The organism is Glycomyces sp. NPDC048151 (assembly GCF_043202775.1).
Classification (GTDB): Bacteria; Actinomycetota; Actinomycetes; order Mycobacteriales; family Micromonosporaceae; genus Glycomyces.
Genome location: NZ_JBIDBB010000006.1, coordinates 169,063 through 280,250, shown reverse-complemented (window position 1 = coordinate 280,250; position 111,188 = coordinate 169,063). Strand labels below are relative to the sequence as shown.

Genomic DNA, 111,188 nt, shown 5'->3' with positions numbered 1-111,188 from the left:
CGTAGGTGGTGTTGTACGCGAGCCCGGAGCCTGAGCCCGGCACGGTCGCGTTGAAGGAGCTGCTGACGTTCCCCATGCTGGAGACGGTGCGCCCCAAGGTGTAGGAGACGTTGGGGTAGGACTTGATGCCGCCGGTGTTCGGCTGGTTCGACCACACGCCCCAGTTGCTGTAGGAGTTGGCCCAGATCGACTGGGGACCGTAGCCGCTGCCCCAGATGTTGTTGTAGAGGGTGTACGCGCCGTTCTGCCAGGTGCCCCAGCGGTCCGAGGAGGACCAGGTGGCGGCCTGCGCGGGGGACTGGAGGGCGCCGACGGCGCCCGCGGTCGCCAGGGGAGCGGCCAGCGCGGCGGTGAGGAGCGATCTGCGTCGCATGGGGGCACGCCTTTCTCGAGGTCATGGTTTCAGTCATCGCCATCAGAGGTTGACGGATGTCGATACGTTAATTAGAGCATGCGACCCAATTAATGTCCAGATCCGGAACGTCCCGGTTTCGCCGCACCCGACCGCCCGGCCCCGAAGGCTCCCGCGGGTGCGACCCCGGTCTCACCGTCCCGGCCAGTGGTGCGCAGGGCGGTTCGCGGTCGCCCCGGCCAGGCCCGCCACGTAGAATTCCGCCCGTGAAGACCTTCGAGCAGCTCTACGCCGAACTCGCCGACAAAGCCGCCACCCGACCCGAGGGATCGGGCACCGTCGCCCAACTCGACGCCGGCGTCCATGCCATCGGCAAGAAGATCGTCGAAGAGGCGGCCGAGGTCTGGATGGCCGCCGAATACGAGTCGGACGAGGCCGCGGCCGAGGAGATCTCCCAGCTCCTCTACCACCTCCAGGTGATGATGGTCGCCCGCGGCATCAGCCTCGACGACGTGTACCGGTACCTCTAAACAGCTTCCGAAAGGCCCATCCGCATGCTCCGCATCGCCGTGCCCAACAAGGGTTCGCTCTCCCAGGGCGCCACCGACATGCTCACCGAGGCGGGCTACCGCCAGCGCGGCTCCAGCCGCGACCTGCAGTCCCTCGACGTCGCCAACGACGTCGAGTTCTTCTACCTGCGCCCGAGCGACATCGCCACGTACGTCGCCTCCGGCGACCTCGACCTCGGCATCACCGGCCAGGACCTCGCCGTCAACTCCGGCGAAGAGGTCGAAGAGGTCCTCGTGCTCGGCTTCGGCCGCTCCACGTTCCGCTACGCCGCCCGCCCGGGCACCGTCGACACCGTCGCCGGGCTCGACGGCAAGCGCATCGCGACCTCGTTCCCCGGCGTCGTCCGCTCCGACCTGGAGAAGCACGGCGTCAAGGCCGAGATCGTCAAGCTCGCGGGCGCGGTCGAGAACGCCATCGCCCTCGGCGTCGCCGACGCGATCGCCGACGTCGTCGAGACCGGCACGACCCTCAAGCAGGCCGGGCTCGCCGTCTTCGGCGACCCGATCATGCGCTCCGAGGCCGTCCTGGTCCGCAAGCCCGGCAACGGCCAGTCCCCGGCCGTCGAGCAGCTGCTGCGCCGCCTGCGCGGCGTGCTCGTGGCCCGCTCGTACGTGATGCTCGCCTACGACGTGCGCGCCGAACTCCTCGAAGCCGCCGTCGAGCTGACGCCCGGCATCGAATCGCCCACGGTCTCCCCGCTGCATCGGGAAGGCTGGGTCGCCGTGCAGTCGATGACCGAGCGCGCCGACCTGCACCGGGTCATGGACGCCCTCTACGAGATCGGCGCCCGCGGCATCCTGGCCTCCAACATCGACGCCTGCCGGCTCTGATCAGCTGAGCCGCGGCGCCTCGAGCGCCGCGGCCGCGTCGGCCCGCTCGCGCAGCTCGGCGGCCATCGCGACGGCCTCGCGGACGTCGCGGTGCGCCGCCGTCGCCGTGTGCCCGACGCCCCCGGCCGTCATCGCGTGCACCGTCGCCAGCCCCTGCATCCGCTGGATCCGCCCCTGCACGACCCGCACCGACTGGATCCGCGCGTACGGCACGGCCACATACGTGTTGACCCACCAGCCGTGCCGCACCACGAACACTTTCTCGTCGAGCGCCGCACCCGTCCGCTTCCAACGCAACGGCATCCGCCACCGGGCCCGGCGCGGCGGCCGCTCGACCGCGAACACCGACGGCAGCTCGGGCACCGCCTCGGCGGCCACCGTCGCCACCTCCGCCGGACTCCCCACCGGCAGCGCCGTCGTCGACCTGACGACCGAGCCGCTCTGCTGCGCCATCGCCGCCGTCCACACCTCGACGCGCCGCCACTCCCGGCTGCGCCACATGATCGGCTCGTCGAAGCTCACCGCCGTCACCCGGTCCACGGGCACCGTCTCGTGGCTCGTGTCCGTCAGACCCCGCTCGATGAGCAGGTTCCCGCCGTCGCGCGTGATCCGGAACCGGCAGTTGCGCAAGAACCGGTTCACCGTCGCGATCGTGCTCTGCAGGTACCCCAGCAGCGCGGGCGCGAAGAAGCCGAACCACAGCGCCGTCGCCACCTGCGTGAACCCGAAGATCGACCCGGTCACCAGGAACGCGGTCCCGAAGACCACCAGCGCCGCCAGCTGCACCGGCAGCGCCTCCAAGAATGACGCCAGCGCCAGCTTGCGCACCGTCACCGGCGGCACCAGCGTCGGCGCGCCCGCCGGTGCCTCCTCGGCAGACTCCTCCGGCGCCTCGGTCCTCGGCGTCGCGCCAGGCCTGCCCGCGATCGACAGGAGCTCCGCGCGCAGCTCCAGCGCCCGGTCGTGCTTGAGGTACGCGAGCCGCGCGTCCGTGCCGTCGCCGCCCGCGACCTCGATGTTCAACTGCGCCAAGCCGAACACGCGGGCTCGCAGCGGCCGCACCAGGTCCACCGACTGGAGCCGGTCCAGCGGCACCGTGCGGTGGCTGCGCGTGAACACGCCCCCGTAGATGTGCAGTTCCCGACCCCAGATCACGAAGCCCCGGTACTGCAGCGCGATGAGGCTCGCGATCCCGCCGACGACCGCCGCCGCGACGGCCGCGTACACCGCGAACAGGAAGTTCCTGGACGTGAACATCTGGATGCCCACCGCCGCCGCGGCCGCGGTCAGGAACCGCACGCTCTCCAGCAGCGGCGTGAGCGGGTGGAGGCGCTGGCGCTGCATGCCCTCGGGCGGCGCGCTCGGCGTGTACGGCGCCGGGCCGTACGGCGCTGGCGCGAGCGGGGGAGCGGGCTGGTCGCCCTCCGCGTTCACAGCCCCTCCCTTACCTCGGCGGCGCGGACGGCGAGCCGGTCGCGCAGCGCGGCGGCGACGTGCGGGTCGAGTCCGGGCACTTCGGTGTTCGAGCCGAGCGCGGCGGTGCGCACCTGCACCGTCGTGAGGCCGAACATCCGCTCGATCGGCCCGGCGGAGAGGTCGATGAGCTGGATCCGGCCGTAGGGGACGATGCTCAGGCGGCGCGTCAGCAGCCCGTGCCGCACCAGCAGGTCCTGCCCGCGTTCGGCGTAGCCCCAGGTGCGCACGGTGCGCGCGACGGCGAGGGCCCGCAGGCCCGCGAGCACGACGTAGCCGCCGAGGGCCCACAGCAGCCCGTCCCAGCCCAGCCAGATCGTCAGCGGGACCGCCGCGATCACCGCCAGGATGAGGAAGTTGAGCAGGCTCCGCAGCACCCACACCGTGCGCAGCCGCGGCGACATCGGCTGCCATTCGATCCCGCCCGGCCACAGGTCCCACACCGGGACGGCGCTCGCGTTCATCGCTCGATCATCCCACTCTCTCTGACTCGCAAGGGAATCCTCGCACGGTGAGGTACTCGCGGAGGGTCGGCTCGTGCTCGTCGCAAGCGGCCCAGCGCTTCACGCGGTCGGAGGTGTGGATGCGCGGGTTGCGCCACAGCAGCATCCACGTCGCCTCGTTGCGGCAGCCGCGGGACGAGCAGATCGGTGCTTCGGACGGCGCTTCTGGCTCTGAGGTCACAGCGCGATTGTCCGCCAGCGCCCGGCTCATCCGGTGCGGGGCCACACCGCTGTGTCGATGAACGCCTCGACGGCCTCGATGACGTCGGCCATCGCGTGCGCCGACTCCACGAGCGGCCGCCCCCGGATGAACATGCCGTGGTCGGCCCCGGGGATCTCGCAGACCTCGCCGGGCAGCTCCCGCGCCAGCGCGGTGTTCCACGCCGGGTCCGCGGTGCCGCCCACGAGCAGGTACGGGGCGGTGGAGCGGCGCAGGGCCTGGACGATCGGGTAGTGCTGGAGGAACGGCGTGAACCAGATCGCGGGCAGTCCGTGGTGGGCGGCGAGGATCGCGGCGGCCGTGCCGAGGGACTTGCCGACCAGCAGCGGCGGGTCGTCGTTGTGGACTCTGTCGAGCACCGCCTCGGTCTGGTCGCACACGCCGTCGATCATGGCCTGCTCGTCGGCGGCGAGCCGGTCGACTCCCTGCCACGCCAGCGGATAGGTATGGGCGCCACGGGACTGCAGGGCCACGTGCGTGTACATCAGCAGCGGCCCTTGCACGCTGTAGTTGCGTCCGGGGAGGAGCAGGGCCTGGCGGCGGCGGGGCATGAGTGAATTCTAGTGCCGGAGGGGCCGTGTGCGCTTCCCCCGGAAAGCCTGCGCGCGGCGTCCTCGCGGGCAGCAAAAGACCCGCACGACCACGGGGGAAGTCGTGCGGGTTGGTGAAAGCATAGCGCTCCGACATTTCGCAGCAACGGATTGAATCCGCGCGGCGTGTCACGCTCCTGGGCAAATACCGCCTTACCGTTTGCCGCCGCGGCGTCGCGGCAGTGTAGACCCCCTGTGCCGCAAGGGGTTCGGCGAGAACTGTCGGGTTCCCGACAAATCACGGTGCAGGCGCGCCGCGCGGGTCCGTGCGGCCCCCTGCAGTCCTCGAACGGGCGAATTAGTATCGACAGCACCAGACCGCACACCAGAGCAGGAGCCGACATGGGATCAGCCGAGGCCGACCGTTCAGACCGCTCGAGCGGCGACTCCACCCCGGCGGAGAACGCCGCGCTGCTGGAGAAGGCGCTGTTCGAGATCAAGAAGGTCATCGTCGGCCAGGACGCCCTCGTCGAGCGGATGTTCGCCGCGCTCCTGGCCCGCGGGCACTGCCTCATCGAAGGCGTGCCCGGCGTCGCGAAGACCCTCGCGGTCGAGACGATGGCCCGCGTCGTCGGCGCGGACTTCCAGCGCATCCAGTTCACGCCCGACCTCGTCCCGGCCGACATCGTGGGCACGCGCATCTACCGCCAGTCCTCGGAGTCCTTCGACGTCGAGCTCGGCCCGGTCTACACCAACTTCGTGCTCGCCGACGAGATCAACCGCGCCCCCGCGAAGGTCCAGTCCGCGATGCTCGAGGTCATGGCCGAGGGCCGCATCTCCATCGGCGGCCAGACCCACGTGCTCCCCAAGCCGTTCCTGGTCATGGCCACCCAGAACCCCATCGAGCAGGAGGGCGTCTACCCGCTGCCCGAGGCGCAGCGCGACCGCTTCCTGTTCAAGGTCAACGTCGGCTACCCCACCGACGCCGAGGAACGCGAGATCGTCTTCCGCATGGGCGTCGACTCGCCCGTGCCCGAGCGCATCCTCGACACCGACGACCTCCTGCGCCTCCAGCGGGCCGCCGACGGCGTGTTCATCCACAACGCCCTCGTCGACTACGCGGTGCGGATCGTCATGGCCACCCGCAACCCCGCGCAGGCCGGGCTCGGCCAGATCGCGCGCCACATCCAGTACGGGGCCAGCCCGCGCGCCTCGCTCGGCCTCATCCGCGCCACGCGCGCGATCGCGCTCCTGCGCGGCCGCGACTACGCCCTCCCGCAGGACCTCGACGACATCGCGCCCGACGTGCTGCGCCACCGCCTCGTCCTCTCCTACGACGCCATGGCCGACGGCGTGGTCACCGACCAGCTCGTGGGCCAGCTGCTCGCCGCCGTCCCGGCCCCCACCGTCAGCCCCCGCCAGGACGCCGCGCCGCGCGGCCCCGAACCGCTCCAGCCGCAGCAGCCGGGCGCCTGGTGAGGACCGCGGCACCCGTGGAACACGACCTGCGCGCCCTCGACCGCCTGCAGCTCAACGTCACCCGCCGCCTCGACGGACTCCTGCACGGCGACTACCTGGGCCTGCTGCCCGGGCCCGGCTCCGAGCCCGGCGAGGCCCGCGAGTACCGCGCCGGGGACGACGTGCGCCGCATGGACTGGCCGGTCACGGCCCGCACCACCGTGCCGCACGTGCGCACCACCATCGCCGACCGCGAACTCGAGACGTGGCTGGCCGTCGACCTCTCGCCGAGCCTCGACTTCGGCACCGTCGGCATGCTCAAGCGCGAACTCGCCGAAGGGGCCGTCGCCGCGTTCGCCTACCTCGCCGGGCGCGGCGGCAACCGGATCGGCGCGGTCGTCACCGAAGGCGGCCCCGCCAAGGCGATCCCGCCCCGGCCCGGCCGCGGCGGGGCCCGCTCGCTCCTGCGCACCGTCACCACGCTCCCGCGCGGCGAAGGAGCCGGGAACCTCGCCGAACTCATCGACAAGACCCGCCGCCACGCCCGCCGCCGCGGCCTCGCCATCGTCATCTCCGATTTCTTGGAGGACGAAGAGCACCCGAGCGACTGGCCCCGCGAACTGCGCCGCCTCGCCGTCCGCCAGCAGACCCTCTGCGTCGAGGTCCTCGACCCCGCCGAGCTCGCCCTCCCCGACGTCGGCGTCCTCGACCTCATGGACCCCGAGACCGGCGCGACCGTCGAGGTCCAGACCGGCAACGCGCGCTTCCGCGCCCGCTACGCCGAGGCCGCCGCCGAGCAGCGCCGCCGCATCGCCGAGGGCATCCGCTCCGGCGGCGCGGCCCACCTGCGCCTCTCCACCGGCTCGGACTGGCTGCGCGACATCGCCGCGTTCATCGCGCAGCGCCGCCACCTCGCCGCCTACCGTTAGGGGGCCTCTGGTGATCCCGAACGGCCTGCATCCGGCCCGTTTGCCCGCTCGCTTCGTTGTCGGCCCTTCGAATACAACACCGGTATTCGGAGCGCCTTCCGCGGACTCGGCGACGCTTGCGAGCCGTAAATCGGCAATGCGAGCGAACAAACGGACTCGGATGCAGACTCGCCCGGAATCACCAGACACCCCCTAGCGCCACACCACGACAAAGGAGAACCGTTGATCCGCCTGCTCGAACCGATGTGGCTCCTGGCGCTCGTCCCCGTCGCCGCGCTCGCCGCGGTCTACGTCTGGGCCCAGTTCGCCCGCAAGCGGATCGCCGTCAGGTTCGCCAACGCCTCGCTTCTGGCCAAACTCGTGCCGAAGGTCCCCGGCTGGCGACGCCACCTCCCGGCCGGGCTCCTCGTCATCGCCCTCGCCGTCCTCGTGGGCGGCATGACCCGCCCCGCCGTCGACGTCGACGAACCACAGGAGCGCGCCACGATCATCCTCGCCATCGACGTCTCGCTCTCGATGATGTCCGAGGACGTGTCGCCGACCCGCATCGAGGCCGCCAAGGAAGCCGCCGCCGGGTTCGTCAACGACCTCCCCGAGCAGTACAACGTCGGGCTCGTCTCCTTCGCCGGTTTCGCCTCGGTCAACGTGCCGCCCACCAAGGACCACGCGAGCGTCGCCTCCGCGATCCTCGGACTCAACCTCGCCGAGGCCACCGCCACCGGCGAAGCGGTCTTCGCGTCCCTCCAGGCCGTCCAGCAGGTCCCCGCCGACGAGTCCGGCACGCTCCCGCCCGCCCGCGTCCTGCTCATGTCCGACGGCTACCGCACGGCCGGGCGCACCGTCGAGGAGGCCACCGAGGCCGCCTCCGCCGCGAACATCCCCGTCTCCACGGTCGCGTTCGGCACCGACGAAGGCGTCATCGAACTCGACCAGGAGCTCGTCTCGGTCCCCGTCGACCGCGAAGCGCTCGCCGAGCTCGCCGAAGGCACCGGCGGCAACTTCTACGAGGCCGTCACCGCCGAGGAACTCCGCTCGGTCTACGAGGACATGGAGTCCTCCCTCGCGCACCAGACGATCGCCCGCGACATCTCCCAGTGGTTCATCGGCACCGCGATGGTCCTCCTGTTCGCGGCGGCGGGCCTCAGCCTCGCCTGGACCTCCCGCCTCACCTGAGGCGTGAGTCGAGTGCCACACCGTGCGTGAAGGCCCCTTCGCTCCCGAAGCGGCCCGTCGCTACGATCGTCGGTGGCTTCATACAAAGAAAACTGAGGAGATCAGACAATGGCGCGCACGGTCCTCGTCACCGGAGGCAATCGCGGGATCGGTCTCGCTATCGCCCAGGCATTCGCGGCCCAGGGCGACAACGTCGCCGTCACGCACCGCGGCACCGGCGCCCCCGACGGCCTCTACGGCGTCCAGTGCGACATCACCGACACCGCCTCCGTCGACGCCGCGTTCACCGAGGTCGAGGACAAGTTCGGGCCCGTCGAGATCCTCGTCGCCAACGCCGGCATCACCGACGACACCCTCCTGCTCCGCATGAGCGACGAGCAGTTCGAGCGCGTCGTCGACACGAACCTCAAGGGCGCGTGGCGGGTCGCCAAGCGCGCCTCCTCGAAGATGCTGCGCGCCAAGTTCGGCCGCATGATCTTCATCTCCTCGGTCGTCGGCCTCTACGGCAACGCCGGGCAGACCAACTACGCCGCCTCCAAGGCCGGCCTGGTCGGCCTCAGCCGCTCGATCACCCGCGAACTCGGCTCCCGCAACATCACCGCGAACGTCGTCGCCCCCGGCTTCGTCCAGACCGACATGACCGACGCGCTCCCCGAGGCCCAGCGCAAGGCCTACCTCGACTCCATCCCCGCCAAGCGCTTCGCCACGGCCGAGGAGATCGCCGGAGCCGTCACCTGGCTCGCGGGCGACAACGCCGCCTACGTCAACGGCGCGGTCATCCCCGTCGACGGCGGCCTGGGCATGGGCCACTAGGCCAAGCAAGTTTTCAAGCACGAATAACGACGGAGGAACACATGTCTGGATTCTTGGACGGCAAACGTCTGCTCATCACCGGGGTGATCACCGAGCAGTCCCTCGGCTTCGGTGTCGCCAAGTACGCGCAGGAGCAGGGCGCCGAAGTGGTCCTCACCGGCTTCGGGCGCATGTCCCTGGTCGAGCGGATCGCCAAGAAGCTCCCCACCCCCGCCCCCGTCATCGAACTCGACGCCACCGACCCCGAGCAGCTCGCCGGGCTCGAGGCGAAGGTCCGCGAGCACGTGGACGGCATCGACGGCGTCCTGCACGCCATCGCCTACGCCCCGCCGTCGGCCCTCGGCGGGAACTTCCTGAACACCCCGTGGGAGGACGTCGCGACCGCGCTGCAGGTCTCGACCTTCTCCTACAAGGCCCTCGCCATGGCCTGCCTGCCGCTGATGGGGAACGGAGGCTCCATCGTCGGCCTCACCTTCGACGCGAGCCAGGCCTGGCCCGTGTACGACTGGATGGGCGTCGCCAAGGCCGGGCTCGAGTCCGCCAACCGCTACCTCGCGCGCGACCTGGGCCCCAAGGGCATCCGCGTCAACCTCGTGTCCGCGGGCCCGCAGCGCACCATGGCCGCCAAGTCCATCCCGGGCTTCGAGGCCTTCGAGGAGGCGTGGACGACCCGCGCCCCGCTCGGCTGGTCGCTCACCGACTCCGAGCCGGTCGCCAAGGCCTGCGCGGCGCTCCTGTCCGACCTCTTCCCGGCCACCAGCGGCGAGATCCTGCACGTCGACGGCGGCTTCCACGCCGTCGGGGTCGAGCGCACCGAACAGTAGCGGAGCCGCCATGACGATGAACGACCTTGCTCATAAGGGATATGACGCGGTCCTGCTCGTCTCGTTCGGCGGACCCGAAGGCCCGAGCGACGTGCTGCCGTTCCTGCGCAACGTCACCCGCGGCCGCGGCATCCCCGACGAGCGCCTCGCCGAGGTCGCCGAGCACTACTACCACTTCGGCGGGATCTCGCCGATCAACCAGTGGTGCCGCGAAGTCCTCGACGCGCTCCGCCAGGAGTTCCGCATCAGCGGGATCGACCTGCCGATCTACTGGGGCAACCGCAACTGGCCGCCGATGCTCGTCGACGCGGTCACCCAGATGACCGGCGACGGCGTCAAGCGCGCCCTCGCCCTGTGCACCAGCGCCTACGGCTCGTACTCCTCGTGCCGCCAGTACGTGGAGGACATCAACGCCGCCCGCGCCGCCGTCGGCGACACCGCCCCGGTGATCGACAAGATCAGGCACTTCTTCGACCACCCGGGCTTCGTCGGCGGCTTCGCCGCGCAGCTCAAGGCCAGCCTCGGCGAGATCGAGGACCAGTCGAAGACCCGCGTGGTCTTCACCGCCCACTCGATCCCCGACGTCATGGAGGAGTGCTCGGGCCCCGAAGGCGCGCGCTACTCCGACCAGGTCGCCGAGGCCGCCGCGCTCGTCGCCGAGCACGCCGGCTGGACCGGGCCCTTCGACGTCGTCTGGCAGTCCCGATCGGGCCCGCCGTCGATGCCGTGGCTCGCGCCCGACGTCAACGACCACCTCAAGGTCCTCGCCGCCGAAGGCGTCGACACCGTCGTGGTCAGCCCCGTCGGGTTCCTCTCGGACCACATCGAAGTGCTGTGGGACCTCGACAACGAGGCCAAGGACACCGCCGCCGAACTCGGCCTGCGCTACCTCCGGGCCGGCACGCCCGAGGTCGGCGCCGACATCGTCGGCATGTTCCGCGAGCTCGTCGCCGAACGCGTCCAGGGCGCGCCCCTGCGCCGCCTCGGCAAGCTCCCCGTCTGGGACCCCACGGTCGAGGGCTGCTGCCCCGCCCGCAGGCCCCCGGCGCCCGAGAAGCACCGGACCCGCTAGGGCCCTCGCGCTCCTGAAAACCACCGGGCCCGCGTCCCTCCCAGGACGCGGGCCCGCACCGTAATCACCGCAGGTCGCTTCCGCATGACATGCTTGTGATGTGGAACCCGTCTTCTATTGGATCATCGCCGCCGTGATCCTCGGCGCCATCGAGCTCTTCACCGGCACCCTGGTCCTCGCCATGGTCGGCGTCGGCGCCGTCCTCGCCGGAGTCGGCGCCGCCCTCGGCGCCCCCTTCTGGCTGCAGGCCGTCCTCTTCGGGGCCGGATCCGTCGCCTCGATCGTCGGCCTCCGCCCCTTCCTCAAACAGGCCCTCGAAAGCGACGCCCGCGGCGACCAGACCCCCCGCGCCTTCGGGACCCGCGCCATCGAAGGCGCCGAAGCCCGCGTCCTCGAGACCGTCAGCGCCAAAGGCGGCCTCGTCGAGATCGAAGGCGCCAACTGGACCGCCTACCCCCTCGAACCCGACCAGTCGCTGGAACCGGGCGACACCGTGACAGTGGTGGAGATCAAGGGCGCCACCGTCATCGTCTGGAAGCAGAGCTGACTGGAAACGCCCGTATAGCCTTTCCGCAAACCGAACAACGAGCCAAGTGAAAAGCCCGCCGATCCCAGACAATGGAGGCTGAGACACCATGGAGCCCGTAGGCATACTGCTGCTGATAGTCGCGATCTTCTTCATCATCGTGCTCTTCCGATCGATCAAGATCGTTCCCCAGCAGTGGAACTACATCATCGAGCGCCTCGGCAAGTACCGCCGCACCCTGGAGCCCGGACCCCGGCTCCTGGTGCCCTTCGTCGACAGCGTCCGCGCCAAAGTGGACCTCCGCGAGCGCGTCGTCAACTTCCCGCCCCAGCCCGTGATCACCGCCGACAACCTCGGCGTGCAGATCGACACCGTGCTGTACTACATCATCACGCAGCCCACCGCGGCCGTGTACAACATCGACGACTACCTCGCCGGCGTCGAGCAGCTCACCACCACCACCCTCCGCAACGTGGTCGGCTCCATGGACCTGGAGAAGACCCTCACCAGCCGCGAGGAGATCAACGCCCGCCTCGCCGCCGAGCTCGACAAGGCGACCGACAAGTGGGGCCTCAAGGTCACCCGCGTCGAACTGCGCTCCATCGAACCGCCGCTGAGCATCCGCGACGCGATGGAGAAGCAGATGCGCGCCGAACGCGACCGCCGCGCCGCGATCCTCAACGCCGAGGGCACCAAGCGCTCCTCGATCCTCATGGCCGAAGGCGAGCAGCAGTCCGCCGTCCTCCGCGCCAAGGGCGAGCGCGACGCCGCCGTGCTCCGCGCCGACGGTGAGGCCAAGGCCATCCAGACCGTCTTCGCGGCCATCCACAACGCCAAGCCCACCGACCGCCTGCTGACCTACCAGTACCTCCAGACGCTGCCCACGATCGCCCAAGGCACCGCCAACAAGGTCTGGGTCGTCCCCGCCGAGCTCACCAAGGCCCTCGGCGGCATCGGCAACGCCTTCGGCGGCGGCGACAAGACCGGCCCGAGCGAGGAGGAAGAGGTCGAGGTCGACACCAGCGCCCTCGAACTCGACGACTCCGCCCTCCAGGCCCTCGAAGCCGCCCAGCAGGCCGCCCGCGAGGTCCAGGACATCGGCGAAGGCAAGGAGCCCGGCCAGCTCCCGCCCGCCCAGGCCTAGTACGTGACGCCCGGGGAGTCCGGTAGGACTCCCCGGGCGTTCGCGCGCCCGTAGGGGGAGAATCACCGGGTGCCCGACGTCATCAGCATCGAAGACCCCGAAGACGAGCGCCTAGGCGACTACCGCGCCCTGACCGACCTCGCCCTCCGCACCCGCTTCGAGCAGCCCCACGGCCTGTTCATCGCCGAAGGCCACCAGGTCATCGGCCGGGCCCTGCAAGCGGGCTACCGGATGCGCTCGATGCTCATCGACGCCAAGCGCGCCGACCAGCTCGCGCACCTCGCCGGGGACGCCCCCTGCTACACCGCCGGGCCCGACATCCTCGAATCCGTCACGGGCTTCCACGTCCACCGCGGCGCGCTGGCCTCGTTCCACCGCAAGGAACTCCCGGCCCCGGCCGACCTCCTGACCACCGTGAAGCGACTCGTCGTCCTTGAAGGCCTGAACAACCACACGAACATCGGTGCTATCTTCCGGGTCGCCGCAGGTCTCGGCTTCGACGGCGTCCTCCTCGCCCCCGACTGCGCCGACCCGCTCTACCGCCGGAGCGTGCGCGTGAGCATGGGGGAGGTGTTCGCGGTGCCGTACGCCTACCTGGAGCCCTGGCCGAGCGGCCTCGCCCAGATCCGCGACGCCGGGTTCACCCTGCACGGTCTGAGCCCCTCACGGGGCGCGATCGACATCGGCCAGGTCAGCGCCGCCGAGCGCGAACGCCCGGCCCTCATGTTCGGCGCCGAAGGCCCCGGCCTCACGAAGGCCGCGCTCGACGCCTGCGACCGCACCGTCGTCATCCCCATGCACGCGGGCGTCGACTCCCTCAACGTCGCCGCCGCGACCGCGGTGGCCTGCTGGGAGCTCTCGCAGCCCACGCCCCGCTAGAGGCTCACCGTCGCGAACTCGGACTCGCAGGGCGGTCCCCACGTGTAGGAGAACCGCAGCGAGTCCAGCTCCAAGTGCGCGGCGAACGCCGTATGCGTCTGCAGCTCAACAGGATCGGTCTCGACGGGGTGCCTGCACAGCGCCAGCGGACCGCCCTCGTGGTCCCGCATCGAGGCGTACAGCCGCTCGGTCGACACCGGCGACTCCTCGGCGAGCAGCGTCTCCATCCGGTCGAACCGGTGATAGGTGGACACCCTCCCCGTCTCGAGCCAGCTCTCGTATACGCCGAGCGCCTCAGGCGCTCGGAAGTGGTTGGCGTGCACCAGAGGCGCTCCCGCATCCTGATAGATGACCCGGGACCCGAGCGGCGAGGTCTCAACGGTCACCACCCCATCGGAGGCACTGCCGATGAAGAAGTTGGAAGAACAGGCAGGCCGGGGAGCGACGGCATGCCCGACGGCCTCCGCCAAGGACTTCGACTGCAGCACCCGCTGGGTCCGCAGGTGCATCGGCACGGTGTCGAGCCGCCAGTCGTCGACCGAGGCGCCGAGCCCGTTGATGCACAACCCGACACCCGCGCTGTTGAGCCCGATCTTCGCCCCGGCGACGCCGGCCTCGGTGAATCCGATCACCGTCGTGCCTTCGTGCTCCCAATGCAGCAGGGCCCCTTCGACACCGGTGAACCAGTCCCAGTTCTGCCCGATGTGCGTGCCCGATTCGGCGAACACCCCATCCGACCCGCCGAACGAAGTGCACTCGCTGCGGATGCTGTCGACCGTGGGCCGCCCGAACTCGCTCCAAGCGCTGTAGAGCAGCTCGTACCGAGCATTCAGCAACGCGATGTCCAGAAGATCCTGCCCGGAACCGGCGGCGATCCCGTCCATCGTCGCCCGGTAGTCCGGGTCATACCTAGTGAACTGCTCGAGGAACCGCTGCGATCGCTCGGCCAGCTGATCCTCCGGCACCCCAGAGGTGAGCATCCGGGACCGGTACTCAGCCACGTTCGCCGCGATCGCCTCCCGCAGTGCCTCGCCGTGCTGAAGGCCCCGCTCGCGGGGCGTGCCGTGAAGACGCAGAAGCGGAAGTGAACTCATGAAGATGATTGTGACAAAAGCAATACCGAGAAGCCAGCGACTTCTTCAGCGCCCCATCAGCGCCTGCTCCACCTGCGAGTAGTGGATGGTCCACCACTTCACGAGCCCGGTCTGGCCCGGCAGCAGGTGGTCGCACGCGGAGTTGTGGCGCACGTAGTGCCACTCGATGACCCAGTTGTCGGTCAGCCGGTCCCACCACAGCTGGTGCGTGGCCAGGCCGATCTCCGGCTCCCCGACGTCGAAGACGGACCGGTAGCCTCCGGCGAACGCCCGGATCCGATCACAATCGAGGCCCCGCTCATCCCCATAAGTGAAGTAGAACACCGCCGCCCGCGCCATCTCCCTGGCGTACGACGACACGACCAACCGGTCCCAATCCAGGATCGCGGAGATCCGGTCGTCCGGCCCGTGCAAGACATTGTGCGGGTGAAGGTCGCCGTGCGTGTAACCCGTGTACTGCGGCAACAGGTCCGGTGGACGCCGGTCTCCCAGTCGCACCAGCAGCCCGCGCTTCAGCCGCAGCGTCTGCTCGGCGATGGCCTCGAACCCGGTCTTGTCGCCCCGCCCGGCGGCCACCAGCTCCAGCAGCCGGTCGACCTTCTGCAGGGCCGCCTCCGTGGTCGCGGGATTCTCGGCCTTCGGCGCCCGGTCCGCCGGGATCGCCGAGTGCAGCGTCCGGTGCAGCCGCCCGATCACCGACCCCAGGTCCCGGCACGCGTCACGTGACATGGACAGCCCGGACCGGTGGCGTCCGCCGACCCACGGGAAGACCCCGAACTCCTCACCTTCCAAGAAGATGGTCGTCCGCCCGTCCCGACTGAGCACCGGCAGCACGACCGGCACCCCGGAAGCACCCAGGGTCTGCAGCACATGAAACTGGAACTGCAGCTCAGGGCCGGTGACGTCCCGGAACAACTTGAGCAGATAAGAACCCGACGACGTATCGACCCGCCACGACCGGTTCATCAGCCCTGTCTGGACCCGCTGCATCTGGTAGACCTGCCCCAGATCCCAATGCGCCAACGCCGCGTCGGGGAGTCGAGGCGCGGTCACGGTCATGCCCCCAAGCCTAGCCGCCGCCGGCCCGCCCGCCCGACCGCGAACCCCCCTTGGCAGGCCCCCGCAAGGGTCGTGTAAAGTTTCATCTCGTTGCCAGGGCGAACGAAAACAACAAACTGGCAGCTCAAACCAACTACATATACACTCACTGTGCACGCGCGAGTGGCGGAATGGCAGACGCGCTAGCTTGAGGTGCTAGTGTCCTATTATGGACGTGGGGGTTCAAGTCCCCCCTCGCGCACAGTTTAAAGGCCCTGGTAACAGGGCCTTTTTCGTGTCCTCAGGGGCCGGTGAGGCCCCGGTTCTGAAGCCTCCCAGGAGGGTTCGAGCAGCCAAAAAAGCAGCCATTGGTGCCGCCGAAGGCCGTCGACGGGCGCTGTGGCGCGAAGCCCGGGCGCTGGTTTCCGCAGAGGCCGTGGCGGTTCGTGTCGTTGACAGTCATCACCGGTCAATGATGGTGGCGTAAAGGAAGCAGGTCGCGAGAGGGAAACGAAAACAATGCACTCGCGCCTGGGGTGTGCGCGATTGCGTCGGTCTACCGGCACTCGCATCGGCGATGCAATCGCGACTCTAAGAGGTGTCCCGCTGTTTCATTCAAGGTGGCTGGCGGGATAGCGGAGGTTGTCGGGCCGGGATGTTCCCCGATCGCGATCAGATCGACCGTGAGTCGTAGCGCCGCCTGACGCCGCACCGGCTTGAGCCTCCGCGCGATCCGGTTCCTGCTCGGCGCGCACGTACGATGAGACACATGGTCACCACTCGCCCCAGGGGCCGCCCCGCGAAGGACGCCGAGCCGGCGCCCGACGAGGAGGACGTGCTCAGGGCCGCGCTGCACTCCTTCGCCGTGCACGGGTTCAACGGCGTGTCCGTGCGAACCTTGAACAAGGAGCTCGGCGTCAGTCACAACCTGCTGTACCAGCGCTACGGCACAAAGGACGACATCTGGCGCGCGGCCGTCAGCTGGGGCTTCGGGCGGATCGTGGCGCGGCTCGAGGCCGCCGACGATCCGCAGTCCCCGCCGCTGGAGCGCCTGCGGTCGATCATCCGCGCCTTCGTCCTCGTCTCCGCCGAGCATCCTGACCTGATGCGGCTGATCAACGTCGAGGGCGGCCAGCACAGCGACCGGCTCGAGTACCTGACCGACCGCATCCTGGGGCCCGAGACCGAGCGGATCCGGCGGATCTGGAGCGCCGCGGTCGAGCGGGGCGAGGCGAAGGACGTGCCGTTCGAGACGGTGTTCTTCCTGATCACTTCCGGCGGCGCCGAGATGTTCGCGAGCCGGGCGCTGACTGAGCGGCTTTTCGGCGAAGCGCCGCTCGATCCTGAGCGCCGCCTCGGGTACGTCGAGCGGTTCGCCGACCTCATCATGGACGCCATCCGCGCCTGAAAACGGCCGAAAGGCCCGCGGCGGTGCCGCGGGCCCACTCGGTGCTCACTCACTAGGCCAGGCCCAGGACCGCGGCGAGCTGCTGGCCCTTGGGCGTGGTCCAGTCCACGGCCAGCTCGGAGACGATTTGCGCCGTCGACGTGATCACGGCGCCGGCCTGCTCCATGCGGCGCAGCGCGGCGTCGTCGCCGATCTTGGTGAACGACGAGGACGCGTCGGTCACCACCTGGACCTCGTAGCCCTCGTCGAGGAGCTGGAGGACCGGGAAGACGACGCAGACCTCGGTCGTGATGCCGGCGACGATGAGCTTCCGGCGGCCGGTGGCGTGCACTGCTTCGGCGAAGTTCGGGTCGTGCATCGCGTTGACGATGCCGGCGCGCTTGATCCGGTCGGCGAACGCCTTCGGGGCGATCTCCTCGAGCTCGGGGACCAGCGGTCCCTGGATGTTCTCCTCCATGCTCGAGGTGAGCACGAGCGGCATGTCGACGGCGACGGCGATCTTCGCGAGCGACAGCGCGCTCTTCTTGACCTCTTCGACGTCGTGCGAGTGGGTCCACGACATGGTGCCCGTCTGGTGGTCGATGAGCAGCATGGCGGCGTTCTCGCCGGTGAACACGTTCTTGTGCATGATGCACTTCCTTTCTACGAGCCCTTGGGCTCTGTCGTCGCGGTCCTCCGTGCCGGCAGGGCCGGAGCGGCGGGCCACTTTAATTGTCATATGCCAATTTAACGCGACCCCTCCTTGGGTTGTTCCGATCTGGCCCATGAGCTGCGTCACCGCCAACTTGCTGATGTGTCAGCAAGTCAGTTACGGTTGCTGACATGTCAGATAGAACGACGGCCCAGCAGCGGCGGGTGTGGCAGGACTTCCTGGTCCTGTCCGAGTCGGTCCGCCGCGAAAGCGTTCGCGAACTCCAGCAGGCCTCCGGGCTCTCCGGACCCGACTACACCGTGCTGGCACACCTCTCCTCCGTCGAAGACCGCGCGATGCGATCGACCGAGCTCGCCTGCGCGCTCGACTGGGACACCGGCCGGACCTCGCACCACCTGCGCCGCATGGAAGAACGCGGCCTGATCCGGCGCTGCCGCGGCACCGAGAGCGACGGCCGCGCCGCCCTGGTCGCCATGACCGACGACGGACTCGCGGTCTTCCGGCGGGCGGTCGGCCCGCATTTCCAGTCGATCAAGCGCTGGTTCCTCGACGGCCTCTCCGCCGATCAGATCGACCAGCTCGACGCGATCCTCGCCTCGCTCCAGCACCACCTCGACGAAACCCGCACGAACGCTTCGAAGGAGACCCCATGACCACCACCGCCGACCTCCCCGCCTGGGCCCAAGCCCGAACCGACCTCACCGGTAAGACCGCGCTCGTCATCGGCGGCGCCGGCGGTGTCGGCGAGGGCATCACCCGGCAGCTGCTCGCCGCCGGTGCGACCGTGATCGCCACGGCCCGCGCGAAATCCAAACTCGACGACCTCGCCTCCCGCGTGGACCACCCGAAGCTGCGGACGCACGCGCTCGACCTCGCCGACCCCGACCTGACCGGCATCGTCGCCGACCTGGCCCGCGAGCACGGCGGCCTCGACGGCGCCGTCGTCAGCGTCGCCGACTGGGGCCCCCAGGGCCCCAAGGGAATCCTCGACCTCGCCGACGACGAGTGGGACTACCTGGTCGAACACAACCTGACCTCGGTCTTCCGCGCCTTCCGCGCGCTCGTTCCCGCCCTCGGCCGTACCGGCGCGCTCGTCCACATCAACGGCTACAGCGCCGAGATCCCCTGGCCCAAGCACGCGGCCCTCGCCGTCGGCTCCGCGGCCACCAAGTCGCTCGCCCGCACGCTCGCAGCCGAGGCCGGCCCCGCGGGCCCGCGGATCCACGATCTGATCCTGGGCGTCATCAGCACCCGGCCGAAGCGGATGGCAGGCATCGACCACCCCGGCTGGATTCCCGCCGACGAGGTCGGATTGCACGTGGCCGAACTGATTGCGGGCACCAGCCCGTTCTCCGGTGAGGTCATCCAGTACTTCGCTCAGCGCGAGGTCGGCCCCACGACCGTCAAGCCCGAGATCGGATAAGTGCCATGCTCGACATCATCCGCCCCGGCGACCCCCGGTACGGACGCGTCAGACACGTCTACACCGGCACCGGATCGCCGGCGGCGGTGATCCGGCCGCGCACCGCCGCCGAAGTCGCCGAAGCGTTGGCGTGGGCACGAGAACACGAAGGGCCCCTTGCAATCCGCAGCGGCGGGCACGGCATCTCCAGCCGCGCCACGAACGACGGCGGCACCGTCGTGGACCTCGCCGAGCTGGGCTCGGTCGAGCGGATCGACGGCGACCTGGTCCGGGTCGGTGCGGGTGCCCGCTGGGCCGACACGGCCCGGACGCTGCGGCCCTGGGGCTTGGCCGTCACCTCCGGCGACTCCGGCGGTGTCGGCGTCGGCGGCCTCGGTACGACCGGCGGGATCGGTTTCCTCGGCCGCGTGCACGGCCTCACGATCGACCACGTCGTGGCAGCCGAGATCGTCACCGCAGACGGCCGGATCCGCACTGTGGACGCTGAGAACGAACCCGACCTGTTCTGGGCCGTGCGCGGCGCCGGGGCGAACGTCGGCATCGTGACCTCCCTCGACCTCCGGGCCTCGCGCACCCCGGCCGTCGCCAGGGCCATGCTCCAGTACCGCCCCGGCGACGTCGCGGCGTTCCTGGAGGCGTGGGGCGCGACTGTCGAGGCCGCCCCGCGCGAGGTCACCGCCTTCGCCTACCTTTCGGGGAGCGGCCACGCCATGGGCGTGGTCGTGTACGCCGGGGACGACGCCCGGGCCGCCGAGCGCGCCCTCGCGCCCTTCACCCGCCTCGCGCCGCTGACCGGCCGCAATGCGGAGCTCATGCCGTACGCCGAAGCGATCCTCGACACCCGCGAACCGCACGGCGGACAGCAGACGGCCTATATGCGCAACGGCTTCGCCGTCCACCTCGACCAGTCGGTGAGCGAACGGGCGGCCTCGCTCCTCCACGCCCTCCCCGCCACCATGCTCCAGATCCGCGCGACCGGCGGCGCCGTGAACGACGTGCCCGCCGAAGCGACCGCCTTCGCCCACCGGCACCAGCACTTCAACATCGCCATCATGACCAACGCACCGACTGCCATGGCAGACAGGGCATGGGAGGACATGCGGCCCGCCTTGGACGGCCTCTACCTCAGCTTCGAGACAGTGTTCTCGCCCCAGCGCCTCGCCGACGCGTTCCCACCCGCGACACTGGAGCGTCTGCGCGAGATCAAACGCAAGGTCGATCCCGACAACGTCTTCCACCAGAACTTCCCGGTCGCCTGACGGCGGGCCTCGAAACGGCGTTCGCGTGCTCCCAGCGCCTGAAGAGCCCCTCCTCGCGCGGCACCTGAAACGCCGCCCGAACGCTCAGCCGTCGCTCCGGTAAGCCGGAGCCCGCCGCGGCGCCTGACGCGGAGCACTCACCAGAAGCGGCAGTGTCCGCGGCGGCACGACCACCGAGAGGATCACGACGCTGGTCGTCCGGCCGATCGTGGGCGAGCGGTTCAACTCCAGCAGCGCCTCCTGCAGGCCTTCGTGCGACGGGGCCGCCAGACGGCAGACCACATCGGAAGCGCCGGTGGTGGAGTACGCCTCCACGACCGCCGGGATCGCGGTCAGCTCCGCCGTCACCTCGTCGAGCGCGCCCTGCGTGATCTCCAGTGTCACGAACGCCTGCACCCCGTACCCGGCCGCCACCAGATCGATCTCCGGGGTCGCGCCCCCGAGCACCCCGGCCTTCTCCAACCGGTCGAGGCGCGCCTGCACCGTCCCGCGCGCGACGCGCAGCGTCCGCGACAGCTCCAGCACCCCGATCCGTGTGTGCTCGCGCAGCGCGGAGAGCAGGTCGATGTCGAGCGCATCCAGTTCCACCGTCATGTGGGCAGATTGTAAAGCCTGACCCGTCAGGCACCGCCTCGGAATGGTCATCCTGGCCAGCTCGGACCCGCTCGGTTGCGAGCGGCTCGCCGATGCGGTGTCCTATGCGCGTCAATCCAAGGACCCTTCACTCCAGGAGCACGACGTGAGCATCGACCTGACCCTCACCAGCCAAGAGCGCCTCGCCGACCTCGACCTCAAGCAGCTGCGCCAGCTCGTCGGCCTCGTCGAGTACGACGCCGCGAACGACCCCTTCCCCGTCACCGGCTGGGACGCCGTCGTCTGGTCGGTCGGCAACGCCACCCAGACCGCCCTGTTCTTCCAGGCCGTCTTCGGCATGGAACTCGTCGCCTACTCCGGCCCGGAGACCGGCAACCGCGACCACCAGGCCTACGTCCTGCGCTCCGGCGCCGTCCGCTTCGTCTTCAAAGGCGGCGTCGACCCCGACAGCCCCCTCCTCGACCACCACCGCCGCCACGGCGACGGCGTCGTGGACGTCGCCCTCGAAGTGCCAGACGTCGACCAGTGCGTCGCCCAGGCCCGTGCCCAGGGCGCCACCGTGATCCAGCAGCCTCACGACGTCTCGGACGAGCACGGCACCGTCCGCATCGCAGCGATCGCCACCTACGGCGAGACCCGCCACACCCTCGTCGACCGGTCCCGCTACACCGGTCCCTACCTGCCCGGCTACCAGGCCCGGACCTCCGGCTACACCAGACCCGAAGGCGAGCCCAAGCGCCTCTTCCAGGCCCTCGACCACGTCGTCGGCAACGTCGAACTCGGCCGCATGGACGAGTGGGTCGACTTCTACAACCGGATCATGGGTTTCACCAACATGGCCGAGTTCGTGGGCGAGGACATCGCCACCGAGTACTCGGCGCTGATGAGCAAAGTGGTCGCCAGCGGCAACCGCCGCGTCAAGTTCCCGCTCAACGAGCCCGCAGTCGGCAAGAAGCGCTCGCAGATCGACGAGTACCTCGACTTCTACGGCAGCGCCGGCGTTCAGCACCTCGCGCTGGCCACCAACGACATCATCCGCACCGTGGACACGCTGCGGGCCAAGGGCGTCCAGTTCCTCCCGACCCCCGACTCCTATTACGAGGACCCCGAGCTGCGGGCCCGGATCGGCGAGGTCCGCGTCCCGATCGAGGAGTTGCAGTCGCGCGGCATCCTCGTCGACCGCGACGAGGACGGCTACCTGCTGCAGATCTTCACCAAGCCGCTCGGCGACCGCCCCACCGTCTTCTTCGAGTTCATCGAGCGCCACGGCTCGCTGGGCTTCGGCATCGGCAACTTCAAGGCCCTGTTCGAGGCCATCGAGCGCGAGCAGGCCAAGCGCGGCAACTTCTGATCCTTTACCGCGCATAGGAGAGAGGCGAGAACGATGGCGTTCTATCGCAGCCTGGGCAGCATCCCGCCCAAGCGCCACACGCAGCACCGCACCCCTGCGGGCGGGCTCTACTACGAGGAGCTGATGGGGGAGGAGGGGTTTTCCTCCGACTCGTCCCTGCTCTACCACTCGGGCGTGCCGTCGGCGATCGTCGACGCCGCGCCTTGGGACCTCCCCGGCCAGGCGACCGTCGAGAACCGGCCACTCAAGCCCCGACACCTGCGACTCCACGACCTGACCGAGACCGACTGGAAGGCCGTCGACCCGGTCACCGGACGCCGACTCGTCCTCGGCAACGGCGATGTGCGGATCTCGTACGTCGCCGCAGGTGAGGCATCACCCTTGTACCGCAATGCGATCGGCGACGAGTGCGTCTACGTCGAGTCGGGGTCGGCGACCGTCGAGACCGTTTTCGGCGCGCTCGAAGCCCGGCAGGGCGACTACGTGGTCCTGCCCCGCGCGACCACCCACCGCTGGCTTCCGACCGGTTCGGAGCCGCTGCGGCTCTATGCGATCGAAGCGAACTCGCACATAGCGCCCGCGAAGCGGTACCTGTCGCGCTACGGGCAGCTGCTGGAGCACGCCCCGTTCTGCGAACGCGACCTGCACGGGCCCGCCGAACCGCTCCTGGCCACAGGCGAGGACGTCGAGGTCCTGGTCAAGCACCGCGGGTCGCGCGGCATCACCGGCACCCGGTACGTATACGCGACGCACCCGTTCGACGTGGTCGGCTGGGACGGCTGCCTGTACCCGTACACGTTCAACATCGCCGACTTCGAGCCGATCACCGGCCGCGTGCACCAGCCGCCGCCCGCGCACCAGGTCTTCGAGGGCCACAACTTCGTGATCTGCAACTTCGTGCCGCGCAAAGTGGACTACCACCCGCTCGCCGTCCCGGTGCCCTACTACCACTCCAACGTGGACTCCGACGAGGTCATGTTCTACTGCGGCGGGGACTACGAGGCCCGCAAGGGATCCGGCATCGGGCAGGGCTCGATCAGCCTCCACCCGGGCGGGCACAGCCACGGGCCGCAGCCCGGCGCGGTCGAGCGCTCGATCGGCGCGGAGTACTTCGACGAACTCGCCGTCATGGTCGACACGTTCCGACCCCTGGAGCTCGGCGAGGGCGCGGCCGCGTGCGAGGACCCCGGCTACGCCTGGACCTGGTCCGGAAGGGGCCCTTCGTGATCCCGGCACTGCTGGCGGCGCTGTGCGACGACGCCGCCGTCTTCCCGCCCGGAAACGCGCCTCTGGCCTACGCGGTCCGCGCCTACGGGGCCCGGCGTCGCGTCTGGTACGCCGACCTCGCCGGGCCGCTGGTCCTGCCCGCCGCCGCGCTGCCTCGGCTCGCGCCGCTGCTGCCCAGGGGCGATGCGCCGCTGCCGCTCTCGGTGACCTTCCCGGACGGCCCGGCGGGTGTGGCCGCGGCCCTCGCGCACGCGGCGGCCCTGCCGGTCGAACTCCGCTCGATCGAGGTCGCGGTGCCGGGGGAGGCGCGCCCGGCCGCGTTCCTCGAAGCGCTCGCGGCGACGCTCGACGACGCGCCTGAGCTGGACGTGTACGTCGAGATACCGCGCGGCCTACGACAGACCGCGTTCATTGAGGCCGTCGCGGGTCGGTACCGGGCCAAGTTCCGCACCGGCGGTGTGCGCGCCGAGCTGTACCCCGACGAAGCGGAGCTCGCGGGCGCCGTCGCGGCGGCCGTCGCGGTCGGGCTGCCGTTCAAGGCTACTGCCGGTCTCCACCACGCGATACGCAACACCGACCGGGACACCGGGTTCGAGCAGCACGGGTTCCTGAACCTGCTGGCCGCCACGGACGCGCTCGCGTCCGGGGTGTCCGAGCGGGAGGCTCGAGCGCTGCTCGCCGAGCGCGATGGCCACGCCGTGGCCTCCTGGGTCCGCGGTCTCGACGAATCGCGTGCGCGGCGGGCCCGGGAGGCGTTCCTGTCGTTCGGCACCTGCAGCATCACCGACCCGCTCAACGAGCTGACCGCCCTCGGCCTTGTCACCGCGCCCGCCCGCACCGAAGGAAGCACCTCGTGAACCGCATCCAGATCCCTGACGGCTCGCCGTTCGGTCCCGACAACCTGCCCTACGGCGTGTTCTCTGTGGACGGAGGCGGGCCGCGGGTCGGCGTCCGGTTGGGCGACAGCGTGATCGACCTGTGGGCGCTGCTCGGCGACGAGGTCTTCGCGGCCGCGTCGCTCAACCCGTTCATGGCCCAGGGCCCCGAGCGGTGGGCGGCAGCGCGCGAACGTGTCCGGGCCGCGCTCGACGGGCCCGTCCCCGACGGTGCGGTCCATGCGCTGCGGGACGTGCGGCTGCACCTGCCCGTCGAGATCGGCGACTACGTGGACTTCTACGCTTCCGAGCACCACGCCGCGAACCTCGGGCGGCTCTTCCGGCCCGGCTCGGAGCCCTTGCTGCCCAACTGGAAGCACCTCCCGGTCGGCTACCACGGTCGCGCCGGAACCGTGGTCGTCTCCGGAACGGGCGTCGTCCGCCCCTGCGGCCAGCGCAAGGGCCCCGATGAGGACGCCCCGGACTTCGGTCCGACCCGTAGGCTCGACATCGAAGCCGAACTCGGCTTCATCGTCGGCGCGGGATCCGGGCTGGGGCAGCGGATCGGCATCGACGACTTCGCTGAGCATGTGTTCGGCGCGGTGCTCGTCAACGACTGGTCGGCCCGGGACCTGCAGGCCTGGGAGTACGTGCCGCTCGGCCCGCACCTGGGGAAGAGCTTCGCCACCTCGGTGTCGCCGTGGGTGGTTCCGCTCGCGGCGCTGGACGCGGCGCGCGTACCCCTCCCGGGCCAGGACCCCCGGCCGCTGCCGTACCTACGCGGCGGCGAGGACTGGGGTCTCGACGTCGAACTCGGGGTGGAGTGGAACGGCGAGGAGGTCTCGCGCCCGCCCTACCGCGACATGTACTGGTCGCCCGCGCAGATGCTCGCCCACATGACCGCCAACGGTGCCACGGCCCGCACCGGCGACCTCTTCGCCTCGGGCACGATCTCCGGGCCCGAACGCGGCCAGCGCGGCTCGTTCATCGAACTCTCCTGGGGCGGAAGCGAACCGGTCACGGTGAAAGGCGAACCGCGCACGTTCCTGGAGGACGGCGACGAGGTGCGGATCTCGGCGACCGCGCCCGGCCCGGGCGGCACCCGGATCGGGTTCGGCGAGGTTGCCGGGAAGGTCCTCCCGGCGGTGTAACTCGCGCAGGCGCAGCTGGAGCCACAGCATGAGCGTCTGGTCGCGGTCGCGAAGGTCGAGGTCGAACAGCTCGCCCGCGCGCTGCAGCCGATACCGCAGCGTGTTGGCGTGGATGTAGAGCCGCTCGGCGGTACGGCCGGTATCGCCGAGGCATTCGAGGTACGCCTTGACGGTGGCGGTGTACTCGGTGCCGTTGGCCGCGTCGTGGTCGAGCATCCGGCGCAGGGCGGGCAGCGGCGCGAAGTCGGCGCAGTCGAGGCGGGCGCGCAGCCGCAGGAAGAAGGATTCGGCGCGGACTTCGTGGACGTCGGCGACACCGGGGCCCGCGCCGCGGTCGGCGAGGACCCGCAAGGTGTCATCGGCGTCCCGGCGGGAGTCGGGAACGTCGTGGAGGACCGCGACGGTGCCGCCGATCCCGGCGCGGACCGGGACTCCCAGCAGGGAGCGCGTGCGTTCGACCGCGGCTCCGGCCAGTTCGCGTGCCTCGGCCGCGCCCGCGGGCAGGAGGGCGTAGACCGCGCCGTCGAGTTCGACCGCGGCGGCTCTGGGATGGCGGAGCCGGGCATAGCCGGTGACCAGTTCCGCGAGGTGGAAGGCGCTGTCTTCGACCTGCTCGACGCCGACGACTTCGAAGCCGACCACCGTGAACGCCTGGGCGTTCCCGAACGCGTCGCCGGGCGCGGGGCGGTCGCCGATGAGGAGCGCCCTGAGGGCCTTCTCGCGGGTGCGGCGGGGGATGTCGCGCGCGTTGCGGTACTGGAGGAGGTGCAGCGCCGCCAGGCGGGCCGCGTTCGAGAGGGTCTCGGCCGCGCGGTCGTCGAGCGTCCCGGTCTCGTCGATGGCCCAGATGGAGCCGAGCACGTCTGGGCCCGCCTTGAGCGCCACCGCGAGTCGCGGCAGGGCTCCGGGATTGTCGATGCGGACGGGCTTGTCCCCGCGCCACACGCGCGGGTCGGTGTGGGGCCCCCGGAACTCGTCGGGGACGTGGCGGCCGAGGATGCCCGCCTGCCGGACCTCGTCGATGACCTGACCTGGCACTGTGGAGTAGGCGAGGATGCGGCGTTGGGTGTCCATGATGGCGATGGCCCCGCCCACCTGGAGCGCGGCGGCGTTGGCGAGCGCGAACAGGTCGCCGAGTTCGACCTCGTCGGCCGAGGCCCCGCCTGACCGGCCCTGGGTGCCGATGACCGCCGACAGGAGCGCGTCGAGGTGCCGCCAGCTGACCCGGTCGTCGGCGGCGAGCAGGGCGACGCCCTGCTCGCGGGCGAGGCGGCGCAGTTCCTCGGCTTCCTCGCCGAGGGTCTTCACGACCAGGCCCGCGCAGCCCGCGGCGGCGGCGAGCCGGACCGCGTCGCGGGCCTCGGCCGAGCCGGGCCGCAGCCCTATGCCGAGGAGCAGCGTGTTCGGTCCGTCCGCGCCGGGCTGGGCGGGGTCGAGGATCTCGGGCTCGCCCACGGGAACGTCGAGTCCGGCCGGAGCTTCGAGGGGCACGAGCACGGTGGCTCCCACGGCGTCGAGAAGCGAGGCGAGGGTGCCAGCGGTGCCGTTGAGCTGGTGCAAAGGGGTCATGGGTGTGACTGCCGTTCAGGGTCTTGTGCTTGAGCACAAAGCCTAACGGCTTCGCTGTGTGTTCTCAATATGGCCATGTGCGGTGACGACGGTCACGATTAGAGGGCTACCCCATCGGCAAAAGGAGAATATCGTGTCAAACCCTCACTCTGAAGTCACGACCCCGACCGCGCGCGGGTTGTCGAGGCGCCGGTTCGGCGGGATCGCCGCGGCGGGCCTGGCGGCAGGTGCCGCCGTGACCGCGTTCGCGGTCGGCACCCCGGCCGGAGCGCATACCGCTGCCGACTACTACGACCAGGCCCGCGAGACCGCGGGCGACGACCCTGTCCTGCTCGCTCTGAGCGCCTCGCTGACCCCGGGCTTCAGCCCTCCGCGCCCGGCGGCTCCGCAACCGGTCAAGATCTTCGACGACCTCGCCGTCCTCTGCGTCGGCTCGGTCTCCGCCCTCGCGATCCTCACCGACGACGGCATCATCATGATCGACTCGCTCAACACCGCAGCCGAGGCGCGGCGCGTCATCGCGGGCGGCCTGACCGCGCTCGGAGCCGACCCCGCCGACATCAAGTACGTGGTGGTGACCCACGGCCACCGTGACCACTTCGGCGGTGCCCAGTACCTCGCCGACACCTACGGCGCCCGCGTCCTCATGGCCCCCGCCGACTGGACCCTGGTCTCGGGCATGTCCGGCGCGCCCGCCCGGGACATGAACATCACCGACGGCCAGCGGCTCACCCTCGGCGGCACCGAGGTGCGGCTGCACTACACGCCCGGCCACACGGCCGGCACCGTCTCGCCGGTCTTCCCCGTCACCTGGCGCGGCACGACCGAGACCGCCATGACCTGGGGCGGCAGCAACCCGCCCGCCAACCTCGCCGGACTGCGCACGTACCTGGCCTCTATCCAGTCCTTCACCGCGAAGGCGCAGGCGGCGAACGTGTCCGTGGAGGTCTCCGCCCACCCGTTCGTCGACTACGGCCTCGAACGCATCCGCCAGCTCCAGAACGGAGCGGCGTCCAACCCGTTCGTCCTCGGCGAAGCGGGTATCGAGGCCTACCTCGCGGTCATGGAGGCGATGCTGAACGGCCGGATCGCAGAGGCCTCGGGAACCTCGACGGCCGCGGCCGAGTGCTGCTGAGCCATGTCGGGCAGCGCGCATCGCCCGCATTAGTGCGTTCGCACAACCGGTGCCCGATCGACTGTGTGTTCTGCCCATGGCAAACTGTCTGCCGCAGCAGACATCATGATTGCACCCCTTTCCCGTCGGCGACCAAAGGAGATTGCCGTGACTACCGTCAACCCCGCCCCTGAAGCCCGGCCCGGACGCCCGCCCGCGTTGAAACTCGCGTTCGCGACCAGCTTCGGCACCGCGATCGAGATGTACGACTTCTTCATCTACGGCACCGCCGCTGCGCTGATCTTCAACACCCAGTTCTTCCCCACGAGCGACCCGCTCGTCGGCACCCTCCTCGCCTTCGCCGCGTTCGGCGTCGGCTTCTTCGCCCGGCCGCTCGGCGGGATCGTCATCGGCCACTTCGGAGACCGTGTCGGACGCAAGAAGATGCTCGTCACCACCCTCGTGGCGATGGGCGTGGCGACCTTCCTCATCGGCCTCCTGCCCAACTACGAGACCATCGGCGTCGCCGCGCCGATCCTCCTCGTGAGCCTCCGGCTGATCCAGGGCTTCTGCGCCGGGGGCGAATGGGCCGGCGCCGTACTCTCGGCGACCGAGCACGCCCCCGCGAACAAACGCGGCCTGTACGGCAGCTGGACCTCGATCGGCTCGCCCGCCGGACTCGTCCTCGCCACCAGCGCGTTCGCGGCGGTCTCCACCATGCCCGAAGACCAGTTCGCCTCCTGGGGCTGGCGCCTGCCGTTCCTCGCCAGCGCACTCCTGGTGATCGTCGGCCTCTACATCCGCGTGAGCATCGCCGAGACCCCCGAGTTCCTGGCGATGGCGAAGGACCGCAAGCAGGCCAAGCTGCCGATCGCGACCGTGCTGCGCACGCAGTCCGGCGAGGTCCTGCTGGGCAGCGGCTTCAACCTCGGCTTCAACACGTTCATCTACCTGGTCTTCACGTTCGCGCTCGCCTACTCCACGACCGAACTGGCGATGGACCGCGGAGTCGTCCTGACCGGGACCATCGTCGGCTCGCTCCTGTCGATCCCGGCCCTGCTGTACTTCGCCGCGCTCTCGGACCGGGTCGGCCGCCACAAGGTGCTCCTTGGCGGCGCGGGTTTCGTCGGGGTCTACGCGCTGGCGTTCTTCCCGCTGGTGGACACGGCGAACCCGACGATCGTGATCACCGCCGTCGCCTTCGCGTTCGTCGGTTCGGCCGCGATCCTCGGCCCGATGGGCGCCGGGATCTCCGAGCTGTTCGGCACGAAGGTCCGGTACACGGGCGCGTCCCTGGGCTACCAGATCGGTGCGGCGCTCGGCGGCGGCCTCGCCCCGTTCATTGCGACGGCACTGTTCGCCTCGACCGGGACGACCTGGTCGGTGGCCGGTTACGCGGCAGGCTGCGCGGTCATCAGCCTGGTCTGCATCGACACGCTGCGCCGCCGGGCCGCGGCCCGCAATCGCGCCGACGGCGACGTGACCGAGCTGAACCGGCTGTCCAAGGCCTGACCGTGCGGCGGCGGCCCCGCCGCCCTCCGTGAGCACCGTTGCATCCCAACCCGAACCCTGACGGAGGACGACGAATGAGCGGCCGCAGCACTGTCGTCGTGTACGGCTCCCCTCACGGGGGCGGGGCGGACACTGGCGCCCGCCTCGCCCCCACCCCACACTGGCTGCACGACGGCCTCGCCGCCGCAGTGGGGGAGGAGCAGGTCCTGACCCGGCCCCTGGACCTGGCGCGTTACGCGAGCGACGCGAGTCCTTACCGGATGGTCCCTCGCGCGGTCGTGGTCGCCCGGGACGGCGCCGACATCGCCGCGGTCCTCGGCTTCGCCGACCGGCACATGCTCCCGGTGACGTTCCGCGCCGCCGGGACGAGTCTGAACGGCCAGGCCCAGGGCGACGGCATCCTCGTCGACGTGCGGCGGCACTTCGCCGCAGCCGTCGCCGAGGACGGCGGCCGGTTCCTGCGGGCCCGGCCCGGCATCGTCGTCTCCCGCGCGAACGCGCTGCTGGCCCGGTACGGCCGGATGCTCGGACCGGACCCGGCGAGCTCGTCGGCGGCCACCGTCGGCGGGGTCGTCGCGAACAACGCCAGCGGGATGTCCTGCGGCACCGAGCGGAACTCGTACCGGACCGTCCGGTCGATGCGCGTGGTCCTCGCCTCGGGCACGGTGGTCGACACCGCCGACCCCGACGCCGACCGGCTCCTCGCCGAGCGCGAACCGGAACTGGTGGCCGAGCTGCTGGCGATCAAACGCGAGCTCGAAGCGGATCCCGTGTTGAGTGCGCTGATCCGCAAGAAATTCGCGATCAAGAACACGAACGGGTACCGGCTCGACGCGTTCCTCGACGCGGCGCGGCCCTCGAAGATCCTGCGCGGTCTCATGGTCGGTTCTCAAGGGACCCTTGGATTCCTCGACGAGATCGTGTTCGAGACCGTCCCCTTCGGGAGGTTGCAGACCACTGCCCTGCTCAGGTTTCCCGGCCTGGACGAGGCGGTCGGGGCCGTCCCGGCGCTCGTCGCGGCCGGGGCGCACGCCGTCGAGCTGATGGACGCCCCCTCCCTTCTCGCCTCGAAGCACGTCGACGGCGCGCCGCCGTGGCTGTCCGAGGTCGAAGAGGACGCGGCGCTCCTCGTCGAGTGCCGCGCCGCCGACGACGCGGCGCTGACCGCGTTCGAGGAGACCGTCTCCCGGACGCTCGCGGGTACCGGCGCGCAAGGCGCGTTCACCCGGGACGCGGCGGCGGCGGGACGCTACTGGAAGGTCCGCAAAGGACTCCTGGCCGCCCTCGGCGGCTCACGGCCCGCCGGGACCGTCCTGCTCGGCGAGGACGTCTGCGTCCCGCCGCCGCGCGTGGCCGAGGCCGCCCGCGACCTGCGGAAGCTGCTCGACGCGTTCGGCTTCCACGGGTCGGTCGCCGGGCACGCGGCCGACGGCAACCTGCACTTCACGATGACCTTCGACGCCGCCTCGCAGTCCGACGTCGACCGGTACCGCGAGTGCATGCAGGCCGTCGCGAACCTCATTCTCGACGAGTACGACGGCGCCCTCAAGGGCGAGCACGCCACCGGCCGCAACATGGCCCCCTTCGTCGAACAGGAATGGGGCCCCAAAGCCACCGCCTTGATGCGCCGTGTCAAGGCCGCGTTCGACCCGCACGGCATCCTCAACCCCGGCGTGCTCCTCAACGACGATCCGCACGCGAACGTCAAGCACCTCAAGACCATGCCTTCGGTGAGTCCGAAACTGGACGCCTGCATCGAATGCGGGTTCTGCGAACCGGTCTGCCCCAGCCGCGACCTGACCACCACGCCGCGCCAGCGCATCGCCCTGCAGCGCGAGATCGCGCGCCGCGTCGGCGAACCCGCGCTCGCGCGGGAGCTCGCCGACGACTACGCCTACGACGCGGTCGACACGTGTGCCGCCGACTCCAGCTGCCAGACCGCGTGCCCGGTGGACATCGACACCGGGTCGGCGATGAAAGACCTGCGTCGACGCCGCCACGGCCCCGGCGCCGAGCGCGCCGCCCTCCACGTCGCCCGCAGGTTCGCAGCGGTTGAATGCGCTGCTCGGCTCGCAGTGCTTTGGGCCCGGCGGATCCACCGGTGGTTCGGACCCCGGCCGCTGCGCGCGCTCACCGGTCTCGGCCGCCGCGTCCTCGGGCCCGAGCTGATGCCCGCGTGGATCGACGAGATCCCGAACGCCGCGCCCCGCAAGTTGCCGCGCACCGTTCGCGAAGGGGCGAGGGCAGTTTACGTCCCGGCCTGCGTCAACCGGATCTTCGGCACCCCCGCCACGGGCGGCGATATGCCGCTGGTGGAGGCGGTAGTGCGAGTCAGCGCCCGCGCCAATCGGCCCGTGTGGATTCCCGATGGCGTGCGCGGCGCCTGCTGCTCCACCATCTGGCAGAGCAAGGGCTACGCGGAGGGGAGCTCGTTCATGGCCAACGACCTCGTGGACCGGCTCTGGACCTGGTCCGACCGGGGCCGCCTGCCGGTGGTGTTCGATGCCAGCTCCTGCACGCTCGGCGCGATGCGCGAGATCGCGCCCCACCTCGACGCCGTCAACGCCGCCCGCCACCGGCAGCTCGACATCCGCGACGCGGTCGACTGGGCCCGTACCGAACTCGTGCCGCATCTGCCTTCGCTCGCCAAGACCGGCGTCGCCGTCGTCCATCCGACCTGCTCGATGCACCAGCTCGACGGCGGCAGGGGACTCGCCGACCTGGCGAGCGCTCTGGCGCACAACGTGGTCGAACCGGCCGCCGCCACCTGCTGCGGCTTCGCCGGGGACCGCGGACTCCTCCACACCGAGCTCACCGAGAGCGCGACCCGAGAGGAGGCCGCCGAGGTCGCCGCCGTTGACGCGGACGTCCACCTCAGCGGCAACCGCACCTGCGAGATCGGCCTCCACCACGCCACCGGGCGCGCCTACGAATCGGTGCTCGGCCAGCTCGAGCGGGCGTCCCGTCCCGACGCCAGCTCTTTGTAACGTATATTCACTAACTATGTCTCGAGTCCGGCGCGGATGGCGAGGACTGCTCCGGCGCGGGCCCACTCCTCGAACGCGAACGGTTGGACGTCGAGGTCGACCGGAGCCCCGGTGGGGTGGCGGTGCGCCTCGATCGCGGCGTCCACCTCGGTTCGCGCGAGCTCGGCCACGGCGATGCCTTCGCCGGTGACGACGATCTTCTCGGGATCGATGGTGTTGGCGAGCGTGGCCACGAGGACGCCGAGGGCGTTGCCCGCGTCGGCGAAGGCGCGCTGCGCGGCGGGGTCGCCGCCGCGGGCGAGCGCGAGCACGTCCTGATAGGTCAGTCCGGGCGTGCGCAGTGCCGAGACGATGCCCCAGTCGGTGAGGTACATGGAGGCGCAGCCGCGGTGCCCCGAGCCGCAGCGGGGACCGTTCGGGTCGACCACCAGGTGGTCGAGCCGGGCCGCCTTGCCGTGGGCGCCGGTGACGAGTCCGCCGCCGACGACCAGGCCGAATCCGAGGCCGTATCCCACGGTCACCAGCGCCATCGACTCGTATCCGGCGCCCACGCCGAACCAGTGCTCGGCGGCGGTGAGCGCCCGCACGTCGTTCTCGGTCGCGACGAGGACGCCCAGGCGCCTGCTCACCAGGTCGGCGAGTGCCACGTCGCGCCAGCCGAGGAAGGGCGAGTCGACCACGATCTGGCGCCCGCCCGCGGTCGCGACGTCGCCGGCCAGGCCGATTCCCGCCGCGGCGATGTTCGGATGCTTGTCCCTGAACCGCTCGCAGACTCCGGCGATCTGGTCGACGACGTCCTGGACCGAATGCGAGACCAGGGGTTCGTCATGCGAGGCGAGCACTGCCGCGTTGAGGTCGGTGACGACGGCGAAGAGCCTGTCGACGGTGAGCTTGACCCCGAGCATGGTCCGCGACCCGGCGCGGACGTGGAGCAGTTCGCTCGGCCTGCCCGTCGCCCCGCGCAGCTCGACGGCGCCTTCGGCGACGAAGCCCTGCTCGATGAGCGTCCGCGTCGCGCGGGTGAGGCTCGTCCGCGAGATGCCCAGACGGCGGGCGATCTCGGCGCGCGACTGCGGTCCGCCGATGACCAGCTCGCGCAGGGCGTTTCGCTCGCCGCCGCCGAGCACCGGCCACAGGGCCGGATCCGCCTCCGGCGGCGCCGGGAACCTCGACATGCCACTCTCCTCACTCCGCGACGAGCTCACGATAGCCGCACCGCATGGGTGCACCGGCGCGAGCGGTCGCCCGCGAGCGGGCAATGTCCCGCTACTTAGTAACGGTAGTTGACAAACATATGCCGGATCAGTACGGTACCTCACATCGGGCAATGCATCCAGGAATGTCGATTCTTGAGGTTCCGCCCGTATGTCCCGAACCCCGATCAGCCACGAGGTCCGCCACATGACTCCCTCTCACCCCGACCGCGCGCTCTTCAAGCGACGCATGCTGTTCAAGGCCGCGGGCGTCGGAACCGCCGGCGCCGCCGGGCTCCCGCTCCTGTCCTCCTGCGCCGAAGTCGGCGGCGGCGAAGGCAGCGTCCAAGCCATCGACCAGAGCCTCGACGTCCTCCCCGAGTTCAAGGAATGGCCGCTGCCGGTCGAACCCGACCTCGTCGGCGAACCGCCGAACCACCTCAGCGCCTTCCTCGAATACCCCGACCCCGTCGTCCAAGTGGTCACCGACCCGCCGCGGACCTCGGGCTACTACCAGGTGTACGTCCCCAACTGGGGCCCGGTCATGCCCAAGGACGACCCCTACTTCCTCGCCATGCAGGAGGCCACCGGAGGCACCCGGGTCGAGTTCGTCCAGAACGACCCGGCCGCCTTCCCCGAGGCCGCCGTCCAGTGGATCAAGGCCCAGGAGTTCGGCGACGCGATCTTCCTGCTCTCGTGGATGTCCTACGCCCACGCCGACTTCAACGAGACCGTCGTCAACAGCTTCGCGAACATCTCCGACATCGTCTCCGGCGACATCTCCGAGCGCTGGCCGCTCCTGGCCGGGCGCGGCGACGCCGCCTGGGCCGACGCGGCCTGGTCCACCGACCCCGACAATCCCAAGGAGACCGCGGGGATCTACGGCGTCCCATGGCATCTCAACGGCGGTCCCGGCAACGCCTTCTACTACCGCGCGGACCTGCTGCGGGAGGCCGGCCTCGAAGTGCCCACCACAGTGGAGGAGCTGCTTGACGTCGCCCGCGCCTGGTCCGACGACGCCGCCGGGAAGTGGGCGATCGCGGGCACCGACTACATGTCCCGCGCCTGGTTCCGGCTCGCCGCGGGCCACGGCTGGAGCTGGGACGGCTCCGGGCTCGTCCACAACAACGAGCGCTCCGAGTTCAAGGACTGGGTGGCCTTCCAGCGCACCCTCACCGACGAGAAGCTGCGCCACCCCAGCGTGGGCACCACCGGCTTCGACTCCAAGGCCGCGCAGAAGGCCGGTGAGGTCCTGTTCGACCAGGACGGTTGGAACCGCTGGACCGACCTCACCGCCGAAGTCAACGCGAGCGGCGAGATCCCCGGCTTCGAGCTGGGCGTCCTCGGCGCCCTCACCCACGGAGGCGGCGAGCCGATGTACCACGCCGGGCGCGGGGTCGGCGGATGGCTGTTCTTCCGCAAGGACCTCGAGGCCGACGCGATCGCAGAGCTGCTCGACGTCGCCAACTTCTGCGCCGCGCCCTACGGCACCAAGGAATACGAGATGATCGTCTACGGCCAGGAGGGCGTCCACTTCGAGTACGACGCCGAAGGGAAGCCCGCGTTCACCGAGGCCGGCATCGCGGCGAAGCAGGACTCGTTCGCCTACATCGCCATGAGCGGCGTCGTCCAGACCTTCATCGAAGGCCCCTCCGACATCGTGCGGCAGCGCTTCGCGTTCAACGAGTCCGTGCTGCCCTACCTCGACGAGGACATCTTCGAGGGCCTGCGCCTGACCAGCCCCGAGACCGCGGGCAACCCCGGGCAGGTCTTCGACGAGAAGGTCAACGACATCATCTACGGCCGCGCCGAGCTCAGCGAGCTCGACGCGGCGGTCGCGACCTGGAAGGCCGACGGCGGGGACAAGGCGCGCGAGTTCTTCGAAGGCGTCTACGACGACCTCCAAGGCGGATGACGGCCGGGGACCGGTCGACGCCCGTCCCCTCCCGCATCGTCCCGGTTCCCTTCGACGACAACGAGAGCGCAATGGCAGCAACAGCGACGCTGGCGGACCGCCCCGCCGACACCCCGCCGAGACCGGAGAAGCCCGCGCGCAGGAAGCGGGCCATGCGGCACCGGCTGCGGCAGGACTGGCCGCTGATCGTCCTCACCGTCCCGGTGCTGGCGCAGATCGCCGTGTTCTTCTACGGCCCCTCGGTCTACAACGTCATCGCCTTCATGGACTACAGCCCTTACCAGCCGCTGTGGGAGAACCGGATCGTCGGCTTCACCCACTTCCAGATCCTGTTCCAGGACCCGTACTTCGTCGACGCGCTGCTGAACACGCTGCTGTTCGCGCTCGCGGCGCTGCTATTCGTCTTCCCGATCTCGATCGGGCTCGCGCTGCTGATGCACAGTGTGGTCTCCACGAGGCTCCGCAGCCTGTTCCAGACCATCGTGTTCCTGCCGCACTTCTTCTCATGGGTGCTGGTCGTCTCGATCTTCACCCAGATGCTCGGCGAGGGCGGCATGCTGAGCCGCTGGCTGGTGGGCATGGGCGGCGAACGCCTGGAGATCATGCGCGACCCCGACACGTTCCTGTTCCTCGCCTGGCTGCAATGGACCTGGAAGGACGCGGGCTGGGGCATGATCATCTTCCTCGCCGCTCTGGCCTCCATCAACCCGAGCCTCTACGAGGCCGCCGCAGTCGACGGCGCGAACCGGTGGCGGCGCCTGTGGCACATCACCTTGCCCGGCATCCGGCCGGTGATCGTGCTCCTGTTGATCCTGCAGCTGGGCGGGGTCCTCTCCGTCGGTTTCGAGCAGTACCAGCTGCAGCGTGAAGCGGTCGGCTGGGGCGCTTCGGAAGTGCTCGACACGTTCGTCTACTACCGGACGATCCTCTCGTCCAACGGCGAAGCCCTCGGTACTGCGGCGGGCCTGTTCAAGGGCGTCATCGGGCTCTGCCTCATCCTCACCGCGAACCACATCGCCCACCGGCTCGGAGACCAGGGGATCTACCAGAAGTCATGACCGCCATCGCATATCGGCGCCGCTCGAAGCGCGCCGCCTGGGACGAGGAGCCGAGCCTGCTCGGCAAAGCCGTCAAAGCACTGTTCCTGGCGGCCTACGCCGCCGCCGTCATCATTCCACTATGGTCGATCATCGCCACGAGCGTCGCCACCGACGACATCCTCGACGAGTCCGGCGGAGACATGGTCTTCCTCCCCACCGAGGTGAGCCTCCAGGCCTACCGTGAGATCCTCTCCGGAGGAGCGGTGACGAAGTCGCTGCTGTTCACGCTGCTGCTCACCGTCGTCGGCACCGCGATCAGCCTCTCCCTCACCGTCGCGGCCGCCTACGGGCTCTCCCGGCCCGGCTCGGTCGCGCACCGCAAGTTCCTCACCGCCATCCTCATCACCCTCCTGTTCGCGCCCGGCATGTACCCGGCGTACCTGGTCGTGCAGGACCTCGGCCTGCTCAACGACATGTGGGCGCTGATCCTGCCGGTGTGCTTCAGCGCCTGGAACCTCATCGTGCTGCGCACCTTCTTCATGACAAGCGTGCCCGGGGAGCTCATCGACGCGGCCCGGATCGACGGCGCGGGGGAGTTCCGGACGCTGTTCGCGATCGTGCTGCCGATGTCGAAGGCGATCCTCGCCGTCATCGGCCTGTTCTACGCCGTCGGCTACTGGAACACCTATTTCCTGGCCGTGCTCTACACGCCCGGCCTGGAGACCAAGCCGATCCAGGTGCTCATCCAGCAGTGGCTGCTCGCCGCCACCGGCCCGCAAGGGCAGGACGCAGCCGCAGCGGCGGCGATCTCCTCCGGGGCGGCGAACGCCCCCGCGGCCTCGCTCAAGACGGCCGCGATCGTCTGCACGATCGTCCCTATCGTCGTCATGTACCCGTTCATCCAGAAGCACTTCACGAAAGCCGTCATCACCGGCGCCATCAAGGGCTGACCGGACCGGCCGCCCCGCGGGTTCGTCCGGCGGCGGGGCGCCGACCGCACCGACCTCCGGACCATCACCAGAAAGGCATCGGTATGGCAACCACAACCCTCGCCCGCCAGCGCCGTTCGCTGCGACGCATCGCGCTCGCCGCGTTCACCGCCGCGGCGCTCGCCGCCGCCGGGCTGTTCGCCCTCACGCCCGCGCAAGCCCAGCCGAACGGGTTCCACGTCGTCGGCTCCGACCTCGTCGACGCCAACGGGAACGTGTTCATCATGCGCGGCTCCACCCACCCCTACGAGTGGTACCGCGACCGCGACCAGTCCATCAGCGATATGAGCGACCTCGGCGCCAACACGGTCCGCGTCGTCCTCGGCTCCGGCCAGCAGTGGGGCCCGACCCCGGCCGCGAACGTCGAGGCGATCATCGCCGACTGCAAGGCGAACCGCGTCGTCTGCGTCCTGGAAGTCCACGACACCACCGGCTACGCCGACACCTCCGCGCCCAACGCCGCCAGCCTCGACCAGGCCGTCGACTACTGGATCAGCATCCAGGACGCCCTCGAAGGCGAAGAGGCCTACGTAATCGTCAACATCGGCAACGAGCCCTGGGGCAACGCAAACGTCGCGGGCTGGGAGCCCGCAATGACAGCTGCGGTCCAGCGCCTGCGCTCGGCCGGTTTCGAGCACACGCTCATCGCGGACGCGCCCAACTGGGGCCAGGACTGGACCAACACCATGCGCGACGGCCAGGCAGCTCAGCGGATCTTCGACGCCGACCCACTGAAGAACACCGTGTTCTCCGTCCACATGTACAGCGTCTACGCCCAACCGCAGACCGTGATCGACTACTTCGACGCGTTCGAAGCCAAGGGCCTGCCGCTCATCGTCGGCGAGTTCGGCGAGGACACCCCCACCACGATCGAAGCCGAGGCCCAAGCCCGCGGGATCGGCTGGATCGCGTGGTCCTGGTCGGGCAACAGCGGCGGCTCCCACGACCAGGTGATCAACTTCGACCCCGCGCAGATGCGGCCCTGGGGCGAACGAGTCTTCCACGGCGCCAACGGGATCGGCGCGACGGCCGAGCGCGCCTCGGTCTTCGGCGACGACCCCGACCCCACCACCACCGAGGTGCCCACCTCGACCGAACCCACCACTGCCCCTGCGGGCGACTGCTCAGCCGTGATCGTGATCGTCAACGACTGGGGCTCGGGCTGGCAGGGCAACGTCCGCATCACCGCCGACGCCGCGGCCGTGGACGGCTGGACGCTGCGGTGGACCTGGTCGGGGGCCACCACCGTCACTTCGTCCTGGAACGCCGGACTCACCCAGTCCGGCAGCACCGTCACCGCCACCGACGTCGGCTGGAACGCCACCGTCGCCACAGGACAGACCCGCGACGTATTCGGTTTCATCGGGTCCAGCCCGGCCGAAGCCCCGGAGGTGACCTGCTCCGCCGCGTGACCGTCCGCTGCCTCGGACGCATTGAAGCGTCCGAGGCAGCGGCAGCCATGGCGGGGCTTACGTTCCACGAGAGCCGGAACCTCCTCACCGAAGCACACGCGGCTAGCGCCCGACCTCTCGTTCATCTTCCTTTCGGGAGATCGTGTCTGAAGCTCCACACAGCGATCCGGCACAGCGCCTCTTTGTACAACACCGCGGTCCTGCCGGTGAGATAGCCGCGTCTGGGCCGGTCGTCGGCGGTCACGAACTGCACCACCGCATCCCGTCGGCCGAGGCTGACCGTCTGGTGGAAGTACCGGACCTTGAGGATCGGCGGGCGGCGACCGGCGATCGCGGCCGCGAGGTGCCCGGCGGCGAGCCAGCCCGTCGGCATCCCCGACGAGCACGACATCCGCAGCGGCCGCCCTCCCGGCCCCATCGCGAAGGCGGCGTCGCCGACAGCGAACACTTCGGGATGCGAGACCGAGCGCATCGCGGCGTCCACGACCACCTGGCCGCGCTCGTTCACCCCGAGTCCCGAACCGGCCGCGATGGGGTCGGGCGCGAACCCGGTGGCGCCGATCGTCACGTCCGCTCCGAAACGCGCGCCGTCCGCGGCGACCGCACCGTCCTCGGTGACCTCCCGGACCCGGACGCCTTCGCGCACTTCGATTCCCAGGCGCGCGAAACCGCGCCGCAGATGCGCGCGCGCTCCAGGCACGAGCCAGCCGCCGAGCCTGCCCGAGGTCGCCAGCGCGACCGACAGGTCCGGCCGGGCCTCGGCGATCTCCGATGCCACCTCCAGTCCCGTCAGGCCGCCGCCGACTACGAGCACGCGTTCCCCGGCAGCGGCCCTGGCGAGCCTGCCGCGCAGGCGCAGTGCCGCGACGGGTGAGGCCGCGCTCCAGGTATGCGCTTCGTTCGGCAGCGGGATTCCCGCGCTGCCCAGGGCGTAGACGAGCGAGTCGTAGCCGATGGGCTCGCCGTCGGCGAACAGCTTGCGGCCGTGCACGTCGACGGTCTCAACGCGCGCGCAGTGGAACCGTACGCCGGACCCGTGAAGCAGGTCCGCCAGTTCGCGGCGGGGGAGGTCCTGACCGGCGGCGACCTGGTGCAGGCGCAGGCGTTCGACGAAATCGGTCCGGTCGTTGACCAGGACGATCTCGGCGTCCGTGCCTTTGAGCAGGGTGCCGAGCCTGCGTGCGGCGGTCAGGCCGGCGTACCCGGCCCCCAGGATGACGATGCGGTGCGGCATGGATGCGCTCCTTCGCTGTCGGTGATGCGACTAGACGAGGGAGGCACGGCGGTTCCTGACAGCCGGGGCGGAATCGAGATCGGCTTCACAGCTTCACCAGACAGCGAGTACCGGCTCCCCATGTACCCGGTCGGCCCACTGCCCGCTCAGGCGCGCAAGGCGATCGGGAGCCGCATAGCTGCGCAGCGCGGCGATGCGGCCGCTGCCGTCGAGTTCGAGGGTCATGACGCCGACGACCTTGCCGTCGACCACCGCGACCGCTGCCGGGGCGCCGTTGACCAGGTCCGCGTAGATCGCGGGGGCGCCGCCGATGAGCCGGTGTTTGGCGGGCGTCGGCTTATACGCGGCCCGCAGATACGCGGCGACTGCCGCCGCACCCAGGTGCCGGATCGGCTTCTCGAGGAGGCCCGCGCTGTCGGAGACGGCCGTGGCGTCCTCGGCGAGCATCACCACCAGCGTCTCAAGTCGCCCGGTCGCGGCCGCGGCCAGGAACGCCTCGACCACGCGCCGCGCTTCGGTCTGATCGGCTTCTTGCCGGGGGGCTCTGGAGACGCGGAACCGGGCCCGGTGGAAGTGCTGCTGACTGGCGGCCTCCGAGACACCGATCATCTCGGCGATCTCCTTGTGCGAGTAGCCGAACGCCTCCCGAAGCACGTACACGGCGCGCTCGGGCGGCGACAGACGCTCCATCAGCTGCAGGACCGCCAGCGACACCGACTCTCGCTGCACCGCGGTCTCGGCGGGGCCGAGCATCGGGTCCCCGTCGAGCACCGGCTCCGGCAACCGCTCGAAGGTCCGCTCCCGTCGCGCCCGCGCCGATCCCAACCGGTCCAGGCACAGGTTCGCGACCGTCCTGACGAGCCACGCCTCCGGCACCTCGATGCCTGAACGATCGGCCCCCTTCCACCGCAGGTACGCGTCCTGCACGGCGTCTTCGGCATCGGCCACCGACCCGAGCAGCCGGTAGGCGACGGCGAGCAGCCGGGGCCGGTGGGCCTCGAACCCGTCCAGGGCGGCATCGTCCATCGATCCTCCGGTGCTGATGCGAAGGCGGTGCGCGAACATCGATCGAGCGGCACCATGGCGTCCGATCCTAGTCCGCAGCGGGACCGGTCCCCGATTTTCCTGCCAGACTGGGAAAATGACGCTCTTCCGGTATCCGTGGTTTTCTGCCAGGCGACGTCGGGACCTGTTCGGCCGCCCCGAACGGGTGCCGCACGGACTCCACGAAGCCGCAGAGGCGCTTGACACGCTCCGAGCTGCGTTCCGGTCCCCTGCGTCTCGCACCCTGTCGGGACGATGGACCTCCAGCGGACGTGCCGTCTGGCACCTCTGGGCATCGGACCCGTTTGTTCAGATCGACTACCGCTCGATGCGCACCGATTGGCTCAATCGCGAGCTTGCACGTGAAGCGACGCGGTTGCCGGTCGTCGCAGTGCCACTTCCACCGCTCGCACCGTTCGCAACACCGTTCACGTCCGATGCCGGGGAGCCCGAGCCCGAAGCCGAAGAGCCGCCCGCGATCCAGGCTTTGGGCGGCTACGTCAAATGATCCAACTGGCGCACGATCCCGGAGGCCCAGGTGCTGGAGTGGCTCGATGCGGCGGCGATCTATCTGAAGCGCCAACATTCGATCCTCACCGATCTGCACACCGAGTCAGAACATATCGCCACGCTCGACCCTCGAAACCCACGGCACGCCAAGCGGATAGCTGAGGAGGCCGTGCCCCCGCAGCGCTCTGCGCTCACGCGGCTGCTCGAAGCCGGCGAGGCCTATGAGCCGACGCTGCGGGCGGTGCAGAGCTGCCTTCCGATGACCAGCCAGTTCGACCCGTGGATCGATCCTGTCCATCCGCTGCGGGCATGGTTCAAGCGAAAGGACTGGGTGGTGCTCCTCAAGGGAACAGCCGGGCGGATCATGCACTTGGACCTGATTGCGGACAAGGAGCGCACCTGGATCGACGGGGAAGCCGCGTACGAGATCGGCGGAGTGGACTTCTGGGCCGTGTCACTGCATACGATTCAGCGGGCGGCTACCACCGCTCGAACGGACCAGGTCCAGTTGGAGGTCGAGTGGGATCAGGCCTCGCTCGCATACGCGGACCGAGCGGTGGCCGAGCTCTGGAACGGCATCGACGTCGAGCACGATTTGCCGTGCGACTTCGCTGCCGCCTGTATGAAGCTCTTCGGGATCGACCGCCTGCCCCGAAGCCTGTTCGGCGTCACCGGGGATTTCCGGATTCGCCCGAAGTGGGAGAGAGACAGGGCAACCATGGAACGACACCCGATGCCGCCGGCCGGGGAGTGGTCGGGCGGCGGATAAGACGACAGCCCCGAGAGCGGCCAGTCGGCGTCCCGACCGACTTCGAGCAGGCCAATCATCTGGAACCCGGCGTCGCTCAGTCCGCCGAACGTCTCCTTTCATGAAACCGGCGCTGAATGACAGATGCGGGGGACCAAGAAGGGGACCATCTGAGGCGAAGAACAATGCCCTGGACTGCCGAATCTAGACCACTGTCGAGCTTTGTAGATATTTATCTAACTGCGGAAACGCCGAAACATGCCTCCCGGGCCTATACAGCACGTCGCGGCCGACGGGATTCGAGGTGCGCACCGCGGATGACCGTACTCGGATAGCGTTGCGCCGAAGGCTCCCCGGACGACAGGAGGATCGAACCATGCGCTGGTACGACCGCATCACTTCGCTGCGCGAGCATCTGGGCAAGTCCGACCGCAAGCGCGGTCGCGGCGAGGCGGTGCCGGAGACGGCGCCCGCGAAGGCCCCGGAGCGGACCGGCAGCGGCACGGCGGTCGTCGACAACGCCGTGTACTGCGACGGCGAGCGGATCGAACCCGAATCGCTGGACCAGACCTACGAGCTGATCCGCGAGCGCAAGGGCCTGGGCTGGATCGGGCTGTACCGGCCCGAGCGCGAGAACATCGAGGCGATCGCGTTCGAGTTCGGCCTCCACCCGCTCGCGGTCGAGGACGCCCTCCACGCCCACCAGCGGCCCAAACTCGAACGGTACGGCGACACGCTGTTCGTGGTACTGCACCCGGCCCGGTACGTCGACTCCGAGGAGGTCGTCGACATCGGCGAGCTCCACATGTTCATCGGCCCGGACTTCGTGGTCACGATCCGCCACTCCGAGGCCCCCGACCTGCGGCCCGTGCGCCGCCGCATGGAGGAGCACCCGGAGCTGCTGCGCCTGGGCCCCGAAGCGGTCCTGTACGCGGTGCTCGACCGGATCGTCGACGACTACGCCCCGGTGCTGCGCGGGGTCGCCATCGACATCGACCAGATCGAGACGCAGGTCTTCGACGGCGACGCCGAGGTCTCCCGCCGGATCTACCAGCTCGGTCGCGAGGTGATCGACTTCCGGCACGCGGTCGAGCCGCTCGCGGACATGTTCGCCTCGCTGCGCTCCGGGTTCGACAAGTACAAGGTGGACCTGGAGCTGCAGCGGCTGCTGCGCGACGTGGAGGACCACTCGGTGCGCGTCAATGAGCGCATCGACTCGTTCCGCGAGCTGCTGAACAACATGCTCACCGCGAACGCCACCGTCGTCGCGCAGCGCCAGAACGAGGAGATGCGCCGCATGACCGAGACCAGCCTGGCGCAGAACGAGGAGATCAAGAGGATCTCCTCCTGGGCTGCGATCCTGTTCGCCCCCACCCTGGTCGGCACCGTCTACGGCATGAACTTCGACCACATGCCCGAGCTCCACTGGCTGCTGGGCTACCCGTTCGCGATCGTCCTCATGCTGACCGTCTCGGTCATCCTCTACTTCGTGTTCAAGGCCAAGGACTGGCTGTAGGTGCTGGCGGAGGTCCGCGCGGCTCTACAGCCGTCTCAGGTCCTCAGGCCGTCGATGATGATCTCGAGATAACGCGCTGACGCCGCGCGGTTGGCGTCGGCGGGGAGTTCGGGCATCCGACAGGTGGTGAGGCTGATGAGCCGCAGCAGGTCGGAGCCGGTTATGTCGGTGCGCATCGCGCCCTCGTCCTGAGCGTCGCGGACGGCGCGCTCGAACCGGTCCAGCCAGTCCATGGTGAGGCCGCGCAGTTCGGCGTCCCCATCGCGGTGCTCGGCGAGCCAGGGCCGGAGGGCGGCCGAGAGTTCGCCGAGGCCCGGTTCGCCGCAGAAGCGGACGAGACGTACGACCGCGTCCCAGCCCGTCGGCGCATCAAACTGGGCCTCGGCGAGAGCGATGCCGCGTCGGAACATCTCGGCGGCGACCTCGCGGATAAGCGAGTGCCGGTCGGGGAAACGTCGGTACAGGGTCCCGACGCCGACGCCTGCTCGCTGGGCGATGTCTTCCATGGGGACGTCGGGGCCGCGCTCGCTGATGAGCTCCCCGGCTCCGGCGATGATGCGTTCGCGGTTGCGCTGGGCATCGGCTCGCAGCCGGGGCGCTCGGGCGGTCGTTTCCATACCCTCGATAGTACTGGACGATTTTCTTCCGGTTATGCTAGCCTCGCCAATATACGGAAGAAAAACTTCCACTTACCTTGGAGGAAACCCATGATTCTCGTGACCGGAGCGACCGGATCGACTGGCGGCCACCTTGTGTCGCAGCTGAAGGCACGCGGCTCGGCGTTCAAGGCCCTCGTCCGCGACCGCGGGAAGGGCGACGCGCTCGGCGCCCCCTACGCCGTGGGCGATTTCGCGGACCCGGCGTCGCTCGCCGCGGCGATGGCGGGCGTGGACCGCGTCTTCCTCGCTTCCCCTGGGGCCCAGGGCTATCTCGTGGACGGTGAGCAGCCGATGATCCGCTGGGAGCGCAACGTCATCGATGCCGCGAAGGCCGCCGGAGTGCGGCACGTCGTCAAGCTCTCGGTGTGGAACGCCCGCATCGGCGGCCCTATGTCCGAAGGCGGCCACGGCGCGGTCGAGGCGTACCTCAAGGAGTCCGGACTGGAGTGGACGATGCTCCAGCCCGGCGGGTACATGCAGAACTTCCTCCGCCCCGAGACGAGCCTGGGCGACGAGGACGGCAACCTCATCGGCCCCGAAGGCGACGCGCGCGTGGCCTTCGTCGACTGCTTCGACATCGCCGCGGTCGCAGCCGAACTGCTCACCGGCGACACGGGCCGCAATAATTCCTATGTGATCACAGGGCCTGAGGCGGTCACGTACACCGAGATCGCCGCGAAGCTCAGCGAAGGGCGCGGCCGCCCGGTGGGCTTCCGCGGCGAGCCGGCGCGGGTGATCGCCGACCGGCTGCGCGGGTACGGCCTCGATTCCCAGCTCGCCGACGATCTCGCCGGGCAGTACGCGTCTCTCGGCGCAGGCGTCTACGAGGAGGTCACTGACGTCGTGGAACGGTTCACCGGCCGCAAGCCGCGCGACTTCGACGCGTTCATGGCCGCGAACCCGCAGGCCTACCCCGCGCTCGCCTCGTCCGCGCGCTAGCCGGAGGTCGCACGAAGCCCCGGGCCCGCAGTCAGACGCCGCAGGTTCGCGCGACATGGCGGCAGCCAAGTCGCCGCCGGTGTATTGGCAGTGCCCGGCCGGGTGCGGCGGCGGCGTGACCTTGTGGCAGCGGCGCCTCACGAGGGCTCCATGCGGCCGATCTCGCAGGGTCGCACCACGACTGGAAGCCATCTAAGGTCATTCCATGGAGACAGGTCTTGACACGGGCTTGCAAATGATCGGTACCGCCGCTGCCGTCGCCGGGACCTATTTCGCCTACCGGCAGTACCGCCTCTCACGCGACGCCAGGCCGACGGGAAGAGCGGCAGGGGAGGAGGACGGCAACGTCGAGCACTTCGCGTGCCTGCCCTACCCCCAGGTCGGCGACCTGTTCTACGGGTACCTCATGGCGGCGTTCGGCATCGGCATGATGGTCTGGACCCTCCTCGATCGCGATCCCGAGCTCTCTGCGCGGGAGTTCACCGTGCGACGACGGTTCCCGAACACCCACTTCGTCAGAGTGCCTTGGGCGAACATCGACCACATCGCCATCATCACCTCACCGGGGGCCACCACCAGGTGGTCGCACGGCTGCCGAAAGGCGGCGGGTTCGCCCCCGGGATGCCTGGGACTTCTACTCTGAACAGGCACGCGGGTACATCATGTGCGACATGAAAGGCGCAGAGCCCTCCGAAGACGCATTCCTGGACGCGTTGCAGCGCCATTCCGGAATCGAGGTGCGGCGTTGAGCTGCGGTGAGACGGATCCGCGCGACCGACTGCAGGTCTTCGCCGATGGCGAGCCTGCGATGCTCTCGACCTCCTATGCGCCACTCACTACCGGCACGCGCAGGACCTCGCTGTGTCGATGCCACGACAGCGCCGTCGAGGACGATGGGGGAGACTGGGTCGATGCTGTTGCGGTACTACTACTACGTCTCTACAACCAAGGTGCGCATGCTGTCCGACCAGATGGTGTCGCGCCGCCCGGTCAAACGCAGCACCGAAGCGGGGTTCTCGGTCAAGCTCTTCTCCGCGAAACGCACCGTCGAGACGGCCGACGACACCGAGGCGTCCCTGCTCGACCGGGTCATCGAGCAGCTGCACGTCGACGGCGAGATAGGGACCGTGGCCGATCCGGCCGGGTACTTCCACGGCCAGGGCCTCATGCGGTGGAACGTGATCGGCACCCCCGAAACCGGGCTCGCAGCGGTCTTCGCGGGCGAGATAGAGGGCACCACAGTGGTGCTGGGAGGATCGGACCGCCATCTCCTCAGCGCCCCCGGCTCGGACGAACAGTCGCTCCCCTCCAGTTCGCTGCCGCCCGTGCTCCTCGACCGGTTGGAGACGATGTCAGCTCTGGAGGACGAGCGGACACGCGGGTTGATCGACGACGTCGCCGGAAGCGGTTCCGAGGCCGAGACCGTCTTCCGGGCGGCCGAAGCGCTCGACGGTCCCCAGCAGCCGCTCGAGTTCACGGCGACGACGCTCCACGAAGGCCACGTGACGGTGGACGGACGCACCCGTCGCGTGCTCCTCGGCAGTCCCTTGTACGTCGCGCTGCGGCGGTGAGCCCGCCGTGAGCAGCAGCTGGCGGGTCGGCGCGACCGTCGCCGACGTCTACGAGGTGACCGCCGCCAACCGCACGGGCCTGACCGCCGCCGTCTTCCGTGTCCGCCACCGCGACTGGCGGGTGGACCTGGCCGCGAAGGTCCCGTACCGATCGGCTCTCGGCGCGGTCGACGCGTTCGAAGCCGAGGCCCGCGCGTGGATGGCGCTGGAGCCGCACCCGAACGTCGTCAGCGGCGTCTACGTCCGCAGACTGGACGAGATCCCGGTGGTCTTCACCGAATGGATGGACGGCGGCACGGCACGGACGCTCGTCGGCGCGGTCGACCCCGCCGAGCAGGCGGGCCTGCTGCGCTGGCTCGACGTCGGCGTGCAGGCGGCAAGAGGCGTCGGACACGCGCACCGGTCAGGGCTCGCGCACCGCGATGTCAAGCCCGACAACCTGATGCTCGGCTCGGGCGGGATCGTCAGGGTCACCGACTTCGGCTCGTCGAACCTCATGGCGGAGACGGGATCCGGCGAGCCCGGCGGGGACCTGCGGTACTGCTCACCCGAGCAGCGAGCGGCCGTCGCCGGGGACCGCTCACCGGTCGGGCCGCACACCGACGCCTGGTCGTGGGCGGCCACCATGGCCGAACTCGCGCTCGGCCTGCGGCCCTGGGGCGACGACGCCCCCCACCCGGCGGCGATCCTCCCGGCGTTGGCGGCGTCGCCGCTGCCGCGGGGCGCGGTCCGCCTGCTCGCCGCGTGCCTCGACCCGGACCCCGGGGCCCGCCCGGACCTCGCATCGGTGGCGCTGGCGATGCGGGAGGCGTGGGAGGAGGCCGCGGGCGAACCCTACCCGCGACCGGAGACGCTGCCGGGATCGGCGACCGCCGAATGGCTGTCGAACCGCGCATTGTCGTACGGGGACCTGGGGGAGTACGACAAGGCGACCGAATTCCTCCGCGCCGCCGTGGCGGCCGACCCACACGACCTCTACGCGGTGTACAACAACGGTCTGGTCGACTGGCGCTCAGGCAATATGACCGATGAAGCCGTGCTGGCCGACATCGCCACAGCGCAGCAGTTCGAGGCGTCCTGGCACGGCGAGGTGCTGCTCGGCTTCATCCACCTCGAGCGCGGCGACCGCGCCCGCGCCCGCGAGCACCTGGACCGGGCGCGACAGGCCTCCCCCGACGCGGCCGAATCCCGGCCGCTCGCAGAGGTCCTCGAGGCCGCGACCGCCGACCCGAGCATCGTGCACCTTCCCGACCGGCCCGAAGGCGTGACGACGTTCGCGGTCGATGCCGGTGCGACACTCCTGCTCGCCGGACCGGGCGGCTCCGTTGAGCACTGGGACACGACGACCGGCCGGCTGCGGTCGCAGTTGCACGAGACCGGACCCGATGCCGTCGACGCGTCCATGAGCTTGGACTCCGACGTGACGGCGCTGTTGTACAGCGACGACTCGATCGAGCTGTGGAACGGAGCGGGCGCTCCACCGACGCGGATCTCCTGGGCCGGTGCGACGTCCCTCGCGGTCAGCGAGTGCGGCCGGTTTCTCGCCGTAGGCGAGCGGAACGGGACGATCTCGGTGGTCGCCACCGATGACCGTGGCGCCGTCGCCTCCTGGCACGGCCACGCCGGGGCCGTGCACGAGATCCGGCTCAGCGTCGACGCCGAGGTGTGCACGTCGGCGTCGTTCCATGAGGAGCCCGTGCACGGCGACGGAACCGTCGACATCTGGTCCGCCCGCGACGGCGCCCTGATGGCGAACGTCCCCTACCCGGGCACCGGACCGGGTATGAAATGGCGCCGCTCCGAAGTCGTCTTCGACCGCTACGCGGGCGCGCTCGCCATGTGCCCGCTCGGTTCGATCACGGTCTTCGACACCGTGGCACTCGAACGCGTCAGCCACTTCACCCGCCAGCAGCTCGGATACGGTCGCCTGCTGGCGCTGCACGCGCCGACCGCGCAGGGCCTCTACTACCAGTCCCACGGCGTTCACTGCTACCTCGATGTGGCCTCGGGCCGGATCGCCTCCACCGTGCGTCCCGAGGTGTACGAAGACCAGCTGATCGACTTCACGGAAGCGGCGTTCAGCGGTGACGGCTCGAAAGCCGTGCTGGTCGCGAGCGGCCCCGGCGGCGGGCGCCGGTCGATTCGCATCGTCCCCACCGAGGCGATGCAGTTCGCCGCGCCCATGGCGTACGCGCCTCCGCAGCGGACCGAGCGGCTCATCAGTGAAGCGACCGCTTTCGACGCGATGCTCGCGGAAGCGGAGCACCAGTTGCGCAACGGCGACGAGACCCGGGCCGCGGCGCGGCTGCGGGACGCCCGCGACATTCCGGGGCGGAAACGGGATCCTCGGCTCAGAGCGATGTGGAGGCAGCTCGGGCGCCGCCGTTCGCGCACCGTGCTGACCGGCATGTGGCAGGCCGGGAGCATGACGTTCTCGCACACCCAGCAGCCCGCGGTGGCGATATCGCCGAGCGGCGACCTGGTCGCCGTCGCCGAACTGGGCGTATACGTGCGAGTGGCCCCGTTCGACCGCTTGGCCGAGTCGCAGCGGCTCACCAAGGGTGAGGCGAGTTGGCTGCGGCCGATTCGCGCGATCGCGTTCAGCGGCGACGAGGACGCCGTGATGGCGCTGCACGAGGACGCGTCGAACAGTGTGGAGACGCTTCCCGGCCAAGGCAGGCCCGCCTCCTTCACTGTCTCGCGTGCCTCGTTCCCGATGCTGGACGTGGTGTTCTACGCGGGTGTCCGGGCAGCCGTCCAGCGCGGCGGCGGCAATCCCGCCGCTCGGTGCACGGTGGTCGTGAACAGCGGCACCGGCGGTTGGACCGTGCCGCATACGTACTTCGACCCGGTGCTCGCCGTCGGGCAAGGAGTGCTGCTGGTCGCCGACGTCGGCTCGCTGACCGCCTGGGACCTCGAAACCCGCGCGGCGGTCTACACCGTGAGCCCGGTCAGGATGAGCAACATGGAGGTTCCGGCGGTCTCGGTCGACGGCGGCCGCATCGCGCTCCAGACACCGAGCGGTTTCAAAGCCGTCGACACCGCGTCAGGGGCGACCGTGTTCGAACACGACGTTCCAGCCTTCGACGAGGAGACCGGTCCGGCGCTGTGGGACGGAAAGGGCGTCGAGTGCATGGCGTTCTCCGCAGAAGCGCGCTTCCTGGCCACCGGGTGCCGCAACGGGCTCATCGAACTGTGGGACCTCGACGCGGGGGCGCGCATCTGGAGCGAACGGGCGCACGGCTCCGACGTCTCCTATGTGGCGGGCAGCGCCGACTTCGGCCGTCTGATCTCCCGGGACCGGTCCGGGGTGATGCGGCTGTGGGAGCTTGACTGGGAGTTACCCGCTGTCGTGAACCCGACCTTCCCGCAGGCGGCTGCGGGACCCCGATTGTCGGTCCCGGCCGGGATGATGGGGCTCGCGGAGTCGGGCGAGCGGGCGACGGAGGCCGGATGCGAAGCAGGACAGGCTGGTTGGCGCGGTTGATTCCGCGGCAGCGGCGAAGGGACGATGCGGCGGCCGATGCCTCGGCGCTGCCCGAACTCGAGGACATCGCCTGGTACCGGCATGCGGAGGACGCCGAGACGGCCTCGTTCTGGCGCATGGCCCGGCGGCTGCCGGGCCTGGTGCGGCAGGCGCTGCGGACCGCCTGGACCGCTTCGAGGGGATGGACGGTCGCGGCGGTCGGGCTCAGCGTGGTCGCCGGCGTCGCGACCACGACGGCGCTCCTGGCCGTCTCGGATGCGACCGCGACCCTGTTCGCAGCCGCGCCGACCTGGGACCGCGTGCTCGCCGCGGGCCCGGCGCTGGCGCTGCTCGCAGGCGCGACGGCGGCCCGCGCGGGCCTGGGCATCGTCGCCGGGTACGCGCAGCAGCGGTTGAACCCCTTGGTGCTCAACCGAACTGAGCGCGAGTTCTACCGGCTCGTCACCGAGGTGCCGCGCTCCGCGTTCGACGACGACACGTTCGCCGACCGGTTGAAGGCCGCGAAGGACCGTGGATCGAGGGCCGTCGTGGACCTCGTGGGCGATGTGGTCGACCTGGTGACGGCGGCGGTCACGGTCGCGGCAGTGGCCGCGGCGCTCGCGGTCATCGAGCCGGTGCTCATCCCGCTGCTGTTCGCCGCGGCGCTGCCGACGGGCTGGGCCGCGGTCCGGTCGGCGCGGCTCATGTACGTCTCCAACCGGTCCCGGGTCTCGCGGCGGCGTCGGCTGTGGATGGTCGAGTGGCTCATGGACAACCGCTGGACCGCCGACGACCAGCGCTACCACGAGGCCGGAGCGTGGCTGCGCGGCCAGCACCAGGTGATGGTCGACCAGGAGACGCGCGCCGACTTCGACGTGATCCGTTCGCAGACCCTCACCCGCGCGCTCGGGCAGATCGTCGCCGGGGTCGCGGTCGCGGCCGTCTACGGCGTGCTCCTGTGGATGCTCGCGGCCGGAACGGTGCCGCTCGCGGTCGCGGCCGCCGCGGTCATCGCGATCGGGCAGGGGAGGGCGGGGATGGAGAACCTGCTCGTCGCAGTCAACACGGTCTACGAGGACGGCCTGTACGCGGCCGACCGGCACGAGTTCGACGCGATCGCCGCTGAGCGCATCGCGGCGCAGCCCCACCTCGCCGGTCCGGCGCCGGTCGAGGCCGGGGCCGGGCCGCTGCCGCCGCCGGAGCTGATCGAACTGGTCGACGTCTCGTTCCGCTACCCCGGCAAGGACACTGACGCCGTCACCGGTGTGAGCCTCGTGATCGAGCGCGGGAAGACGCTGGCGCTCGTGGGCGAGAACGGCTCGGGCAAGACCACCGTGGCGAAGCTGCTGTGCGGGTTGTACACGCCCACAAAGGGACAGATCCTGTGGGACGGCGTCGACATCTCGCGCGTCGACCCCGCGCGGTGGCGCTGCCACGTGGCGGTGATCGCCCAGCAGATCCAACGCTGGCCGTTCACCGCGGAGCTTTCGGTGCGGCTCGGGCGGTCGAGCGAGCCGGTCGACCGGGAGCGGCTGGTCGCGGCGGCCCGGGACGCGGGCGCGCTCGACATGATCGAGGGTTTCGAGCACGGCTGGAACCAGTTGCTGGACACGGAGTTCCGCGGCGGCACCGATCTGAGCGGCGGGCAGTGGCAGCGGCTGTCCTCCGCGCGAGGGCTCTACCGCGACCAGGGCGCGCTGCTCGTCGCGGACGAGCCTTCGGCCGCGCTCGACGCCCGCGCCGAGGCGCAGCTCTTCGACACGCTGCGCGCCCGCGCGGGGACAGCGTCGACCGTGCTCATCTCCCACCGGCTCCAAGGCGTCGTCCACGCCGACGCGATCGCCGTGCTGGAAGCGGGCGAGCTCATCGAACTGGGCCCGCACCGCGACCTCGTCGCGGCGGACGGCGCCTACGCCGAGCTCTGGCGGCTCCAGGCCCGGTCCTACGCCACCTGACCCGGAGGTCCCGGCGGTCCGAGCTGCCGTCAGACCGCCGGTCGGGGGTTCAGCGCCCGATGGTGAGGCGCAGTCCGGTGACCTCGCTGGGATGGATGGCGATGACCATGTCGTGGGGCCGGTCTATCCATGACTGGACCTGACGGCCCAGTTGCGTGGCCCGGGGGTGGTCGGAGACGTCGGTCGCGGTGCCTCTCACGAGTACGCTCCACCCGATGTGGCTGTGCGGCTTGATCTCGTCGGACTGGTACGAGACCGGCAGTCCCGGCCGCGCCCGCACAGCTCGGGCGAAGGCCGAGGCATGGTGGGTGTAGACGACGATGTCGCCGTCGACGACGGCGTGGTTCAAGGGCCTGATGACCGGCAGGTCGTCGACGATGAACGCGACGCGTCCGTACTCGGCGCGGATCAGGTACGCCATCGCGACCTTCGGCTCGAGCTCGACCGGCTCCCGCTCGTTGTCCACATCAGCCTCCGGGTCGTCCGCCGCCGGCCGGCTCGCCGCTGGCGGCTCGATTTCATGGCAGGAAGCTCGCGCCTGCGGTTCGACCGTAGCAGCGCTCGGACCGCCGTTCGGTGCGGTTGCCGAACCCGGGCGCGCCGTCGTCGGCCGCTGCCAGCCGGTCCCGAAAGCGGTGGACGCGTGCAGCCGGTCCTGCTTCGATGGGCGGAAGCCGACCGCGCACGGGGAAGGACACCATGGAACCGATCGCGGACTTCCGCATCGCAGTGCAGCAAGCCGCTCTCGACGACCTGCACGACCGGCTGCGGCTCACCCGCTGGCCCGCCGCGAGCCCCGAACCGGGCTGGGCCCGCGGCGTCCCCGTCCTGTACCTGCGCCGCCTCGCCGACCACTGGCTGCACCGCTACGACTGGCGCGAGCACGAGGCGGCGCTGAACGCGTTCCCGCAGGGGCTCACCGAGATCGAGGGCCAGCGGATCCACTTCCTGCACGCCCGCTCCCCGGAGCCCGACGCGCTGCCGCTCATCGTCACGCACGGCTGGCCCGGGTCGGTCGTCGAGTTCCAGAAGGTCCTCGGGCCGCTCGCCGACCCCCGCGCCCACGGCGGCGACCCCGCCGACGCGTTCCACGTGGTCGCGCCCTCCCTGCCCGGGTTCGGGTTCTCGACGCCGCTGTCCGCGCCCGACTGGGACCACGCCCGCATCGCCCGCGCCTGGCTCGCCCTCATGGACCGGCTCGGCTACGACCGCTTCGGCGCGCACGGCGGCGACACCGGTTCGAAGGTCTCCCCGGCGCTCGGCCGCCTCGCGCCCGACCGGGTCGCGGGCGTGCACGTCAACGGCGGCCTCGAACTCCCGCCCACGGACGATCCGGGCCTCGCCTCGCTCACGCCCGACGAGCGGGAACGGCTCGAGAACGTAAGGGACCTGGTGCGCCACGGCACCGGGTACGCCGACCTCCAGTCCACGAAGCCCCAGACGATCGCCTACGCCCTCAACGACTCCCCGGTGGGCCAGCTCGCGTGGATCGCCGACAAGTTCCACGACTGGACCGACCCCGCCGCGCGCCTCCCCGAGCACGCCGTCGACGTCGACCAGCTCCTCACCAACGTGACCCTCTACTGGCTCACCGGCACCGGCGCGACCTCGGCGCACCAGTACCGGGCCGTGCGCGACGAGCCGGCGCCCGCGTACTCGGACGTGCCGACCGGCGTCGCGGTCTTCCCGACCGACCCGGCCGTCCGGTCGCTCCTCGAACGCGGGCACCGGATCGTCCACTGGTCCGAGTTCGACCGCGGCGGCCACTTCGCCGCGATGGAGGCCCCGGACCTCCTCGTCCAGGACCTCCGCGACTTCTTCCGGCCCTTGCGCGGTCGTTGATTCCGTTGGGGCTCAAGCAGCTTCGTTGAGGACCACGCGGCGCTCGCCCGCGGGCGCGATGAACGCGAGCAGGCGTTCGGCCTCTTCGAGGACGGCGTCGGCGTCGGCGGGCTTGAGCGGCCTGATCGGTTCGACGGTGATCGCCGAGCCCTGGAAGGACCAGGTACCGGCCGCGAAACCGTCGAGCAGGAACATGGGGATGCCGCCGGAGGCGCCGCGCGCGTACCGCTTCCGGTCCTCCTCGCTGATCACGCGGGTGCGGTCGCGGTGGCCGAGCAGGGCGTTGTCGAAGGCGGGCACGAAGCGGACCGGGACGTCCCGGTCGGGGTCGGCGAGCACCGCGTCCGGCAGGTCGAACAGCTCGACGCCGTCCTCGGACGTGTAGACGCGCAGGCCCTCCCGCAGCCGCTCCACCGGTTCGCGCAGCCGGGTCACGCCCGACCACGACTGGACGTCCATGACGCTCGCCGGGCCGAACGCGGCGAGGTAGCGCAGGACCAGGCCCTCGAGGTCCCGCGACCCGCTCATCGGCAGGCCGGTCTGCTCCTCCGCCAAGGCGACCGCGACATTGCTCGGGTGCTTCCAGCCGCCCCACGCGCCGTTGCGCGGCGCGTGCGCCAGTGCGGTCGTGACCTCCAGTGTGTCCGCAAGCCTGCCGCCGTGGCGTCCCGGGAAGCGCTCGGCGAGGAGCGCGCCGAACTCCTTGCGGGTGAGGGTCCTCCCGGCGAGGAGGTCGCGGCCGACGCGGGTGAGCTCGTCGAGGTCGAGGCCCTCGATCTCGTCGCCGTAGTAAGAGGACTTCAGGATGCCCTGCACCGCGGGCTGCACGGCGGGCCGCAGCCACCGGTAGTCGTCGGCCGCGGTGAGGTGCATGGTGCGCCGCAAGGACAGCGACCGGAGGACCGCCCGGTCCTCCAGCAGCGCGGTGAGGTCGTCGCGCTCGAATGCCGCGAGCCGCGTCCACAGGCTCAGGTAGGGGCTGTTGGGGAACTGCCCCTGGAGCGCGACCAGGTGTTTGACGGCGGCGAGCGGTTCGAGCGGCGTGCGCTCGTCCAGGAACTGGCGGGCGAGGAGGGTCCGGTTCAGGGTGCGGACGCTGAGGATCGGCATGGGTCCATTGAACCCGCACGGTTCCAGACGGCAAAGCGGCGGACCGCTTTCCGGTGCGGGGCAGGCCGACCGTCGCCCTGACGGCCGCGGCGGGTTTCCCGTCGGGGTGCGCGATGGTAGAGTGCTCGCACATACCGACCAGACGGTTTGGAGTCGCGAATGCAGAGGTTCGAGGGCAGCGTCGCCCTGATCACCGGAGCGAGCAGGGGGATCGGCTTCGCCATCGCCCGCAGGCTCGTCAGCGAAGGCGCCTCGGTGGTCGTCACCGGCCGCGACGGGGACGCCCTGAAAGCCGCGGTCGCCGAGCTCGGCGAGGAGCGCGCCTCCGGCGTCGCCGGGAAGGCCGACGACCCCGACCACCAGGCCGCCGCGGTCGCGCACGCGGCCGAGCGCTTCGGCGGCCTCGACCACCTCGTCAACAACGCCGGGATCAACCCCGCCTACGGGCCCCTCACCGGCATCGACCTCGACGCGGCCCGCAAGATCCTCGAAGTCAACGTGATCGCCGCGCTGGGCTGGACCCGCCGGGCCGCCGCCGCGGGCCGCCTCAGGTCGGTCGTCAACATGGCCTCCATCGCGGGCACCGCCTCCAGCCCCGGCATCGGCTTCTACGGCGTCTCGAAGGCCGCCTTGATCAACCTGACCGAGCAGCTGGCGGAGGAGCTGGCCCCGGCGGTCCGCGTCAACGCGCTGGCGCCCGCGGTGGTCAAGTCCCGCTTCTCGAAGGCGCTGTACGAGGGCCGCGAGGCGGAGGCCGCGGGCGCGTACCCGCTCGCCCGCCTCGGCGCGCCCGACGACGTGGCCGGGCCGGCCGCGTTCCTGCTCTCCGAGGACGCCGCCTGGGTCACCGGGCAGACGATCCTCGTGGACGGCGGCGCGAGCGCGCGCCGCTCCTGGTGAAGGATGGGATCCATGAAGACCAAGAACGTGGCCGACGAGGTCCTCAAGGCCGCACTGCGACTGTTCGCCGAGCAGGGGTACGCCAACACCAGCGTCCAGCAGATCGTGCAGGCCGCCGGTGTCACCAAGGGCGCCATGTACCACTACTTCACGTCGAAGGACGACCTGCTCTTCGCGATCTACGAGCGGATGCTGTCGCTCCAGAAGCGGCGGCTCGACGAGATCACGGCCGAGGGCGGCGAGACCGAGTCGGTCCTGCGGGCGGTGTGCGAGGACGTGGTGGTGACCTCGATCGACTTCCTGCCGGAGGGCACCGTGTTCTTCCGCAGCCAGCACATGCTCACCCCCGAGCGGCAGGCGGAGGTGAAGCGCCGCAGGCGCGAGTACCACGACAAGTTCGCCGAGCTCATCGTGCAGGGCCAGGGGGAGGGGCGCTTCCGCGACGACGTGCCGGTCCCGGTGCTCATCGCGCACTTCTTCTCCGACATCCACTACCTGCCCCACTGGTACTCCCACGACGGGCCCGAGGACAAGGCCGAGCTGGCCGCCCAGATCACCGAGCTGTTCCTGCGGAGCCTGCGGAGGACCGATGGCTGAACCCATGGCCGCGTGGCGGGTCGCCGCGCACGGCGAGCCCGCCGACGTCATGTCAGTCGCGGAGGTCCCAGTCCCGGAGCCGGGGCCGGGCGAGGTCCTGGTGCGCAACCGGGCTGTGGCCGTGAACTTCCCGGACGTGCTGCTGGCCCGCGGCCTGTACCAGGAGCGGCCGCCGCTGCCGTTCACGCCCGGCATCGAGCTGTGCGGCGAGGTCGCCGCGCTCGGGCCCGGGGTCGACGGGATCGCCGTGGGGCAGCGGGTGGTCGCGACCGCGATCGGCGTGATGGCCGAGTACGCGGTCGTGCCCGCCTTCGCCGTGCACCCCGCGCCCGAGTCGCTGGACGACGCCGCCGCGGCCGCGTTCCTCATCGCTTACCAGACCGCCTGGTTCGGGCTCCATCAGCGCGCCAGACTCCAAAGTGGAGAGACCTTGCTCGTCCACGCCGCCGCGGGCGGCGTCGGCACGGCCGCGTGCCAGCTCGGGGCGGCCGCAGGGGCGAAGGTGGTCGGCGTCGTGGGCGACGCGGCCAAGATCCCGGTCGCCGAGGCCGCCGGTGCTGCGCGCGTCCTGCTGCGCGGCGACGACTGGATCGGCGCGGTCAAGGCCGCGGGCGGCGCGGACGTCGTCTTCGATCCCGTGGGCGGCAAGGCCTTCGCGGGCGCGACGAAGGTGGTCGGCTTCGAGGGCCGCATCGTCGTGGTCGGATTCGCCTCCGGCGAGGTCCCGCCCGTGCGTGCGGACCACGCCCTGGTCAAGAACTACAGCGTGCTCGGCCTCCACTGGGCCCTGTACCAGCGCAGGCGGCCCGATCTCGTGGCCGAGGCGCACGCCGCGCTCACCCGGCTCGCCGACGCGGGCGCGGTGCGCCCGGTCGTGTCCGAGACCGTGCCCTTCGCGGACGCGGCCGCGGCGGTCCAGCGCCTCGCCGACGGCGCCACCACCGGGCGGCTGGTCGTGGCGGTGGGGGAGTGAGCGGGCTCGAAGGGCGCGTCGCGATCGTCACGGGCGGTGCGCGCGGCATCGGCGCGACCTACGTGCGCGCGCTCCACGCCGAGGGCGCGCACGTCGTGATCGCCGACATCCTCGCGGACCAAGGCGAAGCGCTCGCCGCAGCGCTCGGCGGCGGCCGGGCCTCGTTCATGGAACTCGACGTCACCGACGAGGAGGCCTGGGACCGCGTCGTAGCCGAGACGCTCGCGCGCTTCGGCGCGGTCGACGTGCTCGTCAACAACGCCGGGATGGCGAACGCGGCCCCGATCGAGCACTTCACCCTCGCGAAGTGGAACGCGGTCCTGGCGGTGAACCTCACCGGGACGTTCCTCGGCTGCCGCGCGGTCGTGCCGGCCATGAACGCCGCCGGGCACGGCTCGATCGTGAACGTATCCTCAGTGGAAGGCCTACGGGGGAGTGAACGGCTCCACGGCTACACCGCCACGAAGTTCGGCGTCCGGGGCCTGACGAAGTCACTCGCGGTCGAGCTCGGCGGCGACGGCATCCGCGTCAACTCGATCCATCCCGGCTTCATCGCGACCGACATGACGACCCGCATCGACCCCGCGCGGCTGCTCATCCCGCTCGGGCGGCCCGGCGTCCCGGCCGACCTCGCCGGGGCCCTCGTGTTCCTCGCCGGGGACGCGTCCGCGTACGTCACCGGGGCCGAGATCGTGGTCGACGGCGGCATGACCACCGGCATCCCCCACACCTGACCCGCCGCAAGACCTGCAACATATCGAAATGGATTCACTGTCCACAGCACATACCGTCCGGTCGGTATCTGCGGTATGGTGAACGCACTCCGACACGAAGAGGTGCGAGTACGACGATGAACACCCCTCCCCCTCCCCGGCTCTCAGTGAGCGGACTCGAGGTCGCCTTCGGCGGTCTCACCGCCCTCGACGGCGTCTCGTTCGACGTCCACGACGGCGAGACCGTCGCGCTCATCGGCCCCAACGGCGCGGGCAAGACCACGGTCTTCAACGCCGTCTGCGGACTCGTCAAGCCCCGCAAGGGAACCGTCCGCATCGCGGGGCGCCCGGCCCCGGCCGGGCCCACCGGCCTCCTCAAGGCCGGCGTCGCCCGGACCCTCCAGGGCCTCGGCCTGTTCGAGCGCATGACCGTCCTCGAGAACGTGCTCGTGCCGCTCACGGCCCTGCGCGTTCCCGACGCGGCCGCCGAAGCGCACCGCACGCTCGCGGACCTCGGGCTGGCGGACCTCGCCGACCGCCCCGCCGGGACCCTGCCGTACCCCGAACGCAAGCGCGTGGCGCTCGCCCGCGCCCTCGCCGCCGACCCGAGGCTGCTCCTCCTCGACGAGCCCGCGGGCGGCCTCGGCACCGCCGACATCGACGCCCTCGCCGAGACGGTCGACCGAGTGGCCGCCTCCGGCCGCGCCGTGCTCCTCGTCGAGCACCACGTCGACTTCGTCATGCGGGTCGCCGACCGGATCGTCGTCCTCGACTTCGGCCGGGTCATCGCCTCCGGCACCCCCGAAGCGGTGCAAGGCGACCCGGCGGTCGAGGCCGCCTACCTTGGACTGGAGGCCGCCGCATGAGCGCGCTCGCCTGCGAGGACCTCACCGTGGGATACGGCGACGGCGCGCCCGTCATCGACGGCCTCGACCTCGGCATCGCCGCCGGAGCCGTCGTGGCCCTCCTGGGGGCGAACGGCTCCGGCAAGACCACGCTGCTGCGGGCGCTCGCCGGACTCGAGCCCGTCCGCACCGGGAGGGTCCGGCTCGGCGGCCGCGACCTCACCGCACTGTCCCCTGAGGACCGCGTCCGGTCGGGGATCGCGCTCGTCCCCGAAGGACGCAGCGTCGTCGTCGAGCTCACGGTGGACGAGAACCTCCGCCTCGGCGGCCTCTGGCGCCACGGGCCCAAGGCCCGCAAGGCCGCCGTCGAGGAGATGTACGCCCTGTTCCCGCCGCTGGACCGGCGCCGCCGCGCGGCCGGGCACACCCTCTCAGGCGGGGAGCGGCAGATGCTCGCCCTCGCCCGCGCGCTCCTGGCCCGGCCCGAGGCGCTGCTGCTCGACGAGCCCTCGCTCGGCTTGGCGCCCAAGGCGACCGCCCAGCTCCTCGGCGTGCTCCGCGAGACGGCGGCGCGCACCGGCCTCACGGTGCTCCTCGCCGAGCAGAACGTCACCGGCGCGCTGTCGGTGGCCCAGCGCGGCGTCGTGCTCTCCCTCGGCGCGGTCGTCGCCGACCGCCCGGCGGCCGAGCTCGCCGCCGACCCCGCCCTCCGCCACGCCTACCTGGGGTTCTGATGGACCGACTCCTCACCTCGCCCGCCTCCCGCCCGACCGGGCCACCGCGCCACCGGGCAGCACGGTTCGCACCCGACCGCCTCTATCGACGCTCTGCGGCGCTCGCGAGCGGATCGGGGGCGCGCTGATGGACCGGTTCGTCTTCCTCCTCTCCGCCGGGCTCGCCCGCGGGGCCGTGCTCGCGCTCTTCGCGCTGTCGCTGGTGATCGTGTGGCGCACCGCGCGAGCCGTGAACTTCGCGCAGGCCGCCATGGCCGTCGCGGCCGTATACGCGGCCTTCGCCGTCACCGCCGCGACCGGCTCCTACTGGGCCGGCCTGCTCACCGGCCTCGCCGCGGGCGCACTCCTCGGCGCCCTCGTCGAACGCGGCCTCATGCGCCGCCTCCCCGCGCACGCGCCCCTGCCGGGCATCATCGTCGCGATCGGGCTCGTGATGGTCCTCCAGGCCGGGCTCGCGATCGCGTTCGGCCCCGAGCACCGGCCGATGCAGCCGCCGTTCTCCCAGCGGCCCTTCATCATCGGCGGCGTCCCCGTGCTCTCCCCCTACGACCTGTTCACGCTCGGCGCCGCCGCCGCGGTCATGGCCGCGCTCGCGCTCCTGTTCAACCGCTCCTCGCTCGGCCTGCGGCTGCGGGCCGCCGCGTTCGCCCCCGAGACCGCCCGGCTCCTCGGAGTCCGGGTGCCGCGCATGGTCACCCTCGGCTGGGCGCTGTCGTGCGCCGCCGCCTCGCTCGCCGCGCTCCTGCTGGTGCCCGCCGAACTCGGGCTCAACCCGCACGCCGTCGACCTCCTGTTCGTGAACGCCTTCGCCGTCGCGGTCATCGGCGGCCTCGACTCGCCCGCCGGGGCGCTCCTCGCCGGGATCGGCGTCGGCCTGCTCGTCAGCCTCGTCACCGGGTACGCCTCGGCCTCTGCCGCGCCGCTCGCGGTGCTCGCGCTCATGACCCTCGTCCTGCTCGTCCGCCCCGGCGGCCTGTTCGCCCCGAAGGAGGCGAGGACCGCATGAGGATCTTCCTGCGCGCCTTGATCATCACGCTCCTCGCGATCGGCGGGACGTTCGCGCTCGACCCGTTCCGCAACTACCAGCTCGCGCTCGCGGCCGCGTGCTTCGCGGCCGTCGCCGGGCTCACCGTCCTGGTCGGACTCACCGGCCAGCTCTCGCTCGGCCACGCCGTGCTCATGGCCGCTGGCGGGTACGGCTTCGCCTTCGCGGCCTCCGCAGTGGACGGCCCCTGGCCGCTGGCCCTCGCAGCGGGGCTCATCGCCGCTGCCGTCGTATCGGCGCTCCTCGGCCTGCTCCTCGGCGCGGCCGCGGCGAGGCTGCGCGGCCCCTACCTCGCCGGGCTCACGCTCGCCCTCGTCATCGCCCTGCCCGCGGCCGCGAACACGCTGCCGCTCGGCGGCGACCAGGGCGCCCCCGCACCGTTCTTCCCCGTCCCCGAGCCGCTCGCGGCCCTCATTGCGGTCGAGCAGTGGCACGCCTGGCTCGCCATCGCCGTCGCCGCGATCGCCGTGACGCCCTTGGCGGTCCTTCGCTCGGGCCGGGCCGGACTGCGGATGCGGGCCGTCCTCGACGACGAGACCGCCGCGAGTCTGTCCGCAGTGGACCCCGGTGCGGTGAAGACCGGCGCGTTCGTCGCCAGCGCCGTCCCCGCCGGGCTCGGCGGCGCGGTCCTGGCGATCGCCACGCAGCAGGTCACGCCAGGCGGCTACGGCCTCGCGTTCTCACTCCTGCTCGTCGTCGCCGCCGTCATCGGCGGCCTCGGCAGCATCGGGGGCGCGGCCATCGGGTCGGTCCTCGTGACCGTCCTGCCCTGGGCCGTCGACGAACTCGCGGCCCTGGCCCCTGATGCCCTGGGCCGGAGGCTGGACGGCAACCTCGCCCTGCTCCTCTTCGGCGCCGGCCTCATCGCCCTGACCACCACCTGGCCGGGCGGCGCCGCCCGCCTGCTCGACCGGCTCCGCGCCGCCCGGCCCCTCCGCTTCGCAACCCCTACAACGACCACAGAGAGGTGATCGTCATGCGAACCCGACCCTTCAAGAGCGCGGCCGCACTGGCCGTCGCGGCGGCACTCGGCCTCACCGCGTGCAGCACGCCCGACAGTGACGAATCCGTACCGGGCGTCACCGACGACACGGTCACGATCGGCACCCACCAGCCGCTGACCGGCCCGGCCGCGGCAGGCTACGCGACCATCTCCGCCGCCACGGCCGCCTACTTCGCATACGTGAACGCCAACGGCGGCATCAACGGCCGCGAGATCGAGTACCTCGTCAAGGACGACGCGTACGACCCGTCCGCCACCCAGACCGCCGTGCGCGAGCTCGTGACCGAGGAGAAGGTCTTCGCGATCGTCAACGGGCTCGGCACCCCCACCCACTCTGCCGTCCTGGACTACCTCGACCAGCAGGGCGTCCCCGACCTCTTCGTCTCCTCCGGGTCGCTCACCTGGAACCAGCCGGAGGTCTACGAGCACACCTTCGCGTTCAACGCCGACTACGTGACCGAGGGCGCGGCCCTCGCGCAGTACGCCGTCGAGCAGCAGCCCGGGGCGAAGGTCTGCGTGCTCGGCCAGGACGACGACTACGGCGAGGGCATCCTCGAAGGCGTCGAGACCGTGCTGGGCTCCAACGCGATCACCGAGGTCCAGACCTATTCGACCTCGGCCGAGGACCTGACCGCGCAGACCGGCGCGATGATGGCCGCGGGCTGCGAGGTGAACGTCCTCGGCACCATCAACGGCTTCACCGCGATGGCCGTGGGCACCGCCGCGCAGATGGAGTGGTTCCCGAAGTGGTACGTCTCCTCCTCCGGCGCCGACTACCCGACCCTCGCGGGCTACCTCGGCGCGGAACTCGCCCCCCAGCTCCTGCAGGGCATGGTCAGCGTCAACTACCTGCCGTTCAGCCCCGACGGGGAATGGGTGGCGCTGTTCGAGGAGATCAACGCCGAGTACAACGACGGCGCGCCGTTCACCGGCAACACGGTGTTCGGCATGAGCGTCGGCTACCTGTTCGCCGAGGCGCTGGCCGCGGCCGGGGACGACCCGACCCGCGAGTCCCTGGTGGCGGCGGTCGAATCGGGCGACCTGGTGGGCAACGGGATCGTGCCGCTCTCCTTCGCGGAGGGCGACCACGCGGCCTACCGGTCCGTGGGCATCACCGCGGTGAACGAGGGCGTCCAGGACTACGTGGGCACCACGTACGAGGTCGGCGCGGGCAGCGTGTCCGCGGTCGAACCGGACCCCGTTCCGCTGGAGAACGAGGGCATCCCGGGCAGCTAGCCCTTATCTGCGAGGCGAAGGAGACCGATGACCGACGTGGACGTGCCGGGGCTCGACACCGCGGGGCTGGCCCGCTGGCTGGCCCGGGAGCACCCCGGGCTGGCCGGGGAGGGCCCGCTGCGGGCCGCGCTCATCGACGGCGGCCGCTCAAACCTGACCTACCGGGTCGAGGGCGCGAAGACGCCGCTGGTGGTGCGCCGCCCCCCGCTGGGCCACGCGCTGCCGACCGCGCACGACATGCGGCGCGAGCACCGGGTGATCTCGGCGCTGCGCGGCACGGTCCCCGTACCAGCCACAGTGGACGTCGTAGACGACACCGAGGCCCGCGAGGTCACCGGCACGGTCTTCTTCGTCATGGAGTTCGTCGACGGCGCCGTCCTGGACCATCCGCGGCGAAACTTGGACTGGACTCCCCAAGGGCTGCACCGCCTCGGCATCGAGGTCGCCGAGATCCTCGCCGACCTGCACGCCGCCGAGCCCGCACCGCTCGGGCTCGGCGGCTTCGGCCGGCCGGACGGGTACCTCGGCCGGCAGATGCGCACTTGGCGGCGCCAGCTCGACGCGTCCCGCTCCCGCGAGGTCCCGGCGCTCGACGCGCTCGGCGACCGCCTCGCGGCGGCCGTCCCGGACTCGGGCCGGTCCGGGATCGTCCACGGCGACTACCGGCTCGACAACATGCTCGTGGCCGGGCCGCCGGACGCGCCGCGCGTCGCGGCGGTCCTCGACTGGGAGATGGCCACGCTCGGCGACCCGCTCGTGGACCTCGGCATGCTCGGCATGTACTGGCACATCAGGGAACTGCCCGGCGGGGAGCGGGCCGCCGGCCCGATCGTCCCCGGCGCGGGATACCCCGCGTTCGACGAAGTCGCGGACGCCTACGCCGCCCGCGCCGGGACGCCCGTCCCGGACCTGCGCTGGTACCGGGCCTTCGCCTGCTACAAGCTCGCCGTCATCCTCGAAGGCGTCCACTACCGGTTCACCAAGGGGCAGACCGTCGGCGAGGGATTCGATGCGATCGGCGCGCTCGTCGCGCCCCTGGCCGAGGAGGGCCTGTGGATTTCCGACCGGACGAGATGACCGTCGCCTTCGCCGACGAGGCGCGCGCGTTCCTGGACGAGCACGTGCTCCCCGCCGAACCCGTGCTCGCGAAGCAGATCGAGGAAGGCCAGGGCGACTGGACCGTGCGCCCCGTCGTGCGCGCCCTCCAGGAGACCGCCCGCGAACGCGGCCTGTGGAACCTGTTCCTGCCGCCCGGCCCGCACGGCCGCGGCGGCGGCCTCTCGAACCTGCGCTACGCGCCGGTCGCCGAGCTCACCGGCCGCAGCCCCCGGCTCGCTCCGGCCGCCATGAACTGCGCCGCACCCGACACCGGCAACATGGAGCTCCTCGCCCACTTCGGCACCGCCGAGCAGCGTGAGACCTGGCTCGAACCGCTCCTGGACGCGCGCATCCGCTCGGCGTTCTGCATGACCGAGCCCGCCACCGCCTCCTCCGACGCCTCCCAGATCGGCACCCGCATCCACAAGGACGGCAAGGAATGGGTCGTCAACGGCCGCAAGTGGTTCGCCACCGGCGCGATGAACCCCGACTGCTCGCTCCTCATCGTCATGGGCAAGACCGACCCGAACGGGCCGCGGCACCGCCAGCAGTCCATGCTCCTCGTCCCGCGCGACACCCCCGGCGTCCACGTCCTCCGCCCCCTCACCGTCTTCGGTTACGACGACCGCGACCACGGCGGCCACGCCGAGATCCTCTTCGAGGACGCCCGGGTGCCCGCCGCGAACCTCCTCGGCGGCGAGGGCGACGGGTTCGCCATCGCGCAGGCCCGGCTCGGCCCCGGCCGCGTCCACCACTGCATGCGGGCGCTCGGCATGGCCGAACGCGCCCTCGACCTCATGCGCGGCAGGGCGAACGACCGCGTCGCGTTCGGCGGCCCGCTCGTCCGCCAAGGGGTCGTGCGCGCCTGGGCCGCCGACGCCCGCGTCGAGATCGAGGCCCTGCGCCTCCTGGTCCTCAAGACCGCCTGGCTCATGGACACCGCCGGGAACCGCGCCGCCATGAAGGAGATCCAGGCGATCAAGGTCGCCGTCCCCCGCGCGGTGCAGCGCATCCTCGACCACGCCATCCAGCTGTTCGGGGCCGCCGGGCTCACCGGCGACCACCCGCTCGCCGAGATGTTCGCCGCCGCGCGGTCCCTGCGCCTCGCCGACGGCCCCGACGAGGTCCACACGGCCGCGCTCGGGAAGACCGAACTGGCGCTCGAACCAAAGGAAGGAACGGCCCGATGACCCACCGCAACGACCCCGCCGTCGACGGCCCCGGACACGGGACCCTCTCGATCGCGGCCATCCTCGCCGAGAGCGCCCGCCGCCGGCCCGACGCACCCGCCCTGCACTTCATGGGCCGCACCGTGCACTACGGCGAACTGTGGGACCAGACCCGCGCCTACGCCGGGGCGCTGGCCGCCCGCGGCATCGGCCGCGGCTCCCGGGTCGCCATGCTCGTGCCCAACGTCCCCGACTTCCCGCGCGTCTACTACGCCGCGCTCGCGCTCGGCGCCGTGATCGTCCCGATCCACCTCCTGTTCAAGGCCGACGAGATCGCGTTCGTGCTCGAGGACGCCGAGGCCGACCTCCTCGTCGCCGCCGCGCCGCTCCTGGCCGAGGCCGCCCCGGCCGCCGCCCGCGCCCGCGTCCCCCTCGTCTCGGTGCTCGCCCCCGAGGGCCTCGCGATCGGCGGCCAACCCCTTGCACGCCTGGAAGCCGAAGCGGCGCAAGCGGAACCGATCGAGCGGTACGCCTCGGTCAACCCGCTCGACGCCGCCACGATCCTGTACACCTCCGGCACCACCGGGACCCCGAAGGGCGCGGTCGGCTCGCACCTGGCCATGGTCGAGCAGGTCCACGTCTCGCTCATCGACTCGTTCCCGCTGCGCACCGACGACGTGGTCTACGGCGGCCTGCCGTTCTTCCACTCCTTCGGGCAGATGGCCGTCCTCAACATCGCGTTCCGGCGCGGGGCGTCGATCATCCTCCTCCCGAAGTTCGACCCCGACGAGGCGCTGGCGCTGCTCAACCAGTACGGGGCGACCGTGTTCACGGCGGTGCCGACGAACTTCGCCGGGATGGTCGAGGCCGCCGGGCGCTCGGTGCACCGGCCGCCGCTGCGGTACGCCGTCTCCGGCGGCGCGGCCCTGCCGGTGGCGCTCCTGGAGGCGTTCGAGCGGGCCTTCGGCGCGCAGGTCCACGAGGGCTACGGGCTCACCGAGACCGCGCCGTCGTGCACGTTCAACAAAGTGGACGAGCCGATCCGCCCCGGCACCGTAGGGACCCCGATCTGGGGCGTCGACGTCGCGGTCGCCGACCCCGACGCCGAGGACCGGATCGACCTCCTCGGGCCCGGCGAGCTCGGCGAGATCGTCGTGCGCGGCCACAACCTCATGAAGGGCTACCTCGGGCGGCCCGACGCGACCGCGCAGACGATCGTGGACGGCTGGTTCCGCACCGGCGACCTCGGCACGGTGAGCGCCGAGCACGTGGTCACGATCGTCGACCGCAAGAAGGACATGATCATCCGCAACGGATACAACGTGTACCCCACGGAGGTCGAGGCCGTCCTGGCCCGCCACCCGCACGTCTCGATCGCGGCGGTCTTCGGCGTCCCGCACGACACCCACGGCCAGGAGGTCCACGCCGCGGTCGTCCCCGCGCACGGCGCGGCCGTCGACGCGGCCGAGGTCGTGGCCTACATGAAGGAGAAGGTCGCGGCCTACAAGTACCCGCGGGTCGTGCACGTGGTCGAGGAGCTCCCGCTCGGTGCGAGCGGGAAGGTCCTCAAGCGCGCGCTCGTCGAGGAGTACGGATCCTAGGACGGCGCCCCGCCGATCCGCAGCTCCGCCTCGACGGCGGCGCGGATCGGCGTGGGCACCGGCACCGGCCGCCGCCCGGCGCGGTCCACGAACACGTGCGTGAACCGCCCAAGCGCGATAGGCGCGTCCCGGTCCGGGGCGCCCTCGCGCAGGATCGCCAGGTCCCACGTGATCGAAGTGGACCCGAGGCGGGCCACGGCGATGTCGACCTCGAGGACCTCAGGGAACGAGGCGGGCGCCAGGAACTCGCACGACGAGGCCCGGGCCAGCCCGATCACCTCGCCCGCGGGGTCGAGGTCGGCGCGGCGCACCATCCAGGTGTTCACCGCCGAGTCCATCGCCTCGTAGTACACGGTGTTGTTCATGTGGCCGTACTGGTCGTTGTCGTTCCAGCGCAGCGGGAAACGGTGACGGTTGTGCAAGATGGCTCCTCAATGCCGACGTGCGGACACCCATATCAATAACATACCGACTGGTCGGTTTCAACGACCGGACCCGAAGGAGACACGATGACCACCGCCCCCACCGGGCTCGACGCCGACTTCTACCGCTTCCAGGACCTCCTCACCCCGGTCGAGCAGGAAGCGGCCCTTCGCATCCGCGACTTCATGGAACGCGAAGTGCGACCCCTCGCCGACGACTACTGGGAGCGCGCCGAGTTCCCCCGCCACCTCATCCCCGGCATCGCCGCCACCGGCGTCATCGGCACCATGTGGCCCGAATCCCGGCGTTTTGAGAACAGCGCCCTCTTCCGCGGCTGGGCCGCCGTCGAGATCGCCCGCGTCGACGCCTCCTTCGCCACCTTCGTCGGCGTCACCTCCGGACTCGCCATGGGCGCCATCGGCGTCGGCGGCTCCGACGCCCAGCGCGCCCAGTGGCTCCCCGCCATGGGCCGCGGCGAGATCATCGGCGCCTTCGGCCTCACCGAACCCCTCGCCGGGTCCGACACCGCCCGCGGCCTGCGCACCACCGCCACCCGCCGCGGCGACACCTGGATCCTCGACGGAGCCAAACGCTGGATCGGCAACGCCACCTTCGCCGACATCACCCTCATCTGGGCCAAGGACATCGACGACGGCCAGGTCAAAGGCTTCATCGTCCGCAAAGACGCCCCCGGCTTCAAAGCGGAGAAGATCGAACGCAAGCAGTCCCTGCGCGGCGTCCAGAACGCCGACATCACCCTCGAAGGCGTCGCAGTCCCCGAGACCGACCGCCTCCAGCGCATCGGCTCCTTCAAAGACCTCGCCGGAGTCCTCGGCCCCACCCGCATCGGCGTCGCCTGGGAAGCCATGGGCATCGCCGTCGGCGCTTACGAGGCCGCCGTCCGCTACGCCAAGGAACGCGAGCAGTTCGGCCGCCCCATCGCCGCCTACCAGCTCGTCCAGGCCAAACTCGCCGAATCCCTCGCCGACGTCACCGCCGGACTCGCCGTCTGCGTCCGCGTCTCCCAGATGGACGACGCCGGGACCCGGCGCGACGAGCACGCCGCCATGGCCAAGGCCTTCTGCACCGCCCGCATGCGCGACGTCGTCGCCCGCTGCCGCGACGTCCTCGGCGGCAACGGCATCCAACTCGACCACGGCGTCGCCCGCTTCTTCGCCGACGCCGAGGCCGTCTACTCCTACGAGGGCACCTACGACATGAACACCCTGATCGTCGGCCGGGCGATCACCGGACACCAGGCATTCGTGTGAAAGGAACCGACATGACCGAGGCCTACATCGTCGCCACCGCCCGCTCGCCCATCGGGCGCGCCCGCAAAGGCTCCCTCAAGGACGTCCGCGCCGACGACCTCGCCGCGCAGATGATCCGCGCCGCCGTCGACAAGGTCCCCGGGCTCGACCCGGCCCGCGTCGACGACCTCCTCCTGGGCTGCGGCCTCCCCGGCGGGCGCCAGGGCATGAACATGGCGCGCATCGTCGCCGTCCTGCTCGGCTGGGACACCGTCCCCGGCGCCACCGTCACCCGCTACTGCTCCTCCAGCCTCCAGACCACCCGCATGGCCTTCCACGCCATCAAGGCAGGCGAAGGCGACGTGTTCGTCTCCGCAGGCGTCGAATCGGTCTCCGGCATGGACATCGGCTCCAGCGACGCCATCCCCGGCGCCGACCTCGAGAACCCCCGCTTCACCGACGCCCTCCGGCGCACCGCCGAACGAGCGGGCGGCGGCCCCGCCTGGACCGACCCCCGCGACGACGGCCGCCTCCCGGACCCCTACATCGCCATGGGCCAGACCGCCGAGAACGTCGCCGCCCTGCGCGGCATCACCCGCGAGGCGCAGGACGCCTTCGCCGCCCGCAGCCAGCAGCGCGCCGAACGCGCCCTCGCCGAAGGCTTCTGGGCCAAGGACATCACCCCCGTCACCCTCCCCGACGGCACCGTCGTCAGCGCCGACGACGGCCCCCGTCCCGGCACCACCATCGCGAAGCTCGCCGAGCTCGACCCGGTCTTCCGCCCCGACGGGACGGTCACCGCCGGGAACGCCTGCCCGCTCAACGACGGCGCGGCCGCACTCGTCGTCGTCTCCGACCGCGTCGTCGCCGAACTCGGCCTCCAGCCGCTCGCCCGGATCGTCGCCACCAGCGTCAGCGGCCTCTCCCCGGAGATCATGGGGCTCGGCCCCGTCGAGGCCTCCCGGCGCGCACTCGCGCTGGCGGGCATGGGGATCGAGGACATCGACCTGGTCGAGATCAACGAGGCTTTCGCCGCGCAGGTGATCCCCTCCGCCCGCGACCTCGGCATCGACGAAGACCGGCTCAACGTCAAGGGCGGCGCGATCGCCGTAGGGCACCCGTTCGGGATGACCGGCGCCCGGATCACCTCGACGCTCCTGAACGCCCTCGAGGACACCGGCGGGCGGTACGGCCTCGAGGCCATGTGCGTCGGCGGCGGGCAGGGCATGGCGATGGTCCTCGAACGACTCTGACCTGATCCCACGCGAAAGCGGCGCGGGCCCACAAGGCCCGCGCCGCTTCGGCGTCCCTACTCGGGGACGTAGAGCGTGATGGTCCTGGCGACCAGCGCGGGCTTGGCGGCGCCCTCGATCTCCACGGTCACGTCGTATCCGGCGCGCACGCCGCGCCCGGTGGCCTCGGCGGAGGCGAGTTCGACGACCGCCCGGACGCGGGACCCGGCCGGGACCGGCTGGAGGAACCGGAGCCGGTCGAGCCCGTAGTTGACGGACATGGCGAGCCTGCCGATCGCGACGAGCCCCTGGAGGAGCCGGGGGAGGAGCGAGAGCGTGAGGTACCCGTGGGCGATCGGGCCGCCGAAGGGCCCGGCGGCGGCCCGTTCGGGGTCGGTGTGGATCCACTGGTGGTCGCCGGTGGCGTCGGCGAACGCGTCGATGCGGTCCTGCCCGACCGCGAACCAATCGCCGGTCGCCTTGGCGCCCAGCGCGTTCTGGAGATCCGCGGGCGAGGCCGCGGTGATCGGGCCGCTCATGCCTTGGGTCCTCCCGCCACGTACAGGACCTGGCCGGAGACGAACCCGGCGTCCTCGGAGCAGAAGTAGGCGACCGCGGCGGCCACGTCCTCGGGCTGGCCGACCCGGCCGACCGGGGCCTCCTTCGCGGCGTGGGCGAGGAAGTCCTCGAACGGGACGCCGATGCGCTCGGCGGTGGCCCTCGTCATCTCGGTCTCGATGAACCCGGGCGCGACGGCGTTCGCGGTGATCCCGAAGCGGCCCAGCTCGATCGCGAGCGTCTTGGTGAGGCCCTGCATGCCGGCCTTCGCGGCGGCGTAGTTCGCCTGGCCGCGGTTGCCGAGCGCGGAGGTGCTGGAGAGGTTGACGATCCGGCCCCACCCCGCGTCCACCATGGACGACTGGACGGCGCGGCTCATGAGGAACGCGCCCCGCAGGTGGACGCCGAGCACCGCGTCCCAGTCCGAAGCGCTCATCTTGAACAGCAGGTTGTCGCGGAGGATCCCGGCGTTGTTCACGAGGATCTGCGGCGCGCCGAGTTCGGCGGCGACGCGCTCGACGGCGGCCGCGGCGGCGGCCTCGTCGGCGACGTCCGCGCCGACGCCGATGGCCTTGCCGCCCTTGGCGTTGATCGCTGCGGCGGTGGCGGCCGCCTGCTCCTCGGCGAGGTCGAGTACGGCGACGGCGTGTCCGTCGGCGGCGAGCCGCCGGGCGGTGGCGGCCCCGATGCCGCGTGCCGCGCCGGTGACGATGGCGGTCCTAGAGGTCATTGCGCACCCTTTCAGTAGGCGGGTCAGAAGACGATGAGCTGGCGCAGCGCCGCACCGGCGGCGAGGCGGTCCAGGGCGGCCGGGAGGCCGTCGAGGCCGATCCTGCCGGAGACGAGCCGGTCGAGCGGGAGCCGCCCGGCGCGCCACAGGTCGGCGTAGCGGGGGACGTCCTCGCCCGGCACGGCCGAGCCGAGGTAGGAGCCGACGACGGTGCGGGCCTCGGCGGTGAGGAGCAGCGGGGAGACCGCGGCGCGCGCGTCGGGGTGCGGCAGGCCCACGGTGACCGTGGTGCCGCCGGGCGCGGTGAGCGCGAACGCGGTCTCGAACGCCCGCGCCGAACCGGCGGCCTCGACGACCACGGGCGCCCGCAGGTCGCCGACCTCGCCGGGGGAGCGGGCCTCGGCCCCGAGCGAGCGCGCCAGGTCGAGCTTCGCCGGGACGGTGTCGACGCCGACCACCTTGTGGCCCAACGCCTGCGCCACGAGCAGCGCCGCCATGCCGACGCCGCCGAGACCGACGACGACCACCGTCTCACCCGCGTTCGGTGTGCCCGCGTTGACGACCGCACCGCCGCCGGTGAGCACCGCGCAGCCCAGGAGCGCGGCGATGTCGGGCGGCACGTCGGCATCGACCGCGACCACCGAGCGCTCGCTGACCACGGCGTGCGTGGCGAAGGCGCTCACCCCGAGGTGGTGGCGGACGCGTTCCCCGTCGCGACCGATCCGCACTGCGCCGCCGACCAGGGTCCCGGCGGCGTTCGCGGCACTGCCGACCGCGCAGGGGAGCCGCCCGCCGGTGCCGCACGCCTCGCAGCTCCCGCAGCGCGGCAGGAAGGTGAGCACGACCCGCGTCCCGATGGCGGTCGCGGTGCCGGGCCCGGCCGCCTCGACGATTCCGGCGGCCTCATGGCCCAGCAGCATCGGCACGGGCCGCACCCGGCTGCCGTCCACGACGGAAAGGTCGGAGTGGCACAGTCCGGCGGCTTCGATGCGCACCAGCAGCTCGCCGGACCCGGGCTCGTCGAGCTCCAAGGGCCCCACGGTGATCGGCAGCGACTCCGCGTAGGGCGCGGGCGCGCCGCACCGCTCCAGCACGGCTCCGGTGATCCGCACGGCGACCTCCTCGTCGTCACGTCCGCTCAGTCCACGACAGCATACCGACTGGACGGTTTGCAGCGCTACCCCCGACCCGGACCCGTTGCGGCCCAGAACGCTCGCGCGAGCGGCGGCACCGCGGCCTGCGACCCCGGCTCACGGACCGGCCGGTCGCGTCGCGGCGACCTTAGCGAAGCGGGCCATGGCGATCGTCCCCACCAGCGGCCCCGGCACGAGCAGCAGGAAGGCGTACTGCCAGCCCGTGAACGCGGCCAGGACCGCGACGAACTGGATGCTCGCCACGGTCAACCCGAATCCGATCGCGGTCTGCGCGCTGAGGGCGGTGCCCACGAAGCGGCGGTCGGCCACTTCGGAGAGGGCGGTGGAGAACACGCCCGAGTCGGCGATGACCGAGGCGCCCCAGACGCCGCAGAAGACCGCCAGGACCGGTGCGGGAGCGGTGAAGGCCAGCGGTGACAGCGCACAGCACGTCCCGCTCACGGCGAGTGCGGTGCCCGCCGCCCGGGCCCGTCCGAACCGGTCGGCGGCGAGCCCGCCCGCCACGCACCCCGCGAAGCCGAGCACCCCCATGGCGATGAAGACCACGACCTGTTCGCGGCCGTTGAACTCGCCGACCGCGGGGGCGTGCAGGACGAAGACCGGGATCCAGGTCCACAGTGCGTAGAGCTCCCACATGTGGCCGAAGTAGCCGAGGTTGACCAGGCGGGGGCCGCGCTCGGCGAACATCGACAGCGCGTACCGCGGATGCAGCCGGACCGGCCCGGAGGCGAGGTGCGGTCCGCTGCGGACGAGCCCGAACGCGAGGAGCGCCCCCACGATGCCGATGCCCGCCGTGGCGAGGAGGACGCCCCGCCACGGCAGCGCCACGAGCCCTCCGATCAGGTGCGGGAGCGCCGAACCGAGCGTGAGCGCGCCGATGAGCACCCCCATCCACGCGCCCCTCCCGGCCGACGGCGCCCAGGAGGCCATGAGCTTCATCCCCGTGGGGTACACGCCCGCGAGGAACACGCCCGTGAGGAACCGCAGCACGAGGATGGCGGTGAAGCCGTCGGTGAGCTGCGCGACCGCGGCGGTACACGCCGCGGCGAGGACGGCGCTGATCCCGAGGAGGACGTTGGGCCGCATGCGGTCCGAGAGGTTGAGCACGGTCGCGGTGAGCGCGCCTGTGACGAATCCGAGCTGCACGGTGCCGGTCAGCCAGACCGCGGCGGCGTCGCTGAAGCTCAGATCGTGCCGGAGGCTGGGGACCACCGCGGAGACCGAGAACCACACGGCCAGCGCGAGCACCTGCGTGGCGGCGATCAGGAGTCGCTGCGTCGTGGGGCGCATCGTCGGCTCCTCAAAGACGTTTCCGCTTGACGTTACAAGGGCTGCGGAGGCGATCCTGCCAATCGCCCAACTTGCGGCACGCCGACACTGGGCCGGTGAATGTTGTTCCAGCTCAGATGGATTCTAAACATGAAATCGCCTCTGGATATCCATCCATTCTGGTCGTACGCTGGAGAGAGGCCGACGCTCGCAACGCGACCGCGACGCGAGTGGTCCGGCGGCCTTCCGCCCAATCGTTTGGAGTCCATCATGGCCGTATTCCAAGCCCTGTTCTATCTCATCGCGATCGTCCTGCTCGTCGCCGCGGCGCTGCCGCACTCGTCCCGCCGCTCGCGCGGCGTGGGCCTCGCGCTGCTGGCCGCCGCGTTCGCCTTGACGGCCTTCGCGGCCCCGACGTTCGACGCCGCGTTCTGACCGCGCCCTTCCGGACGGCGCCCGCCCGGCGCCGTCCGGTCCCTTCCGCGGCGGGTCGTCCCGGTCGCAGACGGCGGGGTGGGGGGGGGGGGCGGGCCCCCCCCCCCCCCCCCCCGGGGGGGGGGGGGGGGGGGGGGGGGCGGGGGGGGGGGGGGGGCCCCCCCCCCCCCCCCCCCCCGCCGGTTCGTCCGCTCGGGTCAGAGGGTTCCGGGCGGGTCGATGTCGCCGCGCCAGCCCCCGGTCTCGGCGCCGCGCTCTTCGATGAACGCCTTGAAGCGGCGCATGTCGCCCTTGACCTTGCGGTCGATGACGCCGAGCTTGTCGGCCGCCTCCTCGGCGAAGCCGTCGGGGTCGATGTCCATCTGGGCGGTGACCCGCGTGGTGGCGTCGTCGATGCGATGGAACGTGATCACCCCGGCGTGCGTGGGCCCGTTGATGGAGCGCCATGCCACGCGCTCGTCCGGGTGCTGCTCGGTGATGGTCGCGTCGAATTCGCGGGTCGCGCCGCCCACTCTGGTGACCCAGTGCGTGTGGGTGTCGTCGAGCTGGCGGACGTTCTCGACTCCGTCCATGAAGGCGGGGAACGACTCGAACTGCGTCCACTGGTTGTAGACCCGCGAGACGGGGACGTGCACGTCGACTGATTCGGTGATGGTGCTCAAGGCATTGCTCCTTCGTCGGTCGCGGCGAGCGTCAGCGCTTCACCTGTCGAACGGCGAATACCCGTGGAGCCCGGCTCCGACACATCGTCGATGGCCCGCCGCGATCGTCTCCTGTGTGCAACCTTGTCCGTGAGCGATGAATCGGCACCGCTCACGGCGTCTACACCTTTACCCGGTCCACGCCTGGCTCGGAGTCGGACGGCTCCGAGGGGCGGCGGGCCCGGGCCGATCCGTACCGCAGACGAGAGGGACATCAATGGAAGCCGCGACACTCACCGCCGACCTGTTCGTGTCGGCCGACGGCTGGGCCCGGGGGGAGCGTTCACCTGGCTACTTCGGCTATTTCGGCCCCGACCTGCAGCGTTGGATCGAAGACGAGTCGGCTCGTCCGCAGCACGTCCTGATGGGACGCCGCACCTACGAAGCCCTGGACTCGGTGCCGGAGGAGGCCCGGGACGAGGGCTACGCGCGGATGACGCGGCTGCCGGTCACCGTGTTCTCCCGGACGCTGCCCAGCGCCGCCTGGCCGGGTGCCACCGTCGAGTCCGGTGACCTGGCCGAGTCCGTCCGCGGACTCAAAGCGACGGCCGAGACGCCCCTGCGCACCATGGGGAGCCTGTCGGTGGTCAGGCAGCTGCTCAACGCCGGGCTGGTCGACCGCCTCAGGCTCATGGTCTTCCCGCTGCTGGTCGGACCGGGCGGTCGGGAGGCGATGCTGGAGGGAGTCGAAGAGGCCGAGCTGGATCTGGTGGACCAGCGAGTCCTCGACGACCGCATCCTCCTCATCGAGTACGCGCCGACCGGCCGACCCGTCCCGCACTCGGATGCCGAGGGCAGCTGACCCGCCGTCCCGGGGCCGCGGCAGCACCGGGAGCGTGGGCTTACCGGCCGGTGTCGCCGAGTTCGGCGACTTCGCGGACGGCGTCGGCGACGGCTTTGAAGTCCTTCTTGAGGATCCAGTCGTGGTTGGAGGCGACCTTCGCGAAGACCTTGATGTTGGGGTTGCGCTCGACGACTTCGCCCATGGCGGCGCGGATCTTCTCCTGCTCGTCGCCCTTGGAGCCCAAGGAGACCCCGGAGGCGAGCACGTACCGGGTGGGGACGGTGATCGCGTCCAGGACCGGGCCGAGGTTGGCCTTGCGCGAGATCTTGCCCAGCTCGATGTTGCACTCGGCCTGCTGCGAAGCGCTGAGCTTCGGGGTCAGGCCGGTGGGGCGCAGGATCGCGGTAACAGGGGCGAGGCGCTTGAAGAGCTTGCGGATGCGGATCTCCATGGCGTCGTCGAGCCAGTCGTGGGGCTCGGCGCCTTCGACCGGGACCGCGCCGATGCAGCGTTCGGGGTTGCGGCTGGCCCAGGTCGCGGCCAGGAACGCGCCGTAGGACCAGCCGACGATGAGGACCTTCCCGGTGACGCCGCGGGCTTCGAGGACGGCGTCGATGTCGCGCATGCAGGCTTCGAAGGAGTAGTCGGCGGACTTCAGCGACTTCTTGCCGCGGGCGCGCTCGTCGAAGTTGATGTGGCGGAAGTCCGAGCCGAGTTCGTCGAGGACGTTCTTCCAGTAGCCGATCGTGGCGAACTGGCCGTTGCAGTAGATGACGGGAATCCCTTCGCCGCCGGTGTCGGTGACGTAGAGCGCGGTGTCCTCGACGGGGACCATGCCGGACCAGGGAGCAAGCGTTGTGGACATCGGTTCATCCTTCACTGGGTGGTTTCGCGGAGCGCTGGCTTCCGCCGTGCCTCTAGATTTCCCGCCCGACCTGTCGTGGCGCTGTCATGGCGATGACACCGGTCTGGCGCGGCCCCTGACGGCCGCTGTTCGGGCTGGTACCCGCCATGATCTGCGAGAGGAGGCCCCTGCGGCAATGGCGAAAACGCGAACGGTTGTTCAACGTGGCTGAACCGCCTCCGGTGACCGGGGCCGTCGCCGCGGCGGTTGAGGCGGCGCTGGAGAGGGAGTCGGATATCGTTCAATCCGGATGAATCTTCTTTCAGTTCAGGTGAACGACGGAGGCCGTGGGCGATGGAGCGACAGGAGATCGAGGTGTTCCTCGCCTTGTGCGAGGAGTTGCACTTCAGCAGGACCGCGGCGCGCCTGCGCCTGTCGCCGGCCCGCGTCACGCAGTTGGTCCAGAAGACCGAGCGCCATATCGGGGCGCCGCTCTTCGAGCGCACGAGCCGGGGCGTGACGCTCACCGAGATCGGCGAGCTGCTGCGACGCAACCTCGCCCCAGCCCACGAGGCCGTGCAGGAAGCGGTCCGCGTCGCGAAGGAGGCCGGGCGGGGGACCTCCGGGCTGCTGCGGCTCGGGTTCATAGGGCCGACGAGCGGCCAGCTCCTGACCTCGCTCGCGGAGTCGTTCGCGCAGGCGCACCCGGGCGCGGACTGCCGCGTGCTGCTCCAGGCCGAGATCGCCGACCAGCTGCGGCCGCTGCACGAGCAGCGCGTCGACGTGCTCGCGGTGCAGCTGCCGGTGCTCGAGCCGGGCCTGGTGGTCGGGCCGGTCATCACCCGCGACAGGATGCTCATGGTGGTCGGCAAGGGGCATCCGCTGGTCGCGAAGGGCGTCGCCTCCTACGAGGATTTCGCGGACCACACGGTCGTCACCACTTCAGCGAAGGACGACTTCGTCGACCACTACCTGCCGCGGCAGACGCCGTCAGGGCGTCCGATCGAGCGCAGGCTTCGCGTCGACACCATCGACGCCGGATTCGCTCTCGTCGCCGCGGGCAAGGGCATCGGGCCGATCGTCACCGACTTCGCCAGGTACCGCCGGAGCGACGACCTCGTCTACCTGCCGCTCGAGGACGCACCCGTCTGCGAGGTGGCCCTGGTCTGGTCGGCCGCGCGGGAGTCCGAGCTCGTCCGGGCCTTCGCGCGGCACGTCGCGGCCCACCCGGTCACGGACATCTTCTGGGAGCCCGAGCGCGCCTGAACCGCTGCCGACAAGAGGGACCGTCACCGCGACGGTCCCTCTTCGCATGCCCTGACCAGCGGCAGGGCAGTGAAAATGCATGCGTTTGCCGAGCAGGTTTACGCGGAGGAAACCTTGACATGATGTTCGAGGAGGTGCGATGCTTCGAAATGGTGACGTAAACATTAACAAATTTCAACGTCACTTATCAGAAGTAAACCTATGCGTCGCACAGGAACAGGTCACCATGATCGCGAGATCCCCGAACGCCGCCGGAAGGCCGACCTCGGCCGCCCGGATCCCCCTCTTCGGCGCGGGAGTCCAGGCCGACCGCCTGGTGGAGCAGTGCGGTCGCCAGGCGAGCGTGCGTACCCTCCCCGGCGGATACGGGCTCGAATTCGGCTGCGGCGAACTCCTCGTGTGCGTCGAATCCGAGGCGATCGCCCTGCTCGCGAGCGCCGAACACCATGCGGCCCTTCGCCAGATCAAGGACGTGGTCGCACTCCAGTTGGGGCGCCTCGCAGGAGCTCAGGCCGCGCGCGTGGCCTGGGAGGAGCTCGTCTGAACGCGGGGCCGCCCGGCAGCGGCCCCGAGACCGACCTGCGGCACCGGCGCGGACGGCCCGTCCGCGCCCGAGAACGACCCCTCAGGGTCATACCGAAAAGGACAGTCATGAACAGCAGGACACGATTCAGGAGGACGGCCGCGAGCACAGGGCTCGCCGCCGTGCTGGCGTTCGCCACGGCGATCACCGGCGGGTCGCCCGCCCAGGCGGCACCCCTCGTCTTCGAGAACGGCGGCCCGGTCACCACCACCGGCGGCGACCCGATGCACGCCCACGGCGCCGGGGTGATCAAGGAGGGCGACTACTACTACATGGTCGGCGAGCAGCGCATCGACGGCGGCCACCTGTTCGAGGCGGTCTCCATGTACAAGTCGACCGACCTGGTCAACTGGACCCACGCCAACGACATCCTCACCAAGGACTCGCATCCCGACCTCGACCCGGCGAACCTCGAACGGCCCAAGGTCGTCTACAACGCCGAGTACGACCACTACGTCATGTGGGCGCACAAGGAGAACGGGGTCCACTACGGCGACGCCGAGGTGACCGTGGCCGTCTCCGACACCATCGACGGCGACTACACCTACCAGGGCTCCTTCCGGCCCCTGGGCCACATGTCGCGGGACCTGACCGTCTACGTCGACGACGACGGGAGCGCCTACCTGCTCTCGGCGGCGAACGAGAACGCGGACCTGAACATCTACCGCCTCACCGACGACTACCTCGGCGTTGAGGAGCTGGTGCACTCGTTCCCCTGGAGCTACCGGGAGTCCCCGGCGGTCTTCAAGCGCAACGGCGTGTACTTCCTCATGACCTCGGGCCTGACCGGATGGAGCCCGAACCAGCAGCGGTACGCCACGACCACCGACTTCCCGACCGGGAACTGGAGCGGCTGGCAGGACATCGGCACCTGGAACGGGTACGACTCCCAGACCACGAACGTGCTGGAGGTGACCGGCTCCGAGACGACCTCCTACATGTACATGGGCGACCGCTGGGCGGGCGCCTGGGGCGGTACGCCGAACGAATCGGGCTACGTGTGGCTGCCGCTGCGGTTCACCTCCGACACCTCGGTCGCGCTGGACTGGTACCCGCGGATCTCGATCGACACCGCGACCGGCGTGGTCACCGGCCAGGTCGGGGAGCAGACGCCGATCGTCTCCCGGAACTCGGGCAAGTGCGTCGACGTCGCCGAGGGCTCGACCGCGGACGGCGCGGCCCTCGTCCAGAACGCCTGCGACGGCGGCGACGGCCAGGGCTGGCGGCTCCAGCCCACCTGGGACGGCTACTACCAGATCGTCTCGGCCCGCTCGGGCAAGTGCGTCGACCTGGCCGACGAGTCGACCGCCAACGGGGCCAGGGTCATCCAGTGGCCGTGCAACGGCCAGTACAACCAGCAGTGGGAGCTGCGCGAGACCGACGGCGGCCACGTCGAGCTCGTCTCGCGGTACTCGGGCAAGTGCCTCGACGTGAACGGCTCCTCCACCGCGGACGCGGCCCCGCTCGTGCAGTGGGACTGCTGGGGCGGCCCCAACCAGCAGTGGACCGTCTGACCGCCGCACTGGAGGCCGGGGGTCGCGGGACACCGCGGCTCCCGGTCGCGAACCGGTGCGGCCGTCCCTTCAGATGCCGGGAGGAGCGGTGCTCTCGCGCACGACGAGCTCGACCGGGACGGTCTCGTGCACGTCCTCGAGCCGGTCGCCGTCGCGGATCTGCCGCAGGAGCAGTTCGATGAGGCGGTCGCCGATCGCGGCGAAGTCCTGGCGCACGGTCGTGAGCGGAGGCCAGGAGTGGGCCGCGAGGGCGATGTCGTCGAAGCCCACGACCGAGACGTCGGCGGGGATCCGGCGGCCCGCCTCGTGCAGGGCGTGCATGACGCCGATCGCCATCTCGTCGTTCGCGCAGTACACCGCCGTCGCGTCGGGGTCGCGGGCGATGAGCTTCCCGGCCTCGTAGCCGGACCGGCTCGTCCAGTCGCCCCGCAGGACCGGCGGCGCGGGTCGCCCGGCCGCTTCGAGCCCGGCGCGCCAGCCGTCGATGCGCAGTTGCGAGGGGCCGGAGCTGTCGGGCCCGGCGACATGGTGGACGGTCCGGTGCCCGAGGCCGAGCAGGTGCTCGGTGGCGCGCCGCGAGCCCCCGAACTGGTCCGCGCCGACGGCCGGATGGTGGCCGACGAAGCGCGAGTCCGAGACCACCACCGGCAGCCCGGCCGGGATGGTGAGCATCGCCGGGGTCACCGACTCGGCCCTGATGATCACCAGACCGTCGATGGACTGGTTGGAGAGCCTGGTGACGGCGTCGGAGACCTCGGTCGACACGGGGCTCTCCACGTCGACCAGGGTCACGGTGTACTGCGCGGTGCGGGCGGCCTCGACGATCGCCTCGACGGTCCGGGACTCGCCGGTGCGGCTGAACTTGTGGGTGATGACGCCGATGGTCTGGAACGTGCCGTAGCGCAGCGCCCGGGCGGCCGAGTTGGGGGAGTATCCGAGCTCGGACATCGCGGCGAGGACCTTGTCGCGGGTCGAGGGGCGCACATTGGTCGCGCCCATCGAGACCCGCGAGACGGTCTGGGAGGAGACGCCCGCGAGGGCCGCCACGTCGAGCATCGAAGGCTTCGACTTGGACCGCGCGCGCCTCCCCGCGGCCTCACCGTCATCCATGAAAACGCTCTCTTCTGCCGTCGCCTGGGATCCGATCCTTGAGGATACAGCCCGTTCAGGCGCCGGAAGCCGTTCACGTCGGCGGGTACGGCTCAGAGCGCGGTGACCCCCAGATCAGGAGCGGCGACGAACCCGGCCGTCCGCGACGCCGCGCCGTGGAGCTCCAGCAGCACGAGTTCGTTGCCGCGCTCACGCAGCAGCGGACCCGGCACGTACAGCGTCCGGGTCGGACCCGCGCTCCAGTAGCGGCCGAGGAGCTCGCCGTTGACCCACGCGAGGCCCTTCGTCCAGCCCGCGAGCCGCAGGTGGTGGTCGGCTCCGGCGACCGTGTCGAAGACGCCGCGGGCGAGGACCGGTCCGGCCAGCGGTGCCCCGGAGGGGCCGTCCCGCCAGGGCCGGGACGCCAGGAGTTCGGGGGCGCGCTCGATCGCGAGCGGAGCCGCCTCCCATGCGGTGAGCTCGCGCACCGCCGTCCGCACGGTCCCGATGAGTCCCTTCGGTTCGCCGATGCGCGGCCCGTAGTTGACCCGGCCCTGGTCCTCGACGAGGATCTCGAGCAGGCCGTCCCGGTTCGGCAGCGCGACCGTGCGGGTGTGCGTCCCCCGGTCCAGGACGCCGACGGGTTCGCCGTCGAGCGTCACCACGGCGCGGTCGCGGATCTCGTCGACGACGAGCACGGCGTCGTCGGCCCGCACCTCAGTGCGGTAGCGCGCGAAGCCGGACCACTGCCGCATCTCGTCCATGGTCGGGACGTGGTCGTAGGCGGACATCGGCGCAAGCAGCTCGGCGGCCTCGCCGAGGGGCAGCTGCTCGGTGAGCGCCACGTCGAAGGCCGGTGCGGGCGCGGGCGGCTCGGGCAGCTCGTCCGGTACCGGGGCGTGCTTGTTGATCACTGAGCGCATCGCGTGGTACTTCTCGGTGGCCTCGCCGTGCTCGGACAGCGGCGCGTCGTAGTCGTACGAGGTCGCGATCGGGCGGTAGAGCCCCTTGTCGTTGGCGCCGTTCGTCAATCCGAAGTTGGTGCCGCCGTGGAACATGTAGAGGTTCACCGAGCCGCCCGCGGCGAGCAGCTCGTCGAGGTCGCGCGCGTTCGCCTCGGCGGGGGCGAGGTGGTGCTCCATGCCCCAGGAGTCGAACCACCCGTTCCAGAACTCCATGCACATCAGCGGCCCGGTGGGCTGGTGCCGCCGGAGCGTCGCCAGCCGCTCGGTGCTGCGGGAGCCGAACGTGGCGGTCTTGTGCAGCTCGGGGAGGCCGCCGCGGGAGAGCATCAGGTCGTCGGCCTGGTCGCAGGTGAACAGCGGGACGTCGATGCCCTGCGCGCGGGTGATCGCGACCAGCGCGCGGAGGTAGCGCTCTCGTTCGGAGGCCGGGTCGTCGCCGTACGCGCCGTACTCGTTCTCGATCTGGACCATGAGGACCGGCCCGCCGCGGGTGACCTGGCGTTCGGCCACGACCGGCAGCAGCCGTGCGAGGTAGTCCCCGACCGCGGCCATGAAGCGCGGTTCGTGGCGGCGCATGCCGACGCCGGGTTCGGCGGAGAGCCAGGCGGGCAGGCCGCCGCCGTCCCATTCCGCGCAGATGTACGGACCGGGGCGCACGATCGCGTGCATGCCCGCGTCCGCGACGAGGTCGAGGAACCGGCCGAGGTCGCGCCGACCGGTGAGGTCGAACTCGTCGGGTCCGGGGGCGTGGAAGTTCCACGGGACGTAGGTCTCGACCGTGTTGAGGCCCATCAGCTTCGCCTTGCGGATGCGATCGGCCCAGAGGTCGGGGTGGACCCGGAAGTAGTGCAGCGCGCCGCTGATCACTTGGTGCGGGCGGTCGTCGAGCAGGAAGTCCCGCTCGCCGATCTCGAATGTCGGCATGAGGTCTCCAAACGGTGGTGGGAGGTTCGGACTCGGTCGGCACGGCTCCGCCCGGCCTCCCCGGTCCACGAGGGGGCCGGGCGGAGCCCGGTCGTGCGCAGTGAGGGGCTAGCCCATGGTGAAGCCCTGGTCGGAGCCGTACGCGGTGCACTGCTCCTGCCAGGCGGCCAGGCCGTCGTCGAGGGTAGTGTCGCTGACGTACGCCTGCCCGACCGTGTCGTTGAAGATCGAGTTCGCGTAGACCTGGAACGGCAGGTACTGCCAGTCCGTGACGACGTTCGCCGCCGAGTCGGCGAGGATCTCGTTGACCTTCTGCCCGCCGAAGTACGGGAACTCCTTGGCGCGGAACTCCGCCGACTCGAGCTGCTCGGTGGTCGCCGGGAAGGCGCCGCCGTCCACTCGGGTCTGGGCGCCCTCGCCGGTGGTGGCGTACTCGGTGAACGCGTAGGCCAGGGCGCTGTTCCCGCTCGCCGCGGGCACGGCCAGCGACGATCCGCCGTTCTCGGAGGTGGCGTGGGCGCCGGCCTCCCACTGCGGCATCTCGGCCACGCGCCAGGCGCCGGAGCCCTGCGGCACGCCGGACTCCAGGTTGGCGGGCATCCAGGCGCCGATGGTGAGCGAGGCGATGGTGCCGCTGCCGAGGCCCTGGTACCACTCGTCGCTCCAGGAGCCGACGGGGGCGAGGAGCCCTTCGTCGATCAGCTGCTGCCACATGGTGGTGAAGGCCTTCGTGCCCTCGTCGCCGAAGTCGATGCCGACCTCGGTGCCGTCCACCTGGTAGGGCTGGCCGCCGGCCTGCCAGATCATGCTGGTGGCGAAGCCCGCGTCGCCGATGTCGTTGGCGATGTAGGCGTTCGGGTCGGCCGCGTGGATCGCGCGGGCGGCCTCGAGGTACTCGTCCCAGGTGGTCGGCACGGCGACGCCGAGGCGGTCGAACACCTCCTGGTTGTAGAACAGCGCCATCGGTCCCGAGTCCATCGGCAGGCCGTAGAGGCCTTCGCCGCTGTGGACCGAGTCCCACGGGCCGGTGCTGAAGGTGCCGTCCAGTTCGGACGCTCCGAGCGGGCCGAGATCGGTGAGCGACTCGGAGATCGCGAACTGCGGCACGGCGTAGTACTCGATCTGCGCGACGTCGGGCACGCCGTCCCCGGCGGAGATCGCGTTCTGCAGCGCCGTGTACTGGTCGTTGCTGGTGCCGACGTTCTCGAGGTTGACCGTCACGTTCGGGTACTTCGCCTCGAAGTCCTCGACGACGGCCTCGAGCGTGGGCTCCCAGGCCCAGACGGTGATCTCCCCGCCCTCTTCGAGGGCCGCCGCGGTGTCGACGGGGCCCGCGTCCTCGGACCCGCCGCCGCAGGCGGTCAGCCCCAGGGCCAGCAGCCCGGCGACAGCGGTGCCGCTCAAGGCGCGGCGCGATCGTGTGCTCATTGCTCTCTCACTTCATCGTGTGATGGGTGGGCGGCGCAGGAGGCGCCGCCTTCGGTCTGTGGTTGCGGACCGGTCACTCCTTCACGCTCCCGAGCGTCAGGCCCGATTGCCAGTAGCGCTGGAGCAGGAGGAACGCCGCCAGGAGCGGCAGGATGGTCAGCAGGGAGCCGGTGATGACGAGGTTGAAGATCGCCTCGCCTCCGGCGGTCGAGGCCTGGGAGTTCCAGGCGTTGAGGCCGAGCGTGAGCGGGAACCAGTCCGAGTCGCGCAGCATGATCAGCGGCAGGAAGTAGTTGTTCCAGGTCGCGACGGTGGTGAACAGCAGCACGGTCACGGTTCCGGGGGCCAGGAGCGGCAGGCTGATCTGGAAGAACGTGCGGAACTCCCCGGCGCCGTCCATGCGCGCGGCCTCGAGCAGCTCGGTGGGGATCGACTCGGCGGCGAACACCCACATCAGGTACAGCCCGAAGGGCGAGATCAGGGACGGGATGATGACCGCCCACGGCGTGTTCGTCAGGCCCATCTGGCTGAACATGAGGAACGTCGGCACGGCCAGCGCCGTCCCCGGTACGGCCACGGCCCCGATGACGAGGGCGAACACGCCGCGCCTGCCCGGGAAGTCGAACTTCGCCAGGGCGTACCCGCCGAGGACGGCGAGGAACGTCGCCCCTCCCGCGCCCGCCACCACGTACAGCACCGTGTTGGCGAACCAGCGCCCGAAGACGCCGTCGTCGTAGGCGAGGGTCTGCTTGATGTTGTCCCACAAGGCGAAGTCGCCGCCGAACCACAGTCCGAAAGAGTCGAACAGGTCGGCCTGGGTCTTGGTGGCGTTGATGAACAGCCAGGCCAGCGGGGCCAGCGAGTACACCAGCACGATGAGCGTCAGCGCCGTGAGCAGCGGGCTGCGCCGGGGCCGGGTCAGGGAGCGGTGCTGTGCGCGCAGGCGCGGCGGGCGTTTCTGGGTCGGGGTCGTCATGGTCACTGCTCCTTGCGCATGCCGCGCAGCTGGACCGCGTAGGCGACCGCCATGGTGACCAGGCCCATGATGATGGCGACCGTCGCGGAGTAGTTGTACTGCTGCCCGGAGAACGAGAGCGAGTAGGCGTACAGGTTGGGTGTGAACGAGGTCGTGATGGCGTTGGGCGCCAGCGATTGCAGGATTGTCGGCTCGTTGAACAGCTGGTAGCTGCCGATGATGGAGAAGATCGTGGCGACGACCAGGGCGCCGCGGATCGCGGGCAGCTTGATCGCGGTGATGACGCGCCACTCCCCGGCGCCGTCGATCGCCGCTGCCTCGTAGAGGGAGTGGGGGACGACGCGCAGCGCCGCGTAGAAGATGAGCATGTTGTAGCCCACGAACTCCCAGGTCACGATGTTGCCGATCGAGGCCAGGACGAGGTCGGGGGAGAGGGGGTTCGGCAGTTTGACGCCGAACGCGTCGTTGAGGTTGGCCACGAGGCCGAACCGCGTGCCGTACATGAAGCCCCACATGAGGGTCGCCACGACTGCGGGGACCGCGTACGGCATGAAGACGGCGACCCTGAAGAAGCTCCGGCCCCACAGGCGTCCGCTGTCGATCGCGAGGGCCACGAGCAGGGCGATGCCGAGCATAATCGGCACCTGGACCACCAGGAAGAGGCTGACCCGGCCGAGGCCGTCCCAGAACTGGCCGTCCTGCAGCGCCCGCGTGTAGTTCTCCAGGCCGACGAACCTGGTGCCGCCGACCATCTGGGTGCGGAACACCGAGAGGTACAGCGAGTAGGCGATCGGTGCGAGGAAGACCAGCGCGAACACGGCTATGAACGGACCGACGAACAGCCACCCGGTCCAGCGCCGCCCCCTGCGGCGGCGGCGCGGGAGGGGGCTCGCCGCCGGTGACGCGGGCGTCTCGGCGATTGCGGTCACGGACACTCCTTCAACCAAGAATAAAATGTTTACGTAAACAATCAACACGAACCATAGTGCTTCGCGATTCGGGCGATTGTCAAGCGGGAAGGATTCCGGTTCGGTCACGAAGCGGTAAGAGGCTTCTCCGGTCCAGGAGGCCGCGCAGAGCGGAACGAGCGCACGCCGCAGTCCCCGGTAGATCGCCCTGGCGCTCTTGGCGGGCCGACTCGCGAAAGGCCTCGGTTGCTACCGCGCGGCCCTCGCACGCAGCGCTGTCGCCCTAGAGGGGTTCGGTGAAACCGGCGCCCGCGAGCGCCTCGCGCAGCTCGGTCGCCAGCGGCAGGCCGCCGCGTTCGGCCAGTTGCAGGGCCTGGCTCCAGTGGCGACCGGCGGGCGCGCGACGCTTTGCGCGCCAAGCGATGTGGCCCAGGCCCGCGAGGCAGTGCGCCTCGCCCGCCCGGTCCGCGGTCTCGCGGTAGATCGCCAGCGCGGGCGCGAATTCGGCTGCGGCGGCGGCGAGGGCGCCGCGGGCCAGCGCGGTCTCGGCGAGGCCGCGCCGCGCGTCGGCCTCCCCGGAGATGTCGCCGATGCGGCGGCAGCTCGCGAGCGCGCGCCGGTAGAGCCGTTCGGAGCGGTCGGCGTCGCCGCCGAGCAGGGCCGCCCCGGCCAGCCCTCGCAGGGCGTAGGCGCTCCCGCGGGTGTTGCCGACCTGTCGGCACAGGTGCAGCGCCTGCCGGTACCGCCGCGTCGCCTCCTCGATCTCGCCCCGCCGGGCGGCCACGTCGCCGAGGGCCCGCAGGCCGTAGGCCTCGCCGACGCGGTTGCCGATGCCCGCGCATATCGCGGCGACCTTCTCGGCGTGGGCGGCCGCCGTGTCGAGGTCGCCCACGGACATGGCGATCTCGGCGAGGCCCCACAGCGCTTCGGCCTCGCCGACGGGGTTTTCGAGCCGCCGGTGAATGTCGAGCGCGGCGCGGTACCGCTCGCGCGCGAGCGGATAGTCGTCATTGGACGCGGCCTGAGCCAGGCCCCGGAGCGCGTCGGCCTCGCCGAGGCGGTCGCCGAGCCGTCGGCGGAGCCGCAGCACGTGCTCGAATCCCGCTGCGGCGGTGCGGAACCTGCCGGTCAGGCGGTCGATCTCCGCGATCCCCGCGCGGGCGTCGGCCTCCCATGCGGGCTCGCCGGAGCGGGCGGCGATCCGCAGGAGCTGCCGGTTGCAGAGCCGTGCCGCGTCGTAGTGCCCGAGCAGGCGCAGCGCCCGGTTGAGCGGCGCCGCGAGCGCTGCGGCGTCCCCGTCGTGGCCGGTGACGTGGACGCAGGCGAGGAGCGTCGCGCGTTCGGCGCCGATCCAGTCGGTGTCCGCGTCACCGCAGGTCTCGAGGCGGTGCCGGTAGTGGCGCAGCAGGTTCGCGACCGCGGCGTGCTGCGCGCTGGCGGGGTCTTCGCGGTTGCCGCGGTCCATGGCGAAGGCGCGCACCGAATCGTGGAACTCGTAGGTGTCCTCGGCGCGTCGCAGCAGCAGGCTCTCGTCGTAGAGCCGGGCCAGGCCGAGCGCCGCCGCGTCCGTCGCGTCGCCCGCCAGGGCCGCGGCGGCATCGGCGGTGAACCGCCTCCCGGGGTGGAGCGCGAGGAGTCGGAACAGGCGCTGGTCCGCCTCGGGGAGGCTGTTGTAGGACAAGGCGAGTGCGGGCCCGCTGTGCTCGTAGGCGGGGATGCGGCGCAGGCGTTCGACGTGGTCGCCGAGCTGCCAGTCGGGCTTGGTCTCCAACTGGCGTCCGGCCGCGGCCAGCTCCAGCGGCAGGTACCGGCACAGTTCGACCAGGGCCATCGCGTCACCGGGAGCGGCGCTGAGGCGGCCGGACCGGTCGTGCCGCCCCAGCAGGTCGAGGGCCTCGCCGGCGGTGACGGCACCGAGTGCGATGTGGACGGTCGCGTCGAGGTCGCCGAGCCGTCGGCGGCTGGTCACCAGGACCGCGCAGTCGCCGCCTCGCGGCAGGAGCGGTTCGAGCTGCGCCGCGCTGGCGGCGTTGTCCAGGACGAGCAGGGCCTGCCGGGACGCGAGTTCGCCCTGCAGGAGCGTCACCCGCGCCGCGGGACTGAGGGCGTCGATGCGGTGGCCCGGCGTGCCGAGGTGGGCGAGGAAGCCGCGGACGACGGCGTCGGCGGCGGCGGGCGGTTCGAGCGGGTCGAAGCCGCGCAGATCGGCGAAGAGCCGGACGGGCCCGACGAGCCCGGCGTCGGCGAGGTCGCGGGCGGCCTGGAAGGCGAGTTCGGACTTGCCGATCCCGGCCATGCCCTCGATGACGACGACGGCGGCGCTGCCGTCGCGGCGGGCCGCCCGGACGTGCGCGGTGATGCGGTCGCGGTCGGCCCGGCGTCCGGTGAACGTCGCGGTCGGGTCGGGGACGGCGGCGCGGGTCGCGACGATGAGGGAGCGGTTGGCGCGTTCGAGCACGCGGTGGCAGGCCTGCGCGAGCGAGCGGAGCCCGGCGGTGTCGAGGCCGAGGGCGCGGGCGATGTCGAGGACCGTGTCGGCGTTCATGCGGACCCGGCCGTTCTGGAAGTGGCCGTGGACGGTCGCGAGCGACGGCGCGCTGTCGGGGATGGAGCGCTCTAGGCGGGAGGCGCGGATGGCGTCGTGGATGCGGCGAAACGACGTGTTGCCGGACGCGGCCCGCAGTCGGCGCAGGAACGCCGCCAGATCGTCGAGCGTCTGGATCGCGCGCGTTTCCGCGTCCCACAGTGCCGCAGTCGCTCCTGGGGCCGCGGCCGTTGACCGTCGCACGACTGGATGATATCCGCCGCTGGCAACCGCGGCCGCCCTCCCCTTCGGACGGCCCCGCCGTTCGGTTTCGTTCGGAAGCCGCAGGGGGAGCGCCCGGTCCAGGAGGATCGGGGCTCCAGGGCGACGACCCGCCCTGGGGAAATGGAGACACCGATGAACGATCGGATCCGACTCCCGCTCCTGCGCTCGCTGGTCGCGGCGGCCGCGGGCGCCCTGGCGCTGGTCCTGCTGGGCGCGTCCCCGGCGGCCGCGCACTACGTGTACGAGGAGGCCTTCACCTACCGCAGCAACGACCTCTGCGTCTTCGACCGCTCCGAGGTCTCGCACGGCGACGGCAACGGGTACGCGCGCGTCGACATCGACGCCTCGACCGTCCTCGGGACCCCCTCGGGCAGCTACCCGTGCGCGTGGGGGCTCGAACGCCCGCCGGGCTACATCAGCGCCAAGATCGAGACGTACGTCTGGCTCGGCTCCTACTGGTACCTGTGCGACCAGACCGACTGGGTCTACAACGACACCACCTCGACCGACCTGGCCATCCAGGCCAGGATGATCGGCCAGCCGATCTGCGGGCCGGGCTACTACGCCACGAACGGCGTCGGCTACGTGTGGAACAACAACTGGTTCGGCGGGGCGGTCTGGTCGGGCGCGCACTACCTGCCCGACCACTCCTTCAGCGGCATGGAAGCCCCGGCCGCGACCCCCGAAGCCGGTGACACGGTCGGCGTCGCCGACAGCTCGGGCGAACCGCTCCTCGACGCCGAGGGCGAACCGGTGACCGTGGAAGTCGGCGCTCCGCCGACCCCCGGCCCCGGCTACGGCGGCGACACGGAGTCGACCGTGCTCGCAGCGGACGGCACCGAAGTCGTCGAGGTGGCCATGCGCCCGGCCTCCGAATCGCTCCTCACCAGGTAACCCCCGCGCAGCGGCGGACCGTGCCACAACACCCCGGCACGGTCCGCCGCGGCCTTCGGGCGTTTGGAGAAGACCGAGAAAATACGACTGCGAACCAGACATAAAGGCGCCGTTGGTTGTAGGAACCCTACTATCGCTGTCCGATTTCAGTGGGGGAGTGCTTGCGCACAGTTGCGACACTGCCCCAATGAACACCACGCAGCAGAACAACGCTTCCAGGGGCACCGCATCCGCCGTCGCTTGGGGACTCACCCCAGTCGGATGGTTCGCCCTCCTCTACGCCTGGCTCGCCCTCGACGGGGACCTGCCCGGCCCGGTCCAGACCGCGCTCGGCATCGTCGTCCTGGCCCTGCCCGCGCCCTGGCTGCTCTGGGCCGCATGGAAGATGCCGCGCCCCAGGGTGAGGACGTATCTCGCCGAAGCTGGCGCGCTGGCCGCGATGCTGCTGTCGCTGTTCGTCACCGCCGTGTACTTCCTGCTCGGCGCCGACCCGACCGAGACGGCGCCGATCGGCTTCACCGCGGCGTACCTCGCCGCCGCGGCGGTGCTCGCCGCGAGCGCCCGGCCGCTGCCGAACCGCCGCATCGCCTACGGCGCGCCCGCGCTGGCATGCGCGGTCTTCGCGATCAGCGTCCAAGTGCCGCAGTGGAGGACCCCGTCCTACATGGACGGGAAGCTCGCCGCCGCCGACGAGGTCCTGCTGTACGTCCTCATGGGCGCGATCGTCCTGGGCGTGATCCTCCAGGCCGCCTGGTGGCTGCTCCGCAGGCGCCGCGCCTGATCCGGAGGCCGGGGCCGTGCGAGCGGCCTCGGCAACGCCCCTGGCAGGTCAGTCGACCGGGGCCACGCGGATCAGGTTGCCGTCGGGGTCGGCGACCACGAACGTGCGGCCGAAGCGCTCATCGGTCGGTTCCGCGACCACCCGCACCCCCTTGGCCTTCCACGATTCGTAGAGGGCGTCGACCGACGCGGGCGAGCCGTCGACGGCCAGGCACAGCTCGCTCGTGCGGACCGCCGTCGCGGCCAAATCGACCTCCGATCGGCTCCAGAGCGCGAGCTGGACCCCCGAGGCGAGGTCGAACGCGATGAAACCGGGAGTCTCGAAGACCGGCCTCATGTCGAAGAGGTCGCCGTAGAAGCGCGCCGCCGCGGGGGCGTCGCTGACGTAGACGATGAACTGGTTCGGAACGGGCATGACTGTGCTCCTTCGATGTCGTCGAAGGCGCCACCGTAACGGGGGAACATGCCGGGATCTGTCATGTTCACTGCGAATATGAGGGAATGACTCCTGACAGGTTCTTCTCCCTGCTGCTCGCGCTGCAGTCGCGCCCCGAGACGACCGTGGCCGCCCTCGCCGACGAGACCGGCGTCTCGGCCCGGACCGTGATCCGGGACCTCAACTGGCTGCGGGACGCCGGGTTCCCGGTCCTCATGCGGCGCGGGAAGTACGGCGGCGTCTTCATGCTCCCCGGCGGCACGCTGGACGCGGCCCGGCTGACGCCGCGCGAGCGCGAGCACCTGACGCTCACCGGCCTGGACGAGGAGCAGCGGCGCGGGCTCGGGGTCGAACCGGTCACCGGGCGGGCACTGCGCAAGGTCGCCGGGGCGCGTCCGAGCGACGACCTGCTGCCGATCGGCGACCTCGTCGTCAGCGACAACCGGCCGTGGTTCGGGCGGGAACCCGAAGGCGTGACCCCCGCGCGGCTCATCGGCGACCTGCGCCGCGGCGTGCGGCTCCGCGTCGACTACCTGCGGCCCGGCGAGGACGCGGCCCGCAGGACCGTGGATCCCTACGGGCTTTTGGCGAAAGGCGGACGCTGGTACCTCGTCGCCGACGAGTCCGGCGAACCGGCGCTCCTCAACCTCCAGCGCATCGCCGCATGGGAACCGCTCCGCGCCGCCCGGCGGCTGCGGCCCGGGGCCCGCCTCGCCGCCGTCGCGGCCGAGCTGACCTCGGGCTGGGAGGCGAAGGGCGACTTCACGGTCCGCCTGCTCATCGAGGACTACCAGGTGCCGCGCGCCGAGCGGATCCTCGGCAGCCGCATGTCGGTCGGCGAGCCGGACGGACAGGGGCGCACGGCGGCCGTGCTGCGCTGCCGCGAGCTGGAGGACGTGCGCCAGCTGCTGCAGTTCGCCGACACCGTCACCGTCCTCGACCCGCCCGAGGCCCGCCGCCGCGTCAGGGAACTCGCCCGCCGGATCATCGACCACTATCCGGCGGACTGACCGCGAACCGACTAGCCTTCGATCGTGTCGTAGAGGTCGTCCGGGTCGATCTGCGCCCGGTACCTGAACATGAGCGAGACCTCGGGCCCGAGCGAGCCGAGCTCGGTGGAGGGGTCCATCGCGAACTTCGGCTCGGCCCACTGCTGCGCGATCACCGCCGAAGGCCGGCCGTTCACCTCGAGGACCCAGGTCGCCTTCCCGCCCGCGATCGACGCGAGGTACTTGCGCTGCCGCAGATAGGCGACGGCCTCGGCGACGGTGCTGGACTCGGAGAGCTCGACCGTCATCGCGTGCGGGGAGACGTCGTCCCCCATCGCGACACTCGAGCGGTCCACGGCAACGATCATCGTTCACTCCTCACGTCGCCCCCAATTGTCCACACCGCCGCACCGGCCGGGGCCGAATCCCTCCGGCACGGCCGATCCGCGCCGTGACGGCGGATCGCCGGACGCCGCGCGGGGGAACCGCCATCATGGGCAGGAAGGAGGTTGCCATGTCCGACGGGAACACGGGTTACGCGCAGGGCGACGACGAGCCGTTCGGGTTCGTCGACGACGACGAGGAAGAGGGCGAGGAGCTTGAGGAGGACATCCTCGACTCCCGCGACTACGCCGAGGCGGACCGGTTCGGCATGACGCAGGAGGAGGAGCGCCGCGGAGCGCCCCTGAACCTGGAGCTGGCCGCCGAGGAACCGGAAGTGTGGGACGAGGACGACGGCGGACCCGGCCCCGGCGATCCCGTGCCGGACGAGCCCGGCGACGACTAGGACCCGTGCGCGTCCTTCGGCTGCACCATCAGGCACTCCCGTCTGCCCGAACGCCCGCACCGACATCCGGGGCGTTCGGCGCTCACGGGGATAGCCTGGGCAAATGGTGAAGCGTGGGCCTGTCGACCGTGATGACGAGCGCGCGTCGACGGCCTCGCGCGCCAACGGGACCGCGCGCTCCGCCCCCGGCGAGGACCACGCGAAGGGCGCCCCCGGCTCGACGGCGAACCTCCTGCACCTGCAGCGGCGCATGGGCAACCGCGCGGTCGGCCAGCTCCTCCAGCCGGGCCCGCGATCCGTCCAGCGCGCCGCGGGCACGCCGATCGTCCAGCGCGCGCTGCCGCAGCACATCGACATGTTCTCGCTCGACCTCATGGCCGACCGGCACAACGCGCTCGTCAAGCGGGTCAACACCGAGGCCGTGCCGAAGATCGGCCGCTACGGCGAACTCGCGCAGGCGCTCAACCGCTTCGACGCCACCGCCCACATCGACGCCGAAGCCGTGCAGGGCGCCGCCGCGAAGATCAAGAGCACCAGCGACAAGCCCGGGACGCAGGCGATCGAGAGGTCCACCGAGGCCTACCTCAAGGCCTACGAGGAGTTCGAGGTCGCCCCCACGCCCGAAGTGGAGAGGAACGCGGTGGCCGAGGCGATCACCGACCTCGAGACGAAGCTCGTCGACACCGAAACGGTGCAGGCGGAGCAGGAGCAGAGCATCCCCCAGGACGCGGTGAACGCCGAGAAGAAGCGGATCGAGGAGGTCGCCAAGGACGTCGGCACCGGTGTCGAACTGACGCTGAAGACCATCAAGGCCCTGGTCACCCGCGAAGGCTGGGCCGATCTCGCCATCGACATCGCCAAGGAGGGCTCGACGAAGCTGACGGAGTGGAAGCTCTCGGTCAGCCCGGAGATGAAGGCGATGGAGGCGAAGCTCGCAGCCGCCAAGCAGCGGGTGGCGGGACTCAAGACGCTGGCGGCGGCACTGGAGGTCCAGAAGGCGCAGGACGCGCTCGCGAAGGCGGCCGCGGCCCTGGAGCGGAAGATGCGCGAGATCGACAAGGTCGCCGCGAACCTCGAGCGCGCCGAACGCGACCTGGTGATCGACATGCGCGCCCTCGGACTCAAGGACGCGGCGCACGCCGTCGAGTCGCGCGGCGCCGCCCGCCGGACCTCGGCCGAGATGCTGGTGGCACTGCACGAATGCCGGACGGTCATCGAAGGCCTGCTGCCCGAGGCCGTCGAGGTGTACCGCAGCTTCGACGCGCTCGCCGCCTCGCGCACGGCCCGCGGCGTGAAGACCGAGCTGAGCGGCGAGCAGGAGGCAGAGCTCGAATCGGTCGTCCAGAAAGGCAAGCAGACCAGGACCTTCCTGGAGGAACGGCTCACACAGATCGACGCCAACCGCGCCGCCGTCGAGAGCGGCCACTACGACAAGATCTACCAGCCCGTCCAGGAGACGCTGCACCAGACGCAGATCTGACGGGCCGCTAGAGTCCGTCCGGGAAGGGACGTGGCTGTGGACGAGATGACCGACGGCGAGATCGCCGCTGGGTTCCGAGCGGTGCAGGAGCTCGTACAGGAGTGGGATCGGCTGGGCGAGGTGCTCGTCCAGCTCGAGGACGCGACCGATCCGGAAGCAGTGGCGGAGCGGGACGCGGCCGAGGAGCGGTTCGCGGCCCTCACCGAAGCGCTCTGCCGCAGCACCGCGAAGGCGCTCAAGGAGATCGGCCTGTGGCACGGCGCGGCGATGATCGACGCCGCGCTCGCGATCCCCAACGAGGTCTGGGAGGACCTCGTCGAGCAGTACCCGCCGTACCCGCAGGCCGTTCCCGACCTCGAACTCAGGCCGCGCCGGTCCTGGAGGGCCTGACACGCCCCGGGGCCGCGGCCTGCAGCGGTGTCGGAACCGGCCCATAGGATCGCGGTCATGCCAATGCACTTCGTCGCGCAAGGGACCGGGATCCCGGTGCTTGCGATCCACGGCTGGACCCCCGACCACCGCCTCATGACCGGCTTCATGGAGCCGTTCTTCACCCGCCGCACCGCCGAACGCCCTGGCGGGCAGTCGTATCGACGTTTCTACCCCGACCTCCCCGGCATGGGGCAGACGGAGATCACCGAGCGGTACCGGGGATCGGACGACATGCTCGACGCCGTCCAGGGCTTCGTGGACCACGTGATCGGCGACGCGCCGTTCATCGTCGTCGGCGAGTCCTACGGCGGCTACCTCGCCCGCGCCGTCGCCTGCTCCCGCCCCGAGCAGGTCCTCGGCCTCGGCCTGGTGTGCCCGATCGGAAAGGAGGCCCGCCAGTCCAAGCGGAAGCTCCCGCCCCACACCGTGATCGCGCGCGACCCCGCGTTCATGGCGGGGCTGCCTCCGGCGGACGCCGCCGTCTACGGCGAACTCGCGGTCGTGCAGTCCCCGGAGACGTACCGCCGCTTCCGCGAGGAGATCGCCCCCGGGCTGGCGCTGGCTAACGACGAGGCGCTGGTGCGGGTGGCGCGGCGGTACGAGCTGAGCACCGCCCCCGAGTCCGGCGCGCCGTTCGAGCGGCCGACGCTGATCGTGACCGGCCGCCAGGACGACAACACCGGCTACGCCGATGTGTACGCGCTGCTGGAGCACTACCCGCGCGCGACCTTCGCCGTGCTCGACCGCGCCGGGCACAACCTCCAGCTCGAGCAGCCGACCCTGCTCGACGCCTTCCTGGACGAGTGGCTCGACCGCGTAGAGGAGTTCCAGGCGGCCTGACGGCTCGGATCAGTTCAGGCGGCGGGTGAGGCGGACGCGGACCTCGTCGCCGTCGGCTTTGCCGATGCGGCTGCGGATCGCGGCGGCGACGGGGAGCTTGTGGGTGCCGTCGCCGAGGGCCATGAACGCGCCCCGGAAAGGCTCGCCGTCCACAGTGCCCTCGACCTTGACCAGTCCGCGCGTGCCGAAGATCGCGGCGGAGTCGGGCAGCTGCACGCAGGTCCAGGTGTCGCCGGGCCGGACTTTGCCGAGCACGGCGGTGAAGTCGATGTCGAGCGGTCCTTCGGTCATGATGCCTCCTCAGGCAGGGGTCGGTTTCAGGCCAGCCAGCCGACGATCGCGCCGATCAGCGTCAGTTTCGCGATCCAGTCGAAGCTGTGGATCGCGGCGAGCGGGACAGGGACGCCTTCGTGGACGACCGCGCCGGCGAGGATCGCCGCGGGCAGCACGCCCAGCGCCAGCCCGAGCAGCGCCCCCGAACCCGCCCCCTCCCATCCTGCGACGTGCATCAGGCCCGCGATGAGCATCGCGGCGATCAGGCTGCGCCCGAGCACGGCCGCCATCTGGACGGCCACGGGAACACCGGGCCGGGGCGTGCTGTGGCGTCCGACGTACGCGGCGACCGGCGGCGCGCCGTACAGGACCGCGCTGAACACGAACGACACGACTGCGGCGACGGCTATCGCGATGGGCACCATGGCGGACTCCATTTCAGTACTTACCAGTACTGAAAAATCATAGACCTGGATTTCAGTCCGGTCAAGTACTAAAATCCAGGGATGACCGACACCGCCCGCCGCCGCGGCCGCCCTCCCGGACGCACCGGCACCGACCTGCTCGCGACCGCGCGCGAGGTGTTCCTCGAACACGGCTACGGCGGCACGACCATGGACGAGGTCGCCGCCCGGGCCCGGATCTCCAAGGCCTCGCTCTACCGCGCGCACCCCTCGAAGCACGCGCTGTACGCCGCGGTCGTCAGCGCCTGGGCCGAGGCCGGACGCGACGCCATGCGCCCGCACCTGGAACGCCTGACGGCCGGAGAGGACGTGCGGGAGGACCTGATCGCCCTGGCCGGGACCATGCGCGCGGGGATCCTCAGCCGCGACGTGCTGAACATGCGCCGACTGGTCACCAGCGAAGCCGAGCGACACCCCGAGGTCGCCGCGAGCTACCTCGAGGAGAGCTGGAACCGCAACATCGGCGCGCTCGCCGATGCGTTCCGAGCCCTCGCCGACCGAGGCTCGCTCCGGGTGAGCGACCCGCTCGCGGCCGCCGACCAGTTCACGTGGCTCGTCATCGGCGCGCCCCTCAACCGCCGCCTGCTCGCCGGAACCGACGTGCCCGACGGCGCGGACGCACCGGTCGCGGACGCCGTCGACCTGTTCCTGGCCGGGTACGGGACGACCGCAGCAGGCTGACACCATCGCCTCGCCGGACCCGGCGCCGGAATCCGGAGGCGTGCGTCGACGAGGTCGAAGCGGCTCGGCGAGCGGGCCTAGCGCGCGGCGGTGAGGGCGCGCGTGATCATGCCGAGCGTGGACCAGTCGACGAGGTCGCTCTCCAGCAGCTCGCGGTAGGTCCGGAGTTCAATCCAGGTGCGTTCCGTGTCGCCGACGCCGTGCGGCGTGCCCTGTCGGGCGCGAAACCATTCGAGTTCGTCGTCGGTGATCGGGGCGGCGAACAGGTGCGCGCGGTGGCCCGTCACGGTCGCGGCGACCTGGCGCGCGCCGAGGTGGCTGAGCCGGTCCGCGCCGATGCGGAACCCGGTCTCCTCCAGGACCTCTTCGACGGCTTGACTTCGCGGATCGCCGCTGGCGCCGCTCCCGCCGGGCAGCTCGTGCACGAAGCCGTCGTCCGTCGCGGCGGGGGAGCGGAACTCGCGCACCAGGACCACGGTGGCGTCCTCGAGGGTCGCCCCGGGCCGGTACAGGGCGACCTGCGCCGTGTCGGGCCGCGATATGACGACCTCGTTCGCCTTCACGCGGTCCTCGGCGGCGATCCACACCTGGACGTGCAGCGCCCAGTACAGGACGAACGCCCTGTCGGGCCCGACGCGGAACGTCCACTCCACGCGCGCGCCCTCGAGCCGGTTGCCCGCGCGGCGCTGCGCCGCGTACCAGGACTGGAACGTGTCGGTCCGCCACACCAGGAGCGGCACCGAGCGCTCTCCGCCGGTCCGGCGCGCGCCCGCTCCGGCCATGGCCAGCGCCGCGTCCACGGCGTCCTCGAGCGTGTCGGCGACCGGTGCGCCGGCGGCCTCGGCGAGGTGGCGCAGGTATTCGTTCTTGGGCGCGGTCGGCGGCGCGCCGAACACGACCTTGCCCGAGTCCGACCACGTGCCCCACTCGATGTTCGTCGTCAGCGCGGGCATCGTCGCCATGTTCCTCGGCACCCAGAACAGGATCACGTCGGCGCAGTGCAGTTGCCGGTGCTCCCAAGCGATCTGGCCCGTGTAGTCGGACAGGACGCCCTCGCGCAGCTCCGGCGTGAAGACGACGAGCCGCCCGTCGTGCGCCCACCGCCGTCCCAGGATCGCCGCGGCGTCGCGGTTCCACGAAGGCACGTCCGCCGACCGCGGCAGCGGCCCGGCGAGGAACACCGCGGCGTCCCACGCGTCCGGCGGGGTCTCGTTGGCGTGGACGACGACGACTTCAGAGGCCATGCCTCCACTGTATGGCAACCGGGTCGGCGGGAGGCGTCCCGCGCGGTCACTGCCGGGCGTCGAGGGGGCTGGCGTCGAAGCCGTGGAAGTCCTTGTAGGAGACGACGTTGCGGGACCGCAGGATCCGGAGGGCCCGGTGGCGGACCGCCAGGAGCACCTCGATCTCTTGCGGCGACAGGGAGGCGAGGTCGACGGGCGGCGGCTTCTCGGCGGTGCTCAGCCGGACGTCCGCGACGAGCGCCCCGGCCGCCACGAGGAGGACGACCAGGCACGGCAGGGCGAGCGCCCAGGCCGGGGCCGCTTCGAAGGTCCGGAAGCAGGCCGCGCCGAGCGCCAGCAGCGCGGCCACGGCCACCATCACCGAGATGCCGCTCAGCGTCCGGTCCCACTGCCGGTACGGCGTCAGCAGCCAGGGCACGAGAAAGGCGAGGACGCCCGCGCAGGACAGCGCGGCGGTGCCGTACACGAGCGGGATCAGCGCTTCGCCGTCGACCCCGGTGAGCAGGAAGAGCGCGAGCGACACCGCCGCCATGAGGCCGAGAACCTTGAGGCAGTACCCCGTCGCGGCGACCGCCCGGCCCAGTGCCGACCGGCGGTGCCAGCGCTTCGCGTTCGCCAGTTCGATGTGCGCGTAGTCGAGCACGACCCGGTTCAGCGCATCCATGTCGAACGGCTCGAAGTTGTCGTGGACGGTCGCCCACTCGTTGGGCTGGATCGCGGCGGCCTTGGGCATCAGGGTTCCTCGGTTTCTGGTCGGTTCAAGCGGATTCAGCCCTTCGCGTCGAAGTCGCGCCAGCCGACGTGGCGCCGCTCCAGCACCCGCTTCCATTCGCGGTCGTCGAGGCCGTCGAGTTCGGACCAGTACCCCAGCGGCATCTCGGCGACCCGGATCCGGTCGGCCTCGTCGAGGTCGACCAGTCCGCGGTGGACGACGACCTCCAGCAGGCGGTTCCTCGCCCGCTGCGCGCGGGCGCGCTTGTCGGCGCCGCGCGGCCCTCTGCGCGGGGGCTTGCGCTTCTTCGGGCGCCCTTCGGGTTTCGAGAGCGAGACCAGGACGAACGCGACCGCCGAGACCAGTGCGGTGGCGATCATCAGCAGCGGCAGCCAGGCGCCGCCGGAGACGTCCGAGACCGCGAGCACGGCGATCGCCGCGCCCGAGGCGAGCGTCGCGGACCCGTTCATGACGAGTTCGAGCGCGCTCCGCCGCCGCGTCTCCCACCACAGGCTCAGGGCCGTGCCCGCCGCTATCACCGCGAGCACGAACATGGTCGTCGCCGCGGAGATCCAGCCGCTCGCGGCCGCCTGGTCTTCCTGGGCGGCCCCGGCCGCGACCAGCGCGGACCCGACGACCGCCGATCCCAGGGTCGGCACGGCGAGGACGACGAGGAAGACCCAGCCGACGACGCCGATGACGCGCACGGCCAGCGAACCCGGAAGCGGCGCGTAGTTGCGGGAGAGCGCCATCGCTTCGGCCTCGCCCCAGCTGAAGGGCTGCGGGAACGCCGCGGCGCGGGCCCACGAGTCGACCTCGTTGCGCGCCCATTCGCGTTCCGCCGCATCGGTTTTGCGCGCCCATGCCTTCATCCGCCCCGGCGCTCCCATCGCTGCTCCTACCCGCCCGCCGTTGCCGCAGGCCGGTCCGCCGAGGAGTCTACGAGGACCGCGCTAGGGCCGGCCCGCCGACGGGGCGCGAGGCTCACGGTGGACCGGTGTCCTACTGGTCGTGGTTCATGTACCGGATCCGGCCGTGGCGCAGCTGCGAGGAGACCAGCGACCGGTCGGTCCACTCGGCGGGGATCGCGAACCGGTCTTCGCCTGCGGCGTCGTGCATGCGCTCAGCTCCCGTTCACGCGGCCGCCGGTGAGGCGGTCGAGGGTCACCAGGATCTCCGAAACCGTCACCGGATCCAGTCCGTCCATGATGGACTTCGCCTTCTCGCCCGAGACCGTGTCGTAGAACCCGCCCGCCGACCAGCGCAGGTCGAAGGTCTGCGCCGGCACGTGCTCCATCGCCCCGATCCAGAGCCCGTCGGCGAGGTCCATGACCAGCGAGCCGCCCCCGGGCAGCGGGAAGTACATCCCGGGTTCGATCCCGGCGTCCTCGGGGCGGCAGCGGAGCCAGCCCCGGCTGGTGAGCCCGAGCAGCGGCCCGGGCTCGACCCGGATCTTCTCGAAGCGGGTCAGCTCGCCGCTCGCGCGCTCCTCCTCGGTGAACCGCATGACCGGGCGGTCGAGCTGCGGGAACGGCTGCAGGATCTCGTAGTCCGCGAACAGCCCCGACCAGGCGGCGATCGCCGCCTCGTCGAAGTGCAGCGGGTGCGCGAGGCGCACCGACGCGTCCGCCGGAAGCTCCACAGTGTCGTCCTCGACGTCGCTGTACGTGCGGTCCTCGGCGACGCGGAACGCGACCGGCTCGCCGTCCGCGCTTGCCAGCCACACCATGCGGCGCGCGAGGTGGCCCATGAAGGCGTGCTCGGCGAAGCACTGCCGGAACTCGGCCGTCGTCCAGGTGCGGGCCGCGACCATGGCCGCCTCGAGCCTGCGGACCTGGTCGGCCGCTACCGTGCGGAGGTCCTTGCGCAGCTGGGCGAACCGGCGGTACGCCGCCTCAGCGACCGCCGCGTCGTCCTTCGCTCCGGGCTTCGGGAGGCTCTTGCGGGGCTTCCCGGCGTCGTCGACGACGAACGGCTTCAACTGCTCGTCGAAGCGGACGGTGAACGCCCGGGGACCGTAGTCGAGCACGAGCGCGCCCGCCTCGCCGAGCCCGAAGTCGGGCACGAGCCGGTCCGCCAGCTGGTCCCGGGTCAGCCCCAGGTTCGCGGCGATCGCATCGATCTGGCGGCGCGCCTCCTCCTTGAGGCCCTTGAACTTCACGCGGTCGGCGATGCCCTGGATCGCCCGCAGTGCCGCCTCGGTGCCGATCGCCCCGAGCACCCCGAGCCCGGCGACCGCCCGCTTGTGCTGGCCGTCGCCGGGCCACTCGCGGATCATCGGGGCCAGGCGGCGCACAGCGTCGTCGTCGCCGAACCGGGCCAGCTGCGTCAGCGTCCAGTTCCCCTTCGCGTCCGAGCCGTTCGCGATCCACAGCTCGAACAGCGCCCACGAGAAGCGCGCCAGCGACGCCGCGTCGCAGGCCTCGGCGACCACTTCCGTTCCCGCGTAGGGAAACTCGTGGTTCGTCAGCGACAGCACGGTCACCAGGTGCGGCACCGAGGCGGCCGGAAGCGCCCGCTCCCCGCCGCGCAGCAGGACCTGCGGCAGCAGCTCCGGATCGTCCAGACCTGCGGTGCTCGGCAGCTTGCCCTGCGGCTCGAGCGGATCCCGGTCGGCCGCTTCGCGGACCGCGGCCGCCGCCTCCGTGCCGAACGCCTCGGCGGCCGCGGCGACGGCGTCGGCACCGTGCTGCGCGGCGAGGTGCGCCAGCGCGGCCTCGGCCGCCATGCGCGCCCTCTTGTCGGTGCCGAGCGCATCGGGGACGAGCATCGGCACGGCGTCGAGCCCGTGGCGGTCGAACCACCGGAGCGCGCTGGCGCGGGCGGTCTTCAGGCGCAGCAGCCAGTCGGCGGCGAGCCGCGCGGCCCCGGCGCTGAACACCGGCAGGAGCACGGCGTGCCGCTCGGTGCGGGTCCTGAGGGCGGCCACGACCTTGTCGATCGCCTCGTCGCCGAACCGCCACAGGATCTGCTGGAGCTCGTCGCGGAACATGTAGCCGCGTTCGCCGTTCCACTGCTCGAAGTAGGGGCGCGCGAGGTCCATCGGCGCTTCGGCGTAGAAGATCGGGAGGGTGCGGTGGTGCTCGAGCTGCAGGTGCCAGGCGCCCGCGTCGTAGGACTCCTGGTACGACTCCCGCTCCGCGCGTTCGGCGTCGGTCCACTCCAGACGCCGGGTGTCGGGGGCGGCGAGGCCGTCGATCACTGTCGGCTTCCGCTTGGGCCGCTTCAGCGTCCACGGGGGAGCGGTGAGCAGCGCGGGCAGCTCCGAAGGGTCCGCTTCGGGAACGGCGGCGACGGTGCCGATGAAGCGGTTCGCCGCTGCCCGTTCGGTTTCGGAGAGCGTTTCGGGGTCGATCCGCCGGACGATCGCGGCGAGCCGCGGTGAGACGGCCGTGCGCGTCGCCCTGCCGAGGAATGCGGCGGGGAAGCGCTCGGCCGACGCCGCGGCGGCCGCCGCGACGAACGGCTCGTTGAGGCGGTTGACCAGGTAGTCGACGGCCGCGTCGGTCGGCAGGGACGCGACGGCGCGCAGCAGGACCCGGCGTTCGTCGCCTTTCGGCTTGCGGCGCAGCGTCTCGGTGAGGACCGGCAGGCTCGCCGGTCCGAGGTTGTCCAGGATCGCGGCGACCACCGCGGGCGGGCAGTCGTCGGCGGGGAGCGCGGTCAGGCCGGCCCGGTCCAGCAGTGCAGGGTCGTCGACCGAGTACCACAGCATCGGGTCGGGGCGCCGCTGCCCGCCGGTCTGGATCTGCGGGTACTCCTCGCAGGACTCGGCGACCCAGGCGCGTTCGCCGGGCATGAGGAACGCGGCGGCGAGTCGCGTGGCGGGCGTGCCCCGGTGCGCGGCGACGGCGGCGGCCACCGCCGCGTACTCCGCTTCAGTGGCGGCGGCGAGCAGGCCGCGGATCGCGGCGACGCCGACGGAGGCCTCCTGCCCGATCCCCCAGTGCCAGCGCATCTGGTCGACCAGCCTGGTCGTCGCCATGTCGTCGTCGCGGTAGCCCCAGTAACTGCGGGCGTTCCAGATCGTCAGCCGGTGGACGGCGGCGCTGACGGCGAACGGCAGGCCGTGTTCGAGTACCCAGGCGTCGAGTTCGGGCCGCAGCAGCGAGGGGGACTTGCGCTTCGCGCCGCCCGCCAGCATCGCCGCCGCGGTGGCGGCGCCCTGGGGATCGGCCTCGCCGTCGAGATAGGCGTTCCCGGCCGCGGTGTGCGCCTGGTTGTGCGGATTCGCCAGGATCTCCCGGAGCTGCGGCTCGTACCGGTTCAGCAGGCCCTGGACCCGCTTGGGGGCCTCGGGGTCGAGTTCCACCGGGTCGCCCGGGCGGCGTCCGCGCAGCGGCAGGAGGAGCGGCTTCCAGTCGTCGGGGAGCGCGGGGTGAAGGGGGTTCGCCATGCCGGACACCGTACAGAGGAGGTGCGACACCGCTTGCGGCCGAAGCGGAACCCGCGGCTCCAGGACCGGTACGGGCACGCGGCCGGCCGCCCCTTCGCGGCTTCGCGCCCCTGCGGCGCGGGTCCGGGCTAGAGTCGGGTCGGGGGAGGCATCATGGCTGATCAGCACGGCCGCGTCGTGGTGGGCGTCGACGGTTCGCCGTCGTCCCGCAAGGCGCTGCGGTGGGCGCTCGGACAGGCGGAGGCCACGGGCGCGAAGGTCGTGGCGGTGCACGCCTGGCAGGTGCCCCGGAACTTCGGGACCGGCGCCATGGTCATGCCCGGGGCGCAATGGGACGCCGAGGCCCGCAGCACGTTGCGGTCGGCCGTCGAGCCCGCCGCCGCCGAGCGGCCGCAGGTCGCGGTCGAACAGCATGTCGCCGAGGGGCACCCGGTCGAGGTCCTGCTGGAGCAGTCCGAGGACGCGGACCTGCTCGTGGTGGGCAACCGGGGGCTCGGCGGCTTCGCCGGGGCGCTGCTCGGCTCGGTCAGCCAGCACTGCGTCCGCCACGCGACTTGCCCGGTAGTGGTCATCCACGACCGGGCGTGAACAGGCAAGGAGCACAGATGGCCGCGGAAGAGCGCGAACGGGTCCTGGTCGGCGTCGACGGGTCGCCTGCGTCGACGAAGGCGCTGCGATGGGCGATGCGGTACGCCGAACGCACCGGCGCGTCGATCGACGCCGTCCACGTGTGGCAGGTGCCGACCGTCTACGGCAGTCCGATCGAGATCGTGCCGGGCGAGAGCTTCGCCGAATCCGGCCAGCGCGCCCTGGAAGGCACCGTGGACCGCGAACTCGGCGGCCGCACCGACCTGGAGGTGCGCCGGATCTCCCAGGGCGGCTACCCGCCGAAGGTCCTGGTGGAGCTCTCGAAGGACTACGACCTGATGGCGGTCGGCTCACGCGGCCAGGGCGGCCTCAAAGGGGCCCTGGTCGGCTCGGTGAGCCTGCGCTGCGTCACGCACGCCGCCTGCCCGGTCGTCGTCGTCCGCGCGGACGACTGACGGGCCGGTCGGAGTGGTCGGCGGCGACGCCCGGAGCTGCTGCTGTTGCACCGCAGCGGATCCCGACTCGTCGGCCGCTGGACCCGACCGGGCACCGGATCACGGGCCGGTCTTCAGGACCGTGCCCGCCGCTTGCGCCAGGTCGTCGCTGTCGCCGGACAGGACGGCGACGTCGGCGCCGCGCCGGGCGGCCAGGCTCGCGCCGGTCATGGCGCGCACGCCCCGGCTGCAGACCGTGAGGAGCGGCCCGTCCGGCAGCTGCGCGTCCGCCATGCGCCCCAAGGCGATGCCGACCGCGGAAGGAAGATGCCCGCCGCGGAACTCGCCCGCTTCGCGGACGTCGACGACCGCGGCCTCCCCGAGTCGCGCGGCGGCGTCGGCGGGCTCGAGGAACGGGATGGCGCTGACGTCCCCGTCCCACGCGTCCATGCCGCCGCCGAGCTCACCGGCCAGGTCGTAGCCGATCTTCGCTGCCTGCCAGGCGATCTCGTCAGCGTCCTGATCCGGGTCGCGCACGACGACCACGCGGGCGCCCTCGGGGACGATCCAGCCGAGCCAGGTCGCGAAGGCCGACCTGAGCGGGATCGCGACCGCCCCGGGGACGTGCGCTTCGGCGAAGACGGCGGCGGGCCGCGCGTCCACCACCGTCGCGCCCGCGTCCACCGCGGCCCGGAAATCGCCGACCGCCAAGGGCACGAGCGGGGGCGGTTCGGCGATGACGCCGGGGCCGCGCCGGTTGACCTCGCTGAGGCGGTCGAAGTACGACGGGTACTCGCCGAGCCCGGCGAGCAGCCGCCGCACGAAGTCGTCCTCGTCCTCGGCCGCGAGGAGCGCGTTGCCCGCCTTCTCAGCACCGATGGTGGAGGTGCGGTCGGCTCCGGCCGGGGCCGAGCAGAACGAGCCCGCCCCGTGCGTGGGCCAGACCGCGACGTCGTCGGGCAGCTCGATGAGCCGCCGGACCGACCGGTACTGCGCGCGGGCCAGTTCCTCGGTGCGCTCGGGGTCGACCAGGTCGGTGCGCGCGGCGGTCCCGACGATGAGCGACCCGCCGGTGAAGACGCCCAGCGGTCTCGCGCCGTCGAGCAGCAGGTAGGACAGGTGCTCATCGGTGTGGCCGGGGGTGCCCAGCGCCCGCAGCGTCAGCCCGCCGAGGTCCACTTCGTCACCGTCGGCCAGACCCCGGTGGTCGAAAGCGCGCCCCCCGGCGGCAGAGGCGACGATCTCGGCGCCGTCACTCGAGCGGAGCTGCCGCGCGCCGGAGACGAAGTCGGCGTGCAGATGCGTCTCGGCGGTGAGGCGCGGCCGCAGACCATGCAGTGCGATCGCCTCACGCACCTTCCGCAGGTCTCTCGACGGGTCCACCACCAGCGCGCCGCCGTCGCCGAGGTCGAGCACGTAGGCGCTGTTGCCCAGCCCGGTGTCGACGAGCGTCGTCAACCCGTTCACGGTCATCGCGGTCTCCTCTCGACGGCCGGTCCGAACCCCTAAGGACCGGACGGCTCTTCAGGTCGGCTGAGGTCCCAGAGCCGTTGCAGCAGTTCGTCGTCCAGCCTCGGGACGGGTTCGGCGCGCGGGCCCGCCGGTCCGTGGACCTCCGCGTGCAGCTGCTCCATGCGCGCGTCGAGGTGCGCGGCGGCGTCCGCAGCGGCGGTCAGCTCCGACGCGAGGTGGTCGGGGACCTCGCCGTCGTACTTGTAGAAGATCTTGTGCTCCAGGCTCGCCCAGAAGTCCATCGCGATGGTCCGGATCTGCACCTCCACGATCACCGGCACGGCTCCCGTCGAGAGGAACACGGGGACCTCGACGATCGCGTGGAGGCTCTTGTAGCCGTTGGGCTTCGGTTCGGCGATGTAGTCCTTGACCACGACCACGCGCACGTCCTGCTGCGTGGTGAGCGCGTCCAGGATCCGGTAGGTGTCGGCCTTGAACGCGCAGGTGATGCGGATGCCCGCGATGTCGGTGATGTTGGCCCGGATCGACGGCAGCGTGGGGGCGATCTTGCGGCGCGCGACCTTCTCCAGGATGCTCTCGGGGGTCTTGACCCGGGACGAGACGTGCTCGATCGGGTTGTAGCGGTGCAGGTGCCGGAACTCCTCCTGGAGGATGGTGACCTTGGTGAGCACCTCGTTGACCGCGAATTGGTACTCCATCATGAACCGCCCGAAGTCCTCGCGGATCTGGCGGGCGAAGTCCACCATCTCCCGCTCGGGGAGGGCGACGGCCGCGCTCGGCGCGTTCGGCCCGCCGACCGGCCCGCGCCAGATCGCCACGATCGAGTCGACGAGGTCCTCCAGGCCCGCGCCGACCTCAGCCCCCTCCGGGTCCTCGGCGAGCCGCCGCTCCCGCTCGACCATGGCCTGGTCGACGAGGTGGCGCGCCATGGCGGCGCGCGCGTCCGCGACCGCCTCGGGCAGGCCCGGCAGGCACCGGCCCACGCCCTTGCGCACCGACTCCAGCGACGGCGACGCCGCGCCCTCCGCGTCGAGCCGGTGCAGCGCGGGGTCGGCGGCGACCTGCGCTGTGAAGCGGGCGTACCAGGACGGCTGGGGCAGGCTCTCGAGGTGCTCGGCGACCGACATGACCGACACGGCGACCCACTCGCGCAGGTCGTCCTCGTCGCGCATCTCCGCGATCCGGCGGGCGCGGACGCGCTCGATCGCGGCCGCGTGCTTCGCGCTGATCGCCTGGACGAGCGCCTCCCTCGTCCCGAAGTGGCGGCCGACCGCCTCGGCGTCCCCGTGCCCGGTGGCCTCGGCGATCTGCGGGTCCGACACGGCGTGCACGCCGCGCTCGGCGAACAGGCGCTCGGCGGCTCCCAGAAGCGCCTCCCGCGCGTCGCCGCCGTGCTCGTCCCGCCGTCTGCCGGTGCTGTCTTCCACTGCCGCGTTCCCCCTCGGTCGAGCCCTCGCCACGACCGTATCTCGAACCGGCTGCGGCCCATGGCAGACTCGTCCCGCATGATCGACGAGTTCGCGAAAGACCTCCTGCACGGGCGTCTGCGGCGGGACCGCGAGGCGCTGCTCTGGAAGCTCGACGGCTTGTCCGAGTACGACGCCCGCCGACCCCTGACGGCGACCGGGACCAGCCTCCTCGGCCTGGTCAAACACGTCGCCACCGTCGAGGCCCGCTACTTCGGCGAGGTCTTCGGCCGGCCCTCACCGGAACCGCTGCCCCGGTGGCAGGACGCCGACGGCGGGGTCCACTGGGCTGACGAGGACGAGACCCGCGACGACATCGCCCGGTTCTACCGGCGCACGTGGGAGCACTCGGACGCGACCATCGGCGCCCTCCCCCTCGACGCCCCCGGCCGCGTGCCGTGGTGGCCCGACCCCCACGCCGACACGACCCTGCTCGCCGTCGTGGTCCACGTCCTCGGCGAGACCCTCCGGCACGCCGGGCACGCCGACATCCTGCGCGAAGGCATCGACGGCCGCACCGGGATGCGGCCGGAGTACGAGGAGCCGATCGACGAAGCGGCCCGCGCGGCCCACTTCGCGGCCCTGGAGCGGGCCGCCCGGACCGCCGCGGCGATCGAGTAGGCGGCCGGCCCGGTTCAGAGGCCGCCGATGCCCGTCTGGGACGGCCGCCCCGCGGCGAACAGTCGCGGCATGTAGACCCGGACGGACATGCGCCCGGGGTTCCACAGCGGCGAGGCGCCGACCTCGAAGTCCAGGCGTCGCCGGTCGCCTTTGGCGGTGGGGTCGATGCGCCAGGCGATCTCGTCGGCGGCCGCGTCGGCCTGCCGCAGGGCGAGATAGGCGAGCTTGACGGGGAAGTCGCCCGCGTCGCCGGGCGCGAACACGTTCTCGGTGCCCATGACGCGGCTCGTGGCCGGGTCGGTCTTGAGGAAGCCGCGGTCGGAGGCGGACAGGCCCGGGTACGCGACTGCCGCGACGTGCGGCGGGAAGGTCACCAGGAGGTCGAACGGGCGCGTCGAGCCGTCGGCGTAGACCACGTGGTCCGGGTGGACCGCGTTGACCGCGGTCCCTGTGGCGGCGGTGATGCCGCGGGCGGCGAACTCGGCGCGGGCGGCGCCGTGGAGGTCGGGCCCGAACGACTCGAGGTACCGGTCCTCGAACGTGGTTAGCTCGATCTGGACCTGGTCGCGGACGAGTTCGGACCGCAGCCATTCCTCGAGCAGGAGCGCGAAGTCGTAGAGCGGGGCCGAGCACAGGTTGCCGGGCGGGACGAGCAGCAGCACGCGCTGCTCCATCCCGGCGTGGGCGTACTCGGCGACCCGCTGCAGGGCCGTGCCGAGGGCCTTGGCCTTGTCGGGCGTCCAGATCGTGTGGGGGTGCTCGGCGAGCCCGGGGACCTCGTCGGGCCGCATGGCCGCCCCTGTCGCGAGGACCGCGTAGTCGTAGCGGACGGACTCTCGGTCGGCGAGGTCGATCCGGTTCGCGTCCGTGTCCAGCGCGGCGAGCGGGGAGCGGCGCAGGTCGATGCCGCGGCGCGTGGCCGGGCTCGCCAGCCCGACGTACAGCCGCGGGTCGCGGCCGAACGGCACGTAGATGTTGTTCGGCCGGGTCAGGAAGTACGGGCTGTCGGTGATCAGCGTCAGCCGCAACTGCTCGCCGAGGATCTCGCGGAGCGTGAACGCGGCCTCGAGGCCGGCGAAGCCGCCGCCGACGACGGCGACCGACGGGGAGGCGTTCACGGATCCTCCTTCGGCCCGGTGTCGCGGTGGACGCCTTCGATCCGGGCGCGCATCTCCGCGTAGGTGACGGCGTCGATCTGGCCTTCGACGTAGCGCCGGTCGAGCGTCTCGCGCGCGCTCTCGCGCTGCGGGGCGGCGGGCCCGTGGTGCGCTTCGAGGGCCCGGCTGACCCTGGTGACCGCCCAGACCGCCAGCACCAGGACCGCGATCCAGAACAGCGTCATGAAGCCCATCCACCACCAGTCGCCGCCTGACATGTGATCGGACCACGCGTCCTGCCAGGGTCGGTTGTACATCGGTATCACCTCGTGAACGGCAGTTCGCTCTCCTTCCATGATCCACCGGGGGCACGCCCGTGTCAGGAGGACGAAGGTCCCCGCGCGGCCCGTCAGAACGTCCTCGGCGCCCGGTCCGCCGGGCCTGCGGTCACGGGCTAGAAGACCTTCATCAGGGTCGCGATCGAGGTCACCGCCGCGACCGCGCCGCCGACGGCGGCCAGGACGCGGCCGCTGAGGTCGGTCATGTCCCGCAGGCGGCGCTGAAGGCGGTACTCGGTGGCCTCGACCAGCTCGGACCGGACCTCGCCGTGCTCGTCGAGCACTTCGACGGTGCGCGCCAGGGCCGTGATCGCGGCGCGGTCCCAGGGGGAGACGAGCACGGCGGCGGCGCGCTGGCCCGCCTCCCTGACCTTGGCCGGGGGAGCGGCTGCGAAGGCACTGCCGTTGAAGTCGGCGCGCTCGACGACGTCGGCGGCGGCGATGAGCGCCATGGACGCCATGCGCGGGCCTTTCGTGTCGACGTCGGTGAACCAGTCCTTGCGGAGGTACCGGACGGCAGCCGCGCGCAGGTAGCGCGGCAGCGAGGCCCGGTAGGCGGTGACGAGCCGGAAGTCCCGCTCCTCTTCGGACAGCCTTGAGCCGTAGAGGTACTCGATGCGGCGCAGCGCCTCCCCGGCCGGGGTCTGCAGGCGCCCGAAGACGTACGAGGCGACGCCGACGACGACGGCTCCGCCCATGAGCATCGCGTAGCGGTACCCGTCAGGTTCGGCCCCGGTCACCTCGGCGAGCACCGGCCCGGTGGCGTAGACCAGGCACGAGGCGATGGTCGCGGTGAATCCGACGGTGCGCGTGAAGAACCCGCGCCGGCTGATGAGCCCGGCCGCGCGGACCTGATCGGCCACGTCGGCGGTCGCGGCGTGCCCGCCGATGGACGCCAGCGTGGGCAGGATGAGGACGCCGTGCCGGATCTTCGCCTCGGACCGCTTGCCGCGCAGCATCATCAGCCAGGTCAGCATCCCGGAGGCGACCGCGATCGCCGAGGTCGCGTAGAACCACTTCCACGACGGCCCCACGAGTGCGAACTCGACGGTGACCGCCTCGACGAGCGCGAAGGGCAGCACCGCGATGAGCAGTGTCGCCACTGCGACCACGACCCGCAGCGCCCATACCGCGAGCAGCCGCCCGGCGGACGGGCGCTGCGGCTCTGCCGTGCCGGAGGGGAACATCGCCGACGTCAGGTGCAGGATGCCGATCTCCGCGACGCGGTCGGCGTAGGCCAGGATCACGACGACGTACAGCTGGATGAGCACGCCAAGCCCGAGGAGGGGCACTTCGGCCACAGCGGGGGTCCTT

106 protein-coding genes, 1 tRNA gene and 2 pseudogenes (1 of these 109 running past the window's edge) are annotated in these 111,188 nt (G+C 71.3%); 66 read left to right on the top strand and 43 right to left on the bottom strand.

The features are described 5' to 3' along the window. Positions 1-373, bottom strand: the 5' portion of a protein-coding gene (locus tag ACGGCP_RS16435) for a hypothetical protein (protein WP_392966876.1). The gene continues 335 nt to the left of window position 1, outside the view; only the first 373 of its 708 coding nucleotides appear in the window; it begins with the start codon at positions 371-373; its stop codon lies off the left edge, out of view. 245 nt (positions 374-618) lie between these two features. Here ACGGCP_RS16435 and ACGGCP_RS16430 point away from each other — a divergent pair, with 245 nt between their 5' ends. Further along, a complete protein-coding gene (locus tag ACGGCP_RS16430) occupies positions 619-882 on the top strand; it encodes a phosphoribosyl-ATP diphosphatase (RefSeq protein WP_270109719.1) in 264 nt (87 codons plus the stop codon). 24 nt (positions 883-906) lie between these two features. Beyond that, on the top strand, positions 907-1,752 hold the full coding sequence (gene hisG, locus ACGGCP_RS16425; protein ID WP_392966875.1) for an ATP phosphoribosyltransferase: 846 nt from the start codon (positions 907-909) through the stop codon (positions 1,750-1,752). On the opposite strand, the gene ACGGCP_RS16420 is transcribed toward hisG, so the two are convergent. From ACGGCP_RS16420 to ACGGCP_RS16405, 4 genes are read right to left on the bottom strand one after another with little or no spacing between them, the layout of a single operon-like run. Beyond that, positions 1,753-3,186, bottom strand: coding sequence for a PH domain-containing protein (locus tag ACGGCP_RS16420; protein ID WP_392966873.1), 1,434 nt, complete (start codon positions 3,184-3,186; stop codon positions 1,753-1,755). Next, on the bottom strand, positions 3,183-3,689 hold the full coding sequence (locus tag ACGGCP_RS16415) for a PH domain-containing protein (protein ID WP_392966872.1): 507 nt from the start codon (positions 3,687-3,689) through the stop codon (positions 3,183-3,185). The genes ACGGCP_RS16420 and ACGGCP_RS16415 overlap by 4 nt, the downstream gene beginning before the upstream one ends. Before the next feature lie 7 nt (positions 3,690-3,696). After that, positions 3,697-3,909: a hypothetical protein gene (locus tag ACGGCP_RS16410; protein ID WP_392966870.1), complete on the bottom strand. Its 213-nt coding sequence runs from the start codon at positions 3,907-3,909 to the stop codon at positions 3,697-3,699. A 26-nt stretch (positions 3,910-3,935) separates the two neighbouring features. Next, the gene (locus ACGGCP_RS16405; protein WP_392966868.1) at positions 3,936-4,499 is read right to left on the bottom strand and encodes an alpha/beta hydrolase; all 564 of its coding nucleotides are present in this window, start codon (positions 4,497-4,499) and stop codon (positions 3,936-3,938) included. Positions 4,500-4,880: 381 nt separating this feature from the next. Here ACGGCP_RS16405 and ACGGCP_RS16400 point away from each other — a divergent pair, with 381 nt between their 5' ends. The 9 genes from ACGGCP_RS16400 (at position 4,881) to ACGGCP_RS16360 (ending at position 13,296) form a co-directional block, all read left to right on the top strand. Next, positions 4,881-5,957, top strand: a complete 1,077-nt coding sequence (locus ACGGCP_RS16400) for an AAA family ATPase (protein ID WP_392966866.1) — start codon at positions 4,881-4,883, stop codon at positions 5,955-5,957. Further along, entirely contained in the window at positions 5,951-6,865 is a 915-nt protein-coding gene (locus ACGGCP_RS16395) for a DUF58 domain-containing protein (protein ID WP_392967284.1), read from the top strand. The genes ACGGCP_RS16400 and ACGGCP_RS16395 overlap by 7 nt, the downstream gene beginning before the upstream one ends. 222 nt (positions 6,866-7,087) lie before the next feature. Then, on the top strand, positions 7,088-8,038 hold the full coding sequence (locus tag ACGGCP_RS16390) for a VWA domain-containing protein (protein WP_392966864.1): 951 nt from the start codon (positions 7,088-7,090) through the stop codon (positions 8,036-8,038). 108 nt (positions 8,039-8,146) lie between these two features. Then, complete coding sequence (locus tag ACGGCP_RS16385; RefSeq protein WP_392966862.1) at positions 8,147-8,851, top strand: beta-ketoacyl-ACP reductase; 705 nt, start codon at positions 8,147-8,149, stop codon at positions 8,849-8,851. Positions 8,852-8,892: 41 nt separating this feature from the next. Then, positions 8,893-9,675 (top strand): enoyl-ACP reductase FabI, encoded by a 783-nt coding sequence (gene fabI / locus ACGGCP_RS16380; RefSeq protein ID WP_392966860.1) that lies wholly within the window; start codon positions 8,893-8,895, stop codon positions 9,673-9,675. A 16-nt stretch (positions 9,676-9,691) separates the two neighbouring features. Then, entirely contained in the window at positions 9,692-10,747 is a 1,056-nt protein-coding gene (locus tag ACGGCP_RS16375; RefSeq protein ID WP_392967282.1) for a ferrochelatase, read from the top strand. Between the two features lie 100 nt (positions 10,748-10,847). After that, positions 10,848-11,294: an NfeD family protein gene (locus tag ACGGCP_RS16370; protein WP_392966858.1), complete on the top strand. Its 447-nt coding sequence runs from the start codon at positions 10,848-10,850 to the stop codon at positions 11,292-11,294. An 88-nt stretch (positions 11,295-11,382) separates the two neighbouring features. Next, on the top strand, positions 11,383-12,417 hold the full coding sequence (locus ACGGCP_RS16365) for an SPFH domain-containing protein (protein ID WP_392966856.1): 1,035 nt from the start codon (positions 11,383-11,385) through the stop codon (positions 12,415-12,417). 69 nt (positions 12,418-12,486) lie between these two features. Further along, positions 12,487-13,296 carry a TrmH family RNA methyltransferase gene (locus tag ACGGCP_RS16360; protein WP_392966854.1) on the top strand — a complete coding sequence of 270 codons (810 nt, stop codon included), beginning with the start codon at positions 12,487-12,489 and terminating at the stop codon, positions 13,294-13,296. Here ACGGCP_RS16360 and ACGGCP_RS16355 read toward each other — a convergent pair. Both ACGGCP_RS16355 and ACGGCP_RS16350 read right to left on the bottom strand, forming a co-directional pair. Next, positions 13,293-14,390: a C45 family autoproteolytic acyltransferase/hydolase gene (locus ACGGCP_RS16355; protein WP_392966852.1), complete on the bottom strand. Its 1,098-nt coding sequence runs from the start codon at positions 14,388-14,390 to the stop codon at positions 13,293-13,295. The genes ACGGCP_RS16360 and ACGGCP_RS16355 overlap by 4 nt on opposite strands. 45 nt (positions 14,391-14,435) lie before the next feature. After that, positions 14,436-15,449, bottom strand: a complete 1,014-nt coding sequence (locus ACGGCP_RS16350) for a phosphotransferase (RefSeq protein ID WP_392966850.1) — start codon at positions 15,447-15,449, stop codon at positions 14,436-14,438. A gap of 156 nt (positions 15,450-15,605) precedes the next feature. Between ACGGCP_RS16350 and ACGGCP_RS16345 the strand changes: the two genes are divergently transcribed. Both ACGGCP_RS16345 and ACGGCP_RS16340 read left to right on the top strand, forming a co-directional pair. Then, positions 15,606-15,690 (top strand) — tRNA-Leu (locus tag ACGGCP_RS16345). A 507-nt stretch (positions 15,691-16,197) separates the two neighbouring features. Then, positions 16,198-16,836, top strand: a complete 639-nt coding sequence (locus ACGGCP_RS16340; protein ID WP_392966848.1) for a TetR/AcrR family transcriptional regulator — start codon at positions 16,198-16,200, stop codon at positions 16,834-16,836. A gap of 52 nt (positions 16,837-16,888) precedes the next feature. On the opposite strand, the gene ACGGCP_RS16335 is transcribed toward ACGGCP_RS16340, so the two are convergent. Beyond that, positions 16,889-17,464: an isochorismatase family protein gene (locus ACGGCP_RS16335; protein WP_392966846.1), complete on the bottom strand. Its 576-nt coding sequence runs from the start codon at positions 17,462-17,464 to the stop codon at positions 16,889-16,891. Positions 17,465-17,658: 194 nt separating this feature from the next. On the opposite strand from ACGGCP_RS16335, the gene ACGGCP_RS16330 reads away from it, so the two are divergent. The 3 genes from ACGGCP_RS16330 to ACGGCP_RS16320 are packed head-to-tail and all read left to right on the top strand — an operon-like array spanning position 17,659 to position 20,170. Continuing rightward, positions 17,659-18,141 carry a MarR family winged helix-turn-helix transcriptional regulator gene (locus ACGGCP_RS16330; RefSeq protein ID WP_392966844.1) on the top strand — a complete coding sequence of 161 codons (483 nt, stop codon included), beginning with the start codon at positions 17,659-17,661 and terminating at the stop codon, positions 18,139-18,141. Continuing rightward, positions 18,138-18,911 carry an SDR family oxidoreductase gene (locus ACGGCP_RS16325; RefSeq protein WP_392966842.1) on the top strand — a complete coding sequence of 258 codons (774 nt, stop codon included), beginning with the start codon at positions 18,138-18,140 and terminating at the stop codon, positions 18,909-18,911. The genes ACGGCP_RS16330 and ACGGCP_RS16325 overlap by 4 nt, the downstream gene beginning before the upstream one ends. Before the next feature lie 5 nt (positions 18,912-18,916). Then, positions 18,917-20,170 carry an FAD-binding oxidoreductase gene (locus ACGGCP_RS16320; RefSeq protein ID WP_392966840.1) on the top strand — a complete coding sequence of 418 codons (1,254 nt, stop codon included), beginning with the start codon at positions 18,917-18,919 and terminating at the stop codon, positions 20,168-20,170. Between the two features lie 84 nt (positions 20,171-20,254). On the opposite strand, the gene ACGGCP_RS16315 is transcribed toward ACGGCP_RS16320, so the two are convergent. Next, positions 20,255-20,764: an Lrp/AsnC family transcriptional regulator gene (locus ACGGCP_RS16315; RefSeq protein WP_392966838.1), complete on the bottom strand. Its 510-nt coding sequence runs from the start codon at positions 20,762-20,764 to the stop codon at positions 20,255-20,257. 145 nt (positions 20,765-20,909) lie between these two features. On the opposite strand from ACGGCP_RS16315, the gene hppD reads away from it, so the two are divergent. Genes hppD through fahA form a run of 4 tightly spaced genes read left to right on the top strand, consistent with a single transcriptional unit; the run spans position 20,910 to position 25,368 of the window. Continuing rightward, complete coding sequence (gene hppD, locus ACGGCP_RS16310) at positions 20,910-22,115, top strand: 4-hydroxyphenylpyruvate dioxygenase (RefSeq protein ID WP_392966836.1); 1,206 nt, start codon at positions 20,910-20,912, stop codon at positions 22,113-22,115. A 33-nt stretch (positions 22,116-22,148) separates the two neighbouring features. Further along, entirely contained in the window at positions 22,149-23,342 is a 1,194-nt protein-coding gene (locus ACGGCP_RS16305) for a homogentisate 1,2-dioxygenase (protein ID WP_392966834.1), read from the top strand. Next, on the top strand, positions 23,339-24,199 hold the full coding sequence (locus ACGGCP_RS16300) for a hypothetical protein (protein WP_392966832.1): 861 nt from the start codon (positions 23,339-23,341) through the stop codon (positions 24,197-24,199). The genes ACGGCP_RS16305 and ACGGCP_RS16300 overlap by 4 nt, the downstream gene beginning before the upstream one ends. Further along, the gene (gene fahA, locus ACGGCP_RS16295; protein ID WP_392966830.1) at positions 24,196-25,368 is read left to right on the top strand and encodes a fumarylacetoacetase; all 1,173 of its coding nucleotides are present in this window, start codon (positions 24,196-24,198) and stop codon (positions 25,366-25,368) included. Before ACGGCP_RS16300 ends, fahA begins: the two co-directional genes overlap by 4 nt. Before the next feature lie 18 nt (positions 25,369-25,386). Here fahA and ACGGCP_RS16290 read toward each other — a convergent pair. Continuing rightward, positions 25,387-26,442 (bottom strand): annotated as a pseudogene (locus ACGGCP_RS16290) (PucR family transcriptional regulator); the annotation flags it as partial. A gap of 628 nt (positions 26,443-27,070) precedes the next feature. On the opposite strand from ACGGCP_RS16290, the gene ACGGCP_RS16285 reads away from it, so the two are divergent. From ACGGCP_RS16285 to ACGGCP_RS16275, 3 genes are all read left to right on the top strand, one after another. Next, entirely contained in the window at positions 27,071-28,072 is a 1,002-nt protein-coding gene (locus ACGGCP_RS16285) for an MBL fold metallo-hydrolase (RefSeq protein WP_392966828.1), read from the top strand. Between the two features lie 147 nt (positions 28,073-28,219). Next, the gene (locus ACGGCP_RS16280; RefSeq protein WP_392966826.1) at positions 28,220-29,563 is read left to right on the top strand and encodes an MFS transporter; all 1,344 of its coding nucleotides are present in this window, start codon (positions 28,220-28,222) and stop codon (positions 29,561-29,563) included. 74 nt (positions 29,564-29,637) lie between these two features. Next, positions 29,638-32,550, top strand: coding sequence for an FAD-binding and (Fe-S)-binding domain-containing protein (locus tag ACGGCP_RS16275; RefSeq protein ID WP_392966824.1), 2,913 nt, complete (start codon positions 29,638-29,640; stop codon positions 32,548-32,550). 14 nt (positions 32,551-32,564) lie between these two features. On the opposite strand, the gene ACGGCP_RS16270 is transcribed toward ACGGCP_RS16275, so the two are convergent. Next, positions 32,565-33,725, bottom strand: a complete 1,161-nt coding sequence (locus ACGGCP_RS16270) for an ROK family protein (protein WP_392966822.1) — start codon at positions 33,723-33,725, stop codon at positions 32,565-32,567. 226 nt (positions 33,726-33,951) lie between these two features. Between ACGGCP_RS16270 and ACGGCP_RS16265 the strand changes: the two genes are divergently transcribed. The 4 genes from ACGGCP_RS16265 to ACGGCP_RS16250 all read left to right on the top strand — a co-directional run bounded on the left by ACGGCP_RS16265 (position 33,952) and on the right by ACGGCP_RS16250 (position 39,099). Next, entirely contained in the window at positions 33,952-35,658 is a 1,707-nt protein-coding gene (locus ACGGCP_RS16265) for a hypothetical protein (RefSeq protein WP_392966820.1), read from the top strand. Between the two features lie 71 nt (positions 35,659-35,729). Then, on the top strand, positions 35,730-36,716 hold the full coding sequence (locus ACGGCP_RS16260; RefSeq protein WP_392966818.1) for an ABC transporter permease: 987 nt from the start codon (positions 35,730-35,732) through the stop codon (positions 36,714-36,716). After that, entirely contained in the window at positions 36,713-37,648 is a 936-nt protein-coding gene (locus ACGGCP_RS16255; protein ID WP_392966816.1) for a carbohydrate ABC transporter permease, read from the top strand. Before ACGGCP_RS16260 ends, ACGGCP_RS16255 begins: the two co-directional genes overlap by 4 nt. A gap of 83 nt (positions 37,649-37,731) precedes the next feature. Further along, the gene (locus ACGGCP_RS16250; protein ID WP_392966815.1) at positions 37,732-39,099 is read left to right on the top strand and encodes a cellulase family glycosylhydrolase; all 1,368 of its coding nucleotides are present in this window, start codon (positions 37,732-37,734) and stop codon (positions 39,097-39,099) included. A 121-nt stretch (positions 39,100-39,220) separates the two neighbouring features. Here ACGGCP_RS16250 and ACGGCP_RS16245 read toward each other — a convergent pair whose 3' ends face one another. Next, positions 39,221-40,333 carry an NAD(P)/FAD-dependent oxidoreductase gene (locus tag ACGGCP_RS16245; RefSeq protein ID WP_392966813.1) on the bottom strand — a complete coding sequence of 371 codons (1,113 nt, stop codon included), beginning with the start codon at positions 40,331-40,333 and terminating at the stop codon, positions 39,221-39,223. A 93-nt stretch (positions 40,334-40,426) separates the two neighbouring features. Next, entirely contained in the window at positions 40,427-41,359 is a 933-nt protein-coding gene (locus ACGGCP_RS16240; RefSeq protein WP_392966811.1) for a sigma-70 family RNA polymerase sigma factor, read from the bottom strand. A 115-nt stretch (positions 41,360-41,474) separates the two neighbouring features. Here ACGGCP_RS16240 and ACGGCP_RS16235 point away from each other — a divergent pair, with 115 nt between their 5' ends. From ACGGCP_RS16235 to ACGGCP_RS16225, 3 genes are all read left to right on the top strand, one after another. Beyond that, positions 41,475-41,885 (top strand): hypothetical protein, encoded by a 411-nt coding sequence (locus ACGGCP_RS16235; protein WP_392966809.1) that lies wholly within the window; start codon positions 41,475-41,477, stop codon positions 41,883-41,885. Positions 41,886-41,915: 30 nt separating this feature from the next. Then, entirely contained in the window at positions 41,916-42,656 is a 741-nt protein-coding gene (locus ACGGCP_RS16230; protein ID WP_392966807.1) for a hypothetical protein, read from the top strand. Positions 42,657-43,011: 355 nt separating this feature from the next. Beyond that, entirely contained in the window at positions 43,012-44,151 is a 1,140-nt protein-coding gene (locus ACGGCP_RS16225) for a magnesium and cobalt transport protein CorA (protein WP_392966805.1), read from the top strand. Positions 44,152-44,186: 35 nt separating this feature from the next. Here the strand turns inward: ACGGCP_RS16225 and ACGGCP_RS16220 are convergent, their stop codons facing one another. Further along, a complete protein-coding gene (locus tag ACGGCP_RS16220) occupies positions 44,187-44,768 on the bottom strand; it encodes a TetR/AcrR family transcriptional regulator (protein WP_392966803.1) in 582 nt (193 codons plus the stop codon). Between the two features lie 90 nt (positions 44,769-44,858). Here ACGGCP_RS16220 and ACGGCP_RS16215 point away from each other — a divergent pair, with 90 nt between their 5' ends. The 5 genes from ACGGCP_RS16215 (at position 44,859) to ACGGCP_RS16195 (ending at position 52,741) form a co-directional block, all read left to right on the top strand. Beyond that, positions 44,859-45,749 (top strand): SDR family oxidoreductase, encoded by an 891-nt coding sequence (locus ACGGCP_RS16215; protein ID WP_392966801.1) that lies wholly within the window; start codon positions 44,859-44,861, stop codon positions 45,747-45,749. Between the two features lie 205 nt (positions 45,750-45,954). Beyond that, entirely contained in the window at positions 45,955-46,392 is a 438-nt protein-coding gene (locus tag ACGGCP_RS16210; protein ID WP_392966799.1) for a hypothetical protein, read from the top strand. A gap of 268 nt (positions 46,393-46,660) precedes the next feature. Further along, the gene (locus ACGGCP_RS16205; protein ID WP_392966797.1) at positions 46,661-47,320 is read left to right on the top strand and encodes a DUF7019 family protein; all 660 of its coding nucleotides are present in this window, start codon (positions 46,661-46,663) and stop codon (positions 47,318-47,320) included. A gap of 7 nt (positions 47,321-47,327) precedes the next feature. Then, positions 47,328-50,807, top strand: a complete 3,480-nt coding sequence (locus ACGGCP_RS16200) for a protein kinase (protein ID WP_392966795.1) — start codon at positions 47,328-47,330, stop codon at positions 50,805-50,807. Then, entirely contained in the window at positions 50,774-52,741 is a 1,968-nt protein-coding gene (locus ACGGCP_RS16195; protein ID WP_392966793.1) for an ATP-binding cassette domain-containing protein, read from the top strand. The genes ACGGCP_RS16200 and ACGGCP_RS16195 overlap by 34 nt, the downstream gene beginning before the upstream one ends. Before the next feature lie 49 nt (positions 52,742-52,790). Here the strand turns inward: ACGGCP_RS16195 and ACGGCP_RS16190 are convergent, their stop codons facing one another. Further along, positions 52,791-53,207 (bottom strand): pyridoxamine 5'-phosphate oxidase family protein, encoded by a 417-nt coding sequence (locus ACGGCP_RS16190; protein ID WP_392966791.1) that lies wholly within the window; start codon positions 53,205-53,207, stop codon positions 52,791-52,793. A 233-nt stretch (positions 53,208-53,440) separates the two neighbouring features. Between ACGGCP_RS16190 and ACGGCP_RS16185 the strand changes: the two genes are divergently transcribed. Then, positions 53,441-54,583, top strand: a complete 1,143-nt coding sequence (locus ACGGCP_RS16185) for an epoxide hydrolase family protein (RefSeq protein WP_392966789.1) — start codon at positions 53,441-53,443, stop codon at positions 54,581-54,583. 12 nt (positions 54,584-54,595) lie between these two features. On the opposite strand, the gene ACGGCP_RS16180 is transcribed toward ACGGCP_RS16185, so the two are convergent. Further along, entirely contained in the window at positions 54,596-55,693 is a 1,098-nt protein-coding gene (locus ACGGCP_RS16180) for a winged helix DNA-binding domain-containing protein (RefSeq protein WP_392966788.1), read from the bottom strand. Between the two features lie 159 nt (positions 55,694-55,852). Between ACGGCP_RS16180 and ACGGCP_RS16175 the strand changes: the two genes are divergently transcribed. The 12 genes from ACGGCP_RS16175 (at position 55,853) to ACGGCP_RS16120 (ending at position 67,607) form a co-directional block, all read left to right on the top strand. Next, a complete protein-coding gene (locus tag ACGGCP_RS16175; protein ID WP_392966786.1) occupies positions 55,853-56,593 on the top strand; it encodes an SDR family oxidoreductase in 741 nt (246 codons plus the stop codon). Between the two features lie 12 nt (positions 56,594-56,605). Continuing rightward, positions 56,606-57,190: a TetR/AcrR family transcriptional regulator gene (locus ACGGCP_RS16170; RefSeq protein ID WP_392966784.1), complete on the top strand. Its 585-nt coding sequence runs from the start codon at positions 56,606-56,608 to the stop codon at positions 57,188-57,190. Positions 57,191-57,194: 4 nt separating this feature from the next. Continuing rightward, positions 57,195-58,163 (top strand): NADPH:quinone oxidoreductase family protein, encoded by a 969-nt coding sequence (locus ACGGCP_RS16165; RefSeq protein WP_392967280.1) that lies wholly within the window; start codon positions 57,195-57,197, stop codon positions 58,161-58,163. After that, the gene (locus ACGGCP_RS16160) at positions 58,160-58,897 is read left to right on the top strand and encodes an SDR family NAD(P)-dependent oxidoreductase (RefSeq protein ID WP_392966782.1); all 738 of its coding nucleotides are present in this window, start codon (positions 58,160-58,162) and stop codon (positions 58,895-58,897) included. Before ACGGCP_RS16165 ends, ACGGCP_RS16160 begins: the two co-directional genes overlap by 4 nt. A 116-nt stretch (positions 58,898-59,013) precedes the next feature. Next, positions 59,014-59,742: an ABC transporter ATP-binding protein gene (locus tag ACGGCP_RS16155; protein WP_392966780.1), complete on the top strand. Its 729-nt coding sequence runs from the start codon at positions 59,014-59,016 to the stop codon at positions 59,740-59,742. Then, positions 59,739-60,455: an ABC transporter ATP-binding protein gene (locus ACGGCP_RS16150; protein WP_392966778.1), complete on the top strand. Its 717-nt coding sequence runs from the start codon at positions 59,739-59,741 to the stop codon at positions 60,453-60,455. The genes ACGGCP_RS16155 and ACGGCP_RS16150 overlap by 4 nt, the downstream gene beginning before the upstream one ends. 127 nt (positions 60,456-60,582) lie before the next feature. Continuing rightward, the gene (locus ACGGCP_RS16145) at positions 60,583-61,461 is read left to right on the top strand and encodes a branched-chain amino acid ABC transporter permease (protein WP_392966776.1); all 879 of its coding nucleotides are present in this window, start codon (positions 60,583-60,585) and stop codon (positions 61,459-61,461) included. Further along, positions 61,458-62,471 (top strand): branched-chain amino acid ABC transporter permease, encoded by a 1,014-nt coding sequence (locus ACGGCP_RS16140; RefSeq protein ID WP_392966774.1) that lies wholly within the window; start codon positions 61,458-61,460, stop codon positions 62,469-62,471. Before ACGGCP_RS16145 ends, ACGGCP_RS16140 begins: the two co-directional genes overlap by 4 nt. A 5-nt stretch (positions 62,472-62,476) precedes the next feature. Further along, positions 62,477-63,739 carry an ABC transporter substrate-binding protein gene (locus ACGGCP_RS16135; protein ID WP_392966772.1) on the top strand — a complete coding sequence of 421 codons (1,263 nt, stop codon included), beginning with the start codon at positions 62,477-62,479 and terminating at the stop codon, positions 63,737-63,739. Between the two features lie 27 nt (positions 63,740-63,766). Then, a complete protein-coding gene (locus ACGGCP_RS16130) occupies positions 63,767-64,816 on the top strand; it encodes a phosphotransferase family protein (protein ID WP_392966770.1) in 1,050 nt (349 codons plus the stop codon). Then, entirely contained in the window at positions 64,792-66,027 is a 1,236-nt protein-coding gene (locus tag ACGGCP_RS16125; protein ID WP_392966768.1) for an acyl-CoA dehydrogenase family protein, read from the top strand. The genes ACGGCP_RS16130 and ACGGCP_RS16125 overlap by 25 nt, the downstream gene beginning before the upstream one ends. Continuing rightward, positions 66,024-67,607 carry an AMP-binding protein gene (locus ACGGCP_RS16120; RefSeq protein WP_392966766.1) on the top strand — a complete coding sequence of 528 codons (1,584 nt, stop codon included), beginning with the start codon at positions 66,024-66,026 and terminating at the stop codon, positions 67,605-67,607. Before ACGGCP_RS16125 ends, ACGGCP_RS16120 begins: the two co-directional genes overlap by 4 nt. Here the strand turns inward: ACGGCP_RS16120 and ACGGCP_RS16115 are convergent. Continuing rightward, positions 67,604-68,029, bottom strand: coding sequence for an acyl-CoA thioesterase (locus ACGGCP_RS16115; RefSeq protein WP_392966764.1), 426 nt, complete (start codon positions 68,027-68,029; stop codon positions 67,604-67,606). The two genes, ACGGCP_RS16120 and ACGGCP_RS16115, sit on opposite strands and share 4 nt — an antisense overlap. Before the next feature lie 87 nt (positions 68,030-68,116). Here ACGGCP_RS16115 and ACGGCP_RS16110 point away from each other — a divergent pair, with 87 nt between their 5' ends. Then, complete coding sequence (locus ACGGCP_RS16110) at positions 68,117-69,301, top strand: acyl-CoA dehydrogenase family protein (RefSeq protein ID WP_392966762.1); 1,185 nt, start codon at positions 68,117-68,119, stop codon at positions 69,299-69,301. 11 nt (positions 69,302-69,312) lie between these two features. Beyond that, the gene (locus tag ACGGCP_RS16105) at positions 69,313-70,533 is read left to right on the top strand and encodes an acetyl-CoA C-acetyltransferase (protein ID WP_392966761.1); all 1,221 of its coding nucleotides are present in this window, start codon (positions 69,313-69,315) and stop codon (positions 70,531-70,533) included. Positions 70,534-70,589: 56 nt separating this feature from the next. Here ACGGCP_RS16105 and ACGGCP_RS16100 read toward each other — a convergent pair whose 3' ends face one another. The 4 genes from ACGGCP_RS16100 to ACGGCP_RS16085 all read right to left on the bottom strand — a co-directional run bounded on the left by ACGGCP_RS16100 (position 70,590) and on the right by ACGGCP_RS16085 (position 74,244). Continuing rightward, on the bottom strand, positions 70,590-71,051 hold the full coding sequence (locus ACGGCP_RS16100; RefSeq protein WP_392966759.1) for a MaoC family dehydratase: 462 nt from the start codon (positions 71,049-71,051) through the stop codon (positions 70,590-70,592). Further along, entirely contained in the window at positions 71,048-71,800 is a 753-nt protein-coding gene (gene fabG, locus ACGGCP_RS16095; protein WP_392966757.1) for a 3-oxoacyl-ACP reductase FabG, read from the bottom strand. Before fabG ends, ACGGCP_RS16100 begins: the two co-directional genes overlap by 4 nt. 23 nt (positions 71,801-71,823) lie before the next feature. Next, positions 71,824-72,912, bottom strand: a complete 1,089-nt coding sequence (locus ACGGCP_RS16090; protein WP_392966755.1) for an alcohol dehydrogenase catalytic domain-containing protein — start codon at positions 72,910-72,912, stop codon at positions 71,824-71,826. A 138-nt stretch (positions 72,913-73,050) separates the two neighbouring features. Beyond that, positions 73,051-74,244 (bottom strand): MFS transporter, encoded by a 1,194-nt coding sequence (locus ACGGCP_RS16085; protein WP_392966753.1) that lies wholly within the window; start codon positions 74,242-74,244, stop codon positions 73,051-73,053. A gap of 249 nt (positions 74,245-74,493) precedes the next feature. Here ACGGCP_RS16085 and ACGGCP_RS16080 point away from each other — a divergent pair, with 249 nt between their 5' ends. After that, complete coding sequence (locus tag ACGGCP_RS16080) at positions 74,494-74,658, top strand: hypothetical protein (RefSeq protein ID WP_392966751.1); 165 nt, start codon at positions 74,494-74,496, stop codon at positions 74,656-74,658. Positions 74,659-74,855: 197 nt separating this feature from the next. Here the strand turns inward: ACGGCP_RS16080 and ACGGCP_RS16075 are convergent, their stop codons facing one another. Then, a complete protein-coding gene (locus tag ACGGCP_RS16075) occupies positions 74,856-75,320 on the bottom strand; it encodes an SRPBCC family protein (protein ID WP_392966749.1) in 465 nt (154 codons plus the stop codon). Between the two features lie 256 nt (positions 75,321-75,576). Between ACGGCP_RS16075 and ACGGCP_RS16070 the strand changes: the two genes are divergently transcribed. Continuing rightward, positions 75,577-76,161, top strand: a complete 585-nt coding sequence (locus ACGGCP_RS16070) for a dihydrofolate reductase family protein (RefSeq protein WP_392966747.1) — start codon at positions 75,577-75,579, stop codon at positions 76,159-76,161. 40 nt (positions 76,162-76,201) lie between these two features. On the opposite strand, the gene ACGGCP_RS16065 is transcribed toward ACGGCP_RS16070, so the two are convergent. Further along, the gene (locus tag ACGGCP_RS16065) at positions 76,202-77,008 is read right to left on the bottom strand and encodes an alpha/beta fold hydrolase (protein ID WP_392966745.1); all 807 of its coding nucleotides are present in this window, start codon (positions 77,006-77,008) and stop codon (positions 76,202-76,204) included. 333 nt (positions 77,009-77,341) lie between these two features. On the opposite strand from ACGGCP_RS16065, the gene ACGGCP_RS16060 reads away from it, so the two are divergent. From ACGGCP_RS16060 to ACGGCP_RS16050, 3 genes are all read left to right on the top strand, one after another. Then, a complete protein-coding gene (locus ACGGCP_RS16060) occupies positions 77,342-78,253 on the top strand; it encodes a LysR family transcriptional regulator (RefSeq protein ID WP_392966743.1) in 912 nt (303 codons plus the stop codon). A gap of 226 nt (positions 78,254-78,479) precedes the next feature. Next, entirely contained in the window at positions 78,480-78,797 is a 318-nt protein-coding gene (locus tag ACGGCP_RS16055) for a hypothetical protein (protein ID WP_392966742.1), read from the top strand. A gap of 107 nt (positions 78,798-78,904) precedes the next feature. Beyond that, positions 78,905-80,350, top strand: a complete 1,446-nt coding sequence (locus ACGGCP_RS16050) for an RICIN domain-containing protein (protein WP_392966740.1) — start codon at positions 78,905-78,907, stop codon at positions 80,348-80,350. A gap of 69 nt (positions 80,351-80,419) precedes the next feature. On the opposite strand, the gene ACGGCP_RS16045 is transcribed toward ACGGCP_RS16050, so the two are convergent. The 6 genes from ACGGCP_RS16045 to ACGGCP_RS16020 all read right to left on the bottom strand — a co-directional run bounded on the left by ACGGCP_RS16045 (position 80,420) and on the right by ACGGCP_RS16020 (position 89,428). After that, on the bottom strand, positions 80,420-81,460 hold the full coding sequence (locus ACGGCP_RS16045) for a LacI family DNA-binding transcriptional regulator (RefSeq protein ID WP_392966738.1): 1,041 nt from the start codon (positions 81,458-81,460) through the stop codon (positions 80,420-80,422). Between the two features lie 92 nt (positions 81,461-81,552). Beyond that, positions 81,553-83,328: a beta-galactosidase family protein gene (locus ACGGCP_RS16040; protein ID WP_392966737.1), complete on the bottom strand. Its 1,776-nt coding sequence runs from the start codon at positions 83,326-83,328 to the stop codon at positions 81,553-81,555. 108 nt (positions 83,329-83,436) lie between these two features. Continuing rightward, complete coding sequence (locus ACGGCP_RS16035) at positions 83,437-84,756, bottom strand: ABC transporter substrate-binding protein (RefSeq protein ID WP_392966735.1); 1,320 nt, start codon at positions 84,754-84,756, stop codon at positions 83,437-83,439. 73 nt (positions 84,757-84,829) lie between these two features. Then, positions 84,830-85,732: a carbohydrate ABC transporter permease gene (locus ACGGCP_RS16030; protein WP_392966733.1), complete on the bottom strand. Its 903-nt coding sequence runs from the start codon at positions 85,730-85,732 to the stop codon at positions 84,830-84,832. Positions 85,733-85,734: 2 nt separating this feature from the next. Continuing rightward, complete coding sequence (locus ACGGCP_RS16025; protein ID WP_392967277.1) at positions 85,735-86,652, bottom strand: carbohydrate ABC transporter permease; 918 nt, start codon at positions 86,650-86,652, stop codon at positions 85,735-85,737. Between the two features lie 271 nt (positions 86,653-86,923). Continuing rightward, positions 86,924-89,428 carry a tetratricopeptide repeat protein gene (locus ACGGCP_RS16020; RefSeq protein WP_392966731.1) on the bottom strand — a complete coding sequence of 835 codons (2,505 nt, stop codon included), beginning with the start codon at positions 89,426-89,428 and terminating at the stop codon, positions 86,924-86,926. 153 nt (positions 89,429-89,581) lie between these two features. On the opposite strand from ACGGCP_RS16020, the gene ACGGCP_RS16015 reads away from it, so the two are divergent. Then, positions 89,582-90,343: a hypothetical protein gene (locus ACGGCP_RS16015; RefSeq protein ID WP_392966729.1), complete on the top strand. Its 762-nt coding sequence runs from the start codon at positions 89,582-89,584 to the stop codon at positions 90,341-90,343. 187 nt (positions 90,344-90,530) lie between these two features. Further along, entirely contained in the window at positions 90,531-91,124 is a 594-nt protein-coding gene (locus ACGGCP_RS16010; protein ID WP_392966728.1) for a hypothetical protein, read from the top strand. Between the two features lie 48 nt (positions 91,125-91,172). On the opposite strand, the gene ACGGCP_RS16005 is transcribed toward ACGGCP_RS16010, so the two are convergent. Then, a complete protein-coding gene (locus tag ACGGCP_RS16005; protein WP_392966726.1) occupies positions 91,173-91,538 on the bottom strand; it encodes a VOC family protein in 366 nt (121 codons plus the stop codon). Positions 91,539-91,624: 86 nt separating this feature from the next. Between ACGGCP_RS16005 and ACGGCP_RS16000 the strand changes: the two genes are divergently transcribed. Then, positions 91,625-92,569, top strand: coding sequence for a helix-turn-helix transcriptional regulator (locus ACGGCP_RS16000; RefSeq protein WP_392966724.1), 945 nt, complete (start codon positions 91,625-91,627; stop codon positions 92,567-92,569). An 11-nt stretch (positions 92,570-92,580) separates the two neighbouring features. On the opposite strand, the gene ACGGCP_RS15995 is transcribed toward ACGGCP_RS16000, so the two are convergent. After that, on the bottom strand, positions 92,581-92,916 hold the full coding sequence (locus ACGGCP_RS15995) for a hypothetical protein (protein ID WP_392966722.1): 336 nt from the start codon (positions 92,914-92,916) through the stop codon (positions 92,581-92,583). Positions 92,917-93,062: 146 nt separating this feature from the next. On the opposite strand from ACGGCP_RS15995, the gene ACGGCP_RS15990 reads away from it, so the two are divergent. The 4 genes from ACGGCP_RS15990 to ACGGCP_RS15975 all read left to right on the top strand — a co-directional run bounded on the left by ACGGCP_RS15990 (position 93,063) and on the right by ACGGCP_RS15975 (position 96,087). Next, complete coding sequence (locus tag ACGGCP_RS15990) at positions 93,063-93,335, top strand: hypothetical protein (protein ID WP_392966720.1); 273 nt, start codon at positions 93,063-93,065, stop codon at positions 93,333-93,335. A gap of 103 nt (positions 93,336-93,438) precedes the next feature. Then, positions 93,439-94,815 carry a hypothetical protein gene (locus ACGGCP_RS15985; protein ID WP_392966718.1) on the top strand — a complete coding sequence of 459 codons (1,377 nt, stop codon included), beginning with the start codon at positions 93,439-93,441 and terminating at the stop codon, positions 94,813-94,815. Between the two features lie 36 nt (positions 94,816-94,851). Beyond that, positions 94,852-95,205 (top strand): hypothetical protein, encoded by a 354-nt coding sequence (locus tag ACGGCP_RS15980; RefSeq protein WP_392966716.1) that lies wholly within the window; start codon positions 94,852-94,854, stop codon positions 95,203-95,205. Between the two features lie 57 nt (positions 95,206-95,262). Next, entirely contained in the window at positions 95,263-96,087 is an 825-nt protein-coding gene (locus tag ACGGCP_RS15975) for an alpha/beta fold hydrolase (RefSeq protein WP_392966714.1), read from the top strand. Between the two features lie 9 nt (positions 96,088-96,096). Here the strand turns inward: ACGGCP_RS15975 and ACGGCP_RS15970 are convergent, their stop codons facing one another. Further along, a complete protein-coding gene (locus ACGGCP_RS15970) occupies positions 96,097-96,378 on the bottom strand; it encodes a DUF1905 domain-containing protein (protein ID WP_392966713.1) in 282 nt (93 codons plus the stop codon). Between the two features lie 26 nt (positions 96,379-96,404). After that, the gene (locus ACGGCP_RS15965) at positions 96,405-96,785 is read right to left on the bottom strand and encodes a DUF1761 domain-containing protein (RefSeq protein WP_392966711.1); all 381 of its coding nucleotides are present in this window, start codon (positions 96,783-96,785) and stop codon (positions 96,405-96,407) included. 81 nt (positions 96,786-96,866) lie between these two features. Between ACGGCP_RS15965 and ACGGCP_RS15960 the strand changes: the two genes are divergently transcribed. Continuing rightward, positions 96,867-97,505 (top strand): TetR/AcrR family transcriptional regulator, encoded by a 639-nt coding sequence (locus ACGGCP_RS15960; RefSeq protein WP_392966709.1) that lies wholly within the window; start codon positions 96,867-96,869, stop codon positions 97,503-97,505. A 77-nt stretch (positions 97,506-97,582) separates the two neighbouring features. On the opposite strand, the gene ACGGCP_RS15955 is transcribed toward ACGGCP_RS15960, so the two are convergent. The 4 genes from ACGGCP_RS15955 to ACGGCP_RS15940 form a co-directional block, all read right to left on the bottom strand. Then, the gene (locus ACGGCP_RS15955; protein WP_392966707.1) at positions 97,583-98,749 is read right to left on the bottom strand and encodes a nucleoside 2-deoxyribosyltransferase domain-containing protein; all 1,167 of its coding nucleotides are present in this window, start codon (positions 98,747-98,749) and stop codon (positions 97,583-97,585) included. A gap of 46 nt (positions 98,750-98,795) precedes the next feature. Continuing rightward, positions 98,796-99,482, bottom strand: coding sequence for a hypothetical protein (locus ACGGCP_RS15950; RefSeq protein ID WP_392966705.1), 687 nt, complete (start codon positions 99,480-99,482; stop codon positions 98,796-98,798). Between the two features lie 35 nt (positions 99,483-99,517). After that, the gene (locus tag ACGGCP_RS15945; protein WP_392966703.1) at positions 99,518-100,351 is read right to left on the bottom strand and encodes a hypothetical protein; all 834 of its coding nucleotides are present in this window, start codon (positions 100,349-100,351) and stop codon (positions 99,518-99,520) included. Positions 100,352-100,584: 233 nt separating this feature from the next. Beyond that, positions 100,585-103,857, bottom strand: coding sequence for a DUF4132 domain-containing protein (locus tag ACGGCP_RS15940; protein ID WP_392966701.1), 3,273 nt, complete (start codon positions 103,855-103,857; stop codon positions 100,585-100,587). Positions 103,858-104,010: 153 nt separating this feature from the next. Between ACGGCP_RS15940 and ACGGCP_RS15935 the strand changes: the two genes are divergently transcribed. Both ACGGCP_RS15935 and ACGGCP_RS15930 read left to right on the top strand, forming a co-directional pair. After that, entirely contained in the window at positions 104,011-104,445 is a 435-nt protein-coding gene (locus ACGGCP_RS15935; protein ID WP_392966699.1) for a universal stress protein, read from the top strand. A gap of 17 nt (positions 104,446-104,462) precedes the next feature. Next, on the top strand, positions 104,463-104,900 hold the full coding sequence (locus tag ACGGCP_RS15930; protein ID WP_392966697.1) for a universal stress protein: 438 nt from the start codon (positions 104,463-104,465) through the stop codon (positions 104,898-104,900). A gap of 99 nt (positions 104,901-104,999) precedes the next feature. Here ACGGCP_RS15930 and ACGGCP_RS15925 read toward each other — a convergent pair whose 3' ends face one another. The 3 genes and pseudogenes from ACGGCP_RS15925 to ACGGCP_RS15915 form a co-directional block, all read right to left on the bottom strand. Beyond that, positions 105,000-106,352, bottom strand: coding sequence for a rhodanese-like domain-containing protein (locus ACGGCP_RS15925; RefSeq protein ID WP_392966695.1), 1,353 nt, complete (start codon positions 106,350-106,352; stop codon positions 105,000-105,002). A gap of 32 nt (positions 106,353-106,384) precedes the next feature. Next, complete coding sequence (locus tag ACGGCP_RS15920) at positions 106,385-107,098, bottom strand: GTP pyrophosphokinase family protein (RefSeq protein WP_392967275.1); 714 nt, start codon at positions 107,096-107,098, stop codon at positions 106,385-106,387. Between the two features lie 492 nt (positions 107,099-107,590). After that, positions 107,591-107,779: pseudogene (locus tag ACGGCP_RS15915) on the bottom strand (helix-turn-helix domain-containing protein); the annotation flags it as partial. Between the two features lie 78 nt (positions 107,780-107,857). Between ACGGCP_RS15915 and ACGGCP_RS15910 the strand changes: the two are divergent. Beyond that, positions 107,858-108,439 carry a DinB family protein gene (locus ACGGCP_RS15910; protein ID WP_392966693.1) on the top strand — a complete coding sequence of 194 codons (582 nt, stop codon included), beginning with the start codon at positions 107,858-107,860 and terminating at the stop codon, positions 108,437-108,439. Between the two features lie 14 nt (positions 108,440-108,453). On the opposite strand, the gene ACGGCP_RS15905 is transcribed toward ACGGCP_RS15910, so the two are convergent. The 3 genes from ACGGCP_RS15905 to ACGGCP_RS15895 form a co-directional block, all read right to left on the bottom strand. Beyond that, positions 108,454-109,557: an NAD(P)/FAD-dependent oxidoreductase gene (locus ACGGCP_RS15905; RefSeq protein WP_392966691.1), complete on the bottom strand. Its 1,104-nt coding sequence runs from the start codon at positions 109,555-109,557 to the stop codon at positions 108,454-108,456. After that, positions 109,554-109,853, bottom strand: a complete 300-nt coding sequence (locus ACGGCP_RS15900; protein ID WP_392966689.1) for a hypothetical protein — start codon at positions 109,851-109,853, stop codon at positions 109,554-109,556. The genes ACGGCP_RS15905 and ACGGCP_RS15900 overlap by 4 nt, the downstream gene beginning before the upstream one ends. A gap of 137 nt (positions 109,854-109,990) precedes the next feature. Continuing rightward, positions 109,991-111,175, bottom strand: coding sequence for a hypothetical protein (locus tag ACGGCP_RS15895; protein WP_392966687.1), 1,185 nt, complete (start codon positions 111,173-111,175; stop codon positions 109,991-109,993). Positions 111,176-111,188: the final 13 nt, after the last annotated feature.

Excerpts from the sequence above, each read along its gene's own strand:
- ACGGCP_RS16110 (WP_392966762.1), top strand. The coding sequence starts at position 68,117 with ATGACCACCGCCCCCACCGGGCTCGACGCCGACTTCTACCGCTTCCAG.
- ACGGCP_RS16235 (WP_392966809.1), top strand. The coding sequence starts at position 41,475 with ATGACGCTCTTCCGGTATCCGTGGTTTTCTGCCAGGCGACGTCGGGAC.
- ACGGCP_RS15900 (WP_392966689.1), bottom strand. The coding sequence starts at position 109,853 with ATGTACAACCGACCCTGGCAGGACGCGTGGTCCGATCACATGTCAGGC.
- ACGGCP_RS16105 (WP_392966761.1), top strand. The coding sequence starts at position 69,313 with ATGACCGAGGCCTACATCGTCGCCACCGCCCGCTCGCCCATCGGGCGC.
- ACGGCP_RS16330 (WP_392966844.1), top strand. The coding sequence starts at position 17,659 with ATGTCAGATAGAACGACGGCCCAGCAGCGGCGGGTGTGGCAGGACTTC.
- ACGGCP_RS16135 (WP_392966772.1), top strand. The coding sequence starts at position 62,477 with ATGCGAACCCGACCCTTCAAGAGCGCGGCCGCACTGGCCGTCGCGGCG.
- ACGGCP_RS16325 (WP_392966842.1), top strand. The coding sequence starts at position 18,138 with ATGACCACCACCGCCGACCTCCCCGCCTGGGCCCAAGCCCGAACCGAC.
- ACGGCP_RS16150 (WP_392966778.1), top strand. The coding sequence starts at position 59,739 with ATGAGCGCGCTCGCCTGCGAGGACCTCACCGTGGGATACGGCGACGGC.
- ACGGCP_RS16255 (WP_392966816.1), top strand. The coding sequence starts at position 36,713 with ATGACCGCCATCGCATATCGGCGCCGCTCGAAGCGCGCCGCCTGGGAC.
- ACGGCP_RS16045 (WP_392966738.1), bottom strand. The coding sequence starts at position 81,460 with ATGGATGACGGTGAGGCCGCGGGGAGGCGCGCGCGGTCCAAGTCGAAG.
- ACGGCP_RS15945 (WP_392966703.1), bottom strand. The coding sequence starts at position 100,351 with ATGGGAGCGCCGGGGCGGATGAAGGCATGGGCGCGCAAAACCGATGCG.
- ACGGCP_RS16245 (WP_392966813.1), bottom strand. The coding sequence starts at position 40,333 with ATGCCGCACCGCATCGTCATCCTGGGGGCCGGGTACGCCGGCCTGACC.
- ACGGCP_RS16040 (WP_392966737.1), bottom strand. The coding sequence starts at position 83,328 with ATGCCGACATTCGAGATCGGCGAGCGGGACTTCCTGCTCGACGACCGC.
- ACGGCP_RS15935 (WP_392966699.1), top strand. The coding sequence starts at position 104,011 with ATGGCTGATCAGCACGGCCGCGTCGTGGTGGGCGTCGACGGTTCGCCG.
- ACGGCP_RS15910 (WP_392966693.1), top strand. The coding sequence starts at position 107,858 with ATGATCGACGAGTTCGCGAAAGACCTCCTGCACGGGCGTCTGCGGCGG.
- ACGGCP_RS16155 (WP_392966780.1), top strand. The coding sequence starts at position 59,014 with ATGAACACCCCTCCCCCTCCCCGGCTCTCAGTGAGCGGACTCGAGGTC.
- ACGGCP_RS16140 (WP_392966774.1), top strand. The coding sequence starts at position 61,458 with ATGAGGATCTTCCTGCGCGCCTTGATCATCACGCTCCTCGCGATCGGC.
- ACGGCP_RS16225 (WP_392966805.1), top strand. The coding sequence starts at position 43,012 with ATGCGCTGGTACGACCGCATCACTTCGCTGCGCGAGCATCTGGGCAAG.
- ACGGCP_RS16405 (WP_392966868.1), bottom strand. The coding sequence starts at position 4,499 with ATGCCCCGCCGCCGCCAGGCCCTGCTCCTCCCCGGACGCAACTACAGC.
- ACGGCP_RS16335 (WP_392966846.1), bottom strand. The coding sequence starts at position 17,464 with ATGCACAAGAACGTGTTCACCGGCGAGAACGCCGCCATGCTGCTCATC.
- ACGGCP_RS16145 (WP_392966776.1), top strand. The coding sequence starts at position 60,583 with ATGGACCGGTTCGTCTTCCTCCTCTCCGCCGGGCTCGCCCGCGGGGCC.
- ACGGCP_RS15920 (WP_392967275.1), bottom strand. The coding sequence starts at position 107,098 with ATGGTGGACTTCGCCCGCCAGATCCGCGAGGACTTCGGGCGGTTCATG.
- ACGGCP_RS16100 (WP_392966759.1), bottom strand. The coding sequence starts at position 71,051 with ATGAGCGGCCCGATCACCGCGGCCTCGCCCGCGGATCTCCAGAACGCG.
- ACGGCP_RS16185 (WP_392966789.1), top strand. The coding sequence starts at position 53,441 with ATGGAACCGATCGCGGACTTCCGCATCGCAGTGCAGCAAGCCGCTCTC.
- ACGGCP_RS16365 (WP_392966856.1), top strand. The coding sequence starts at position 11,383 with ATGGAGCCCGTAGGCATACTGCTGCTGATAGTCGCGATCTTCTTCATC.
- ACGGCP_RS16065 (WP_392966745.1), bottom strand. The coding sequence starts at position 77,008 with ATGTCCACAACGCTTGCTCCCTGGTCCGGCATGGTCCCCGTCGAGGAC.
- ACGGCP_RS16340 (WP_392966848.1), top strand. The coding sequence starts at position 16,198 with ATGGTCACCACTCGCCCCAGGGGCCGCCCCGCGAAGGACGCCGAGCCG.
- ACGGCP_RS16085 (WP_392966753.1), bottom strand. The coding sequence starts at position 74,244 with ATGCGCCCCACGACGCAGCGACTCCTGATCGCCGCCACGCAGGTGCTC.
- ACGGCP_RS16195 (WP_392966793.1), top strand. The coding sequence starts at position 50,774 with ATGCGAAGCAGGACAGGCTGGTTGGCGCGGTTGATTCCGCGGCAGCGG.
- ACGGCP_RS16180 (WP_392966788.1), bottom strand. The coding sequence starts at position 55,693 with ATGCCGATCCTCAGCGTCCGCACCCTGAACCGGACCCTCCTCGCCCGC.
- fabI (WP_392966860.1), top strand. The coding sequence starts at position 8,893 with ATGTCTGGATTCTTGGACGGCAAACGTCTGCTCATCACCGGGGTGATC.
- ACGGCP_RS16355 (WP_392966852.1), bottom strand. The coding sequence starts at position 14,390 with ATGAGTTCACTTCCGCTTCTGCGTCTTCACGGCACGCCCCGCGAGCGG.
- ACGGCP_RS16030 (WP_392966733.1), bottom strand. The coding sequence starts at position 85,732 with ATGACGACCCCGACCCAGAAACGCCCGCCGCGCCTGCGCGCACAGCAC.
- ACGGCP_RS16015 (WP_392966729.1), top strand. The coding sequence starts at position 89,582 with ATGAACGATCGGATCCGACTCCCGCTCCTGCGCTCGCTGGTCGCGGCG.
- ACGGCP_RS16350 (WP_392966850.1), bottom strand. The coding sequence starts at position 15,449 with ATGACCGTGACCGCGCCTCGACTCCCCGACGCGGCGTTGGCGCATTGG.
- ACGGCP_RS16050 (WP_392966740.1), top strand. The coding sequence starts at position 78,905 with ATGAACAGCAGGACACGATTCAGGAGGACGGCCGCGAGCACAGGGCTC.
- ACGGCP_RS16320 (WP_392966840.1), top strand. The coding sequence starts at position 18,917 with ATGCTCGACATCATCCGCCCCGGCGACCCCCGGTACGGACGCGTCAGA.
- fabG (WP_392966757.1), bottom strand. The coding sequence starts at position 71,800 with ATGACCTCTAGGACCGCCATCGTCACCGGCGCGGCACGCGGCATCGGG.
- ACGGCP_RS16220 (WP_392966803.1), bottom strand. The coding sequence starts at position 44,768 with ATGGAAACGACCGCCCGAGCGCCCCGGCTGCGAGCCGATGCCCAGCGC.
- ACGGCP_RS15985 (WP_392966718.1), top strand. The coding sequence starts at position 93,439 with ATGGTGAAGCGTGGGCCTGTCGACCGTGATGACGAGCGCGCGTCGACG.
- ACGGCP_RS16005 (WP_392966726.1), bottom strand. The coding sequence starts at position 91,538 with ATGCCCGTTCCGAACCAGTTCATCGTCTACGTCAGCGACGCCCCCGCG.
- ACGGCP_RS16080 (WP_392966751.1), top strand. The coding sequence starts at position 74,494 with ATGGCCGTATTCCAAGCCCTGTTCTATCTCATCGCGATCGTCCTGCTC.
- ACGGCP_RS16385 (WP_392966862.1), top strand. The coding sequence starts at position 8,147 with ATGGCGCGCACGGTCCTCGTCACCGGAGGCAATCGCGGGATCGGTCTC.
- ACGGCP_RS15975 (WP_392966714.1), top strand. The coding sequence starts at position 95,263 with ATGCCAATGCACTTCGTCGCGCAAGGGACCGGGATCCCGGTGCTTGCG.
- ACGGCP_RS16265 (WP_392966820.1), top strand. The coding sequence starts at position 33,952 with ATGACTCCCTCTCACCCCGACCGCGCGCTCTTCAAGCGACGCATGCTG.
- ACGGCP_RS16175 (WP_392966786.1), top strand. The coding sequence starts at position 55,853 with ATGCAGAGGTTCGAGGGCAGCGTCGCCCTGATCACCGGAGCGAGCAGG.
- ACGGCP_RS16270 (WP_392966822.1), bottom strand. The coding sequence starts at position 33,725 with ATGTCGAGGTTCCCGGCGCCGCCGGAGGCGGATCCGGCCCTGTGGCCG.
- ACGGCP_RS16240 (WP_392966811.1), bottom strand. The coding sequence starts at position 41,359 with ATGGACGATGCCGCCCTGGACGGGTTCGAGGCCCACCGGCCCCGGCTG.
- ACGGCP_RS15965 (WP_392966711.1), bottom strand. The coding sequence starts at position 96,785 with ATGGTGCCCATCGCGATAGCCGTCGCCGCAGTCGTGTCGTTCGTGTTC.
- hisG (WP_392966875.1), top strand. The coding sequence starts at position 907 with ATGCTCCGCATCGCCGTGCCCAACAAGGGTTCGCTCTCCCAGGGCGCC.
- ACGGCP_RS16315 (WP_392966838.1), bottom strand. The coding sequence starts at position 20,764 with ATGACGGTGGAACTGGATGCGCTCGACATCGACCTGCTCTCCGCGCTG.
- ACGGCP_RS16210 (WP_392966799.1), top strand. The coding sequence starts at position 45,955 with ATGGAGACAGGTCTTGACACGGGCTTGCAAATGATCGGTACCGCCGCT.
- ACGGCP_RS15960 (WP_392966709.1), top strand. The coding sequence starts at position 96,867 with ATGACCGACACCGCCCGCCGCCGCGGCCGCCCTCCCGGACGCACCGGC.
- ACGGCP_RS16375 (WP_392967282.1), top strand. The coding sequence starts at position 9,692 with ATGAACGACCTTGCTCATAAGGGATATGACGCGGTCCTGCTCGTCTCG.
- ACGGCP_RS15990 (WP_392966720.1), top strand. The coding sequence starts at position 93,063 with ATGTCCGACGGGAACACGGGTTACGCGCAGGGCGACGACGAGCCGTTC.
- ACGGCP_RS16250 (WP_392966815.1), top strand. The coding sequence starts at position 37,732 with ATGGCAACCACAACCCTCGCCCGCCAGCGCCGTTCGCTGCGACGCATC.
- ACGGCP_RS16275 (WP_392966824.1), top strand. The coding sequence starts at position 29,638 with ATGAGCGGCCGCAGCACTGTCGTCGTGTACGGCTCCCCTCACGGGGGC.
- ACGGCP_RS15955 (WP_392966707.1), bottom strand. The coding sequence starts at position 98,749 with ATGGCCTCTGAAGTCGTCGTCGTCCACGCCAACGAGACCCCGCCGGAC.
- ACGGCP_RS16130 (WP_392966770.1), top strand. The coding sequence starts at position 63,767 with ATGACCGACGTGGACGTGCCGGGGCTCGACACCGCGGGGCTGGCCCGC.
- ACGGCP_RS16305 (WP_392966834.1), top strand. The coding sequence starts at position 22,149 with ATGGCGTTCTATCGCAGCCTGGGCAGCATCCCGCCCAAGCGCCACACG.
- ACGGCP_RS16165 (WP_392967280.1), top strand. The coding sequence starts at position 57,195 with ATGGCCGCGTGGCGGGTCGCCGCGCACGGCGAGCCCGCCGACGTCATG.
- ACGGCP_RS15930 (WP_392966697.1), top strand. The coding sequence starts at position 104,463 with ATGGCCGCGGAAGAGCGCGAACGGGTCCTGGTCGGCGTCGACGGGTCG.
- ACGGCP_RS16260 (WP_392966818.1), top strand. The coding sequence starts at position 35,730 with ATGGCAGCAACAGCGACGCTGGCGGACCGCCCCGCCGACACCCCGCCG.
- ACGGCP_RS15940 (WP_392966701.1), bottom strand. The coding sequence starts at position 103,857 with ATGGCGAACCCCCTTCACCCCGCGCTCCCCGACGACTGGAAGCCGCTC.
- ACGGCP_RS16000 (WP_392966724.1), top strand. The coding sequence starts at position 91,625 with ATGACTCCTGACAGGTTCTTCTCCCTGCTGCTCGCGCTGCAGTCGCGC.
- ACGGCP_RS16010 (WP_392966728.1), top strand. The coding sequence starts at position 90,531 with ATGAACACCACGCAGCAGAACAACGCTTCCAGGGGCACCGCATCCGCC.
- ACGGCP_RS16170 (WP_392966784.1), top strand. The coding sequence starts at position 56,606 with ATGAAGACCAAGAACGTGGCCGACGAGGTCCTCAAGGCCGCACTGCGA.
- ACGGCP_RS16215 (WP_392966801.1), top strand. The coding sequence starts at position 44,859 with ATGATTCTCGTGACCGGAGCGACCGGATCGACTGGCGGCCACCTTGTG.
- ACGGCP_RS16415 (WP_392966872.1), bottom strand. The coding sequence starts at position 3,689 with ATGAACGCGAGCGCCGTCCCGGTGTGGGACCTGTGGCCGGGCGGGATC.
- ACGGCP_RS16060 (WP_392966743.1), top strand. The coding sequence starts at position 77,342 with ATGGAGCGACAGGAGATCGAGGTGTTCCTCGCCTTGTGCGAGGAGTTG.
- ACGGCP_RS15995 (WP_392966722.1), bottom strand. The coding sequence starts at position 92,916 with ATGATCGTTGCCGTGGACCGCTCGAGTGTCGCGATGGGGGACGACGTC.
- ACGGCP_RS16205 (WP_392966797.1), top strand. The coding sequence starts at position 46,661 with ATGCTGTTGCGGTACTACTACTACGTCTCTACAACCAAGGTGCGCATG.
- ACGGCP_RS15925 (WP_392966695.1), bottom strand. The coding sequence starts at position 106,352 with ATGACCGTGAACGGGTTGACGACGCTCGTCGACACCGGGCTGGGCAAC.
- ACGGCP_RS16035 (WP_392966735.1), bottom strand. The coding sequence starts at position 84,756 with ATGAGCACACGATCGCGCCGCGCCTTGAGCGGCACCGCTGTCGCCGGG.
- ACGGCP_RS16070 (WP_392966747.1), top strand. The coding sequence starts at position 75,577 with ATGGAAGCCGCGACACTCACCGCCGACCTGTTCGTGTCGGCCGACGGC.
- ACGGCP_RS16400 (WP_392966866.1), top strand. The coding sequence starts at position 4,881 with ATGGGATCAGCCGAGGCCGACCGTTCAGACCGCTCGAGCGGCGACTCC.
- ACGGCP_RS15970 (WP_392966713.1), bottom strand. The coding sequence starts at position 96,378 with ATGACCGAAGGACCGCTCGACATCGACTTCACCGCCGTGCTCGGCAAA.
- ACGGCP_RS16055 (WP_392966742.1), top strand. The coding sequence starts at position 78,480 with ATGATCGCGAGATCCCCGAACGCCGCCGGAAGGCCGACCTCGGCCGCC.
- ACGGCP_RS15950 (WP_392966705.1), bottom strand. The coding sequence starts at position 99,482 with ATGCCCAAGGCCGCCGCGATCCAGCCCAACGAGTGGGCGACCGTCCAC.
- ACGGCP_RS16120 (WP_392966766.1), top strand. The coding sequence starts at position 66,024 with ATGACCCACCGCAACGACCCCGCCGTCGACGGCCCCGGACACGGGACC.